The sequence below is a fragment of the Neorhodopirellula pilleata genome (genome assembly GCF_007859915.1).
Lineage (GTDB): Bacteria > Planctomycetota > Planctomycetia > Pirellulales > Pirellulaceae > Rhodopirellula > Rhodopirellula pilleata.
Genome location: NZ_SJPM01000002.1, coordinates 557,590 through 672,932, shown reverse-complemented (window position 1 = coordinate 672,932; position 115,343 = coordinate 557,590). Strand labels below are relative to the sequence as shown.

The following is a 115,343-nucleotide window of genomic DNA, read 5'->3' as shown; positions in this document are numbered from 1 at the left end:
GGTCGTGACGATCGCGTCAAGACCAGGCGTCTGACAAACGGCGCGGATACGAGCAATCAAGGGTTCGGCATCATCGGTCAAGATTTCGCGAATCACAACGTGATGGCCCTCATTTTCGAACAACTCGACCACGCGGTCCCCGCTGCGGTCGTCGGCCAATGTTCGCGTATCTGAAAGCGTAAAGACGGCTACCCGGAGGGCCGCTTTTGGATCGATGTCTGGGCATCCGCATGATTCGGTCGCCGATAATATCGGCAGTTTTTCAGGCACGTCGTTCAAACGAACACCTCGACACGATCTTCGTTTTGGCGGATTGGGTAAGTTTGCTGCAACGGCTGCCGGTTGATCGTTTGGATGCCGGTGGCCAGGTCGTACTGCCACCCGTGCCAAGGACAGGTCACACATCCGTCCCGGACGGATCCCTGGGCGAGCGGCCCGCCCTGATGGGCGCACATGGCGTCGATCGCGTACCAGTGGCCGGCGTGGCGAAAGACAGCCACGACACGCTCGCCGATTAACGCCTCGAATGCAAGATCAGCCGACTCGGACGCATCGTCTGCGGCAAGCTGACGAACGGCGTGCCATTCCCCTCCGTCGGGGACGTCGTCGGTTGGCTGGAGTGAATTAGTTTCGAATTGCATGAGCCCCAAGGGGTTGAATCGAGGGAGTTTGGCGTTTCCGTCATCGTTGTCGTTGAAGTACTATCGTTAAAACGTAACTTCGACCACCCCCGTTCGTGAACGCTCGTTTCGAGGCATGCTTTGATTTCGTCGCCCCCGGACGCCATCACCGTGACGGAACTGAAAAAAAGTTTCGGTCGCGGTTCGAACTCGCACACCGCCTTGGACGGAATCTCTTTTCGTTTATTTCCCGGCGAACGGCTGGCGTATTTGGGGCCCAACGGGGCCGGTAAGACAACCATGATCCGGTGCTTGTCCGGCCGAACGCGACCGGACTCCGGCCGGATCGAGCTGATGGGACAACCCGCTCATCATCGCCATGTCCGCGAAACTCTCGGATTGGTGCCACAAGAAATCGCATTGTATGGCGACCTGACGACGCGTGAAAACCTATCCGCGTTCGGCCGCTTTCACGGCCTGACCGGTAAGATTCTGCGTCATAAGATTCAGTGGGCACTGACGTGGACCGGACTCGAGGACCGAGCCGACCATTTGGTCAACACGTTTTCCGGCGGGATGAAGCGGCGCATTAACTTGGCGTGTGGCGTTTTGCACGATCCCGAGATTCTGCTACTCGATGAACCGAGCGTGGGCGTCGATCCGCAAAGTCGCCAGCGGATTTTTTCGATGCTCGATGAACTGAGCGTCCGCGGAACGTCGATCCTATTGACGACCCATCACCTCGACGAAGCCGAAACGCAGTGCGACCGGATTGTGATCGTCGATCATGGTCGCGTCGTCGCCACCGGAACCTTCGACGAACTCATCAAACAAACCATCGGTGTTGATCGGACGGTCACGATTCGTTTGGATCAAGTCCTGAGAGGCTCTGGCAATGAAACGCTCGCGATGACGGGATTGAACCTCATCGTTCATCCCGGGGAATCGACCATCGCGGCCAAGATTCAAGATGTGGCTGCGGAATTGCCTCGGTTGATCGACGCCCTGCGCAGTGCCGGGTACGGTGTCACGGACGTCGATGTCCAGAATCCGTCTTTGCATCATGTGTTCCTGCACTTGACCGGCCACGCACTGCGGGATGGATGACCGATGGTCTGGAAAGTGATCGAAATCCATTTGCGTCGACTGCGTCACAACCGTGTCGAATGGTTATTGACGTTCATCGTGCCGATCGCTTTCTTCACGATCTTCGCCTTGATCTTCACCCGCGGGGTCGGTTCGACGCCTCGGGTAAAGGTCGTCTTGGTCGATGGAACTTGTCGACCCGTGCTCGACGCGCTCAGCCAAAACGAGGGACTGCGGATTGTTCGCGGTAACGAAGACGCGCTCACGGTCGACCGACCAACCGCCGAGACGATGGTCCGCCGGGGAACTGCCACGATCGCCGTTGTCATCCACGAAAACGAGGGCGACCTATCGGCCGAATTGCTCAATGACGCTTCCGATCAAGTCGCCGCGCAGGTCGTCACGGCTTTGGTCACGCGAGCGATGATGACACACCTTTCGTCAGCAGCCAATCCACTGGACTCGCCAAATCGACCAACCACTGGCATCGATCCTGACTTCGCCAAGTTCGTCGAAAACGTCGCCCAGAAACCTGCGATCACGGACGATTCGGACGATGCCGACACGCCTACGTCACCCGCATCCTCCGCTCCCGCAACCCCATCGTCGTCTCCCAGCACCGCGTCGGAGGGATTTCGACCGCCGAAGATTGACGTCGTCAACGTGATCGGACAAGGCAAATCGAATCCCTTGGTTAGCGTCTACGCCGCCGGCATCGCGGTCATGTTCTTGTTATTCGGAGCGACCAGCGGTGGAGGCGTATTGTTGGAAGAACGCGAGAGCCACACGCTCGAACGTTTGCTAGCAACTCAAATGTCGATGGACCAACTGCTGCTAGGAAAGTGGTTCTATTTGACTCTGCTCGGTTGCGTCCAAGTCACCGTCATGTTTGTGTGGGCACAGATTGCATTTGGTTTGGATTTGATGGGGCATTTCGACGGCTTCGTGATGATGACCGTCACCACCGCCGCGGCGGCCGCATCATTCGGATTATTTCTGGCGACGTTGTGCCGAACCCGCGGCCAACTTAACGGGCTATCGGTGGTCGCCGTCTTAACGATGAGTGCTCTGGGAGGATCGATGGTGCCTCGCTACGTCATGAGCGAATCGCTCCGCGACGTAGGACTATGGACGTTCAACGCCTGGGCACTCGATGGTTACGACAAAGTGTTCTGGCGCGAGTTACCACCGAGCGAACTGGGGCCGCAATTGAGCGTCTTGCTAGGCACAGCGTTTGCATTACTGATACTTGCTCGCCTACTCGCGATCCGCTGGGAAACCAACTAGAGCAAAACAACATCGCGTGAAGAACCGATGAAATCGGTATCGATCACGTAATTTAGGTGAAATTTGATGGTGATTTCGGCGGTTTCGATGCTAGTATTGAAGAGTGTGGTGACGGCAACCTCCCCGAACGGGCGAGATGGTTGGCCGCACAAATGCATCCTTTTGCCGTGGCCCGATGGGAAATCTGGTCCGATAGGAATAGGAAACTGACATGTCTTACCAAACGATCCTCAATACGCTCCGCCCCTCTTTGGAACCGTTATGGACCCAGGGACTGGGATCGTTCGTGCAGCAATGGCGCGTCGGCGATTGGGCTATCTATCGTAAGAGCAAACGCAGCACTCACCCCGGACGCCGGGCGTTGCGTGTCAAGGCGAACACGAAAGGCGAGACATACGCATATGTCGTCGACAAGTTTTGGGTCGTCGATGAGATTCTCGACGACGGCACGCTCGTGATGCGAACCGCCCGCGGCAAACGTCATCACATCGCGCCCGATGATCGCAATCTTGTTCGCCCGAACCTGTGGACCCGCCTGCGATGGACCGACCGCTTTCGATCGATCGCCGAACAAAAACACGAATCCACAGCGACCGTCTAGACGCCCAGATCGCCATCCGTATTAGACGGAACCGAAAATGGTAACCCGCAGCGTTAAGCACCTCAGTTATCGCCGCATTCGTTGTTTTTTGGCAATTGATAATAGCCCGACGCGAGACGGGCTGTTGATTGAATCGTTTAACGGCAAGCCGCAGGCGACAGAGCTTGAAAACGCAGGCGCCTGCGGCTTGCCGTTAAACGAAAACGCCCAAACGTGCACTCAATCAACACGCCGTAACGCTACGGGTTACCATTCGGACTGTTGACGTCAAATCGCGACTGGCCCGTCATCACGAACGCCGCCCAAAATAAAGGATGCGCGACCCCGAAGCGTTTTCGTCGGGCTTCGATGTGACGTTGCTGAGCTTTCTGCAACGAAGCGGCAATCTCATGAGAATCCGCGAGCGCTTCGAAAAAGCCCTGCATCAAGACCATCGTGTCTCGGTCGGGAATCTCCCAAAGCGACGACACGACCGAACGTGCTCCGGCAAGATGGAACGCTCGACGCAAACCGACGACCCCGCCGGTCGCCTCTAACTCGCCCAACCCCGTTTGACAGGCGCTCAACACCGCCAACCGGGTCCCGGATAAATCCGTTCGCGCGATCTCCAGCCCGGTCAACACACCATCGTCGCTGAGACTCGTGATCGAACGATGTCCGTTCGCACCCGCCATCATCAACCCGCAACTGACCAAGGGGTTGCGATCCTCTCCCAATGAAATCTCGAGGCGTGAGGCGAGTGCCTCGTCGAGTGTAAAGCCATGCGTGCTAACGACAAGCACCGACGGGCTGGCGAGCTGTTTGAAAGTGGACTCTCGTGCAGACTCCTGTAACCAGGTTTCCGGATCACGGCCGGTCAAGCGAGAAATCGCCGGTGAGATCAAACCAGCTTCCGTTGCCGAGAACGTCAAACGTTCGACCGAAGGTAGTCGGATGAGTTCGGTCGGGGACGTTTCCGCTTCGTTCCCCGATCGTGATGATTCCGAATTCGAAGATGCTACGGCGGCGTCGAAAATGGGGTCGGCAAAGATCACGGCCGGATTGGCTGAAACGATGGATCCTTGACGAACGAGTTCCCGGCCGCTGAGTTGAAGCTGGACCACGTGAGTCTCGGCCACAAACGTCTGCCCGTCTGGACTTAAGAGAGCCGACCACGGCAACAGCCAAAGGTTCTGATCCGGCGACAAAATTAGTTCTGTGTTGTTGCCGCAAGCCTCGCGGATCGGATGCCAAATCAATCGGCTCGCGGCAATCAATGCCGGCTTTAGCTTTTCGTAGGCGGCCTGGTCTCCCAGTTCGGGAATGTGTTGGACCGATGCATCCATCGCCCGACGAACATCTACCACCGCTTGGTCGATCGCGTCGGCGGGGCCAAGATCGATGAACCGGACATCTCCGGTTTTGGTCACGATCCACGCCGCATAACGTTGCTCGGTCGCCGAAGGCGTGGCCGTCTCGTCAAACTCGAAGTCGAGATACGAGAGGATATCGACATACACACCGTTATCTGGAATCGCGTCGCGGATATCGTTCAGGTCGATCCAAGGCTGCGCCGCCCACGCTTCCCGCTTGGCAAGATCGAGCGACGCACCACCTTGAACCGATTGGGCTTCTTCAACAAGCCCTTTTCCGTTGATCAACCACTCCGCCGACATCGCCAACACGTCTGGCAAAGTTGCGAAATCGATAGCGAGCGATATGGAAGAATAAAACGTGTATCGGTCCGTCTGGGCAAGATACTCGCGTTGCTCTTGGGCGTTCATTCCCCATAATTCTTTACGAAGCGTTTGGCGCAATTGACGCAAACGACTGTCGACCATGCCGAACGCGTCTGCCGTTTGACCCGTTTGCAGGTGGTTGGCGAGCAACTTTCGTTGTTCGCCGCGGATGAACGGTGCCAAGTCTGGGAATCGCTTTTCAAGCTCGGCGATGGCGAGCCCGAACGCCTCCATCGACACCGGGTCTTTCACATTTAGTTTTGCAGACGTCAATCGCAATCGCTGTAGGGCGATCGTTTTGGATTGTGCGGGGTGATGTTCCTCCAGTCCAGACACAGCAGATTCGTAGATCGGAATGGCTTCGTCGGCACGCCCCAAGGCAACGAGTTGTTGCGCGATCTTCGCGTTCGTCTTGAGGGTTTGAAGATGAGTGGGGCCGTAACTCTTGACATAAACCCGGAAAGCGGTTTGGTAGATATTCAATGCGTCTTCGTGTTCTTGAATCATCTCCATCGCAGAGGCAACGGGAATTGTCGTGTCGATGGCGTCGGGATGATCGCTGCCGAAAGCCTCGCGATTGATGTCCCAGGCTTGCCGAGCGTACTGGATGGCCTCTTTCAGTTCGCGTCGTTCGATCGACAAATTAGCAAGATCCAACAACACCTCGGCGGTCTCGGGAGCATTCTTACCGTATAGTTTTTGGTGAACGCTCAAGGCATCGTCGAGTATTGTTTTGGCTTGAGCGTACGCGCCCGCGTTGGCGGCGACGATCCCGGCATAGTCCAATGCGATGGCAGCGTGCGGATGTCGGTCGTTCCATAAACGCCTCAGTCCGTCGGCACACGCCAAGGCGTCTTGAAGTTGCTGCGTAGTTGCCGTGCCCGAATTGACGATCCGTTCGATCTCGGTGACCTGTTCCCACAAACGGGCTTCCTCGGCGATCTGATCCTTGGAATGCGTTTTCGGCTTGGTCTTCGACCGTGAAATCCAATACCGGGTTTGGGATTTCGGTTCAACCGCCAGTAGCCAATCGTCTTGGACTTCTAAAGCGAACAACTCTTGCTCTCGCGGAATGTCGGCGACAACCGTCGTTCCGTCCATGAACCGAGCATCATCGGTAGTCACAACGAACACCTGTGCATGGGTTTCCAATGCCAGTGCTAGACTGAATAAGACGCCGAGGCCCCAACCTGGGATGCGTCCCTTTCGATCGGGTTCGGCTTTCCCGTTCATCGTGCGGTCCAGCCTCCGTCAACGGTGACGAGGCTGCCGGTCATGTAACTCGACGCGGGGCTGGCCAGAAAAATTGCCGCACCTTGGATCTCGTTCATCTCACCCCATCGTTGTAGTGCCGTCGCTCCGACGATAAACTGTTTCGCTTCCTCGGTCTCCGCGATCGGGACGTTCATCGGCGTTAAGAATGGACCGGGGCAAATCGCGTTGACGGTGATTTTTTCCGGTGCAAGCTCTAATCCAAGAGCTCGGGTCAAGTTCACGACCGCGCCTTTGCTTGTCGCGTACGGCGTGCGATTGGCCAAGCCGACCAATCCCAGTGTGCTGGCCATGTTGATGATGCGACCGTAGCCGCGTTCCTTCATCACCGGAACGACGTATTTGCAACACAGCCACATCGCGTCGACGTTGATGCTTTGAACCTGGCGAAATTCGTCGAACGATATCTGATCGATCGGACCACGGATATTGATCCCCGCATTGTTGATCAAGATATCCACGCGACCGAACTCGGATCGGGTGTGCTCGACCATGCGCCGCACATCGTCTTCGGACGAAACGTCGGCCTCCAACCCGATCGCACGGATGGGGTATTCGTCGGCGATCACCGATGCGGCCGATCGGGCCTCGGCTTCATTGCGACTGACCAATACGAGATTGGCACCGGCCGAAGCCAAGCCGGCCGCCATCGCTTCACCAAGTCCCTTGGACCCGCCGGTGACTATGGCGACTTGATCGGTAAGTTGAAATTGTGAAAGTCCAGGCCAGCGTGTCATGGTTGTCTAATCCACGTAACAAAATTCGTTGGTATTTAAAAGCACGAGTAGGACATGGGCGAGACCTCGGGTGCGGGCGTCGACTTGATCGAGCGTCAAGTCCGGCTGGTAAGTTGTGTAGGCGGGCATCTCCTCGACAAACGTGTACGGCTTGCCGGTCTTTTCAGCCATCACGGTCCGCTCGATCTTGTCTCGGTAGATTTTCGCTTCGTGGGTGCTTTTCTTTTCTTGCGAGACCGCTCGTCTCCAATGATCGACGCATGCGGTTAGCTCCTCGGGCGTCGGCGTTCGGGAAAACGCCAACTCAAATGCACGCGTGATGGCGGCTTCATCATCGGGATATTCTTCTCGCACGATTCGATCTGCAAACGCGACCGCCCGATCAAGGACCTCTTGGGAGTTAATCAGCGTCAGGGCTTGAGGAGCAACGATCGACGTTTCACGCATTTCGCAAGACTTATCCGGTCCCGGTTGATTGAACGCTTCCATGAACGGGTCGCGCATCCCGCGGATCCGTTCGGCGTACAGCGTGCGACGATTGCGATCGCGGGGCGTCGGATCCGGCTCATAGACCGATGCGGTGCCGCCCATGATCTGACGTGGTTGAAACGCCACTTCTAAATTCAAGTCGGGCCGGCACGGGATTCCGCCGACTTCGTCGTTTAACTCGCCACTGACAAACAGCATCGAGTCACGCAATTCTTCGGCGGTTAGACGTCGCGGGAGAAAGGTCGCATAGAGTTCGCCTAACGGGTCTTTCTCGGCAAGGGAATCAGGATCGGGATGGCGACTCGATCGCGCGAATGCGTCGGAGGTCACGATCAATTCATTGAGTTTCTTGATCGACCAACCGTTGTCCATGAACCATGCGGCAAGGTAGTCGAGCAGTTCTCGATGGGTCGGCAATCCGCCGGTGCCGCCGAAGTTATTCGGGTTCGCCGCGATGCCTTTACCAAAATGCCAGGACCAAACGCGATTCACGATCACCCGGGACGTCAACGGATTGGACGGATCCACGATCCAATCGGCCAGCGCCAAGCGACGCTTGCCTTTGCCGATGGGGAATTCGATCGCCGACATTTGCCCGACCGATTCGGCCGCGCTGAGTGCGCCCGGTTCGACGGCATCACCGACCGCGTAAACGTCACCTCCGGTGTGAATGACGTCGTTTTCGATCTCGCCCTTGCCCCAAGGGTTGGCGGGCATGTCGAGCCGACCTTGCACATTCTTTCGAAGGATCGTGGCCCCGGTATAGACGGACAACGCCAATGGTCGGACGCGGTCGAGTTCGATGCGATGACGAACGATGTTCTTGGATATCCGCGCCAACGAGGCTTCGTCGCCGGGATCGAGCCCGTTGTCACCGACCTTCGCCTCGCCCGATTCCTGTTTCTTCAGACGTTCGACTTTGTCCTCGAGTGCTTTCTTCTCTTTTTCGTACGCGGCAACTTTCGCTTCGATCCAAGCGTCACTGCGTTCAAACCCGCCGCAGTTTTCACGATCTAAAAAGCTGGCATCGCGTTCGGCGAATTGAGTCGTCGAGAACACCGCCATCATTCGGTAGTAATCACGGGTCGGGATCGGATCGAATTTGTGGTCGTGACATTTGCAACACAGCATCGAGTGCGCCAAGAACGCTTGGCCGACCGTGTCGGTCACGTCGTCGAGCCATTGCCCGCGAGTTTCTTTGAATACGCTCATCCCGGTTTGTTCCCACGGTCCCATTCGCACGAAGCCGGTCGCGATCAAGTTTTCAACGTTGTCGGGATCGATCTCGTCGCCGGCGATTTGTTCCCGGACGAAGTCGTTGTACGGTTTGTCGTCGTTGAACGCACGAACGACGTAGTCACGGTAACGCCACGCGTTGGGACGAGCGTAATCGTTGGCAAAACCAGCCGTATCGGCATATCGGGCGACATCGAGCCATCGCCAACCGAAGTGTTCGCCATATTGCGGCGTGGACATCCAATGACGCGAGAACTCTGCGATGGTTGCTTGCGGATCGTTCGCAAAATTGTTTGTGAACCGTTCGACCTGATCGGGGGTCGGTGGCAATCCCGTCAAGCCGTACGACAACCGGCGCACCAACGTCTGCGCTGAAGCTGCCGGAGCGACCGCGAGACCGACACGTTCGAGTTGTTGATCGATGAACCAATCGATCGGATGTTTTTCCGGTGGAACCTCGACAGATTCGATCGGGCGATAGGCCCACAGCTTTTCCGATTCATAGCGGCGGTTTTGCCAGTCATCCGAAAGCGCCCGCGAGACGAGCACCTGCTCGCCTTGTGCGTAGGCCTGTTGAATCTGTTTAACGCGTTCTTCGTTCGGCCAAGGGGCACCTGCGTTGATCCAATCTCGGATCCACCATTGCTGTTCTTCGGTGAGCCGATCGGCTTCCTTGGGCGGCATCTCGTATCCGGATTCTTGCCGAGTGACGGTCACGAACAGCATGCTGTGCTCGCCCTCACCTTCGATCAACACGTCACTTTCGAATGCGTCACCGCCGGCGAGCAATCGGTCTCGGCTTCGCAAATCAAGTCCGCCTTCGATCTCGTCCGGGTCCGCCCCGTGGCACGCCAAGCATCGTTCTGCAAAGAGAGGCTGGACATGCAGGGCGAATAACTTTTCACCCTCCGTGACAGACTCTAGGTGAGGGGCAACTTCGGAATGGCCAGTGACCGGCTGCTCGGCGTTGATCGGTGCAATCAGAAGCGAGTTGAAGCCGGCGGTCACCAAACAAGCCAAAACGATCGCCGTCGAGTTGGTTTGCCGTGTTTTGCGTTTCATTGAAAGGGTCCTTGAACTTGGTTCACCTATGATAGCCGCTCCGGCGGGTGCTCGTCGTCAAAACCCTCCTTCACCCAGCCTACGATTCGGCTGAATTCCTGCGAGGGAACACGGCAGGTTGGCCGAACCAATCGGGATGGTAGCCTTGTCGGACCGCCAACAACACCGCTTTTCCGTGTTGGTGTTCGCTGCCGTGCGTGTAGTCCCATTCCAATCGTTCTTCGTAACGCAAAATCCTCAATCGCGATTTCGCCGCGACCGCCCAAGCGGCCAATTGATTGGGACTGAAATAGTTGATCACCGCATCGGCCGTTTCGCTAACCGGGACGTCCCGGTCCCGTCCCGGCAATTGGTCGCAACCGGGATCCGCGGTCGTGTGAACCTGAACGTAAAGCATGCCGCAATCGGTCAGGCTATCGCACATGCGTTGCCAAACGGTTTCCGCGTCGGCAGCGGGGATGTGGTCCAAAACCGTCGTCGCGATCACCGCATCGAGTGATTCGCGAGGAAACTCGAACTCGCGAACGTCGCACAGTTGAGTTTTCACCCGGTCAGAAACCCTGTATTGGACAGCCCGCTCGGCGATCCGAGCCAACCCTCGATCACTGAGATCGACCGACGTGACGTCGTACCCTGCCAACGCCAGCGCGATCGAATCTCGCCCGGCACCGGCGCCCAAATCGACCGCCTTGCCGCTCGGGCGCGCCGCTTGTTTCAAAAACTCTTCCAATGCCGCCGACGGCTCCATCCCGTACGCGATGTCGTCACGATTGTAGACGTCAAAAAAATAGTCACTCGAGGGGGATGTCACGATGTTCAGTCGGATTCAAGAAGGGGAGACGGCGGGTGAAAGCAAAATCGTTTCTTTGTATCGACACGTTTTTTCTGCTCAAATAATGTTCACTCGGTTGCCAAGATAAATGATCCGGCAGCGAATCGACACCCAAGCAACCTCACTCCGTTCCCAAACTGCCTCATGTTTGCACACGATTCGAACGCTCGGCGATGGCTCATCCGATTCGGTCGGATCAGTCTACTGTTGTTCATGGTGTTCTCGACATTCGCCTTTTTGACCGCAGGAATGAGCACGGAGCAACTGAAGAATGCGGACACCAGCCAAGCCGCTGCGTTGACCACGGTCGGCAACGATGTGGCGGCCCCCGCCGTGGACGTGCGAAATGCCTCGGCGACACGGCACAACGCGATCGACTCGCTCGTCCCCGATTACGACCGCGAATTATGGAACGACATCATTCGAGAAGACTGGCAGAACCAACTTCAATCGCTGGCGATTTCACCAGCCCCCGATGCGGACTGGTTGACGGTTTGTCGCCGGTTGTCACTGTCGATGGTCGGTTCGGGCCTATCACTCGAGGAGATTCGTGAGCTTCAAGCGATTGCCGAAGAACAACGCATCGAGCGACATCGGCAAAACTTGCTCAATGATTCACGGTTTCATGATTATTGGGGTGAACGCTACACGCGGTTTCTTGTTGGTGCCGACGACGGCCCTTTCTTGGTGTACCGTCGTCGTCGGTTTCGAACCTGGTTGTCTGACCGGATCGCCGAGAACCTTCGCTACGACGAGTTGGCCCGCCGTCTGATCACCGCCGAAGGCTTGTTCACCGATCGGCCGGAAGTCAATTTCTATACCGTCACCTTTGACAGCGGCAACGGAAGTCCCGACCCGGTTCGCATGGCCGCGCGGGTGAGTCGTGCGTTCTTGGGTGTCCGAATCGACTGCTTGCAATGCCACAACGATTTTCTCGGCAACGTCTCGATGGGCGACCCGGTATGGATGGCGGATATCGAAACGGCGTCCCCTGCGGGAGAATTTCGCGAAGGCCAACAGCAGGACTTTCATCAATTGGCGGCTTTCTTCACCGCTGCCGATACGGAAGGTTTGCAAGGCCTCCGCGACAAGCCGGCCAAATACGAGTATCAATACTTGCACGCCGACGAAGAGCAGGACGTTCAACCCAACGTGCCCTTTCGGGCTGACCTATTACCGGAGAAAGAATACGACAAAGACGCCCGTCGGCGACTAGCAAAATGGATGACACATCCCGAGAACACGCAATTCGCCCGCGCCGCCGTCACGCGAGTTTGGACGTTGTTGTTTGGGCAACCGCCGGGCGATAGCGAAGGCGTCGACGATCTGCCGTTGGATCAAAAACCCAGTCCAATCATCATCTCGTTGTCTCGGGCATTCATCGAGAGCGGATACGATCTACGAGAATTGATCCGGCTGATTACCGACAGCCCCGCCTTTCGCGTCGATAGTCGTGCGGACTTTGAAATCACCGCGTTGCACGAAAGGGCAATGGCCGCATTCCCCGTCGTGCGTTTGCGGGCCGAGCAAGTCGCTGGAACGCTCACCCAAGCCGCACGAGTCAAGACGGTCGATCGTGACTCGTCGTTTATCTTGCAACTGCAACGATTCGGCGAAACGAATGATTTCTTGAAACGCTACGGCGACCTCGGCGAAGATGAGTTTAAGAACGAAACCGTCACGATCACTCAGCGACTCGTGATGCTCAACGGGAAACTGACCCGAGACGTCGCCGACTACAATCCCGTCCTCAATACATCGGCCCACGTCGGCATGTTCGCGACCGACAATCGCAAGGTGGTCGAATCGTTGTATTTGGCGAATCTGAATCGCTTTCCCACTTCGGCCGAAGTCGACCATTTCGTCAAACGGATCGTCGACGGAAAACGAGAACACGCGATCGAAGACCTCGTTTGGGTGTTGGTCAACAGTAGCGAATTTGCTTGGAACCATTAGTCATGAACTACACGTCCCCCCGCGTTTGCGATCCATTTACCCACTTCTCGCGTCGCCGTTTGCTTGGTGCGGGAGGCGGCTTGATGCTCTCCGGCCTGGCCCGGCAATTGACGTTAGCGGCCGAAAAGTCGGCCGATCCGAAAGCACCGCCTGTGAGCGTGATTTTGTTGTGGCTCGAAGGTGGCCCCAGTCAACTCGAGACGTTCGACCCGAAACCCGGAACCAAAGTCGGTGGCGAAACTCAAGCGATCGCCACCAGTGTCCCCGATTTACAGATTTCCGATTTGCTTCCCGCAACGGCCGAGAAGATGCACTTAGCGACTTTGGTGCGAAGCGTTGTCGGCAAAGAAGGCGATCACGAACGGGCGATCTACAACATCAAAACGGGCTACCGACCCGACCCGACCTTGGTCCACCCGTCGATCGGCGCGGTGTTGTGCCAAGCCGACGAGGCCGGTGCAGACATCCCACGACACATATCGATTTTGCCAGGCGGTGCACCGGGGCGGGGCGGATTTTTGGGGGCTCGCTTTGACGCCTTTCGCACCGGCGACCCCGAGTCCCCCGTGCCGGACGTGAAAGCCCGTGTCGATGACGATCGCTTGGCCAAACGGCTGGAGGACCTGCAGTCGATCTTGGAACCGCAGTTCGCGCGGCGACGACTCGTCGATCTGCAATCCAACCGAACGTTGCACCAAGCGAGCACGCAGGCCGCCCGCCGGATGATGTCCAGCGATCAGCTTTCCGCGTTTGATGTGACCAACGAGTCCGCTTCCGCTCTGGAGTCGTTCGGCGACGACCCGTTCGGACGTGGGTGTTTGGCGGCGGCCCGTTTGATCGAAGTCGGTGTACGTTGCGTGGAAGTGACGCTGACCGGTTGGGACTCTCATGTGAACAATCACGGCCTGCAAGCGTCAGCGACCGCTCGGCTTGATCCCGCACTGGCGGCGCTATTGGCGAGACTGGAAGACCGCGGTTTGCTCGATTCCACGCTCGTCGTATGTGGCGGTGAATTCGGTCGGACGCCGTCGATTAACCCGGCGTCAGGCCGAGACCATTGGCCACACGGTTTCAGTACGCTGCTTGCCGGCGGACGTTTCCGACGCGGCTATGTCCACGGCGCCACGTCCAGTGATTTGAAAGCGGACAAAGCTGAAGGACACGTCGCCGATTCGCTAACGATCGCGGATCTACACGCAACCATCCACACCGCCTTGGGGCTTGAACCGAGCCACGAGTACCAAACCCCCATCGGTCGCCCGATGTTTCGAAGTGATGGACGCGTGATCAACGAGTTGCTACAAACTTAAAATCCTCAATGCGGCGAAGCCGCAACTGGGTAGCACTCTTCGGCATTGATCCGGTGCAACCGTGCGGCGTGTTCGATCTGTTACCAAACAGGAAACAACAATGCTTCTAAAAGTTCTCGGAATATGCGCTGGTTTGCTTGGTCTAGCGTTGACAGTTTTCGCGGTCATGGCTTGGCGTGAGTTGAATAGTGCAGCCACATCAGAATTGCCACCATCTCCCGACTCAATGCCGCTATTGGAAATCGTAGGCCCCGAACTCTTTGACACGCGGGATCCGGGCGTCAAGCCTGCTAAACCCGCAGATCTCGCACAGGCGGCGCTTAAGAGAATCTACATTATCGGCGGCGGCTCATTCATTTTGTTGGTCGTCGGGATTCTCATGCTGGTGTTACCGCATGGTCCACGAACCGATCAAAGGAGTTCGTAGAATATGGCTGCGTGATGCGAAGCATTTTCTCACCGGACCAGTGACCGTGCTGAGGTAGATGATCTCTTTCGCTGCTTCCATCCGCGATGACTGTATTCTCACGCATTCCTGAAAAACAAACAAAGACAAAAGATGCCAACTATCATCGACGCTTAGCTTGCTACTTCGGAAGAGAGGCGATCTCGCCCGCGGTCAATGCCCGGTCGAAGATCGCGATACCGCCCAGCGTCGCACCGAGGAAATTGCCGGGTTTGCCCGCGACATTCACCGAACCGACGGTAAAGTCCGCACCGTCATCTTGTCCATCGAACAAACCTTGCCGATAGGGGAAAGGGTTCATCCCTTCGGCCTGACTCAGACTTCCGTTGAGATACAGTCGGACTTCCTCGCCATCGTAGGTCATTGCGAGCGATTGCCACTCGCCCAACGGGACCGTCTGTCCGGACGTCGCATACGTAATGCAGGCCTCTTCGTCTGGAGTTCGGCCGCCGATGGATGATACGTGCCCTTGAAACCGGTCTTTCGAAGGCGTCCGTGTCATCGTCCTAAAGTCTGTTTGCTTAGCGGCATTGAGGAAGAGGCAATACTGTCGACGATTGCGAGTCTCGTCCCATACGCCTGCGATAGCCTGCCAATGACTCGTTTGATTGCGGTAGATCCAGGCCACCACGGTGACCTGCGCGTCGGGGCCATGGATGTTCAGCGGACCGATCTTCTCTCGCGGGATCGACAGCCATTGTCCTTGATTGATCTTGATGGCACTGCCGAATGGGCCGCCATCGAGAGCTTTGATGGGGCCGTTCTGTTCCAGAAGCTCGAGTGCTGGATTCACCAGCGATCGTTTGGGCTCCCCTTCCGCATCACCAAACGTCCAGAAGGCCACAAGGTTTGGAACGTCGGCGACTTGCTGTGCGGGCTGTTCCGCCGTGGCATTTAGTGAATCAGCCCACCAAAGGCAGATCAGGAATAAAGAGGCGTGTTTCATCAGATTCGCAATTGGGCATCCAGCGAGGTCTTGTCCGACCTTTAGTTCGGCACGGCGTTCTTCCGGCAATGTTGACCGCCGAACGCATCCCCTCATCCTATTCGATCGCCAATGTCGCTGCGATAGTAGAGGCCGCTACTTTGCCTTCAAACCCGCAATGCCGTAAACAACCAAGAGACTTACACGAAGGCATTCGTTTAACTCGGTTTGTTACTCAGTCCTGCATTGGTGTGAGATCGCCACATCGTAATCGCCAAGGTCAAGACAGTCAGCGGAATGACAAACAGCAGCATCACGTCGCCAATGGTGTGACGCAAGTCGTGATCGGTCGCTGCGAGGACCAGATGCGCCGTGTAGGCCAAGTAATAAAACAGGAAGACGGCGCCTTCCCAACGTGCAATCAGGTTGCCGGTGACGAAGATCGGCCAACACGCGATCGCGACCGCGATCATCACGGGAATGTCGAACCGAATCGCGGCAGCACTGACGCCAATCCCGTCGGGCGCTAACAGCCCAGACAGTCCCAGCACGCACAAAACATTAAAGACGTTGCTACCGACAATGTTGCCGACGGCGATGTCGCGTTCCCCCTTGATCGCGGCAATGATGGACGTCGCCAATTCAGGCAATGAAGTACCGGCGGCGACGATGGTCAATCCAATGACCAACTCACTGACACCAAAGCTTTTGGCGATTATCACCGCTCCATCGAGTAGCCAGTTTGATCCGGCGACCAAAAGGAACAGCCCGCATAGAATCAAAACCAGGTTGATCCAAATCGAGGATTTTCCAGAATTCTTTGCCGACCATTCGTTTGCGAATTCGTCTTGAACGAGTTGATTTTCTTTTCGACTCGCCCGAATGCACCACCACGTGTAGGCGACGATCCCCGAAAACAGGACCGCGCCGTCGAATCGGCCGATTCGACCGTCCAAGCTTACGATCAGCATTAGCATCGAAACGCCGATCATGATCGGGACGTCTCGACGGATGAACTCGCTGGCGACCACCAACGGAATGATCAACGCTGACAGTCCCAGGATGAACAGCACGTTGAAAATGTTGCTGCCCACCACGTTGCCGATCGCCAAGTCAGCGCTGCCGGCGAAGGATGCTTGCACCGAAACCGCAAGCTCAGGCGCGCTCGTTCCAAACGCCACGACCGTCAAGCCGATCACAAGAGGAGAAATTTTCGCGGCAACAGCCAGATTCGAAGCTCCGCGGACTAGCAGCTCCCCGCCACCGACCAAAACCATCAGGCCCCCTAACATCTGTAGCGAGGCCCATACCGTATCATTCATCGAAATTCACTTTAACGTCGCTGGACGTATCGTTTTGAGGTTAGAAAGACGGCATCACGTGATGCCGCGAGAACATGACGTCGCTCAACAGACACTGTATTCGTCGCCATTACAGCCAACGACTTCGAAGAAAAAACCAAAGCATCGTGACGGGCACGATGGCACAACTGACAAGCATCGCCGACATCCACCCTTTGGAGTCGAACGGCAAGCTTTCAAAGTTTTGCCCGAAGAATCCTGTGATAAACGTCAACGGCAAGAAGATCGCGCTGACGATCGTCAATCGCTTCATAATGTCGTTGGTGCGCTGCGATACGACCCATTGAAATGCATCGAGCACGTTGCCTAGTAGTTCACGATTGAGTTCAATCGATTCATTGATTCTCAGCAGATGATCGTAGACGTCTCGGAGATAGGGCGAAGTCTTCTCACTGATAAATCCTCCCTCTCGTTTTGACAGTTGAGAAAGCACGTCTCTTTGTTGCGGCAAAACGCGACGCATCGAAATAAGCTGTCGCTTCAGTCGAAGCATCTCCTTTAAATTGGCTGCGGTGGACCCTTGATTGAGCAGGGCTTCTTCGATGCCTTCGATCTCGATGGCCAATCGGTCGATGACCGGGAACATCGAGTCGACTACGGCATCGGCGATCAGATAGCGAATGAAATCGACACCGCGTCGCGCGGCGGTAGCATCCGCCGCTAGTCGACTCCAAACACCGTTGAGCGAGGGTGATGGTTCATCGTGAACCGTAACTAGGTAGTTCTTTCCCAAGAACGAATGCAACTCTTGAATATGCGCTTCGTCCGCCATCGTCGAAAGAAGGCAAAAACCGTGAGTCACGATGAATAAGTGATCGTCGTAATCTTCCAGCTTGGGGCGTTGGTCAAAGTGCGTGCAGTCCTCGATCTCCAGGGGATGAAATCCGAACCGGTTGGCGAGCATTGCCAGTTCCGATTCGGTTGGAGCCTCGATGTCGATCCAGATCAAGGCATCTTGTTTGGGGGAATGAGCGAATTCGTCGCCGACAGATTCCTTGGCCTTGCCTTGGATTTCGCCTTTCGTTTCAAACTCCAGTGTTCGCATCATCGGTCAATCGCCGCAAACGTTGATATCAGCCAGGAAAACAAAAACGACTCTGCGTCGCAAATCGAAAACAAATCACCACTCATTCCCTTGTCCACCGTTAGTCGTCTTCGGGAAGTGGTTGTCCCTTGGTTTCGGGGAGAAAATAAACGACAACTAAACCGGCGATGAACACGAGACTGACCCAGGAGGTTGCATCCCGAAACGCAGACAATCGGGCGGCATCTCTTGCCACAGCATTCGCGGTTTCGGGAAGTTTCGCGATCGCTGATTCGCCTAATTTCTGTTGTAACAATCCCAAGGTGAATGGCCCCGTGGCGGCAAGAAATCGCCCGACGTTGTAGCAAAAACTGGTCCCCGTACTACGCAGTCGAGTGGGAAACAACTCGGGCAAGTAGATCGCGAACCCGGCAAATAACGCCAATTGAAAGTATCCCATCACCCCGCTCATCCACAATTGATCGACGCCTTGGAACATGCGAAAGTACAAGTTCGTCGCTAGAAAGGCACCGATGAAGGCGATCGCGAAGGCAAACTTTCGACCTGTTCGCTGGGCGATATAGGCGAAAGATAGCATTCCCAAAAAAGCACCTACATTCTGGATGATACTATTGAGCCCCTTGTAATACGTCGCTTGGCTGGCGATCTCGGTGTCGCTGAGGCCTTTGTCTTTCAGTGAGGTATGGATGACATCGCCGACCAGTTCTGGCGCGAAGAAACCGATTCCCCACAGCCCGATGACGCCGGTGATACAGAGCAGAATTCCAAGAATGGCTGGTTTGCGCCATCGTCCGGGGCCGAGCAGCGAAGCGTACGAGCCGAACTTGACGCCGCTCAATCGCCCCGCCTCCCGTGCTTCGGTCCACTTTTGGGGTTCTTTCAATCGCAACTGAATGAAGACGCATAAGAAAGCCGGAATGGCGCCGACCAAGAATGCGTATTTCCATGCTTGGTCGGACGTGATCTGCTGCGCTGAAATCAACGTTCCCATGTACATACTGATCAATCCGGCGGTCACGTTGCCGATCGCCGAAAGCGCTTGCAGTACACCAAGGGCCCACGTTCGCGCTCCCGGTGGCAGGGTATCTGCGATCAAGGCGACGGCCAAACCAAAGACGCCGCCGACGCCCAAGCCTGTGATAAAACGGTAGACCGCAAAGTCGACCCAGGATGTCGATAAGGCAGAGAGTCCTGTGAAAACCGAGTACAGCAAGACCGTGATCGTCAATGTCTTGGCCCGCCCGATCCGGTCCCCCAGCGATCCGAAAAACAGTCCACCGGTGGCCCACCCAGCCACGAAGATCGATGTGGCGTAACCACCAAACGTTTTCACGTTGGCGCCTTCAGGCAGCAGGTTCGTTAAAGCCGTGTCACGAAACAGAATGAATAGCTGTTGATCGAGGCAATCAAACAGCCACGCAAGCGACGCCATCAGAAACACGAACCAGTGATAAGCCGTCAATTGTTGCCACCACGGACGAGCGTCATGGGGTTCATCTAGTTGGATAGGTTGCATGTGCATTGGTTAGTGAGCGAGAAAGGTCGTGAGTATCTTTTGGGGTAGTTTGATCGGCAACGCAATGATGTACTGGTTTGCTGATGTTATCGCCCCGTGGATGGACAAGGACAGTGTGATCGTTCGTTTCGGTGGCATCGCTGTTGTTGTGCTGCTGGTGGTGATGTTGGAACTCCGCTACCGCACGTTGCGAGGTCGGTTTGCCACCGTGAAGGTCGAAAGCCTTTCCCAGGGGGCTGGCCAGGATGGCCGGTAACAGGACCAATTCGGCAACGGCGCCGCAACTGAGAATCACCAACATTAATAATCCGAACTGACGGGTCGGCACAAACGTGCTTAGCAGAAACACGGAAAGCCCTAACCCGTTGATCACGGCCGCTTGAAGGGTCGGGTTGCAACATCCCAAAAACGCCGCTTCGATCGCGCTATTGCGATCCGGCTGAGTCGTTTGGCAGTGTCGATACCAATGCAGAAAGTGAATCGTATCGTCGACTGCCACACCCAACGCGATGCTTGCCGTCATCATGCAACCAATGTCGATGGGGATCCCCAACCAGCCCATCGAACCGAACACGGCCAATACGGGCAGCAGATTGGGGATCATCGCAACCAAGCCCGACGCAAGTCCTCGTGTCACCCACATCAACAGCGGCGTGATGGTCAGGAACGACCACAGCGTGCTTTCGATCAAGCCGTCCAATAGCTCGCGCTGAGCCTTATAGATAATGGGAATGGCACCGGTGTGGATCACCGAAACTGCAGGACGATCGCTCGCTGAATCTTTCCCAGAATTGAACTCGACATTGGCTTGCGCGATCATCGGTGCGATGACATTCCGGATATCTTTCGCAAGCAAGCCAAAGTCGACGTCCTTGAACGCGGCCGCCCGCAAACTGATCCGCCAAAGTTCGTCTTGCGACTCGAGATCCATCGCCAAGTAACCGCTTTCGATCAGGGCTTGGCGTCCGGTTTGAAGCTTGCTGTTCAAAATTCGGTAACGAACAACTCCACTTATGCCCTTATTGTGAGTTGGCAATTCCGGGATAAACGCGATCGCGGACATCGACGTCGAGATCAACTGTTGCCCATGCATTCCGAACTGATGATCAATCGCGTTGCGAACGCCTTCAACGACTTTGGCGCGATCCAACATCGTGAGTGTTTGATTTTGGGCTGATGATGAACTGTCACCCAAATGACGTCCATCGAATCGAATCAGCACCTCAAGAGGAACCAAGTTGCCAAGGTTTTCTTCGAGCCAGTGGTAGTCGGCTAGGATACGTGTTTTCCCGTCGAACAACTTCAGCAAGTCGACCGAGGTTTGGATCCGGGGAAGACCGAACGATAAGACGATCAACCCAATCGCGGTGGCTAACCCGATGCCGCGATGATGGCGAATCATTCTCCGAACCCAAGCTGTTTTCCATCGGTGAGACTTCGTGGACGATCGCATTCCGGCTTTCGTCTCCGGATCGAGATGCTTTGACGATCGTTCGAACCCGTCGTGGCGGCCGAAGAATTGCAGCGCGGCGGGCAACAGTACAAATAACGCAATTAACATCAAACCCATGCCGAGCGCTGAGAAGCTTCCGAATCTTCGGATCGGCGTCAAGTCACTTGCCAACAGTGACAACAACCCCAACGCGGTCGTCGCGCTGCACAGCGCCGCCGGCTTCATCCCCATCGCCATGGCGCGTGCGGCAGCCGTCCGCGTTCCGGTTTCCTCGGCCGCAACACGGTAATAATTCACCAAGTGAATCGCACCGGAGATCGTCAGCACGTAAATCAATGACGGCATCGCCAGCACGATCGCGTCGGCATGGCAACCCGTGATCCAGATCGCCGCGGTAGCGCCACAAGTGCTGAGGATGCCACACAGGAACACGATGACGGTCAAGCGAATACTGCGCAGCGACCACCACGACAACACAAGGCCCAAGCCACCGGCGGCGATGGCCAGACGAATCAGCGTCCGTTGGCCTTCTTCGTTGATCGCGAGATTGTCGACCGGCGGCCCGCCAAGGTGCGCCGATTCAAGCGGAATCTCACACGTCACCAGCGTTCGAAACAACAAGCCTTGCGACTTGTCCGGCGAACCGGCAATCCGGTCGATCCAGCGAGGCGTCCAAAACCCGATCGCTTGTCGCAGCTTTTCGGTGGGAAAGTCGTACAGAAATACGATCGCGCATCCTTGACCGTCCGGTCCGATGGCGGAACCCGTCAATCGTTCCACCGCTCGGGAGGCGGGCAGATTCATCGGTTCGTCGGTCAACGTGCGCAGCAACGAGCGCGACGTGACGACCTTTTTGATGAAGTGTGTATTCTCGGCCGCGTCTCTCTCAATCAGGGTCGCGGCGAACCTTTCCAATCGCGGGTCGTCGCTGCGGGATTCTTCGGGTAGAGCGTTCAGATCGATTTGGCAGCCGTCCCAACTAACAATGACAAAGTGTCCGTCACCGAACCAATCATCAAACTGTTTCAGTTCGACCGATTCGGGCAAATTGGCTGGCAGCCAGTCGGCGATACGGTTGGAGTTCGTACCGACCGCCAACGCAGCCCAGTAAATCAGGAGGGGCGTTGCCAACGCACCCGTCAACAGGATCAACCACGAAAAACGAGATAGCAACCGAACCGCCAGCGAGTCAAAATCGAGGCGGTTCGGGGTGCGTTCGGAGACGTGTCCGTTTTTATACTTCACAATCTTAAGCCGCAAGTTTCAACGACGATTTGCGAGGCTTGTCAGGCTGGCCGGGACGGTGAGCTTGGACGTCAAAATCGAATTCGCCAGGCTCGAAATCGAGCACAATCTTGCAGTTGCTCGGTTCGACGCCGTTGAGTTTCCAGTCGAGTCGGCGAAACCAAGACAACGATTTCTCCCATTGCCTGATCGCGGCGTACAAACGAACCGCCATCGGATGATCGGGATCGCGAATCTCCGCTAGCACCGACAGGGTGCCGCTGGGGAACCCTTTCAATAACAACGCGGTGGCAAAATTTCGCTTCGCCGAGTTGCTGACGTCGGGACGTTCCAGCACCGTACCAGGCATCAACACAAAGGATCGATAAACATCGACCGCTTTGTCGACTTGCCCCGCTCGGATCAGGCAGACGCCCAACGCGTTGCGGACGTAAGGGTCCCGTCCGGCGGATCCCAGCAAATTAGCGGCGCCGACATAGTCGCCTTCCTGGATCAGGCTCCGTGCTTGCCTCAGCGACGGATGGTGGGACCAGTCGTGGTGGTCAGTATTCAGGACACTGGAGGGATTCAGGGCATTGGAGGATTGAACCTTCATTGCCCGTTGTTTCTTCTGATTATTGTTCTTGGTGCGCGCAGACACGGTCTTAGCTCTTTGAGTTGGATGGAAAACGAACGTCGATAAAAACAGCCAGAAACGCGGGGCGTTCCTAAATCTGCAATCGCACGTTCCAATCCAACAGTGTCAGACGAGGGCAGGAACCACCGTGAATGATGCCCTGTCGTTCGCAGCGTGACACACCAAGGTGGCTCGCCCCAACACTTTGCATCGTCGCGCCAGCGTCTTGGATCGGTGCCGCATCACTGGGTCGGCCGGCAGCCAATTGAGCCGCCCCGGTCGGTAGCGTTATCCAAGACTCGACCAGATGCGTGCTGCAACGGAAGGATTCATCGAGCGACGCGTCGGCAACCGAAACTGCGTCGTTGGATTGCCAAGAAGCCAAGCGGTCGGGGACCACTTGCACCAACGCCGCCAGCAAGACTAAGCATCGCGTGAACATTAAGTGGTGGCGACTTTCAGTCGCCAAACCCTGAAACGTCGACTGAAAGTCGACGCCACGTTGAGAATCCATCACTTATTGTTCACGCGATGCTAAGACGAAGTTTGCGTCGGCGATTGCGGTTGGCTTGAATCTTCGGGCTCGCGACGAACGATTTTGGCTTTGGGTTTTTCGTTGACCGTGCCGGGAACCAACCAAGGGCCTTTCGAATTGGCTTGGATCAACCGCATCAATTCGTCGCTGTCGATCGCCTCGACTTCGAGCAATCGCTGCGTGACCGCTTCAAGCACGTCGCGACGTTGTTGCAAAATCTCGCGGGTTTGCATCAAGGCGTCTTCGACGATTCGCGAGACTTCCTTGTCGATCATCTTGGCCATTTCCTCACTGTGCATGATCTGGTAATCACCGCCGCCCGATCCGGCCAAGAAAGGCGAGCGGGTGTTGCGACGCAGGTTGATCCGACCGAGACGGCTCATACCGTAATCCATCACCATGCTGCGGGCCGTTTCGGTACAACGTTCCAAGTCGTTTTGGGCACCGGTGCTGATGTCTTGGAACACCATTTCTTCAGCTAGAGTACCCGCCAGCATCACCTTCATCTGACTTTCTAGTTCCGACTTCGTCATCAGGAATCGTTCGGACTCGGGACGCTGCATCATGTATCCCAGCGCCGCCAGACCGCGCGGGATGATGCTGACTTTGTGGACCGGGTCGGTGTTGGGCAACGCAGCGGCGACGATCGCGTGACCAGACTCGTGGTAGGCGACGCGAATCTTTTCGTCTTCGTTCATCACGCGGTTTTTCTTTTCCAAACCTGCCGTGACTCGTTCGACGGCGTCGTTGAACTCTTCCATGCCGACAGCAGATTTCCCATTGCGGGCCGCTAGCAAGGCTGCTTCGTTGACCAAGTTCGACAGATCCGCACCGACGAAGCCGCTGGTGATCGACGCAATGCCGCTCAATTCAACGGACTCATCGAGTTTGACGTTCTTAACGTGAACCGAAAGGATTTTTTGACGTCCGGCGACGTCAGGGCGGTCGACCAACACATGGCGATCGAAACGACCGGGACGTAACAACGCTGGGTCGAGCGTTTCGGGCCGGTTCGTTGCGGCAATCACGATCACGCCGGCGTTGGCGTCGAACCCGTCCATTTCGACCAACAACGCGTTGAGGGTTTGCTCCCGTTCGTCGTGTCCCCCGACCGAGTTCGCACTGCGGCTTTTTCCGAGCGCGTCGAGTTCGTCAATAAAGATGATGCACGGGGCTCGCTGGACGGCTTGTTGGAACATGTCGCGAACGCGAGCGGCACCAACGCCGACAAACATTTCCACGAAGTCGCTACCCGAGAGGCTAAAGAACGGCACGCCGGCCTCGCCCGCAATGGCCTTGGCCAGCAACGTTTTCCCGGTTCCGGGAGGTCCGACCAACAGCACGCCTTTGGGGATGCGTCCGCCGAGGGCCTGGTATTTCTCGCTGGCGCGCAAAAAGTCGACAACTTCTTGGACTTCGTCGACCGCTTCATCAATCCCGGCGACGTCTTCGAAGGTCGTCGGCAAATCATCTTCGCTGTACAGCTTGCCACGACTGCGAGAGAACGACATCGGCGAGCCGACGCCACCGATCCGTCGCAACATCACGATCCCCAAGGCGACCAACACGCCGATCATCAGCAGTTCGGGCCAGTGATTTTCCAGAAAACGACTCGGCCGATCGTTGTCCCAGGCGACGCCGGATTGTTCGAGCAAGGAGATGAACTCGGCGGAGATCGCGTCGTTCGGATAACCGCGAATCGTCAGAAAGTCGACTTGCTTGGACGTGATTTTCGCATCACCGGTCTTCTTGGAAATGACCCGATAGTCGACTTTGCCGGTGATCCGATCGTCGGCGACCAAGATATCAGTCGGTGAGCTGTACTCGACCCAATACGCCGGATCGGTTGCGGGCACCAACACGCGGGCCCGGCCGGCGGTCTTTGCGGGCGCGGCCACCGTTTGGCGGAGTTCGGCTTCCGCTTCGGCCTCAACGTCGGTCTCGGAGACGTCTTCGGTGACGGCTTCGGTCGCGTTTTCAGTCGCTTCCGTTTCCAGTGACCTTTCCCGCGCCGCGACCGTCAGCAGTTGCTTCAGGTGTGGATAAGTCAAACGTTTTCGATCGTCGGAGACCAAAAAGGCGCTCACAAGCACAAGTCCGGTTACTCCGATCAGAACCAACCAAATATTGCCGGTTCCCCGGTTTTCGGACGACGGACGGCTCGATTTCGGTTTATCGCTCATGCGTACTGAATCTGCGTGGTGAGAAGAAAGTCGGGAGAGTAAGCGAGTGGTCAGGCACGACTAAGCGATTGACGTTAGTCAGCTCCGCCCTTTTCACGTCGATTGGCCTGCGGGGAGGCACTGCAATTCCGAGTCCACGATGCCGCCGATATCGGTTATTCGGATTGTGATTGCCAACGTGATCCGCCATTATAGCGGCGTGTCGATTTAGACGAACGGGCCCGCCAAAAGGTTTGCCAGCCAGAAGGTTTGCCAGCCTTAAGGTTGGACCGTTCATTCCATTCCAATGACTCTCGTTGTCACTCTTGTCCGAAACCGCTCCTGTTTCTGCCGCTGTCGCGTCTCCGACACTACGTTCATCGCCATCGGACACAGAGTCCATTGGGCGTTCCGGCGGGCGGGTTGCGATCTTAGGGGCGACCGGCAGCATCGGGACCGCGACGCTTGACGTGATCGCGGCATTGCGGCGGCATGATCCCGAGCGTGACTGGCGGGCTTGGTCGATCTCGGGACACAGTCGCATCGATTCTCTCGGGAAACTCGCTGCCGGCTCCGATCCGGTCCCCGGTACGATCGTGGTCTCGGACCCCGAACGAGAAACGTCCGCTCGATCGACGCTGAAGACCCATCAACTTCACGCTAGCTGCCGGTTGGACTTCGGCCCCGAGGCGCTCGTTCGGGCGGCCACGGACGCATCGGTGGACACCGTCGTCGCCGCGATCGTCGGGCGGGCGGGGCTGGAAAGCACGCTCGAAGCCGTTCGGGCTGGAAAACGCGTCGGGTTGGCCAACAAAGAAACGCTTGTCGTGGCCGGTCCGGTCGTCACGCAGGCAGCCCTCGAGAGCGGATCGGTATTATTGCCGATCGACAGTGAACATTCGGCGATCTACCAATGCTTGGCCGAAGCCCGATCGCTCGCCAAGACGACCGGCGATGACAACGCCAACTCGCCATGCGACCGCCGGTTTTCCCAAAAGTATCCCGGCGTTCGGCGGCTGATTCTGACGGCCAGTGGCGGGCCGTTTCGCGGATGGACGGTCGATCAAATGCGAGACGCAACACCTGCTCAAGCTCTCAACCATCCGACCTGGGATATGGGGCAAAAAATCACGATCGATTCGGCCACGATGATGAACAAAGCATTGGAAATCATCGAAGCAAAATGGCTCTTCGACGTTCCGCACGATCGGATCGAGGTTGTCGTTCATCCGCAGTCGATCATTCATTCGTTGGTTGAATTCGACGACGGTAGCGTGATCGCGCAGCTCAGTCCTCCGGACATGCGATTGCCGATTCAGTACGCCCTGACGTACCCCGAGCGATTGCCCTGTCCCGCCCCGCCGCTCGATCGCGGCAATTTTTGGGAAATGACGCTTTCGCCGGCCGATCACGAGCGTTTTCCCGCGTTAACGCTGGGATTCGAAGTCGCTCAAATGGGCGGAACCGCTGGGGTGGTGGTCAACGGGGCCAATGAAGCGGCGGTTCCACTTTTCCTGGCCGGTAAAATTCGCTTTACTGACATCGCTGAACTTTGCCGGGAAACGCTGCGTTCTCATCATCACGAGTCCCAACCGACGTTAACCCGATTGCTCGAACTCGACACTTGGTCAAGAGAATACGCGGCCAAGTTGGCTGTTAAGCTTGTCGTTTGATTTTTTCTGTTCCCCCGTCTCCTCCAATAGCATTCGCCATTCATGTCACCGTTTATCGACAATCCGCTCGTTTTGATCCTTTTGGCGGCGTCGGAGGATCCCAGTTGGATCGTGACCTTGCTGACATCGACTTGGTTGTGGACCAAGGTCGCTTTGGGGATCGGTTTGGTCGTGTTTGTCCACGAGTTGGGCCACTTCGTCGCGGCGAAGTCGTTCGGGGTCAAATGCGAAAAGTTTTACGTTGGGTTTGATGTGCCGATCCAAATCGGGCCGATCAAGTTTCCCCGGACGTTGGGCAAGTTCACCTATGGTGAAACCGAATACGGCATCGGCATCATTCCCTTGGGTGGATACGTCAAGATGCTCGGCCAAGACGACGACCCACGCAAAGCCGAACAGGAAGCCGAGCGGATCCGATTGGCGGGCGGTGACGAAGACGCCGAACCCGAACTGGATCCGCGCAGTTATCCGGCCAAAAAAGTTTGGCAACGGATGATCATCATCAGCGCGGGCGTGGTCATGAATGTGATCACGGGAATTTTATTCGCCACGATCGCTTACTTTTACGGCGTCCCCTACACACCCGCGATCGTGGGTGGGGTCTCGCCCGGCGGGCCGGCTTGGCAGGCGGGGATCGAACCGGGAGGTCGTGTGATTTCGGTCGCGGATCTTCCCGACGACGAGCAATTGCATTTCAACGAAATGAAACTCGCCATCATGACCGAAGGCATGGACACGCCTGACCAAGCCATCGACGTGCGATTGTCCTACGATGACGAAATCCGCGACTACGAGCTTACCCCTCAGTCGCATCCGATCGAACCGAGCTTGAAGCTGATCGGTATCCACGGACCGACGGGCACTTCGTTGCCTTCCAAATTGTTCGCGATGCCCAATAGCGCCGCCGCCAACGTGCTGACCGACGATGACGCAGGTGCCGAAGTGATCGCGATGGACGGAAAGCCGCTCGACGCGAACGCGTTGATGCCGATCACTCCCGTCCTCGACCGCATCGTCAGTTCGCCATCGGAACCGATCGAGTTAACCCTGGTCAGTGTCGATGGAACGAATCGAAGCATCACCCTGGCACCACAAAATGAAAAGGACTTCGGCGTTCGCTTCGGCGTTGGACCGATCAAAGCGTTGGTCAAGGGCGGGCCGGCGGAGGCGGCAGGGCTGAAGATCGGCGACCAAATCGTTTCCGTCGATGGTGACGCGGACCTGGACGCATACTCGTTGCTGTTGCGTTCGTTCATGACCGGGCAAGACATCGAAGTTCAGATCCGTCGGGGCGAAGGCGACGACGCGATCGAAAAGACGGTGTCGTTGCAACCCGCCTCGATCGTCCAAACCAAATCGCCCGTCTCAGAACTCGGTGATACGATGGGCATCCAGTCGTTGGGCTTGGCCTACGCGCCGACCACGGTGGTGACCCGAGTGACGGCCGAAGCGAGCGATCTTAAAGTTGGCGACCTTGTCCGCGAAGTGCGGATCCGATTCACTGACCCGCAAGCTCGTCAATCACTCGTCGATATCATCGGTGAGGAAACCATTCAAACCCTTAGCAAAGGCTGGGAAGTCGGCGATGCGATGCCGTTGGGCGTATTGATGGAAACCATTCAAATCTTGCCGGTAGGGACCGAGGTCTTAATCAAAGCGACTCGGCCTCCTGAAGGCGAAGTGATCGAAACCAAGATGATGGTTCAAGCAACGGACCGATTTTGGTATGACCGAGGCATCAATTTCATGGCCGTCGATGCGATCCAAACGGCCGATTCGTTCGGAGAAGCGTTATCGCTGGGGCTTCGCGAAGGCGTCCGCCGACTGGGCAACGTGGGTCGGTTCTTGGGCATGTTGGTGACCGGCAAAGTCGAAGCCAAGTTCTTAGGCGGCCCGATTCGAATCGCTCAAATGGCCAGTTACGAAGCCGAGCGGGGCGTGTCGGCCCAACTGTTGTTCTTGACCATGTTGAGTATGAACTTGGCGATCTTAAACTTCCTGCCGATCCCGGCACTCGACGGCGGCCACATGTTGTTCTTGACCGCCGAGGCGATCCGCGGCAAGCGGCTCAATGAGGCGTTGGAGATGCGTTTGACGTTCGCGGGTGTGTTGGCGCTGTTGGCCTTGATGATCTTCGTCTTTGCCAACGACATTCTGCATTTGAACTAAAGCTTCATCCACCTTTGACTTTAGGGTGTCAGCAACGTGGCTCGACGGTCCTCCGTCGAGAATCACGGTGGGGACCACCGTGCCACGTTTTATGCCAGCCTTCACTTTAAATATTGATGAAGTGTTTGACCGGCCGAGGCTTCCATTCTTGATAGGTAATCGGGCCAGACTTCTTGGGTGAACTTTTCGGTGCCCAATGAGATCGTTTCGTTGACGTTCAAGTTGCCTTTAACGATATGAGCCGAGTTCAACGCATAAAAGCCGGGCACGTTGGTGACAATTCGGGGCAAACGGGTGCTGTAGTCGACCGTCGACAGCGCAGCGACGTATTTGGTTCGAGCGATCTTGAAGTCGAGAACCTGGTCGCGTGAAAAGTGATCGTACATCTTTTCTAATGTCGACAGGCACTTCTCGCGATAGTCTTCGTCGGACTCGTTCAAGCCGTCATGATCGTCGGGCAGGTATTTGGGTAAGTACACCAAATGCTTGCCTCCGAGTTGCGACTGCGAGTCGACGATCGTTGACATTTCGATCACGGCGGTAAGCGGCACCCACGTGTCGGTGATGTTCGTCACGTAGTAGGGGCTGATCGGTCGCTGCATCAACATCGAGGCACAAACCACACCCAAGTATCGAATGCCCCGGTGTCGTTGTTTTTCGCTCTCATCGAGTTCGGGAACCTGCTGGGCGATTTGAGGTGAGGCGATCGTGGAAATCACGTTGTCGTACACCTCGGACCGCCCGTCGCCGAACTCGACCCGCAAACCACCCTCCGTGTGGGTTACCACTTTGTGAACCGGAGACGAAGCCATGGTCGTCGCACCATGTTGTCGCAGCCAATCGACCCATCTGGTTAAGATGTTCGCGTAGCCGCCGGGGACGTAGCCGAACATTTCGGTCTTCATGCCACTGCGTCGCGCTTTATACATCCGCGCCGTGTGTGCCCAGATGAACGCCGCCGACGTCTGCTTGTAGGCTTCACCGAGTTTCGCCTGAAGCAGCGGATGCCAAATTTTTTCAAAGACGCCGTTGCCGGACCAGCGCCGCAGCCATTGTTCGACGGTGAGTTTTTCGAGACGTCGCCAGTTCCGGATCTTCGACGCGTAGAAAATGGTACCGCCCAGTCGCAGTTTCTCGATCCAATTCAGTGGCGGGAATTTCAGGAACTCCGCCGTGTTGCTCATCGAATGCAACCGTCCGCCGGAATAGAAACCGGTCTTGGTTTCGACCCACTGCATCTGAGATTCCAGGTCGAGCCGCCTGAGCAGGTCTCGCAACACGGTGTCACTCGTCAACGTGACGTGATAAAAGCGATCCCAAGTGACATCGCCGAGTTGCCATGCGCTCGTCAAGCCTCCCATCGTCGGTGCCGCTTCGGCGATGGTGACCTGTTGGCCGCGGTCGATCAAATCGGTGGCGACTTGCAATCCCATGACGCCGCCGCCGATGACCAACCATCGCGAAGATTCGGGCATGCGACTACGAGCCCACGAAACGGTGTCGCGCGAGCAGTTTTAGCGTCAACCCGATCGTGTGGAAAACTCGCATCTTGCTCTCGCCGCCCTTTTGGTCGTATCGCAATCGAAGCGGTACTTCGCCAAAGACGCATTTCATCGCACGCAACTTCAGCAGTACGTCGGCCATGCACGAAAAGCCCGTTTCGCCGACAAAGTCATCGCCGTAGTGATCGAACGCACTTCGAATCACCGAAGCGCGGTAGGCGCGGTAACCGGAAGTGTAGTCGCGGACACCTCGCGTCGGGAACAGGATCGTGAACAAGACACGGGCGCCGATGCTCAGCAGGTGTCGTTCGAAAGGTACCCCGACGACGCAGGCACCGGTTTGGAAACGCGATGCGATGACACAATCGCAACCTTCATGGACCGATTGAACCATGCGGTTGATCAATCCGGGGGGATGCGTGTTGTCGGCATCCATTGTGATGATGATGTCTCGCTCACCCGCACGGTCGACGGCTTCGCGTAACCCGTCACGGATGGTGCGGCCGAGTCCTTGATTGGTCGAGTGACGAACGAGGTGGAGTGGCATTTGAAACGACATCTGGGATGCGATCTGAGCCGTGTCGTCACGACTGCCGTCATCGACGATCACGACTTCATATTCCAAACCGCTGTCGGCGAACGCTTCGCCGATCCGTTCAAGCAACTCCGGCAGGGATTCTTGTTCGTTGTAAGCCGGCAGAGCGAGGAAGACCTTCGCCGCGCGAAAACGCAGAGGTGTGGGCTGAGCAGCTTGGCTCGCCGATGAGGGTGCCGCTGAGTCGATGCTTCCCGCACTGGCAGCAGCCACGACGTCTTGAATTGCGAATTCGGGTGAAGTCATGAGCCGATGTTAGTGAACATGCGTGTATTTTAAGATGGAGGTCCGTCACGCTCAGTCTATTCGGCCTCCCAAACTACACAACCGATTCATTCAAAAATGATCGCACTGGGCGTTTTAGTGGAAAAAAGCTATGATGATTTTCGTTAAAGCCGATTGAATTGGCAAAAACAAATGGCCCCTTCGATTGGAATGAACTCGGATCCATTATCTCTTTCATCCGATCCACTTCCTTACGATGATCTGCCTTTGTCTATCACGCATTTTGCAGAGCCCCCTCTCATTGACATGCCTGCCGCCGGTCCGTTGATCGATTTGAGACGATATGCCGATCGGGAGCACCTGTTATTGGCATCCTATGCGATGCACAGTCGGGATACCGAAGGACGCGTGCATCCCGAACCACCGCACGCTTACCGGGGCCCCTTTGGTCGAGATCGCGACCGGATTTTGCACAGCAGCGCGTTTCGACGGCTGTCGGGAAAAATGCAGGTGTTTACCGGTGAGATGGGGACCTACCACCGGACTCGCTTAACGCACACGTTTGAAGTGGCTTCGGTGGCCCGCACGATCGCCCGCGTGTTGAGGCTCAACGAGGATTTAACCGAAGCGCTGGCGTTGTTGCACGATATCGGTCATCCGCCTTTTGGCCATTGTGGCGAAGACGTGCTGAGCGAATGCATGGCGGAAGTCGGTGGCTTTTCGCACAATCAGTTCGCGCTCACGATTGTCGAGCAACTCGAACAGCGGTATCACGCATTCTCGGGATTGAACCTTTCGGCGGAAACCTTAGCCGGCCAAGACACACGGGCCCACAAAAGCGAAGCCGCGATCGGTCGGGCACCCTTGCTCGAAGTTCAGATCGTTGATTTGGCGGATTCCATTGCCTACGACGCTCACGACGTCGACGATGCCTTGCAGATGGGGTTGCTGAGCGTCGAAAGTCTAATGCAATTGGGGATCATTCAACGGGCGATGGACCGGGTGCGGCAAAAGTCAAGCGAATCGACGGGACGTCTGACGCGGATCTCGGCTGACCCCTCCAAAATGGAGATTTTGGGCAATCCGATGCGGCAGTTGCTCGTCCACGAACTGATCGACTTGCAAGTCAGTGATCTTCTCAAAAACTCGCTGGAACAGCTTCAAGTGGCCGAAGGCATGTCCGCCGACCAGGTCCGCGATGCGGGCATCCGCGTCGGTCATTCCGACGAGGTGATGCGGGAGCGGATCGAACTGGAGCAGTTTTTGTTCGATGCCGTTTACCGGCATCCGCGGCTGATGCCCGTGCGAGAGTCGGCCGCCGACCGTGTGGCGACGCTATTTTCGGCTCTGAAAGCGGCTCCGATGCGGTTGCCGATGCGGTTTCGTCGCCGTGCCGAGACGATGCCCTTCGTTCGGGTGATCGGCGAGTATATCGCCGGAATGACCGACGGGTTCTGCGATCAGCAATTCGAAAATCTGTCGCAATCGAGTCACGGGCCACTGGCGGATTGGTAAAACCGGCACAGGTGAACTTTTTCGCCTAATCCGTCGTCAAGGATACGACAGATCTGATTCGCTGTGGAAACCGCGACTTGGCCCCTGGGCGGATACCGCCGAGCATTTACACTGTCGGATTACCTGCCAAGCTCTCATCCCTCTCCTATCATTAGGGCGGCGTCCGGATTCGGAGGCCGCTAACAAAATGGCTCTCATTGTTTTACGACTGTTCTTTTTGCTGTGCGCCGGTGGCGTTTCGGCGATCATCAATTCGTCCTTGCCCAGCGGCAGTTCGGCTTCGTTGCCGTGGTTGAACTTCATTCTCATCATGGGATTGGCCGTGGTGATGGTGGTTCTTGACATTTATTTGCCGCGCAAGCGGATTGATACGATCACGTCGGTCTATTTCGGCGTGCTCATCGGCGTACTGTTGACCTACATTTTGACGATCGCAGCAGCGCCACTGCTCGAGCAACTCGGCAATGTCAACGAAGTCCGATTAGTCGTGGGGTTGATGCTGTGTTATCTGTGCACGTCGGTGCTGTTGCAAACGAAAGATGACTTCCGCTTTTTGATTCCTTACGTTGAGTTCGTCCGTGAAGTTAAAGGGTTCAAGCCCTTGATCCTGGACACCAGCGTGGTGATCGACGGCCGGATCGCCGACTTGGTCGCCACCGGGGTCTTTGATAATCAGTTGATCATGCCACGATTCGCGCTCAGTGAGTTGCAGGCGATCGCGGACAGTAGTGACAAACTCCGCCGTACCCGTGGGCGTCGCGGACTCGACGTGCTCAACCGATTGCGAGCCGATGAGAACGTCGACTTGCAGATCTTTGACCGCGATCTTCCCGAATTGGCCGGCCAAACCGTCGATCTGAAACTGGTTTTGCTTGCCAAACATTTGGAAGGGAAAGTGGTCACCGGCGATTACAACTTGAACAAAGTGGCCAAGGTTCAGGGAGTGCCCGTCATCAACTTGAACGAAATCAGTAACTCGTTGCGTCCGGTCTTCTTGCCTGACGAAACGTTCCGATTGCGGGTGATTAAGCCCGGCGAAGGTCCTGAACAAGGGATCGGGTACCTCGATGATGGTACCATGGTCGTCGTCGAAGGCGGTCGCCATCGGATCGGCCAGGAACTGGATGTTCGCGTTACCAGTACGCTACAAACCAACGCGGGCAAGATGATCTTCACCAAAGTCGACGGTCGGTAAGTCTCATGACGAAAAAAAAGACAGCGGCGAGTCCATTCGAATACGTCGAGCCAATCGGTGATCGCGTATTGGTTCGCAAAGACGAACCGAAACGAGAAACGCGCGGGGGGATTGCCCTGCCTGATGCAGCCGAGATCCCCACGATCACAGGTCGGATTGTGACGATCAGTGCCGTGGTCGAGAACGACGAGGAACTACCACTGCGTCAGTATGACAAGATTCTGTTTCACCCTAAGAACGCAATCCCCGTCGACCTGGAACACGACAATCAGTTGTTTGTCATCCCCGTCGAAGACATCGTCGCCGTGTTCCGACGCGAAGCCCCCGAATCACCGAGCTAGTGGCCTAGGTCGCTGAGTTTTCCGCGACGAGTTGCTGTGTCAGTTGGCGGAGGCAGACCGGTCGGTCGTAATGACTCAGCGCTAATTTTCGGGCGGCTTGTTGTTGAAGTTCAGTCTCAGTCCGGTTTTGTTTGGCGAATGTGGCGACTTGATGGGCGATGGCGGCGGCGTCCCCAGGTCGGCAGACTTCGCCGACTTGATAGTGCCGAGTTGTCCGGGCCAGGTCCGTCGATTCAGGCGAAATGGCCAACACGGGACGGCCAGCGGCCAAAATGCCATACAACTTGCTCGGGCACAAACAGCCTGTGATGTTCTCGTGCATTGACACGACATGCAGGTCGGCTGCCGATAGTGATTCGGCGAGTTTTTCGCGAGGCTGATAGGACAAAAAACGTACTTTCGACATACGCGAAGATTCATCCGCCAAAGACTTGTTGGATGAATTTTCTTGACTCAAAAGATTCGAAGAGTCATGCACATTACCGTTGGCAGCAAGTTGTTGTAGGTGCTCTTTGGCCGCCCCATCGCCGATGAGCAATAAGATTGCATGATCGGGCCAAGCTGGATCGGCGGTGGCTTTGATGAGCACGTCGAGCCGTTGTGTCAAACCCATATTGCCCGAGTGCATCACGACGAATCGTTCTTCAACGCCCCAGTCCCGCCGCAGTGTGTTGTCTCGGTGATCGATCGGTTTGATTTTTTCACAATCGGCCCAGTTCGGAATGATGCAAATCCGATCGGGATCGAGCGACCAGGGTGCGGCGGTCAGTCGGTCCTTCATGCAGCTTCCCAGAACGATGATCTGGTCGGCGAGTTGGTAGGCGGATTGCAACCGCGTCCGAATCAAGCGAGTGACGAGCCCCGGTTGGGCTTTGCCGATCGCTTCGGCGACGTCGGGATAAATATCCTGCAAGTAGGCAATGAAACGACCTCCACGTAATTTCGCGTGATTGGCGACGACGGGAGGCAGCAAGAAAGGATCGGTCTCGCAAACGTAAACATCGGCTTTCAAACGAGATCGTTGGAGATACCTTTTTGTGGCTCGGGTGAACGAAAGCAGATTGAGCAAGCGTCCGGCGGGAAACCGTTTCTTGAATTGCGAGTGCCCGAGGCGGTGAATCGTAACGCCGTGATGTTCTTGCTGGCCTTGAGCGACGAATTCAGCGCCGACCCGAGGGCTGTTGGGTTGCCCGCAAACGACGTGGACGTCATGACCTGCGGCGGCGAGATGCTCGCACAGGTCTTGAAGCAATTGCCCGGTGGCCTCGGAGTCGGGCCAGTAGCAGCGGTTGAAAAACGCGATCTTGATGGGAGTGAAGTTTGAAAAGGTTGCTGAGGATGTTCAACCGGCCAAGGTTTTTCGGTTGGCTTCGGCTTGGGCGAGTTCCAAGTCGTGCTGGACCATCAGTTCAGCGAGTTCCTTGCAGCTCGTCTTGGGTTCCCAGCCAAGTTTTTCCTTCGCCTTGGAGTAGTCGCCAAGCAGCAAGTCGACTTCGGCCGGACGGAAGTAACGAGGGTCGATTTCAACGTACTCGTTCCAGTCCATGTCCAAGGCTTCAAAGGTATAGTCGAGGAACGTGCGGATGGTTTGTGTTTCGCCGGTCGCCAACACAAAGTCGTCGGGTTCATCGTGCTGCAGCATCATCCACATGCCTTCGACGTAGTCCTTCGCGTAGCCCCAGTCTCGCTTGGCGTCGAGATTACCGAGATAGAGTTTTTCTTGAAGGCCACATTTAATTCGAGTCGCCGCACGGGTGATCTTGCGGGTAACGAACGTTTCGCCGCGACGGGGAGACTCATGGTTGAACAAGATCCCGTTACTGGCGAACAGCCCATAGGATTTGCGATAGTTGACCGTTTGATGAAACGCGTAAACCTTGGCACAAGCGTATGGACTCTGAGGGCTAAACGGCGTTTTTTCCGTTTGAGGTGTTTCGACGACTTCGCCGAACATCTCACTACTGCTGGCCTGATAGACCCGAGTTTCCTTGTGTTTGCTCAATTGCCGAGCGGCTTCGAGCACATTGAGGGCACCGAATCCGGTCGCTTGGGCGGTGTAGGCGGGCGAATCGAACGAAACACGAACGTGCGATTGAGCCCCGAGGTTGTAGATCTCGTCGGGCTGGACATCGAGCACAAGGTTTGTGAGATTCTGGCCGTCGGTGAGGTCACCGTAATGCAGAAACAAACGCGTGTTGGCTTCGTGCGGGTCGGCGTAGATGTGATCGATGCGGTCGGTATTGAACGTGCTACTGCGGCGGACAATCCCATGAACGGTATAGCCTTTATCGAGCAACAGTTCGGTCAGGTACGATCCGTCTTGACCGGTGATCCCGGTGATGAGTGCGGTTTTCATGGGCGGTGAGCTGAGTAGGAAGTAAATATGCGTGGGAGTTTGAACGGGCCGCTTATTGGAGCCCGGTTGATTCACAAGCCGACAGGGTGGTAGCTCTCAAACAGAGCGGAGCCTTTCCGATTCGATGCTTTGTACAAAATCTTGATAAGCAGATTGTAGTCCGTCTCGCAAATTGATTTGGGAGAACCATCCGGTATTATTGATGACGGTCGTGTCGGTCCGTTTGACCGGTGTGCCGTCGGGTTTGCTTTCGTCTTGAACGATTTCTCCTTCAAAACCGACCGTTTCGGCGATTAAAGCGGCCAGATCGGCGACGGGCAAGTCGACACCGGTTCCGACATTGACCCAGTCGGGCGGATTCTGCAAACCGATCAAATGGACGATCGCGGCGGCTAGATCGTCAACGTGCAAGAATTCGCGGCGTGGTTTGCCAGATCCCCAAACGCTAACCGTCTTTGCTCCGGCTCGGTGGGCTTCGTGAAAACGTCGGATCAATCCCGGGATCACGTGCGAGTTGTCGTGATGGTAGTTGTCCCCGGGGCCGTACAGGTTGGTCGGCATGGCCGAATGAAATAGCACGCCGTATTGATTGCGATAATGTTGGCAAAGTTTCAAGCCTGCGATCTTGGCTAGTGCGTAGGCCTCATTGGTCGACTCGAGCGGTCCGGTCAGCAGGCTGGATTCCTGGATCGGTTGAGGGCAAGCACGCGGATAAATGCACGTGCTACCCAAAAACAAGAACCGTTCGGTTTGATTTTGGTAGGCGGCGTGGATGGCGTTGGCAGCCATCATCATGTTTTCATAGGCGAACTCGGCGGGATAGGTCGCGTTGGCATGGATGCCACCGACCTTGGCGGCTGCGAACACGACGCAGTCAGGGCGAGCGTCGGCAAAGAAATCTGCTACCGCACGCTGGTCGCAAAGATCGAGTTGTGATCGCGTGCGAGTCAGGACCTCGCCCTGAAAAACCGGTTCAAGCTGTCGCAAGACGGCACGACCGACCATCCCCCGATGACCGGCGACGAAAATTCGTTGAAACGGAAGCGAGGACGACATCGTTATGAAACTGAAGGGGGCTTAAGGTGAATTTTGGTAGGCGATTAAATGGAAGATTTCCAAGTCCAGTTGGCTTCGGGTTGAGGCCATCGAAAAGTCGCCAAGACTTTCGATCATTAACAGGTACGTTCGAAATTCCTGGCAAGTTTCGCTGCCCGAACATTGGAATGGGGCAGTCTAACAGGTATTTGCCCAAGTTTGATACGGCCGAAGGTCAGGCATGGCCGAGTCGGTCGAGGCGGTAGTCGCCATTGAGGATCTCTTGCCACCACGATTCGTTTTCGAGATACCACCGAACCGTTTTTCGGAATCCGCTGGTCACGTTCTCGGTCGGTTCCCATCCGAGTTCTCGCCGGATCTTACTGGCGTCGATCGCGTATCGGAGGTCATGGCCAGGACGATCTTGGACAAACGTAATCAGACTCGAGGCTGAAGAATGAGGGCCCGAGCTTTCGGGTGCGAGTTCGTCCATGAGTTCGCAAAGCATCTTAACCAGGTCGATGTTCTTGAGTTCGTTGTTGCCGCCGATGTTGTAAGTTTGCCCTGGGGCACCACGCTCAACCACGCTCAGCAAGGCCCGGCAATGGTCTTCGACGAACAACCAATCACGAATGTTTTCGCCGCGGCCATACACGGGAATCGGTTCGCCGCGAAGGCATTTCAAAATAACCACCGGAATCAGCTTTTCAGGAAACTGATACGGTCCGTAGTTGTTCGAGCAGTTCGTCACCAAGACCGGCAGTCCGTAGGTATCTTGCCACGCACGAGCGAGATGATCCGAAGAAGCCTTGCTGGCGGAATACGGCGAATGGGGATCGTATGGAGTGGTTTCGGTAAACAAGCCGTCCTCGCCGAGCGATCCGTAAACTTCGTCCGTCGATACATGAAGGAATCGGAATTTTGCGGCGGCTTCTGAATCGAGGGTGGCATGGTGTCGCCGGGCCGATTGCAGCAAGTTGAACGTGCCAATAACGTTGGTTTGAATGAATTGACCTGGGCCGTCGATGCTGCGATCGACGTGGCTCTCGGCCGCCAAGTGCATGACTGCGTCGGGCTGGAACGACTGCATCACGTTTTCGACCGCGTCGGCATCGGTGATGTCAACGCGAGCGAATCGGTATCGGTCATGATCGGCAATGTCTTGTAGCGAACCAAGGTTGCCGGCATAAGTCAGCGCATCGAGATTCAAGACTTCGTGCCCATCTCCCAAAGCCATGCGGACAAGATTCGAGCCGATGAAACCAGCCCCACCGGTGATCATGATCTTCATATTAAGCCTTGAGAAAGGTTAAGCCCCGATAACGGTTAAGCCTTGAGAACTTTGTTTTGGCGAACGGATTCAGGTAGACCGGCCGTTGCATTTCGAGTGTCAACGATGAATGTCGACCAATCGGCCAGCTCATTGATGTCGAGACACTCGTGCCAAGTCGAAATCAAAACCAAGTCGAATTGCTTGATCGTCGTTTCATCCCAAGCAACACTCGCTGTGCCCGCCCAATGCGAATGTTCCCGAGAGGGCCGGATGACGGGGACATAGGGATCGTGATAGCTGACGCTCGCGCCCATCTCCGTCAGTCGGTCCATCAATTCGTATGTCGGTGATTCGCGATCGTCGTCGACATTGGGTTTGTAAGCCAACCCGATCAACAAAACTTTGCTGCCGTTGACTGATTTTTTGTGCCGGTTCAGTGCGTCCGAACAACGACGAACGATGTGGGCGGGCATCGCCCGATTGATTTCGCCGGCCAGTTCGATGAAACGTGTATGGACACCGAATTCGCGGGCTTTCCAAGTTAAATAAAACGGATCGATCGGGATGCAGTGCCCGCCCAGACCCGGGCCAGGATAGAACGCTTTGAAACCGAACGGCTTCGTGCTGGCCGCTTGGATGACTTCCCAAATGTCGATGCCCATCGAATCGGCCACCACCTTGAGCTCGTTGACCAAGCCGATGTTCACACTGCGATAGATATTCTCGAGCAACTTCGTCAATTCGGCTACCGAAGTGCTGCTGACCGGAACGATCTGGTCAAAGACACTGCCATAAAGTGCTTTGCCCGCCTCGAGACAATTCGGCGTATGACCACCGACGACTTTGGGAATGTTCGTGGCTGCGAACTCCGGATTGCCCGGATCCTCTCGCTCAGGTGAATAGACGACAAAGACGTCTTTGCCGACCTGATAACCCGCCTCCACAATGCGTGAGACGAGTTCCTCGTCGGTCGTTCCCGGATAAGTGGTGCTTTCCAAACTGATCGTTTGCGGAGATCCCGACGACGGCTCGCGGAGATTCGGCAACACGTTTTCGATGGTGCCGACGACGTACGACAAGTCGGGTTCGAAGTGCTCGTCCAAGGGCGTCGGCACGCACAAGATGATCGCGTCAACCTCGCGAAGTTGACGGAAATCGGTCGTTGCGGCCAGTTTGCCTGATCGGACCTGGGTCTGAATCGACTCAGCGGAGATGTGCCGGATGTAACTCTTGCCGGCGTTGATGGACTGCGTCTTGGCTTCGTCAATGTCGAAACCGACCGTTTTGAATCCGCCTGCCGAATACGCCAACGCAAGGGGTAATCCAACATAACCGAGACCGATCACGCCGATCGTGGCCTGCTTGGTCTCAATTTGGTCGACAAAATACTTGGCAGACTGACTCAATGGGGCCGTTCTCGCGTTTCAAAGGTGACGTTTGCGAGCAGGCCGTGACGGTCGTCGCCAGTTCAAACTGGCGATGGTTTTCTGAACGTGTTGACCCGCTTTCCAGCAAAGCATCCTTGGGTGAGGTCGACTTTGCAATAATGGAGCGGCGAAAAACCTTCGCCGGTCGGCCCATACGTCGGACAATCGGCTTTGGTGGTACAGCCCTACCGCCACCGAATATCCGTTGATCCTCTACCTCGCAAATCCCATCACCGTCGGGTCTCTGGGTGAAATCTCGTGCGGCTAAGCAAGCGGCGTGTTGATCCAGGGCACGTTTGAGCAGTTTCGTTTAACGGCAAGCCGTAGGCGTCAATTAGGGGCATCGCCGACGCCTTCGGCTTGCCGTTAAACGATTAACTCAACAGCCCGCTGGCCCCCATTGGGATCTCGATCGAGGTCCACCATTTAAAATTCTGCATTTACCCGAACGATCAGTGATGACCGTGATGCAGGTCATAATGGCCGGGTTGGTAGTGGTAGTGTCCGCGATGGGGTACCAAAGCCGGGGCGTGGTAATCCAAGTGCGGCTGGGAATACCCACGATAGCCAACACCGTAACGAGGTGAAACGCTCGGGTAAACGATCGGGCCATACGCATGATGGCCGTTATTGTACGCCTGATATCCGCCGTAGCCATGATGACTGCCGTATCCCCGATAGCCGCTGCTGTAGCTCGATGCGCCGTACCCGCCATAGCCGCCGTACCCAATACCCCCGATGCTAATGGAAAAACCGCCCGCCTCCGCCTGCGTGGTGTCGGTCGTCAAGACCAATGCCAGCGCGAGTGCCGGGATTGAAAGCCACTTTGTGATTCGAGACATGTTCCTAATTCTCCCAAGAAGAACTTGTGTCATCGCGTGAGGCCAACTTGGCACCCTTTCAAAAACGCGTGAAACTCGTTCGGTCCTTTGTGAAGACGCAAGGCGAGGGCCAATCGGCCAAAAATCTTCCAAATGCACGCAAACACCGTGTTTTGAGGCTTTTTTGCTGGCTCGTGCCGCCGAAGCCACAACCCGAGTGTAGTCAAAATGACATCTCCCCTTGTTCACAATGAGACTTGAGGTCCGTTCAAGCGAATTCTTCGGGTTGAGACTTAAGGCGGCTGCGCCGCAAACATACAAGCCCGACGCGCACCGGTCTGTTGATTTAGTGCACTTTTGGACGGTATTTCGTTTAACGGCAAGCCGCAGGCGCCTGCGTTTTCAAACTCTGTCGCCTGCGGCTTGCCGTTAAACGACTCAATCAACAGACCGGCACGCGAGTGGAGTTGCTGGCATTGCGAGGTTTGGATTCGATTCCCTCGCTCGCGCGTCGGGCTTGTATCAATTGCTCCATTGGGCGGTTCTATTGGGATCGAGAGTGTTTAGACTGTACGCTCGCTTTACCGAAACTTGCTTTTGCGACCTTCCGGCCGCTTCCTAAATCCCCCATGTTATCCATGCCTCGAATTGGTCTCCGGCTCGTCATGCGTAGCCTCGTGTTTTTTGCTTTGTTTTTGAACTTCAGCGTTACCTCGACCGGTCGCGTCCATGCCGTCGAATCGCCGGACAAGAAGGCCCCCGACGCCGCTAAAGCCAAGCCAAAGAAGAAACGTTCGAGTGAGGTCGGACCGGCAATTAACGGGAACACGGCGACCCCGATCGATTTGATCAAGGCGATCGACGGTTTCGAAGTCGAGTTGCTTTACTCGGTGCCCGGTCAGGATCAGGGTTCGTGGGTGAACCTGTGCACCGATGATCGCGGGAGATTACTGGTCAGTGATCAGTTCGGCGGACTTTATCGAATCACGCCTCCGCCGATCGGTGAGGAAATCGATGAGACGGACGTTGAGCCGGTTCCCGCCGACATCCGCGGTGTCAACGGCATGATCTGGTATCGCGGTGCGTTGTACGTCGGCGTGAACGACTACGAACAGAAAATGCCGTCGGGAATTTATCGAATCACCGACAGCGACGGCGACGATCAACTCGACAAAGTCGAAACGCTACGCGAAGTGTCATCCAAGAGTGACCACGGCGTTCATGCTTTAGTACCGACGCTCGACGGCGAGTCGATGTATCTGATCACGGGCAACAACACCATCCCGACGAAGATCGCGGACACCTCGCCCGTCCCGCAAATTTGGGGCGAAGACCATCTATTGCCCAGCATGCCCGACGGCCGAGGCCACAATCGTGGCGTCTTGGCGCCCGGCGGGATCGTCTACCGCATCACGCCGGACGGAACCCACTTCGAAGCGTTCGCGAACGGCTTTCGGAACATTTTCGACGCGTCGATCAACAAAGACGGCGAGCTGTTCACCTATGACGCGGACATGGAATACGACTTCAACACACCTTGGTATCGCCCGACCCGCGTTTGTCACGTGACCAGCGGCGCCGAATTCGGATGGCGTAATGGTGCCGGCAAGCGAATGCCGTTTTACGAAGACAACTTGCCACCGGTATTGGACATCGGTCCCGGATCGCCGACGGGAACAACGTTTGGTTACGGGGCCAAGTTCCCGGCTAAGTATCAGGACGCCTTCTACGCGTTGGATTGGAGCTGGGGAAAACTCTACGCGGTTCATTTGGTACCGGATGGTTCTTCCTACAAGGCGACCAAGGAGGAGTTCGTGACCGGGGCTCCGCTGCCGATCACCGACGCGATCATTCATCCCGAAGACGGGGCGATGTATTTCACCATCGGCGGACGGCGGGTGCAGTCGGGACTCTACCGCGTGACCTACGTCGGTAATGAATCGACCGCACCGGTTTCGATGGAACCGACGTTCAACGAAGCCCGACAAACGCGACATCAACTCGAATCCTTTCATGGCAAACAAGATCCTGCGGCGATCGATGCCGCATGGCCTCACTTGTCCAATCCAGATCGCTTTATCCGTTTCGCAGCCCGCACGGCGATCGAGCACCAACCGCTCGACACATGGACCGAAAAAGCATTGACCGAATCCGATCCGGCAAAACAAGTCACCGCTCTGTTGGCATTGTCCCGAGCGGCTGGTGTGTGCCCAGACCACCGCAACGACGCATCGGCACCGGTAAACGAAACGCTCAAGAATCGGATTTTCGAGGCCATCGTTTCGATCGACGCGGCGAGTCTGAATCGCACCTCGCAGATGATTCTGGTTCGTACCACCCAGATCGCCCTGAATCGTTTCGGCAAGCCAAACGCATCATTAACCGAGCAATTGATCGCGAGTTTCGATCCGTTGTTCCCGGCCAAGACACCCGAGCAGAATTGGTTGTTGTGCGAGACGCTGGCGTACTTGCAAGCGGAGAATACGGCGGCCAAGGCGATCGCGTTGATCGAATCGGTGCCGACGCAAGAAGAGCAAATGCAGTACGCACGTTCGATTCGTTTTTTAACCAACGGTTGGACCCCGGAACTTCGCGAAGCTTATTTCGAATGGTTCCTCAAAGCCGCCAATTATCAAGGCGGCGCGAGTTTCGAGAAGTTCATCGAGTTCATCCGTAACGACGCGGTCGCATCGCTCACCGAGCAGGAAAAGAATTCGATGGCCGAACTACTTGCTCGCAAACCGGTTCGCAAATCAGTGCTCGAAAACCTCGGTGCGGTTTTTGAGGGCCGTGAATCGAAAGAATGGACATTGGATGAACTATCCGCCGCGACCAAGACCGGCTTAGCAAATCGTGACTTCGTCAACGGGCAAAAGATGTTTGCCGCCTCGGGATGTTATGCCTGCCACCGATTCGGTGACCAAGGCGGAATGACCGGCCCCGACTTGACGTCGGCGGGTCGTCGCTATTCCCCGCATGACCTGCTCGATCAAGTGGTCAATCCGAGCAAAGTGATCAACGAACAGTTCTCTTCGGTGCTCGTGTTGACCGATTCGGGCCAAATCCACACCGGTGTGGTGGTCAACCTCAACGGGGATACCTTGACCATCAATACGGATCTAACGAATCCCAATCAACGCGTGACGGTCGATCGCAAAGAGATCGAAGAGATGGAAGTCTCTGAAGTCTCGGCCATGCCGACGGGGCTTTTTAATCGCATGACGAAGGAAGAAGTTTTGGATTTGACCGCCTACCTGCTCAGCGGCGGCAATCCGGACCATGCGTATTTCCAATAGTCGCCAAGTCCTGCCTGCCAACTCGGTAGGGAGTTGGCGATGTTGCCTGTGGATCGTTCTCATTTGGCTCGGCCTAAGTCGTTCCGGCTTGGCCGAGCCTCCGGTCCCCACGCCGCTTGGTAGTACTTCGCCGGTCGCCGATCAAACGACCATTGCGGACACGGCGATCAACGAGAGCAGTGGAATGTCGTTTTCAATGCGGGATCCCGGATGCGTTTGGACGCATAACGATTCGGGTGATTTGGCAAGATTGTTTTGCTTAGACGTCGCCAATGGAGCACGTACCGGTAGTTGTGAATTGGTCGGCGTCGATGCGATCGATTGGGAATCCATGACGAGTGTTCCTGCCCTGGAAACCGGCTCGTCAAACCCGCAACTGATCGTTGCCGATAGCGGTGACAATCGGCACGTCCGAGGCCACATTACGCTTTATCGATTCGATGAACCGGACCCACGGAATGTCACTGAGCTCGGAATCGACGAATATCGATCACTGAACGTGCGCTTCCCCAGTGGCGCGAACGTCGGCGGTCAGAATGCCGGCGAAGCGATCGACTGCGAAGCGATCTGGTTTGATCCTGCGGAGCAAGCCGTCGTCCTCTTGGCCAAGAATCCATTGCCGATCGCGGGTGTCTATTTGGTTCCGATGTCACTGTGGTCGACACCATCGTCCTCGACGGCGGTAATGGCCAAACGCGTCGCCACGTTGGCGCTACCTTTCGTGACCGGTGCGGATCGGGATCCACAAAATGGTGATGTGTGGTTGGTCACGTACTGGCAAGCGTTCTGTTACCGGCGGTCGGTCGATGATACGTTGGCGCTTCAATTGGCCCGCGTACCTGAAGCGTACTCTGTGCCGAAATGGAAGCAAATCGAAGCGGTCTCGGTCGATCACCGGTCGCGGATTTGGATCACGACCGAAGGCACACCTGCGTTCCTAGGAAGACTGACTTGTTTGAAATCGAATTGAAGTTTCGCGTGGACGATCATGATGCGCTGATCCACAGGGTCGTCGCTGAAGGAGGCGTGTTGGTGTCTCGGCATCGCAACGATGACACCTATTACAAACATCCGTGCCGTGACTTCGCGGCAACCAGCGAAGCGTTGCGGATCCGACGCGAAGACGGCAAGCCAATGATTACCTATAAGGGGCCGAAGTTGGCGGGATCAAACGTGAAAGCGAGAGAGGAACTCGAGTGGCGGTTGGATCCTGGCGATCCCGACGGCACTTCGATGGAGCATTTATTAACTCAGCTCGGTTTCCAACGAGTGACCACGGTTTCGAAAGATCGCCAAACATTCCGGGTCGGTTCGGAATCGGACGCGATGACGGTCACGATCGACGATGTCGACGTGGTCGGCAAGTATGCCGAAATTGAACGCGTTTTGGCATCCAACCATCCTACGATCGATGAAGTCGCTCGGGCGAGGCAAGAAGTGCAAGAGCTTGCCGATCGTTTGGGGCTGACCAATCCCGAGCCTCGGAGTTACCTGCGGATGTTATTGGAAATCAGTGGCTAGCGGCGTGTTGATTTAATCGTAACCCGCTGCGTAAGCAAGGGATTATTGATATTGGCTCATCCCTCGCTCACGCGTCGGGTTACGATTAAAACGACAGCCCACTAAGAATCGCCTGACCAAGCTACAAGCTGTCATGGTTGTCTCGGTCGACTACAATCAATTCGCTCGAGGTTCTCCCCAAACTCCTCCCCAAATCCATCCAAGCCACAATGACGATTCGATTATTGCTCTTATTTCTATCAGCGGTTCCCACAACGCTGATCGCTCACGCCGAGGACGTTTCTATACGTCCCAACATTTTGTGGATTACGAGCGAAGACAACGGACCGCAACTCGGATGTTACGGTGACCAATATGCCGACACGCCGAATTTGGATTCGCTAGCGTCGAAATCCCTTCGGTATAAGACGTGTTGGTCGAACGCTCCCGTTTGTGCACCGGCGCGTACGACGTTGATCTCGGGAATGTACGCCACAAGCCTGGGCGGGCATCACATGCGCAGTGCCGTGAACCTACCCGAAGGTATGAAGTTGTATCCCGAAGTCTTGCGAGATGCCGGTTACTACTGCACCAATAACAGCAAGACCGACTACAACTTTGCCCAGTCTGATGATCAAGCTGGATGGCACGAGAGCGGTCGCAAAGCCCACTGGCGTAACCGCCCTGATCCGGAACAGCCGTTCTTTGCCATCTTCAATTTCACGATCAGTCATGAGAGTCAGATTCGAAACAAACCGCACACGTTGGTTCATGACCCCGCCAAGGCGAAAGTTCCCGTCTATCATCCGGACGTTCCCGAGGTTCGTCGTGACTGGGCGCAGTACTACGATCGGTTGACACAGATGGATGCCGAAGTCGGCCGAACGCTAGCGCAGCTCGAAAAAGACGGTCTGGCCGATTCGACTATCGTGTTTTACTACGGCGATCACGGTAGCGGCATGCCGCGAAGTAAACGATGGCCATTCAATTCGGGTTTGCATGTGCCGTTTATCTTGCACATTCCCGACGCTTACCGTGATCTCGCGCCGCAAGACTACATGCCAGGTGGGCTGTCCGAGCGATTGGTCAGTTTCGTGGACATGGGACCGACCGCGATCAGCTTGGCCGGTGCCAAAGTACCTGACAACATGCAAGGCGTGCCGTTTTGCGGTGCGTCCGAAGGAGCCGCGAAAGATTACATCTTTGGATATCGGGGTCGGATGGATGAGCGGATTGATATGGTGCGAAGCTGCACCGACGGGCGATTCGTCTACATGCGACATTTCTATCCGGACCGCCCTTATTTGAAACACGTCGATTATATGTTTCAAACGCCAACGACTCGGATTTGGAAAGAGATGTTCGACGCGGGCAAATTAAACGAAGCTCAAGCGAAGTTTTGGCAACCCAAGCCGGACGAAGAATTGTTCGACTTACAATCCGATCCCGACGAAGTGATCAACTTAGCTACCGACCCGGATCAAGCCGAACGGCTCGATGCGATGAGATCGGCGCTCAAGCAGTGGATGATCCGCACGCGCGACCTGGGCGTTTTGCCGGAAGCCGAAATGCACCGACGAGCTGGAAAACAAGCACCACGCGCTATGGCGACGTCCGACACTTTTCGAATTGAGGAACTGGTCGATGCGGCTTGGGACGCAAGCGATGCATGGCGGGCGTTTCATGATGTGGTGGTAGAGAACATGACCAACCGAGCCAAGAGCAAGGATTCTGGAATCCGATATTGGGCCGCCCGCGGCCTGCACCTCGGATTGCAATCGCACGCCGGAGTCGTCGACGATGAATTGGCCAAGAACTCCGTTGGCGTTATCGAAAGTTTAATGGGCGATCCTTCGCCAACCGTTCGTGTTGCGGCTGCCGAAGCATTGTTGGAGTTTGGAGCCGACGGACAGAAGGTCGCTGCGGCGAAGGAACTATTGAGTTTGGCGAACCTGCCCGAGAACGGATACTACGTTGCCATCGCCGCGCTCAACGTGATCGATAACAACTACGACTCGGTGATCGGTTTGTCGGGCGGATCCTTGAAGGACGTTTCTGGTAAACGCAGCGACGCGCCTCGGCGAGGGAATGACTACGTTGGTCGTCTATTGCAAACGATCAGCGAAACCCATTGATGGAACCGGCGGGCGATACGCGTCATCGGTTTCGCCGATTCGAAGAGTCGCTTCAAGTGGCGGATGAACAATCCCGCCGCCGAAATTTGCGAACAATGACCATCGAGGGCGTTTACTTGCGATCTTCCGATGGTCAGCGAATGCTCAATTTCGGCGGCAACGATTACTTGGGGATCGTCGCCGAGCAATCGCTTCAACAGTTCACGCGGTCAGGTCACATTTCATCCGGTGCGTCGGCGAGTTCGCTGGTGTGCGGATGGACGCCCCATCATGAACGTCTCGCCCGGTCGATCGCGTCTCTCGAAGGGGCCGAAGCGGCGGTTATTTTTCCGTCAGGTTATGCGGCTTGCAGCGGCGTGATCTCGACACTGTGCCGTGAGGGCGACTGGATCTTGTCCGATGCGCTCAACCACGCATCGCTGATCGACGGATGCCGAGCCTCCAAAGCCAGTCGCGAGATCTATCCTCACCGTGATGTTGGTCATGTCGAACGCTTGCTGCGTCAGCAACGGCATCGTTATGACTCCACGTGGATCGTCACGGACGGCGTATTTAGCATGGATGGCGACATCGCACCGGTGAGGGATTTGGTTCGATTGGCTGGCACTTACGACGCGCAAGTCATCGTCGACGAGGCCCACGGTACGGGAGTATTGGGCGAACGGGGTGGTGGACTCTGTGACGCGATGGGATTGCAGAATCAAATCCCGATCCGAATCGGGACGCTCAGTAAAGCGATCGGTCACCAAGGTGGGTTTGTGGCGGGGCCTCAAGTCGTGATCGATTATCTTTTAAACTTCTGTCGACCGTTGATTTTTTCCACGGCTCTCGCCCCGGTTGTGGCCGCTGGCGCGGCCGATGTGATCGATTTGTTTGGATCTTGGACCGATCGACGCGAACACCTGCATCAACTCAGCCGACATTTTCGCGGGCGGTTGGGCCTGCCGATCGAGCCGATCGAAGGTGCCATTCCGATCGTTCCGGTCGTTTTGGGACGCGATTGCGATGCGGTCGTCGCAAGTGATCGATTGCGACAACAGGGTTTTTTTGTTCCAGCTATCCGACCGCCCACGGTTCCCGAAGGAACCGCACGGCTACGGATCTCACTCAACGCATTGCATTCGACCGAACAAGTCGATCAACTTGCCGACGCAATCCTCGAGCACGCGATGCCAAAATAAGGATACAATGGCTGTTCATATGTTTGCACTATCACGGCAACTTAGGAAATTGGTTCGATGACAAAGCAACCGATCATTTCGCCAGCAACGCGGGCATCGAACGCAAACGTCGCCGCACACACGAAGTTCCATGATTCTGCATCGATGCGAACGAACTGGTATGATGCGATCACGTCGTTCTTGTTGGCCTGTGTCTTGATGCTCGGTTGCCTCGTGGGCGTTTTGTTTGTCGTGTGGGTATTATCTGGACGCGATGAAGACGTCGCCAAGGTTTCGCCGCCGATCCCGGCGCTTTCAAGCTCAGTGGGCATTGACGCGGAGACGCCTTTTGACACGCCCGCAGAATCTGAAACCACTCATTTAGCCGATCTTCCGATCGACCAAACGGTTCGATCGGTTTCGCTGATCGCGAACCAAGTGGCGACGATCGATGCACTGGAAGGATTGAGTGACTATCGTACGATCGGTGGGCGCCCCGGGCATGCCGGCGACTTGCTGCTCGGTGACTCGGAGGGCGACGATATCGTGCCAAGGTTTGAACGCTGGCAAATTCATTTTCACGTCGCTTCTGGTGACGAATATGCGAGGATGCTGGACTTTCATGAGATCGAATTGGCGGCAATCGGAGGCGATGTTCAAGGCGTCGATTGCGTCAGTCAGTTGTCCACCCAACCGGTTGTGCGAAAAATAACCGATACGGCGACTGAAAAACGCCTGTATTTCATGTGGACTTCGGCAAGCCCACTCGCCGAGTACGATCGGCAGTTAATTCAGGCGGCGGGAGTATCGATTCAAGGCAGGCACACCCTCAAATTCATCTCGCAGGAATTGGAGAATCAACTAGCCGTGCTTGAACTCGAAACGGCTCACCAAAAAGGCTATGAGAGTGTCCAACAGATAGCGAAAACTGTTTTTGAATGCAGACGCGTCGGCGACGGGTTTGATTTCAAATTAATCTCGCAACGATATCGGTGAGGCGACGCAGTGCCGATCCCCGTTCGCGAACAAATCTCCACAATCGATCCGTCCTATTGCATCGAAGTGACCGACGACGGCAGTCGCACGTTGCTTCGTGACGGCAATCGTTTTCATAGCGGTTGTGGTGCGATCGCCGAATGCGATTGGGTGTATCTGCGTGGCGTTGGGATGAACGATGAAACCTACGAGGATTGGCCGCGAAGCATTCTCGAAGTGGGGTTTGGTACAGGAATGGCAATGCTTCGGACGATCGATCGAGCCCTTTCGGCAGGCCAGCCGATCGAATATGTGGCGTTGGAAAATTCGCCGATCTCTGCACAGATCCTGGAAGAGTTAAAGCTCGATCGGGATCTGCAACGCCCCGAACTGGTACCGTGGTTCCTCGAGCGATGGGATCATTGCTTGCGGTCGACCACTCTCACGCCTGAACTTTCCTTGGCATGGGACGCCCAAACGAAGGTGTCGGTTATTTTTACTGACGCAGTGGCTTGGCTGACGAATCAGAAGCCCGGGTCTGAACGAAAATTTGATGCGGTTTACTTCGATCCGTTCGACCCAGTGATCAACCCTGAGTTATGGCAAACCGAAGTGCTTCAGGGGTTGTGGCGTCGGATCAATCTGGGTGGCAGATTGGTTACTTACTGCGTACAAGGTGAGGTGCGGCGTTCGCTTCAACGAGCGGGCTTTGAGACACATCGAGTCCCAGGTCCACCGTTTGGTAAACGCCAGGTCTTGATCGCGACGAAGTTAGCGGCAGAGGATCCGGTTCCGTCGGACGATCAAAACAGTTCAGGCTGAACCCCGCGCAACCATTGTATTGTTCGCTCAGTGCCGACACGGGTCGAGATCGTTTGCTGCCATCCCAGTTGGCGTTCGGCTTTCTGCGTGCTGAAGTTCGTTGGCCTCAGGAAAACGCTCAGCGCATGACGAGTCAGCTTAGGCGTTCGTTTCCTTCCAAGGACTTTCCCGGTGACTTCCATGGCCAACGCGGCACGGTGAGCGATCTGAATCGGCAAATGCCGTTTGACGGGTGGCAACTGCATCGCCTCACACAAAATCTGGATCAATTCTTGTTGAGTCAAATCACCGTTGGCACAACAGTTGTACGTCTGTCCCGCAGCAGCATCGGCTTCGACGGCCATGATGGACATCGTCGCCACGTCTGAGACATGCAGAAGGTTTAACAGATTGTCGCCCCTGCCGAAAATCCACATGCCGCCATTGCGAATGCTACGCATGATCCTCGGCAGGAAAGCGCGATCACGCTCACCAAAAAAGCTTGTCGGCCGAATAATGGCTGCTCGGGTACCGAGAGCCCGGACGATTTGCTCGGCTTCAATTTTAGATCGTCCGTAGTGGTCTCCTGTCCAGGGGTGCTGGCCGAGCTCCGCTTCTTCGTCAATCCATTGATTTGGTTCAGGATGTCCGTAGACCGAGACCGAACTCAGATGGACGAGTCGCTTGAACGTTGCCGACTTCTGGCAAGCTTGGACCAAATGACGCGTCGTATCGCAGTTACCCCGTTGGTAGTCCAGCCACGGACCCCAATTATCGGTCTTGGCTGCACAATGAATGACGTGAGTCGCCCCGTCGACGAACAAATCCACAACCAAACGTTCCAATAAATCGCCGGTGAATAGTTCCACATCCATTGATTCAAGGAAGCCGGTATCGCTTCCCAGACGTGCCAAACACCGGACTCGCTTCCCCTGCGAAAGGAGCTGCTCAACGATATGACTACCGAGCCCTCCGGTTGCTCCGGTGACTGCATAAAGAGTAGGCGACATCACTACGGTTTCCAAGTGGACTCGTTGTTTGATCGATTCGCGCGAACATGTTGCGGGCGAATCAATCTTTAGGTTAATTTCCCAGCGTGGGCTTTTGAACGATCCTCGTGCATCATCAAAACTCAATCTCAGGGTAGCGGAACTCGCCCAGAGTTTCAAAATGGTAGGGTAGCGAAACTCCAGGCGAGTTTCGCTACGGGTAGCTATTTCGTGGCATCTCCTGATGGTCGGAACTGAATCTCGCTACTGATCATCGCGCCACGTTGATCGGTAACCGAGATGAACCAAGTATTTGCATCGGCGGGTGGTTTCGGCGACGTCAACTCATCGTCGTGAATCTCGGCCGGCACGGTTTGCCAGGTTCGTTTTGATCGCAGCCCTTTGTCGGTGGTGTAGTGCATCGACGCTGATTTCAACGCGACGGCACTCATGAACGACGCGCGGGCTTGGTCGTCTTGAATCTGTGGCGTTTCGATCACGGGCAATGGCTCGCCATCGCGGCAAAAGGAATCAATGAACCGTCCAATCTCCTCCGGTTCCCAGCCTGGTGCATGACCGTGCCGCATTTGAACTTCGATGCGCATTTGTTTGCGACCCGGGACGACGTCAAAGCTTTTCTGATAGCTATCAAGTGGATAATGAATGTCGTTGGTCCCGTTGACGAACAAGATGGGAACCTGGCATTCGACCAACAGGCTCGACGGATCATAAGCGTCGATCCACGCTTGACGACGGTCGCCGAGTTGATCGATGGCCGGTTTCTGGACCGATTCGCCTTCAAAAAGAAAACCGCATCCGTATACCGGTACGGCGGCTTGAAAGCGATCGTCGATCGACGCCACAAGGCACGTCGTGTAACCGCCCCAACTGATTCCCGTCACCGCCGTTCGGTTCGCATCGACTTCGGGAAACGATCTCAGCAAGGAATGGGCGCGGATCACATTGGCGACGGCGTGATAGGGCCAGTCGTCGGAAACATCACCGCCGATGCTATCAAATTTTTCTGAATGGCCGTGCATCGGGCCTCCATTGGGCAGGCGGGTTCGCGAGTCGGGTTTGGCGGCTTGGTTTCGCACCGGAACTCCTGCGGCGTCGTATAGGGGAGCGACCGGTCGGCTGCCTGATAGATCCATCGCAATGGCGGCATAGCCTCGTTTGGCCCACAGCCACGTCCATTCGGCAAACGCGGTCCCGCCTCCGCCGTGGATCAGGACCACGGCGGGAAACCGCGTCTTCGCATCGGCGGGGACGTCACCGATCGTGATCGGCGAAGCGTAGAAAGCAAACGTTTCCGTTTCTCGGCCTTCGAACTCTTCACCGCTGTAGAGCAGCGAATGAATCGGCTCGTTTTGATCGAGCCATCGCATCGCCGGCACGCGTTTGAGTTGCTCGAAATCCCATCGTGCCGAAGCAAGAACGGGCGGCGTTGATGATCGTTGTTCGGTCGACGGAGTATCGCCAAGGGAGAATGACGTTCCAACGCACCAAGCAATCGACGTTAGGTAAACGATCAAGCCGAACCAACGTGGACTAGCCGAAGACGGAAACCAAACTTGCAAACGCGGTCGAAGCATTCTTATTGCCGTGATCGAGAGGGGAGCGATTTAGAAAAGGGAAGGAGGAGGCCGTTCACCAAAGGAAGCGTGCCATCGGGACTCCGGGCCTGCGACATTGTAGCAGTTGAAAGGTTCGATAGCCCGAACTCGTCCAGGGTTGCGTCGAATCGGTTATCGATCAATTCGCATCGGGACCGATTCATGCGAACGATCAATCCACGAGATGCGGCACCGACATTGCCGCGCAACAACTGATCGTATCCGTCAACATCGGTTTCGTTGTCGGGTAGCCGACACAGCATATTGAAGTTGGCACCGTTTCCGATTGCGATGTTTTCGATCCAATCGTTGCCGCCGAGATGATGATTGGCGTAGAAACCCGAATTCTTGTTACCCAGTGCGATGCAGTGGATCACTTGATGCCGTGGAATGGACGGGGGCAATCGGGACATCGGGTAGCCGGCGAAGCCTCCGATCTTGAAACCGTTTCCGTCAGCGAGTCGTTGCCCAGTTGCAGAGTATCCGTTCGCGAACGCCCAACAATTTTCGAACGTCACCGCTTCGTGGGCGTGGATACAATCGTATCCGTCATCGCTATTGAACCAAGCTCGACATCCGACGAATCGATTGCCAGTCGCCCCACGCGACGGATGACATCCGAAACCGTCGACGTTGCCGCCCTGGCCGTTTTCCGACACGTCATCCCAATTGTTCCAAGCGTCGCAATTCAAGAACAGATTGTCGCGACCACGAATGCTGTAAACGCCGATCGCTTGACCGTCGTGCATCGATAGTCGTTCGTATCGATTGTGGTCGCCCGCGTTCTCGAAACAAATCGACTGGGTGTGCCCTTGGATCGTTACTTGAACACCAGTGACATCAATGCCGTCAAGATGCAACCAAGACGCGGCGACGTAAAATGCCGTCACGCGGTAGCCGTCGGGACGGACGCTTGCGAAATCGAAAACAGGCCGTTCGTTCGGGTAAGCCCGATAGGTGATCGGTTGATCCGGCTGCCCACTACGATCGAGCACGATTACGCGGGCAAAGATCCGGGTTCGTTGCATGATGTCGTCGTCGGTCATGCGGTAGACGCCGCCACGGACCAACACCGTGTCGCCGGGCCGAGTATCCTTTTGAGCGCGTTCGATGGAAGCGAACGGTGCATCGATCGTGCCCACGGATTGGTCATCGCCATCGGTTGCGACGTAGAAAGTCGCCGCGTCGGCTGATTCGCCGAAGGACGCACCGAAAATTGGGATAAGGAGCAGTCTGAAGATGATACGGACCATAATGATTCATTTTATTCGCGCAGCGGTTTCCACGGATCGGGCACTAGTGTATTAACCTTAATCTGTTCAGCCACTAGTGGAGTCGTCTCGTGTGGAATCGGTATCATTTGCGAAAACCAATGGCAGCCTTGCTGTTGATGACTGCCTTGGCGATTTCCGCCTTGGAGTCACATCGTGCGGTCGGACAATCCGAAGGGGATTCCATGGCGAACCGATTTCATGTACCGATGCCGACCCTCGGCGGGACCCAGATTTGGAGCGATCGAATGCATCGCGCCGGTTACCGGGTCCAATACAACGAGCTAACCAAGCATTCCCGGTTGCTCGACCCTCGCAACGTACGACGAGGTTGGGGGACTGAAGCGGAAATGGAGCATTTGCTCGACGAATATTGTCCCGAACCACCTTATCCAACGTCCAAGCCGATCGTCGTGCTCATGCATGGGTTGATGCGGACCGATGGTTCGATGAAGTCGCTCGAAGGAAAATTTCAAGAGGCGGGCTATGAGCAAACGATTCGATTCGGCTACGCCAGCACGCGATCACCGCTCGCTCAGTCGGCCGACAACCTCCGCCGAGTGCTTGAGGGACAACATCGCGACGCCGAGTTCTGTTTCGTCGGTCACAGCATGGGGAACATCGTCTTGCGACATCTCGTCGGCGATCTGCAACGTCAGGGCGATCCGGTCAAGGTCCTGCCGCGATGCCGAGCGATGGTCATGTTGGGGCCTCCCAATCAAGGCGCGATGATCGCCCGCCGTTTAGCGACGACCGGCGTCTTTGAATGGGTGGTCGGTCCAGGCGGAATGGAGTTGGGGCCACGATGGTCGGAGATCGAAGATCGACTGGCAACGCCGCCATTCCCTTTTGCAATCGCGGCAGGCAAATTCGAAGCCGGACGAATCCGCAACCCGTTGGTCGAAGGCGACAGCGATTTCGTCGTCAGCCTGGACGAAGCGAAGCTAGATGGGGCCGAGACGATTCAGGAATTCCCGGTGCTGCATTCGTTTCTAATGAATGACCCGGATGTCCAAAAATGGACCGTTGATTTTATCGAATCAAAACTCGCTGGCGAATAGCTCCTCCTAGCCTAAACGAATCATGACACCGCGCGGTCCCGCGTTGAGAACCACTGACTCATTAAGCCGAGTTTGTTTTTCCCAGTCACTGTGGATATGACCGCACACGACTAAGTTCGGCTGGCAACGTTCAACGCAATCGCGGATTGCTTGACTGCCGCGAATGCGACCTGAACTATCGTGATCGACGGTGTCGATCGGTGGCGAGTGAACGACCAGGATCTTACGGTCGCCGTGAGCCCAAAACTCTTGGCATCCGTCGAGCATCCCCGAAGCTTGTTGTTCGTCAAAATCGTAACTCCAATCACCGAACGGTGTCACCGGGATACCGCCACCGACTCCCCAAACGGCGACTGCGCCGGAGTCGGTATGTACGGTGCACCCTGAGCCGTGCAAAACCGTGGCGGATTTCCATGTCGCGGCGGCGTCGCGGAGTTCGTCGAAGGTTTCCCCGTTTCCGGGAACCAGGACAGCGGGCTTACCGATCTCGCTAAGAATGTCGAGCGTGTCGGCGAGCCCTTGGTGTCGGTTGGCGAAATCGCCCGCACCGATCACGAGGTCCACATCGGACGCCTGATCGACCAGCAATCGAGCGGCGTCGCGGTCACGGTGCAGGTCACTAAAGCAAAGGATATTCATTCCGCAAGTCACTACTGCTTCGTCAAAATATAAAACTACGGTTCGTTAAGTGAGCCGACGGCGCTAGCCGCGGGCATTGCTCGAGGCCCGACGCTAGCGGCGTGTTGATTTAATCGTAACCCGAAGCGTGAGCGAGGGATTCATCACCATTAAGTCCTTTGTATGTATCCCTCGCTCACGCTTCGGGTTTCGATTAGGACTAAATCAACACGCCGCTAGCGGGCTGTTGATTTAATCGTTTAACGGCAAGCCGCAGGCGACAGAGCTTGAGAACGCAGACGCCTGCGGCTTGCCGTTAAACGAAAACGCCCAATCGTGCACTAAATCAACAGCCCGCTAGCGCGTTCGGCTCACCCTATAATTGAATGTTGACGAAGCAACAGCGAGATCGGCCACAATGACGAACCTTAAGCGGCACGTCGCGATGGTGCGACTCGGTCCTGTTCGATGCGACGACGAGGCCGAGCGGCGGAGCCGATCTCGGATTCGCTCGGATAGGTATACCAGCGACGTTGGTCAATCGATTGCAGGATTGATTCGGCAACGGCAACGGCGCGCGCTCCAGCGGAACCATCGCATACCGGAATGCCGCCGCACTGGATGCTAATCACGAAATCATGCAGTTCATCTAAGATCGCGTTTCGAGGTTCGAGCTCTTGAAGCTCGCAAACTAAGTGCTCGTCGAACAGCGAGTCGGCGTACTTCAATGGGTTATCGGTTTCGGACGCTAGCGAGAACTCTCGTTTGGCGAGCGAGTCGCTGGCGCGGACGGTTGCTAGCGCAGGTTTGCCGAAATCGATTTGAGCAAAACCGGCCGGGCTGTACAAAACCATTTCGCGGGCCGGCGCGGGGCTGACACGAGAGGCCTTCAGATTTGCAACCATCCCGCATTCAAATTCCAGCCGTGCTTCGGCGATGTCTTCGTGGTCAGAAACGACCGACAAGCCACTGGCGGAAATTGAACGAACCGACGCACTGGTTAGGGACAAGACAAGATCCAAATCGTGGATCATCAAGTCCATGACCACACCGACGTCTAAACAGCGGCCGGGAAAACGTGATGCACGAGTCGCCTCGACATACTTCACATCGACGCCGAATTGATCCAGTGCGGTGAAAGCGGGATTGAATCGTTCGACGTGTCCGACTTGCAAGACAAGCTGCCGGGCGGATGCGAGCATCGCCAATCGCTTGGCGTCGTCGGCCTCATGCGTTAGCGGCTTCTCGACGAACAAATGTTTGCCCGCTTTGAGAAGCGTCGAGGCGATCTCGGCGTGATAGCCGGTTGGGGCGGCGATGATGGCGGCGTCAAATGACTCGATCGCTTGGCGATACTCCGCGTAAGCAGTAACCGGTGACGATTGCGTCGCATGGGTCGCCGCGATCGCTTGAGCGGCGGGCAGGTCAGGGTCGCAAACCGCGACGAGCGAAGCGCCTTCGACTTGGGTGAGTAGCTTCGCGTGGATACGTCCGAGGTGTCCGCCGCCGATGACGGCGACCCGTAACTGACCGGTCATGCTGCCTTCTTTCGGCGGTCCCGACCACGTCCGGCCCGGCCGCCACAAGTGGTGTCCAAACAATCGAATAAATGGCGAAGCACGGGACGAATCGGTCCGGTGCTGAACATCTCGTTGCGAGCGGTTTCAATGCCAACACGTTGCCGATAGAGTAAACGGAACGCCTGTGTCAACACCGCAATGTCATCGTCGGAGTAATCATGGCGTTTCAATCCGACCGTATTGACGCAGCGAGGTTTCGCATCATAGCCCTCGATGATCATGAAGGGCGGAACGTCTTGCAGGATGCGGCTCATCGCACCGACGAAAGCGAGCGTTCCCACCGAGACGAATTGGTGGATGCCGGCACCACCGGCGATCGTGACGTCGTCATGGATGTGTGCATGACCGGCGATCATGCAGTTGTTCGCCATCACGATGCGACTGCCGATGTGACAATCGTGCGCGATGTGCGTGCCGGTCATCATGTAGTTCTGGTCACCGACGCGGGTCACGCCGTCTTCCTTTTCGCTGGCCCGGTTGATCGTCACCTGCTCACGCAACACGTTGCCATTGCCGATCTCGACTCGCGTGGGACTGTTTCGGTAACTAACGTCTTGCGGATGGGACCCGATCGAGCAGTGCGAAAAAACTTGATTGTCGTCGCCCAAACGGGTTACGCCCGTAATGGTGACATGGTCTTCGATGCGGCAGCGGTCACCGATCGTTACGTCCGGTCCGATCACACAGAAGTGTCCGACCCGCACATCTTTTCCCAATTTAGCCTTGGGGTCCACAACAGCGGTGGGAGCGATCACGACACTCATCAGAGGAATCCTTGTTTAAAATTCAACGGCCAATTCGTTTGCCGTTCGTTGTTGAAAAGCGTTAGGCAGCTTTTCTAGTTGATTGGAAAGTCTTTTTGTAGTGATTGGCATTGGCCAGGGACGCCAACCCGGAGGCCAGCATTCCATTGAGTCGATGGCCTCCGCGATGGGAGTGGAATTGTCCTACCAAATCCAAGCCTGCGAGCGATAGATCGCCGATCAGGTCGAGCGTCTTGTGCCGTGCGCATTCGTTACGAAACCGATATTCGTTATCGACCACACCGTCGTGGCCGATCACTAACAATTCTTGGTTTGTGACATGCCGCGCGACACCGCTGGCGCGGAGTTGTTCGGCTTGATCGAGTGTCACGAACGTTCTTGCGGGAGCCACTTGGCGAACGAACGATCGTGGCGAGCAATTGATTTCAAATGACTGGGGGCGAATACAACTGTCTTGCCCATAGTCAAGCGAATAGCTGAAACGCAAGCACCCGTCAGGACTTGGCAGGGCCTCGACAAACGCACCATCGGCTTCGACCCGAATCGCTTCCGTGATGACCAGGCGCGGTTTGGAAGCCGCTTGAATGACCAAACCTGCGGATTGAAGGCAACGGACGAAGGCGTCGCAGCTGCCATCGAGTCCAGGCATCTCACACGCATCCGTTTCGATCAAGCAATTATCGATCTCCAAGCCAGCCAACGCGGCCATCAGGTGCTCGACCATCTCAAACCTAGCGGCGCCTCGAACGAGATTGGTTCGAAACTGCACGCTATCGGTAAACTCGCTCCTTGCCGGGCACTCGGGGCGACCCTCCAAGTCAGTGCGAACGAAGACAACTCCCGTCGAAATGGGAGCCGGATGGAACCGGATGCAGACATCCTGTCCGCTCCAGTAACCTCTTCCGCTGACTTCGCACGAAGCGGCGATGGTGTGTTCGTTTCGATATCCAATCATGGCGTGGGCCTCCTTGCCGCGCCGGGGTCGCCATCCTTGGTGACCCGCGTCCGATGGATGAAAAACAAGTCGTGATTAACGGCTTGCATTGCCCTTGTTGCCGGCGACAAGCACCTTATCGAGGTACTGCATCACACCAGGGGTCATGTCGAGCGATTCGTCGTGGTAGACGATATTCTTCATAACACCGCGAATGACCGATTCGCCTTTTTCAAGGTCCATGTCTTCGCTGTTGTAACGCAAGACCAAGTTGATCTTGTAGTGCTGAGCTAAGATTTTGACGCCCGCCGCGATGTGCTGGTAGTTGTCGTAGTAGATCTTTGCTTCACGATCGGCAAGCTCTTTGCGTTTGCGAGCCATGTCCAGACGCAGCTTCGATTCCATTGATGCGACTCGCTCTTCTTGAGCGGTGTAGTCGGGTGAACCGACGGTGAAGGTCTTCAGCTTTTCTGCGGCGGACTTGAGCTCATTGCGTTTGTCCTGCAGTTCGGCGTCGAAGGCCTTCAGGTTGTCTTCGACTTCCTTGACTTGGGATTTGATCCCTTCGTTGTTCTTGAAGATGTAGGCAACATCAACGACGGCCATCCGGTGCCCACTCTCCTGAGCGGTCGCGGCGGTCGGGGCGAGAACAGTCAGTGTGGTAATGGCCAAGCCGATGGCCGATAGAACGAATCGTCGCACGTCCGCTACTCCTTGCGTGGTGAATGCGAAACCCAAAATCAAGAGATCGTTGACTCCAAATAAGGGCATCCTCGCCCCTATGCGAACTCTCTCCTGGCCGCGATCCCGTGGTGGTGAAGTGAGACGGTCACTTCGTGAGATTTTGGTCGCGGTCGAAACAGTCAGAATTGTGTCAATCGAGGTCATTGGCGGCAAGAGCGATCCATGTCGTTTTTGACCTCACGTGAATATTCTTTTCAAAATACTTCTCAAAGAGTCGCCAAAACTGACGTTTTTTGAGAAGTCCTCTAAGCGGCCGCAAAGCACCCTAGCGTAAGTTTGTAGGCTTAACGCACGTAGCCGTAGTGCTCCCAAACGCTCGGTGCTCCGAGTCTCGGAGAGACTCGCCTGCGTGTGCTTTGCAGCTAACGGGCACGCAACGTCACGTCCAATTTCAAAACTTCATCACCGCGTCTCACCTCCAGGGGCAGTTTGTCCCCGGGGGATCGTCGTCGCAATTGTTCGAAAAGGGCATCCAGTTGCGTGATTGGTTTTCCTCCAACGGCGACCAAACGGTCACCGGCGAGCAAGCCAGCCGCTTCGGCAGGTCCGTCGGCGAGAATTGACGAGAACACCACCTCGGCCGGTTGTTGAGACAGTTGCACCCCCATGAAAACCGTCAACTGACGACGAATCTGGACGTTGTTTTCTGTCTGGTTGTATACCGGACGCTCGGGAATTGTCGCCAATCGCTCGCTGACCTGACAGATCATATCGGTTATCCGACGCATGCCATCCAGGTTTAGTTTCTCAAAATCGTCACTGGGCCGGTGATAATCCGAATGCAAACCTGTAAAAAAGAACAGGACCGGAACGCCTGCCCCGTAGAAAGAGGCGTGATCGCTGGGGCCGTATCCACTTCCGATTCGGTCAAGCTTGAATCCGGCTTTGGAGTTTGCTTCGTCCAGAATCGTATCCATGACATCAGCCGACTCGGTGCCATAGACGGTCAGCTCGTTGTCGAGTAACCGGCCGACCATGTCCATGTTGATCATCGCGACGGTTTTGGTGATGGGAAAGCGAGGTTGCTCGACGTAGTGTTGGCTGCCAAGCAATCCGCGTTCTTCACCCGTGAAGGCAATGAAGACGACGCGGCGGCGATTGGGAATCGAGGGCAGCGACTTGGATAAACATTCGGCGACGCGCAGCATCACCGCCGTCCCGCTCGCGTTGTCATCAGCGCCGTTATGTACGGCAACCGTTCCGGGGGCCAATGAACCGTATCCGCCTGTGCCGACGTGATCGTAATGGGCACCGATCACAATCGTTTCGTCACTTAGTTCACCGGCACCCTCGAGGGTGCCGATCACGTTCGGGCTGGGAACGATCGCCGCAGTCAGGTCCACTTGCATCTTGGCTCGGATGCCGGGGATCGCAAAACTGTCGGGCTGGAACGTCGTATCGATCCGTTGGGTAACTTGCTTGAGAGTTCGAGACTCACCACCGTTTGCCGCCGTAGCGAGTTGAACCCAACGGTCGGCAATTGGTCGGGATACGGCGATCACGGGAACCGGCGGAAGGCGAGTTTTCTTGTTCGTGTTGGGATCGATACTAGGAACCTGTCCGCCTTGGGGTTGGTCGCCAGCTTCGGACATCCCCATCAGCCCGTCTCGAGCGGTTTGAACTTCGAGTTCCAACGATTGGTAGGACTCCCGAGCCAGATTCAATTGGTCTTCCAGTTTTTTGCGGATATTGATCGCTTCGGCGGGCAACTGGGTAAGTTGTTTCTCAATGGCTTCACGACGTTGCACCTCGGCTTGGCGTCGACTTTCGACCTGGGCAATCATTCGCTCGGTGCTCGCCGAATCGTTGACCAAGATGATCCCGATCGCTCCCGCGTCGATGGCGGTCGCGACTTTGGTTTGAAAGAACGCATGCCGAGTATTCTCCTTTCCATCGAAAGGACTATCTGGATTTTCGGGGCCCGGTTCTTTGCGAAGCATGACGACGATTTTTCCCCGGACATCGACGCCCGCATAATCGTCGTATTGGAGTTTCTCCGCTTGCACGCCATAGCCGACCCAGATCATCTCGGCCTCGGCTTGGCCGCTGGCCACTCCGATCGCCATCGGCGTGAAGTCTTTGGCTAGTTCGAGTGCATCACGCCCAGAGTCTCCGGTCGCGAGCAAATAGTTTTTTGCGACGTCCCCGATTTGGCGACCGATGGGTATGTCGACCGATTGCAACGGTCCGCCGTCGAAGAGATTCGTATCGAGTCCGATTTGTTCAAAGCGTTCGGCAAGAAATTGCGCCGCCAAATGAATCGTCGGATCGATACTGCTGCGACCTTGCAATTCGTCGCTAGTCAGGAAACTCAGATCGGCGTTCAAGTCAGCCCGCGCGTCCCGGTGGATGATCAGCGAACCGGCCGAAAAAATCACTAGAAAGAATGCGAGTCGCGGCATCGTATTGTCATACGTCATGAGAAATTGAATCGTTGAGGTATCTTAAGGGACCAGGGAAGCGAACACATTGGCGGCAATTTAGAAACCTGAAAAATGCTTCACGTCCTGCCCCGCTCGGGGTAGTCTCAAGAAGCCTGCTTTGTTAGTCTAGCGAAGTTACCCCAGTCACTCACCGGTGGCCGAAAGTATCTTTCGGCCACCGGCGCGGGACTGAAGCATGGCGAATTCAATTCAATTCGCTTCCTTCGTTCAAAAAAATGGTTATCGCGTGCCCGCATCAGATCATGATACGGATCCGGTTGACGATATGTCGTCACCCTCGGATCCTTCTACCCGCTCACCTTCGGCGACCGATCAATCGTCGTCGTTTTCACCAAGCGACGAGTCGCTCGCTGGTCCCGGCCAGTTCGTAGCTGACCCTGGTTCATCCGATTCGGGCTCGGTTCGACTGATCGATTCCGGCACACCTGATCAGGTATTTGCGGACTCGCAAACCAAGCTGAAACGCTGCGAAGAAATTCTGCAGTATTCGTTCCGTGACCAATCCTTGTTGCAATCGGCGTTAACGCACGCGTCGGGTGCGGCGAACCGTTTGGCGAGCAACGAGCGATTGGAATTTCTCGGCGACGCGATTCTTGGAATGACCGTTTGCGAATGGTTGTTCGAGGAATACCCAGAGTATTCCGAGGGCGACTTAACGAAAATCAAATCCGCCGTCGTCAGCCGCCGCTCTTGCGGACGGACGGCATGCAAGTTGGGACTCGACGAATGCTTGATCGTCGGTCGTGGCGTGACTCGCAACCGAAGCTACCCGCGATCGCTCGTCAGCGACGTGTTCGAATCGATCATCGCGGCCTTGTACCTCGACGGCGGAGCGGAGGTCGTTCGCGATCGTTTAAAACGATGGTTGCAAGAGGAAGTCCGGATCGCCGTCGACACACAAGGCTCCGGCAACCACAAATCGGTTTTGCAACAGTACGCCCAGCGGGAACTCGCCGCGACTCCGGTGTACAAAATGGTGCGCGAGAGCGGTCCCGACCATCGCAAGGCGTTCTTGATCGGGGCGGTCATCGGCAAAGAAGTCTTTCCACCGGCTTGGGGCAACAACAAGAAGGACGCCGAACAACGAGCGGCCGCCAACGCGCTAGCCACCCTGCACAAACAGCCGATTCCGCATTCCGGCGACGAGCAAGGTGAAGGATCGCGTGAACATTAATTCTTGCATTGTAAGAGTGGCATAGGCGTCCAGCCTTTTTATACCCCACATCTTTTTTGACCCCCGCGAGCTCGTCTCGTGGGTGAATAAGGTTCGCAAGCTAGACAACGACGCCCTCCCAACCTTCCGATTTTCACTTGTGCTCGCCGCTTGAAGCGGCGAGCACAAGTGAAAATCGGAAGGTTGGGGGAGTTGCGGCTTGTATCTAGCTTGCTAACCTCGGCTTCCTGCCGGACGAGCCGGCAGGGGAGCAATACATGAGGACTTGAGGGATATAATACGGCTGGTAGCCTATGCCACTTACTGTTCACGCGATGCTCAGTATTTCGACGCACCTGCGAAGAACGCCCCCGCGATGGCACCGCAAACGACCGCCAAAGCGAGACGTTTCCATGTCCCCTCTTTTCGTTTGAAGGCGAAAACGAACAAGTACAGGATCGTCAATGACAATAGGCCTTCTTTTCGGTCGGTTCGAAAGGCCAAAGCGATCATGCTCAGGACCGCGCCGATGGCAACCATCAAGAATGCCGAACCGCCCAGGTTCAAGAACATCCGCATCGGGCTGAAGTCGATCGCCTCGGCTCTGCGTGAGGCGTTGACCGCGATCACGGCGATCGTCGTAGCGCTGCCCAGAATGAACAGCACCAACGCCAACATCCACGGTGGCATACCCGCGTTCTTGATCATTCGGTCTTGCAACGCTTGCGTCCGCGCCATGTCTTTTTCGGCCCGCATCAACGCCATCGTGCCCGCATCGATGTCAACGCCGGCAACCAAGTGAGCCTGCATTCGCTCACCCGTTTGTTGGTTGAAGCCACATTTCATGCACAGCACAGCGCCGGTCGCCATCTCGGCGTTGCAGGCCGGACAGATTGACGTAACTTGGCGATCCATGCCTTCTTCGGCAAACAAGTCGTCCATGGAGGATCGCGGAGCGGCTGCGGGGGTCGGAGCGGGCCGGGAAGCGACCGGTTTGGCAACACCCGGCTTGGCAGCCACGGGTGACGCGGCTGCCGGTTTGGACGGTCCATCGGGAATCCGCACCGGTTGGCTACACCCTGGACACTTGACCGCTTTGCCAGCCAGTTCGTCGCGAACGCTGAGAGATTTTCCGCAACGACATTGAATTGCGATGGGCATAGAAACAAAACTCGTGCAATGGATCGATAAGAACTGAAGGACGGACCTCCAGTGTTGTGATCAAGGCGCTGGAACCGTCGGGGGCGATGGGGGTGTGAAGAGCACCGGAAACTCGTAAGCCAAAGCCGCAGTGTAATCCGCTCGGGCGATGAAGTAGTCCAATTTCGCTACCATTAATTCGCTGGCCGCTTCGATCGCGATTTGTTCGCGTAAGAAAACCGCCAACAGGTCACTTTCGCCTAATTCGAACTTACGCCGCTCGATCTGGGCGAGTTCTTCGGAAATTTCAACCGCATCGGTGATGGCTTCCACGCGAGCGTAGGCGGCATCGAGTGCGGCGGCGGCGTTTTGAACTTCGGTGGAAATCTTCTCGACCGTGAACTGCCGTTTGGCTTCGATTTGACCGATCTTCGCCCGTGCCGAACGCATCTTGCCGAACCCTTTACGGCGTTGGACGGGCAATTCGAACTCCATCCCGATTTCCAGCTCCAGTTCCGACTTGTCGCGTTTGTTGCTGGTTGGCTCCCCGAGGTCTTGGGACACGTTGGAGAACGCATCGAGAACCGGCTTGGTCTCGTTGAACGCTTCGGCGAGATCCACACGAACGCGACGGATCATCAAGTCCATGCTGACCAATTCCGGACGGTTCCGGACGGCGTAGTTGATGTCGTCTTCCAATTGCGAGATGTCATATGGAAGGATCGGCGGGAATTCGGCCAATTCGTTTTCCGTCGGCGTCAAGGGCATGGCGTTCTCGTCGCGCAGAAACAATGACAATTTGACGGCGGATTGAATTAGTTTTCGCTCCAGGTCGATCAGTTTGCCTTGCCGTTGGATGATCGCCCGCCGGTTGTCCGCCAGATCCGGTTCGCCCAAATCGCCCTCCTCGACGCGTCGTTGGATTTGTTGGTTGCGGCGTTGGGCCAATTCCAATGCGGCTTTACCGATTTGGTACTGCTGCCCGGCGGCCACCCATTCCCAGTAAAACAGAGTCGCATCACGAATCGTGCCGATCACTTCTTGGCGAATCGCCGGTTCGGCGAGTTGGCGGTCGTAGGTCGCCCGCCACAATTCCGCCCGTCGCCGGTCGATGTCGTGGTCGCGTAACAGCGGCACGTTGAAACCGGTCTTGAGCTCGCCACCTTCGTTGGTTTGGCGTTCAAGATACCACGGTTCGAACACGCCCCGCCCGATCCGGTAGGAGGCATACACGTCGGCACCGTTATAAAGCGGCTGATACACGCCTCCGCCGTGTTGATAGTTTTCGTAGAAACCGAGTGATTGGTTTTCCGTGCGGGCTTTTAGTTTGGTGTCGAATTCGCCCCAGGCGGCGATTTGGTCGCCAGCGGTGCGGTCGCGTTCCAAATAGGCCACTTCGAGCAACGGAAAGAAGCTTTGAACCGAAGCAACAACTTGGTCCAACGGTAAACCGAGACCGGCATCGGCATCCCCGGCTCGCAGCGGCGGGGGTAGCAACCGCGGCATCGGCAAATTCTCGTCAGCCGAATCTGCTTCAGCGTCGTCCCGATTGGGCAGCTTGGGATCGATATTTCCGCCGGGCGGTTTGAGTTCTTCGATCGAAACGGCGTCGACCTTCGCCTCGGCGGCCTCCGCTGCGGCGGCCGGGAGCGTTTGAGCAGTTTCGACGGGCAGTTCGGCTGAGGTCAAGCGAAACGGAGAATCCGCAAGGAACATTTCGTCATCGTGGCGGCGACTTTCAGTCGCCGAATCTGCGGCATCCACCGCACCTACCGCTGCCCCACCCGTCGCTGTCGGGCCCGTTTTGCCCGCAGCCGCAGCAACGGCCGCCGAGACCGCAATGGGGGTTTGTTGCACCGCAACGGCTTTCATCGGCTGCGTCGACCGACATCCCGCAGTCGAAACGCAAACCCACACCGCCAACATGCAAACGCGTGTCCAATGTCGTAACAATTGTGGGCTGGCCATCGAGTCCATCTTGACGGATTCCATTCCGTGATTTCAAACGCGCAAAACTTCCAACAATAAGGAGGTCTGCCCGGAACTTTCGGCACATTTGAACGCGTTTTCGTACTCGAAATGCCGTGAGAAACGGTTATAACGGCGACTCGCTCATGGTTTTGAAGATCGTTCCGGTTAGGCAAAATCGCTGTCCGGACTGAACCGATAGGCATACTATTGAACGAGCGAAACGGTTGCCCGTCCGATAAACTTGATGGGGCTTTTTAAAGGTTCCGCTCTGATGGATTCGCCACCCTTGCCCTAACGACTTCATGAGCAACTCCGCTTTCCCATCTGGTTCCGAACCTGACAATGACTCAGGCTCATTCTCGCGTGATTCAACGCCGAGCGGGAATTCGTTCTCCGGCGGAGGACTGGCGTTTCAGCGGCGATTGGCGTCCGAGGGCGCGTTGACGTTGGAACTGTTGGTTCGTGAACGCGTCAAAATGGAACGGACCACGGTCCAGCGGATGTTCCACCAGACGCTCGAACGCCACGAAGGGGCTTTGCCGGCGGATTGGTGGCAAATTTTTACGGAGTCCGCTTCGGCGTTGCAACTCCGCCCGGCGGTGCTCGACTGCAGCGTCGATCAAGTTTTGCGGTTGATCAACGACGGTGCCGATGTCGTGCTGTTCGACATAGGCGACGAAGCCCGTGCTCGGTCTTTAGACAAGGCATCTAGCGTTCGGCCAACGTCGGATCGCGATGGCGAGGAAGGGTCGATCGCCCAGTGGATCCTGTTGAGTCACGATGCCAAAGGCCGTGCACTGTTTTGGGAATCCAGCCGCAACGAGTACAAGACGATCAATTCGGCGCGGCGTTTGCGCAGCCGTTTGAGTCAAATGACCGAGGACGAGCGGATTCGCTGCGTCGCGTTTGATTGGCGGGAGGTGTCGATTCAAGCAACCAATAGTTCCGGCCCGCCGATGAAACCGATTGCCCGGGTGGTGCAATTGCTTCGACCAGAATGGTCGGACATTTGGCTGGTGATCGTTTTCGCTTTCGTTGTCGGCTTGTTCTCTTTGGCTACCCCGATCGCGGTGGAGTCGCTCGTCAATACGGTCGCCTTCGGCAACTACCTGCAACCGGTGCTCGTGTTGTCGTTGATTTTGTTGCTATTCCTAAGTCTTAGCGCCGCAATCATGACGCTCGAGACATATGTGGTCGAAATTATCCAGCAACGATTGTTCGCTCGAATCGCGGGCGACTTGGCGCATCGACTACCGCGTGTGGCGACGGAGGAAAATGAAGGAAAGTATTTACCCGAATTGACCAATCGGTTTTTTGACGTCGTCAGCGTTCAGAAGATCTCAGCGTCGCTATTGCTCGACGGTGTGACGTTGATCATGAGCATGTCCATCGGGATGGTGGTGCTCGGGTTTTACCACCCTTTCTTGCTCGGCTTCGACGCTTTGCTACTTTCGGCGATCGTGTTCTTGATCGTGGTATTGGGCCGCGGTGCGGTGAAGACGGCGGTGAAGGAATCCAAGAGCAAATACTACATGGCCGCATGGCTCGAGGATGTGGCTCGGTGCCAATCGACGTTCCACACCGCATCGGGCAAACGGCTCGCCGCGAGTCGCTCGGATCGTTTGGTTCACGACTATCTTATCAATCGCAAAAAGCATTTCCGCGTGCTGTTGCGTCAGGTGATCTTCGCTCTGAGCCTGCAAGCGATCGCGAGCACGGTGTTGCTGGGGCTGGGAGGTTATCTCGTCGTCATTCGCGAACTGACCCTCGGTCAATTGGTCGCTGCGGAATTGATCGTTGCTGTGATCGTCGGTGCGTTCGCCAAGATGGGCAAACACTTCGAGAGTTTTTACGATCTGCTCGCTTCGGTCGACAAGCTTGGCGCCCTCTTTGATTTGCCATTGGCCAGCCAGGGCGGCACGCTGCACTGTGGCAGCGACGAACCGATGAAGATCGAGCTGGACCGAGTGACTTACAGTCGAAAGGGAAAGAAGCCCGCGTTTGCCCCGTTGACCGCTACTTTGCCGCCCGCCTCATCGACGGCCATCATCGGTCCGGCCGGTTCCGGTAAATCCACACTCTTGGACCTGATCTACGGATCGCGACGCCCCACCGCCGGCATTGTCGAGATCAACGGATCGCAACCAAGCGAATTGCAATCGGACGACTTTTGGAACCACGTCGAGATCGTACGCGACGGCGAAGTATTCGCCTCGACGATTGATGAAAACATCCACGTGCAACGGACCTACGTTTCCGGCCTCGAAGTCGAAAACGCCCTCAAGGCGGTCGGATTGGACAAAACGATCAATAGCCTCCCCGAAGGCGTACAGACGCACCTCACCAGTAGCGGGGCACCGTTGGCGTCCAACCAAGTCCGGCTTTTGCTACTGGCTCGTGCAATCGCCGAACGACCTAATTTATTATTGATCGACGGCGTTCTGGACTCGCTCAGCGATGACGAAGCCGAGTCGATTTTGGAATATTTATTGCGAGACGATCATGGATGGACCCTGGTCATCGCGACCGGTCGCCGGTGGATCGCCGAACGCTGTGACCATTCGATTCAATTGCCACTGAGCACGGTGGCACAAACCCTTGCGACGAACTAAAGAAGATGGCTACTACCACCAAACCTGAAGACGCCGCAGTCGTCCAGTCGCCGATCAGCGACCAGCCCGCCATCACACCACGAAGGCGGGGGACAATGATCTTGCCTGAAGCCTACGACGAGCGGGCGATGCCATCGTTGAAGCTAACTCGTTCCTCCCGCCGGGCTCGGCGGATAGGACGGATCTTGACGTTTATGATCGTGATCGGCTCATTCCTAGTCGTCTTTGCACCCTGGCAGCAGTCCGTCCGAGGCACCGGCAGCGTTATCGCTTACACGCCGCGAGACCGAACGCAAACGATCGAATCACCAACCAAAGGTCGAATCGTTTCGTGGGGCGACAATATCTTCGAAAATGCCCATGTCACCGAAGGGCAAATCATTGCCGAGATCCGCGATTTGGACGAGTCATACGCGGAACGCCTGTTGTCGCAACTCGAAGCCGCTCGAAGCCAAGCCGATCAGGTTCAAAATGTTGTCGAAGCCAGCCAACGAAATCTAGTCAACGCCAAAGCGATGGCCGAGACCATTCGTGCTCAGGTGCAAACCTACCGAAGCGTGAAGGATCAAACCGTCGCCGCCGCCGAAGCGGGAGTCGAGGCCGCCCGGGCGAAAATCGCTTCTCAAGAACAAAAACTTGCCGAGGTTCAAGCAACCTTGTCACAAGCGGCCACCGATTACGAACGCCAAAAAACACTGTTCGATGAACGGATCGCGTCGCAACTAAAATTCCAGCAGGCCGAGCAAAAGTTCAATGAAGCGAAAGCGAAGGTGGCACAAGCCGAAGCCGACGTGATGGCCGCGCAGTCCGCACTTGCGGAAAAGCAACGCGACCGAGACGCCAAAGAACAGAAAGCACAAGCCGATATTGAGTATGCCACCTCGACGCTTAATAAAGCCGAAGGTGACGTCGCCAAGAGCGAAAGTGAAATCGCCAAAGCCATGTCAGACCTTCAAAAGTCAAAGACCGAAGTTTTCAAAGCCGAAACGGCACTCGCCCGGCAAGACAACCAAACGATCCGCGCACCCTTTGACGGCTTCTTGACCCAGATCATGCCCAATCAAGGTAGCGCGGTCTTGAAAGAAGGCGATCCGATTTGTGTGATCGTTCCTGATACGTCCGACCGAGCCGTGCAAGTTTGGCTCGACGGAAACGACGCTCCGTTGGTTACCCCCGGTCGTCATGTGCGTTTGCAATTCGAAGGATGGCCGGCGGTTCAGTTTGCCGGCTGGCCCTCCGTTGCGGTGGGGACTTTCGGTGGCGAAGTCGTCTCCATCGATGCGACCGACGACGGCAAAGGCAAGTTTCGAGTCCTCGTTCAAGCCGAAGAGGACGGTGATTGGCCGGATGAACGATTTCTCCGTCAGGGTGTTCGGGCCAACGGATGGGTCTTGCTCGAACGTGTTCCGCTGTGGTTCGAGATTTGGCGAAACATGAATGGATTCCCGCCCATGCTCGAGGAAGAAGCCAAGTACGACAACAAAGCCAAGCCGCCAAAAGTGAAACTATAGGCCTCAATGAATGCTTCTCGAGTTCGCTTCGCCGTCATGGGCACGGGGCGCGTGACGCGGCGGTTGATCGCGGATATTCAATCCACCGCTGGCGCGACCGTCACTGCGATCGCGTCGCGGTCCGCCGATCGGGCTCGTTGGCAGGCCGATTGTTTTGGTATCCCAAACGCAGTTTGTGGTTACGACGAACTGCTTCGGCGGGACGACTTCGATGCTGTTTATGTCGCGCTGCCTCCCTCGTTACACCACGAATGGACGCTGGCCAGTTGCGACGCCGGCAAACACGTTTTGTGTGAAAAACCATTAGCCGTGAATGCCGATCAGGTCGGGGAGATGATCGATGCGGCGGAAACGCGCGACGTGAGGTTGCTCGACGCAACGGCATGGTTGCACCATGATCGTACCGGCCAGTTTCGCCAGTGGCTCGATCCGGACCGGACGACGCCACTATCGGATGCGGAGGATTTTGGTGTCAGTGACGAACCGGATGAGGAACCCACCGAACCGTCATTCCGGTTGGGACCTTTGCGTCATCTCAGCGCCGCGGTGTCCTTTCGCAGCCCTTTCCAAAACGGCGACCACCGACTCGATCCGGATTTGGGCGGCGGCTGTTTGCTCGACCTCGGTTGGTACGCGGCAGGGCTGATTCGATTTGCCGCAGGACGCTTACCGCAGCAAGTTTACGCTGATGCGGTGGATCGAGAGGGAGTCCTCACGCGGGTCTCCGCAACGATGCAATTTAGTAACGATTTGACCGCGACATTGTCGTGTGGGTTCGATACGGCGACTCGAAAATGGTGCGAGATCGCTGGCGAAGACGCCTCGATCGTTTGCGACGATTTCACCCGTCCATGGCCCGATAAGCCCGCCCGCAGTTGGGTTCACGAAGCTTCTGGAAAAGTTCACAGCATGGTCGAGCCGACCGTGCCGACCGACGGAGCGCCGTCGGTTTGTCACCAGGAACGCAACATGATCGGCGAATTCATGCGTCGGATCCGCCTCGGACGGATCGACGAAGCCGAGCGGCAGTCGCACGAGCAGGCTTGGCAAACGCAGCGAATTTTGGACGCATTGGCCGAATCGATCTCCGTCGGCGGCCCCGTGAAATTGGCCGTCGCCTCGGTGACGTGACTCGTCCGGCGGGATAGAATCGACGGTCTTCCAACACCCTCCGCGAGAGACCCGTCTATGATAATGGTTCAAGCAATCATCCAGCCGATCCGGTTGTCGACGGTCCGATCGGCGCTTGAAGAGGCGGGATACAGCGAAACGATGGTCAGCGATGCGACCGGATACGGACGTCAACGTGGCCAAACCGCGATGTTTCGTGGGAATGAATACCGGATCGATCTGTTGCGAAAAGTGATTCTGGAGGTCGTCATCGACGAAGACGACCTAGACGAAGTCATTGAGATTATCCGAGCCTCCGCTCGCACCGGCACCCGTGGCGAAATCGGCGACGGAAAGATTTTCGTTTTGCCGGTCGCTGACGCCATCCCGATTTAGAGCCTATCCGCTTTCTTCACTCCGGCCACCGGACGACGTTCGATGAAATTGTTAGTCGCCGACGACAACCCCGTTTGGCGAAAGCTGATCGAAGCCGCCGTCGTCCCTTGGGGCTACCGAGTGATCGTCGCCGAGAACGGTCGCCAAGCTCTCGACGCGCTGCGGTCCGACGACCCGCCTAGGTTAGCACTGTTGGATTGGCAGATGCCGGAAATTGAAGGTGTTGAAATATGTCGTCAAATCAAACAGGACCCCGACCACCCCTTCACCTATGTGATCTTGTTGACCAGTCGAGACCGCGACGAAGATATGATCGCGGGTTTGGACGCGGGTGCCGACGATTATCTGACTAAGCCGATCGTGGCAGCCATGCTCAAGAGTCGCTTGGCTGCGGCCAAACGAATCGTCGAAGCCGTCCCGCCGGTGCAATGGACTAAGCCTCAGGTTGACGATTTTGAAATCGAAAAGATCATCGGTCGGGGCGCGTTCGCGACCGTGTGGCGGGCCCGCCATCTCGTGACGGGCAAGTTGGCGGCCGTGAAAATTATCCGCGCCGATCTTGCCACCGACACGGTCTTCGAAAGGTTTGCCCGAGAAGTCGACGCGATGCGAAAGATGGATCATCCGGGGATCGCCCAGATCTACGCCAGCCGTCTGGATCGCGAGTCGGCGTACTACGCGATGGAGTTGATCGACGGCCGTTCGCTCGGTCACTACGTCGCCAACGAAAACCCAAAAGCAACTCGGATCATCGAAATGCACGCGTCGATTTGCGACGCCCTCCACCATGCCCATCAACGCGGCATTATTCATCGCGATGTCAAACCGTCCAATGTGATGGTGACCGAGCAAGGACACCCGAAGCTGGTTGATTTCGGTCTTTGCAAGTCGATGTTCGTTCCCGACCGGAATCTCTCTTCGTCGACGACGATCGAAGGGGCTGTGTTGGGAACGCCCATGTTCATGTCGCCCGAACAAGCTCGCGGCGAACTGGACAAGGTGGACCATCGAAGCGACTTGTACGCGATCGCGACAATGTTGTATTTGTTCCTATTGCGTGAGCATCCGCACGGCGCGAATATGATTGGACGCGACGAGATGATTCAAACGATCGCCACCACGCCTGCGATACGCGCCCGATCAATCAACGAAAAGTTCAATCCGAATCTCGACGACCTACTCGCCAAGTGCCTCGCGTCCGAACCGGATGAGCGTTTTCAAACCGCAGGCGAATTAGCCGCCGCGCTTCGGTCGTTCTTACATGAACGTCGGATTTCGATTGAACCGAAGACGAACGCGTAAGGACAATTCAAACTCTGGAAATTCAGCTTGCCCCTGCCTATTGAAGTCATCATCGAGCCGCTGTGTACGGCGTTGAATCTCGGGCAAGCCGTCGTCCTTAAAGCACCCCCGGGGGCGGGCAAAACCACCGGCGTGCCACCGGCGATCCTCGGCCACGGTGGCGTTGATCAAGCCGCTGACGCCAAACAGATTTGGGTCATTCAACCGCGTCGACTCGCCGCCCGATCGGTGGCGTCGTGGCTGGCTCAACAACATGGTGAGTCGATCGGCCAAACTTACGGTTATCACGTGCGTTTGGACCGCAAAGAGTCCGCCGCCACCCGAGTAGTGCTGATGACAACGGGAATGTTCTTGCGACGGATGCAAACCGATCCGTTGTTGGAAAACGTCGGATGCGTCGTGTTGGATGAATTCCACGAACGCACACTCGATCTGGACGTGGCGTTGGCTCTGACCGCTCGTTTGCGCGCGACTTTGCGTGACGACTTGCGTTTGATTGTGATGTCGGCGACCTTGGATCCCAAACCGATCGCTGACTTTTTGGACGCACAAGCCGAACCGGACCAACCTCTTGCGATGTGTTTGGAATCCGAAGGCCGATCTTTTCCGGTCGAGACGATCTATCGTCCAAGTTCCTTGCACGACCGAATCGAAAATCGAATCTCCGAGGGCATTCGGGTCGCGCTCGAGCAAACCGATGGTCATGTGCTTGCTTTCTTGCCCGGCGTAGGTGAGATCGAACGTGCGAAGCGCGTTCTCGAGTCAATTGACTTGGCAAATTATGCGGCCATGGGGCGTCCCAGTGGACTCGCGATCCATACGCTTCACGGCGGACTCTCTCCTCAATTGCAAGACGCCGCGTTGCGGACACATGCCGGCCAGCGAAAGATCATCCTGACCACCAATATCGCCGAGACCTCCGTAACCGTCGAAGGCGTGACCGCCGTCGTCGATAGCGGTTTGGCGAAGACGTCAATCATGGATTCGCGACTCGGTTTGTCACGTTTGGAAGTCACGCCGATCTCGCAAGCCTCCGCCGATCAACGTGCCGGCCGCGCCGGCCGAACGGGCCCCGGTTTGTGCGTGCGATTGTGGGCGAAGGAAGCCACGTCGTCTCGGCCGTCCTACGACCGCCCGGAGATTCAACGAGATGATCTCAGCGGCATCGTTTTGTTGTTGGCCGGATTGGGCGAGAACGATCTGTCGACGATCCGTTGGCTGACGCCGCCTCCGGTGCATTCGTTGGTTGCAGCACATGACTTGCTACGGCAGCTCGGCGCGATCGATGCCGCCGGCCGGATCACCGCGATCGGACGATCGATGTCCTCCTTGCCGCTGCATCCGCGAATCGCCAAGTTTGTCATTGAGGCGTTGGGTCGACTTCCTGTCGCTGATGTGGCCATGGCTGCAGCGTTATTGAGTGAACGTGATCCATTGGAGAACCGTGATCGTTTGTCGTTGACGGAGAAGATTGATTTGGTGCGGAAGGATAAGTCACGCAGCGGATTAATTGAAACGATCCGTTCGGTCGCTCGCCAAATCGAACGAACGATCGGCGAACGGGAACCCGGAACCGATCGCGACGCCTCGCGAGGCACCGACGAAGATTCGGACTGGTCGCGAGCATTGTTGGCGGCATATCCCGATCGTGTCGTCCTGCGACGTAGCGACGACCCGGATCGAGGACGGATGGTCGGGGGCCGCGGCGTATTCGGATTGAAGCGATTCGACGCCACTGCGACCGGTGCGCCGTTGATGCTGTGCTACGACGTCGACGGTGGCGGCAAGGAGTCTCGAGTCCGGGCTGCGGTCACGATCGCGGAATCATGGTTGGACAAGGAAGCCATTGTCGAGGAAGTTCAAGTCGACTTCGACCCGGCCGGTCAATCGCTGCGATGTCGTAAGGTGCGTCAATATATCGATTTGATCTTGAACGAAACTCCTGCGAAGGTCGAGCCGAATTCTCAAACGCAAGCTTGTTTGTATCAAGCGGCATTGCAGGAGATTGAAACCGACGAGACTCTCGCGCGGATCGGTCCCAACTCGGCTTCGAATCGGGAAGAATCGGTGGCTGTGATCTTGCAACGTCTTGCGTTGGTGTGCCGCTCGGCACCTCCTTCAATGATCGATTCGCAGGCATCTGGCGATTTGCGGACAACTGCCGATTCGCAATCATCATTGGATCCGCAATCGATCCTTCGATCGGTCTTAATGGAACTGTGCGCCGGTCGCACCTCGTTTGCGGAACTTCGCAAGGCACCATGGAAAGATTATCTGGTTGGAGTGATCGGTTATGAACGATGGCAAATCGTCCAGCGAGAGGCACCGACGCACTTGACGTTGCCGAGCGGCAATCGTGCGGCCGTTCATTATGTTGCCGGCAAGCCGCCTTGGATCGAGGCGAAGATCCAAGAATGCTTCGGTTGGACGAGCACGCCACGAATTCTTTTCGGAAGAGTTAACGTGCAAATGCACTTGCTCGGTCCGAATCGACGCGCTCAACAAATCACTGAGGATTTGGCCAGTTTCTGGGCAACGACCTACGGCGAGATCCGCAAGGAACTGCGTCGCAGGTACCCGAAGCATTTCTGGCCGGAAGATCCGTTAGCGGCCAAAGCCACCGTCAATGGGCTCAAGCCACGTGACGTCGTATAGCCGTGTCCCACCGTTTATTCCGGATGCGCCATCGCCCCGGTGATCTTGGTGAAGTTTAACGGATGATCGACTCAGCGAAGCCGGGCCGGTTTGCCGAACTTTGAGGTACGCGGCCGTTGGCGGGTGTCGATCGGATTCGATCGGCTAGCTGATGGAACAAGGGAATGTGCGAATGATGTTTCATCGTCCGTTACGCGTTTCGTCGGTTTCCATCAAGCTACTCGTGTCGAGCTGCTCTTATTGTGTCAACACCTCCTCCTTCTTACCTCAAGCTTCTGCGTCCCGAGAATTCCTGCCACGAATCATCTCACGGCGAACGAGCCTTTAGTGACGTCATGACCAAGATGCAAACCACCATCGACGAAGCGTTCTTGTTGGAGGATTCGTGCGACCCCACCGAAGTCGTCGCAAGTTTTTGGCGAGCCTATTCCGACGCCACCGGGTTGAGAATCGATCCGGGCACACCGATCGATCCGGTGGACGAGCGTCGAACGCCGTTTGCGGTCACACCGAATCAGGCACAGGGGCTCGCCCAAGCAGCGACCCTGCTTGCCGATCAGTTGCAGCGACAACATCATCTCATGACTTCACAGCAGGCCGAATTGGCGGCAAGAGCGGCCGTCATCGCTTCGCAATCGTCAAGGGTTCATTGTGTCGATCAGGTTTCGCGAGTGTTGGCCGATGCGACCATGGCGACCGGCACCCAAGCCGCCGCCGTATACATGCTTGATGAGCCCACCGAGGTCCTGGCGACCCGGTTTGTGTTTGGGTTGTCGCCGCTCAAACGGCTAGGATCAGTGAGACCGCTGCGTGGGGCCCGGGGCGATCTCGAAGCGATGATCCAAGGAATCGTCGCTGTCAACGACCTGCGCGCCGGTGGGATGGATCTTTATCGATCACCTGAACCGTTCGCATCTGGCATCTGTTTATGCTTGGGAGATATCGAGTTGCCGATCGGGACGATGTGGTTGTTCGGCAAAGAGATTGCCGAGTTCCAAGATTGGCATACGGCATCGGCTCGCCTCGCCGCCTCGCACGTGGCCCAAACGATCATCGCTGCGGGAGCCGCTGACGCCACCCCTTCAACACGTTTGAGCGTCGCCATGCCGGGCGATTTTGAACTCGAAGCGTCGGCAGAAGACAATCGCCAAGTATACGAGTACGACGATGTCCGTATCAACGCGACGGCGGTCGATCCCCGCCCGGCGAGGGTGAACTTCCCGAAACCAACTTTGGCGGATTGGACGAATCAGTTGTCCGATTGGCAGCATGACACGCTTCCGATCGGCGAACGACTCGCGCCGCAGTGGTCGATCGACGCGATGATCGAATCGCCGTTGGCGATCGCACAGAGTTGGCATCATTGGGATGTTTTACCCGACGGGGTGCTTTCGATGTCGATCTGTCAACACGACCGGGGCGATGTCGGTCCGATGAACATGACATCCACACTCGATGCCACCGTCGCACGGGCCGCCTTGCAAGCACACGCGTGTTATCGACACACACCCGGTGACGCCGTCATGCGAGTACTCGCGACCATGTTGCAGGTCCGCGACGGAGCCTTCGATGAGAATGGGGAACCCAACTTGTCGTTGATGTACGCACATACCGATCCCGAAACGGGGCACTGTGAGATCGCTTCGGTCGGTGATTGGTCCACGTTGGTCGTTTCCAAATACGGGTTTCGCCCCGTCGGAATGGGATCCGCCAATCGATTGCGTCCCGACGAGTTCATGGGGCGTCAATCGGTTGAGATTCGCGATACCGTATTGCAACCCGGCGAAGTCTTAATGGTGACCGGTCACGATTGGATGGGCGTGAAGGAAGACGATTCCTTGCCGGCCGACACCCGCAGCCAATCGGCACAAAACCGAATCGGTTCGGCCGTTCAAAAAGCATTGCGAGAATCAAATCGCAGTCCTCTGGCGGCGGTCCGCCGAATGTTGGCCAATGCCCCGTTGACGACCGAACGAACAGCCATCGCATTGCATTTCGACCAAGCTGATGAACCGAGCCAGTGCGTGCCGATCCAGTAGATCGTGACAACAACGAAAGAACTCATCAAATTCCCGAACTGACCTTGATTCGAAAACGTCTTTGCAGGAATGATCGGGGCTGTCGTCTAAGTACCGCTTCGGCACTCACCTCCACAGCCACGAAAGTATCACCCAGCGATGGACGTTCCGACTGTCAGCTATTTATCGTTACCCGCAAGACACGGTCGTCTGCGGGCTCACTCGACCTGGTGCCTTTTTTCAGTCCTTATTTCGTGCTGTGCCACTCCGAGTTGGGCCGCACCGCCCTCGGCGAAGGCTGCTTTGGGGCTCAAACCGGTTCAGTCAGACGTTGAGTACCAAATCGTCGACGACGCACAAGCTGATCGCTGCACGGTACGCGACATCGAACGCAAGGACTGGTCGGGTTGGGAAGTCGTCGCCGCCGACGGTTCGATGCTCCGCCGGTTCGCCGACACCAATGGTGACAAAAAGATCGACCTTTGGAGCTATTTTCTCTACGGCGTCGAGGTCTATCGCGACGTTGACGCGAATTTTAACGGGAAAGCCGACCAGTACCGCTGGATGGCTACCGGCGGAACACGCTGGGGACTTGATACAAACGAAGACGGCCAAATCGATCGCTGGAAAATGATTTCGGCCGAGGAAGCGACTAAAGAACTCGTCGCCGCACTGGCATCGCAAGACGCCAACCGCTTCGCGATTCTTTTGGCCACGCCGAGCGAGCTGAAATCGGCAGGCGTTTCGGAAGACTTACTCGAATCGCTTGTCCGCAAAGCATCGCGGGCCGCGTCCACCTTCAAGAGTTTCGCCGATTCACAAAAAGTGATCGGCCAGGAAACGAAATGGTTACAATTCGCGTCGGCCGTCCCGGGCGTGGTGCCCGCCGGTGAGAACGGATTCGAAAAGGACGTGATCGCTTACGAAAACGCCGTCGCAATGTTCGACGGTGGCAAACAGGCTGCGTCGGGGCAACTGATGGTCGGAACGATCGTTCGCATCGACGACGCCTGGAAACTGATCGATCTGCCCGTCGTTTCCGAAGTGGGCGAACCGATCGCTCAAAGCGGCGGGACGTTCTTCTCACCCAACGGAATAACATCCGGTCCCGCGTCCGAATCGAGCGTGGGCGATACTCAAACACAAGAACTTGTCGCCGCCCTCGAATCAATCGACGGCAAGCTGGCTCGGGCCACCGACGCGAAGGAAGTCGCGGTCTTGAACGAGCGTCGCGCCGACGTCGTGGAAAAGCTCGTCACTTCAGCTGCGACCTCCGAAGAACGCGACACATGGACTCGCCAATTGGTCGACACGGTCAGTGTCGCCGTTCAAAGCGGAGCGTATCCCGATGGACTCGCTCGTTTGCAAAAACTGGCGACGTCACTGGCACAAATGAAAGGCACCCAAAGCGAAGCCTTGCGGGCATACACCGAGTATCAGCTCATCGGTACCGAGTACATCGCACGTCAAAGCCCAGACGCCGATTTTGCCAAGATTCAAGAATGGTGGTTGGGCGAACTCAACGATTTTGCCGACCGATATCCCAAAGCCCGCGAAACCGCGCAGGCGAAATTGCAACTCGGACTGAGTAAGGAATTCGAAGACCAAGAAACCGAAGCACTCGGATACTACAAAGAAGTCGTTCGCGATTTCCGAGGCACCGACGAAGCCGAACGCGCCGCCGGAGCGGTTCGCCGTTTGGAATCGGTCGGCAAAGAAGTCGAGTTGGAAGGCCAGACCATCCAAGGCAAGCCGTTTCAACTCTCGCAATTGCGCGGCCGCCCGGTTGTGCTGCATTACTGGGCGACGTGGTGCGAACCATGCAAACAAGACATGAAACGACTGCGTGGTTTGCAAGCCCGCTATCAAAAAGCCGGCTTGCAATTGGTCGGCGTGAACATCGACAACAGTCGTGAACAGGCGATCGAATTCCTGCGTGAAACCTCGCTGCCTTGGACTCAGCTTTACGAAGACGGAGGGCTCGAGGGCAGCCCCCTGTCACGTCAGTTTGGTGTGCAAACGTTGCCGACGATGATGTTGATCGATTCCAAAGGACGCGTCGTTCGTCATAACGTCCGCGAAGCGGAACTCGAAGACGCGATCAACGAGTTGTTGAAGTAGAACCGGTATCCCGCCGTACGAAAAAGCCCGCGATGACTGCGATCGTGTAAACGATCAAAATGGTCAGCACGGTGGGAAACGCGGCGGGGTTTTCTTGATCGATCGCCTTGTCATACATGGCGGTCGCGGCAGCGGCGGTCGCACCGAGCACCGCCAAGCCCATCAAGATATTCCACACCAAGCGGCTGCCGCCGGTCGGACGTTCGTCCCCCAGGATCCGGTCGCTGTTCATCATCAAGAAGAACGTCACGTACGCGATCGGCAACAACATCGCCGCGAACGTACTCGCGAAGATTGCCAACCAAAATCGTGTCGCGTCATCGGTCCACAGCCACACCCAGCTCGCCCCGGACATTCCGGCGACCAAGACACCGGTGATGAACAACGCCTGACTGTCCGGTCTGCCGAACATTTCGCGGAACGCGTATCCGTTGATCAACATCAAGATGATGATCGTCGAGAACCCCATCCCGAATACACCCAACCCGAACACCAACTTGGCATTGCCTTCGCCCAAGAGTGGCGCGAGCGTTTGTGACAACTGAAACGCGTTCCGTTTCACCAGTGCCGACGCAAGTCGTTTTTCATCTTCGGGTAACGCCGCCACCATCGCCAACTTGGCCTCCTCGCTCGTCGTTGCCGCTGCGTCACCGAGCGTCGAATCGACTCGAGCAGTCAAGCTATTGCGGACATCTTTGAATGTGGGCGATTGCTGCATCACGACCGGGTCGGTGGACGCGAGTTGATCGTCGATTCGATTGTGGAACGATGCCGCTGCGGCAATCACGACGCAACTTGTCACCAATACGAACGGAATCGCCATCCCGGTCGACAAGTCGAATCGCGCCAAACCTCGGAACGGCTTGTCCCAACCTCGCGCAAGCATTGAATAGGGCAACAGAAACGTCATATTGATCCCGACGGCCGTCGCGATCGCCGCGATCATTACGTTTCGTTGTGTTCCCATCAACTTCGTTCGCCAAAACGATTCGCCTTCGGGCGACAACCCGTCGACTAAGCCTCGAAGTTCGCCCGCCGGAGAAAGGAACTGCGAGAAGTCAGGAATCATCCCAGCGATCACCGCTCCCACGTTCACTTCGCCTTTGGCAAACAAAAGGATCGCGACGCCGAAAAAACAAATTACGACCATCCCGATGAGCGCCTTCAGGAAACGATCAAAGAACTTGGCCGCTTTGCCTTGTTTGATATTGAGCAAAACGATGAAACCGGCGGCAAACAGCAAGGCCGCCGTCACAGTCCACTTTGCCGCAGCGGATCCGCCAAGTCCGTCACCGCCTCCAAGCGTCGAAAGGTTTTTATCCAGCGCGTCATAGCAAAGGCTGAACTGCGGCATACAAAAAATCATGTTCGCCATCACCGTCGCAATCAACCATCCCCAACCCAACGCCGGATTGATCTCCGAGTTGATCGCTTCGAACGGACGCCGACCGGTCGACAGCGTCACGTAGCTGATCGCCGAGAGCATCACGACGCCCAAGATGATCGCGACGATCTGCAACCACAGCATCGACGTTCCGCCCAATACGCCCAGGAATAGTGACCCGGCGAGTGATCCACCACCGAGCGTAATCGCGCTTTGCAACCAACCCGGTCCGGATAACTTGACATACGCACCGAGTGTCTTGCCTTCGGCTTGCGCTTTACGAAGCAGTTCCCGGTCGGCGAGAACTTTCTCGCTGATCACCGGCTGACCAGGCGCGATCGGATTGTCAGCGGGAGTCGTGATGTCGTTGTCAAAATCGTCGGAATTAGCAGCCATTGAGGGTCAAATGGTGTGGGGGTGGGAGTGAAAGAGGAGGTCGAATGATAGCAGGTTCGCGAACGAAGTGGGAATGGACTGGCTCCACGCAGGGGTGACGATCGGGTAAGATGTCCTGCCGGTATCGCTTGCCGCGATCCGCCGCCGGTCACAGACATTCGCCATTGCTGGCACCTGACCTTCCTTCTTGCAAAAGATTCACCACGTGTTTCATTCGCTTATCGTCGCACAAGGCTTTCCGCTTCCCGAACAGGAACCGTCGGATTACGGGATCGTCATCATTGTCGCGTTCCTGGTCGTGCTATTTGCCGCCTTGATTTTGGGATTCTTCTTCGTCAAGTACGGCAAGCTGTGGTTCCAAGCGTTCATGTCCGACGCGGACGTGAAATTGGTCAACCTCATTCGAATGCATTTCACCAAGGTCAATCCGAATGTCATCGTCCAAGCTAAGGTGATGGCGGCACAGGCAAAACTCGACATCGGACGCGACTCGGGAATCAGCACCCATCGGTTGGAAGCCCACTACCTCGCTGGTGGAAACGTGATGAACGTGATTCACGCCATCATTGCCGCTCACCGTGCGCAGATCGCATTGGATTTTGACCAGGCTGCCGCAATCGATCTGGCCGGCCGCGACGTGCTCGACGCCGTTCAAACAAGTGTGTATCCCAAAGTTATTGACTGCCCCGATCCAAAACGCAGCGGCAAAACAACGCTCAGCGCGATCACCAAGAACGGGATCGAGCTTCGCGTTCGCGCACGCGTCACCGTTCGCACCAACATCAAACAGCTCATCGGCGGGGCTACCGAAGACACCATCATCGCTCGTGTCGGTGAAGCCATCATCAGTTCGATCGGGTCGGCCGCGTCGCATTTCGACGTGCTGGAGAACCCCGACATGATTACGAAGGTTGTTTTGTCGCGGGCACTCGATGCCCAGACCGCTTTTGAAATCGTTTCGATCGATATCGCCGATATCGACGTCGGTGAAAACATCGGGGCCCGTTTGCAGAGCGATCAAGCGGAAGCCGATACCCGCGTCGCGCGAGCCAAAGCCGAGCGTCGCCGCGCCGAGGCGATCGCCCAAGAACAACAAATGAAAGCCCGGGTGTCCGAAAACCGATCTCGGTTGGTTTTGGCCGAAGCCGAAGTCCCCAAGGCCATGGCCGAAGCGTTCTTGGCAGGTCGAATCATCAACCCGAATGATGAAAAGAATAATGAGCATCGCGAGTTGAATCGATGACGCATTTTGCAAGTGCCCGCGATGCTCACGTAACTCCCATGACAACAACCTATCACCGACGATCCTATCGAGTCGAATTCGACGGCGGCAGCGGGTTCCGGCTGGCCGGGATCGTCGATCGACCGTCGATCGATCCCAATGATGTTGTCGATGGCCCCTTGCCCGACGGTGTGCCGACCGTCGTTTTTAGCCATTGCTTCACGTGCAGCAAAGATCTCAAAGCGATCACCCGCATTTCACGTCGACTAGCCGAACTCGGCGTGGCCGTACTGAGATTCGATATGACGGGGCTTGGCGGTAGCAGCGGTGATTTTTCTCGAACCAGTTTCTCCACCAATCTAGCGGACTTGTCCGCCGCTATTACGTTTGCCACCGATTCGCTCGGTCCCGTCGGTGGTTTAATCGGACATAGTTTCGGAGGTGCCGCGTCACTCGGTGTCGCCGCAGGGATCCCGCATTCCGGAAGCAACCGCTTGAGCGAGCCGATGCGGTCGCGGATTGCTGCGGTGGTCACGATCGCCGCCCCGAGCGATACACAACACCTCGCAACGCTCCTCGAAACGATGAATCCGGCGATCGCCACCGAAGGGATCGGCGAGGTCTCGATCGGCGGTCGAAGCTGGACGATTCGCAAGGAAATGACCGCCGATTTTCGCTCTCATCGCTTGGCCGATTCACTCAACCAAATCCGATGCCCGGTGCTTGCGTTCCATTCCCCCGTCGATCAAACCGTCAGTTTCGATCACGCGTTGCGGATCGCGGGTTTGATCCACGATCCCGACGGCATGCCCGCTTGCAGCATCATCGCATTGCCCCGGGCGGACCATTTATTTGTCAACGAACCACGCGATGCGATTTTCGTCGCCGAAACTTCCGCCGCATTCTTGCGTCGTTATGCTCAGAACGTGTTTTAAAAAGGGGTCTGACCCTCTCCGGCGAGGCCAAAAACCCAATGAAATCGATTCGCCTCCAAAGGGTCAGACCCCTTTTTAAAACACGTTCTCAGGCATAACGGGTTAGATCGACGGACGGGTATCCTTCGTAGAAACGACGGATGAAATGCCGTCCACGCCACTGTGGCATGTGCCGTTCCCAGCCTTGGCGTTGCAACAAACGGTCGCTGATCCGTGCGTTCGTGACGTGAGCGACGATCGCCGCACTCTGTCGTCGTTTGGCGATCTCGTTGAGGATATGACACGCCCCGATGAAGGTGCGGTACCGTGTTTGTTGGCCCGAACGGATGTAGTCAAGCGTGATGAACTGCGGCAAACCACGAGGGATGTGATAATCCAAATAACAAACATCGCCGCGAATCCGCCCGCGTTCGGATTCCCACCAAACCTGGGCGATCGAAACCGGACTGGACCACAAATGTCGCTCGACCGAAACCAGTTTGCCGTGTTCCATCACGATCCGTCCGCAACGGATGCGAGCGATCGCATCATCGTCACGGTCAAAGTCGGTGTAGCGGTTGCGGCAAAACATTCCGGAGACATCCCCCATTCTTGAACGGCCGAAATGGACCTTAAACAACGGATTGAACTCTACCACGCGATGGTAAATCGTTAGGATGAAACGACCATCTTTCCAATTGAAACCACCCGCGAACGATTCCATGCTGACCGAACCATCCCCCCATCCCGCACAAACAGCCGAGACAGCGATAGAAACTGAGATGGCGACGACCGCGACAACACTGGGGACGGATCCAGGTCGCCAGCCCAAGTCTCGTCCAAGTATTCAGTGGCGAATTTTCCGGACGGCTTCATTCCTGGTCTTCGTTTACCTCTGCGTCTGCGCGGCCTTGGTTTATTGGGAGCCACGTTTGGTGTTTCCCGGAGCGTACTTCGACGCGATTCCATTGATGGACCCGAACCGATTCACCCCTGATGAGCCTATCGTCGGGACGGTATCGCCATTTGAGTACACGACCACCGACGGCAGTGCTTTATTTGGACGAATTTACGTTCGTGATGATGCCGAGCGAGTTGTCCTGTTCTTGCACGGCAACGGGATTCGGGCGATCGAGATGGACGGATGGACGCGGCGTTTGTCCGATGTGCTCGACGCCACCGTCCTGACGGCCGAGTATCGCGGTTTTCAGGCGTCTGCTTTCACGCCGACCCAAGAAAGTTGCATCGAAGACGCCGTTTCCGCGATGGACGCGTTGTCGGAGGCGACAGGTACGCCCGTCGAAAAAATTCTGGTTTACGGCCGCTCGCTCGGCGGAGGAATCGCGGCCGGGTTGATCGATGAGTTGGTCAAGCGAAAGACGCCGCCGAAATCAATCGTCTTGGACCGCACCTTCGACAGCGTCGCCGAGGCGGGATCGGACATGTTTTGGTTCCTGCCGGTGAAAGTCTTGATGCACAATCACTTTGACAGCGTCGCGCATTTGAACCAATACCAAGGCAACGTGGTTCAAATCCACGGAGCCCCCGATCGCATCGTGCCGATGAAGAACGGACGAGCCCTTTACGAATCACTCACAACGCCAACGAAAGTCTGGATCGAGGTGCCCGACATGCGCCACAACGACCGGATTTCGCTGGAATCCCTGCGTCGAATCCGATCAGAGTTGGAAAGATTAGAAACCTCATCGTAGGCTGGGTCGCAGCCGCTTCGGCGGAGACCCGGCAATCCCCTTTCGAGAGCCGGTGGCTACACTTCGCAAGTTTGTGCACCAATGCCCTTAGCCACGGGCCTCGAAGAGCTAAATTCTCACAGCGGTGCCCGCATCTAGCTGGCTGTTAATTTAGTCGTAACCCGCTGCGTAAGCGAGGGATGAGTCAATATCAATTATCCCTCGCTGACGCAGCGGATTATGATAAACCAATGCCACAGGCAAAAGCGCAGCTTCAAAAGTCACGCGTCGGGTTGCGATTCAAACAAAACGCCCCAATCCGTTAAGACGACTTCTGCAACGCGTCACGGATATCGCGGAGCAATTTAATATCCTCCGGCGGTTCGGCGGCTTCTTGTTCTTCGGGCTCGCCGTCCATTCTCGCTCGAGCGATGTTGATTAATTTGATCGCGACGAACAACGCCATCGCAATTAGCAAGAACTCGAATACCGTCTGCACAAATGGCCCATAATTAAGGACAGGATAATCTTGCACCACCATGCCGGCGCCCTCGCCTTCGATCACCTTCCCGGCGTCATCAAGCTTCGGAGATTCGGTTTCAATTTTTAAAGCCGCTTCCTTGAAATTGACGCCGAATTTGGCCGTCAACAAATTGATCGGTGGCATGATTAAGTTATCAACCATCGACGCCACGATCTTGCCGAACGCCCCTCCGATCACCACACCCACGGCCAAGTCGACCACGCTACCTTTAAGGGCGAACTCTTTAAACTCTTTCACCAAACTCATCTTCAAACTCCAATGCTTGTGAGGGGGCTGAACACTCGTGCGGGTATGATAACGCGAAGAATTCTTCACGCGAGCAGGGGTAGGACCGTCAATCGCAAGTATCGTGGAAACTCCTGCGGTCGGGCCGCCCGGAACGTCATATGTCAATCAGGCGGATCGATCGAACGGACTATCGCGCGGTCGAATCGATGACGTGACGGGATGGGTGTCGTCAATGTCGCGTCTTTGATCAGGCGTTGTAACAAACAAAACGACTACATAATGGTACAATCCGACGGATGAGTGAACCGACGACCAACCTCCGACCGCGTGCGCGCAATGACGCATCGCAAAACGATTCGACCGAACCGTCGCCGAATGAGGTGTCGCTGGAATCGGTCTTGGCTGAATTCATCGAGAGAACCGAGCGGGGAGAAAAGATCGAACCTCATGAGTTCATCGCCCAGCATCCAGAGCACACCGATGGCTTAAGGAGCTTTCTCGCTAATCACCAGTGGATGCACCCGAGCGAATCAGACATCTGCCCTTCTTTGGTGGGTGAATGCTTAGATGATTTTCACTTGGAACGCGAGATCGCTCGAGGCGGAATGGGGGTAGTTTATGAGGCGACTCAAAGGAGTCTCCGGCGACGCGTTGCCGTTAAGCTGATCAGCGACGGCGTCCTCGCCGATGACGAATTGCGGATGCGGTTTCGTATCGAAGCCGAAGCCGCCGCGGTGCTTTCGCATCCGAACATTTTGGCGATTCACGCGATCGGTCGTTGGCGTGGAATGGATTATTTCGTCATGCCGCTGGTAAGCGGTCGATCCTTGCAAGCCGACGTAATCGAACAACGCAATCGGCTCGAACAGAACACCGCCGCGGTTGCATCGACGAGCGGATGCGTCGACCTAAAAACATCTATCTGTGCTGCGGTCACGACGGCGCGGGACATCGCACGCGGGGTCGCCTACGCTCACCGACGCGGTATCATTCATCGGGATCTCAAACCGGACAACGTGCTAATCGACGAGGACGGCCAAGCCAAAATCGTCGACTTCGGCTTGGCCAAGTGGCATCGGGATGAACCGCAATTGACTCAGGACGGCCAAGTACTCGGAACGCCGCACTACATGAGTCCCGAACAAGCACGCGGTGAATCCGACGTCACGGCGGCTACGGACATCTATTCCATCGGCGGCATCTTGTTCGCGTTACTCACCGGAAGCCCTCCGCACAAAGGGGATTCGGTGGCCGCCGTGCTCGCCAATGTGCTTTCGGACGACCCGCCCTCGCTACGGTTGGCCTGGCCCGGTGGGATGCCGCGGATTCCAGAACTTGTCGATCTGGAAAGCGTGATCGCGCGAGCGATGGCTCCCGACCGGACTGCGCGATACCGCACCGCCGACGAACTAGCCGATGACCTTGATCGGGTATTGTTAGGCGAGCCGACGTTGGCGGGCCCAGACGGCATCGTCGAAAAAATGGCCCGCGAGCTTTATCGCGATCAGCACCAAGCAGCGTTTTCGAATTGGGGGCGCGCCCTCCAGCGGATCGGTTGGGTCGTCTTCGTCACGCATCTGGGTATGTTCGCCATTTCCCAGGGAATGACCGACGAGACTCGGTCGGCGATGTCCGCATCGGCCTGGACCGTCGCGGCGTTGTCGGGCTACTTCGTCCCGCGGTTATTCATGCTGGTGGGCATCGGCTTGATCATTCATCACTCGCGAGACGGGTTATGGATGCCACGCGGAATTGCCGAACGGCCGGTGTGGTCCATTTGGTTAGGGTATTTGGCGACGTTAACGTTCGTGAATGTTCTGTGGGCGGTGGGTTATTTTGATCATCTCGATGTGATGGTACTTGCCAGTCTGACGAGCGGGTTTGCTTTCCTCGCCATGGCCGGGCATCTTTGGGGTGGCAATGCTATCTTGGGCGGAATGTTCTTGTCGGTGGCCGGTGCGTGTGTTGCATTGCCCGTCCTTGCCCCATTGTTTTTAGGAACGGCTTGGTTGGTCGCCATGTTGGTATTGGGGCACCGTTATCGCCAGAGTAACGTTCAAGCGTGACAAAGTAATAATCAGGGCTAGGTTTGATTTTCATTCGCCGCTCGCTCGACCGCGTTGCCGGCGGCACAACCGACGCGACCCGATCGACCGATTTAAGTTGCCTCGCCGTCATATTATTGCACGTGCATTGACGTCAATCGGGTTGCATTCATGGCTTGTGTCACAAATCGCGGTCTACCTTTACGTGAGTCAATTTAGACATCTCGTAAAGGATTTCACCGGTCATGCGTCAAAACTCAGCTACCCTTCGCCCCGATAATACACGTCAAGAACAGTTTGAAGAAATCAAACGCCGGATCCACGGCAAGCTGGTTGATAAGCTGGACCTGTCGCGGGTTGGAGATCTGCAAGGCGATACGCTCAAACGCGAAATCCGGATGGTCGTCGAGCATCTCTGCGATGCCGAAGACACATTGCTCAACCGCCAAGAACGCGAACGAATTGTCGACGAGGTGTTGGACGAAACGTTCGGGCTGGGGCCATTGGAACTGATTTTAAAAGACCCCAAGGTCAGTGACATCTTGATCAACGGGCCCAAGAACATCTACGTCGAAAAAAACGGCCAGATGCAAAAGACCGACGTGGAATTCCGCGACGGTAAGCATCTCTTACAAATCATCGACCGAATCGTGAGCAAGGTGGGTCGACGCGTCGATGAGACCTGTCCGATGGTCGACGCTCGTTTGGAAGATGGTTCTCGGGTCAACGCGATCATTCCGCCGCTGGCTCTCGACGGAGCGGCGGTTTCGATTCGCCGCTTCGGTAGCAATCCATTGAAGCTCGAGGACTTGCTGAACTATCGCGCCTTCACGCCTGAGATGGTGATGTTGCTCGAGGGCTGCATCAAGGCACGCCTGAACATGATCATCGCCGGGGGAACCGGCTCAGGTAAAACGACGTTGCTCAATACCCTGTCGTCGTTCATCGGCCATGATGATCGAATCGTGACGATCGAAGACGCGGCCGAATTGCAATTACAACAAGACCATGTGGTTCGCTTGGAAACTCGCCCGCCGAATATCGAAGGCAGCGGTGCGGTTACCGCGACCGACTTGGTCAAGAACGCCCTGCGGATGCGTCCCGAACGGATCATCATCGGCGAATGTCGTGGTGGCGAAACCTTGGACATGCTTCAAGCGATGAACACGGGCCACGACGGATCCTTGACGACGGTTCACGCCAACACGCCTCGCGATGCAATCGCTCGTTTGGAAACACTCGTCATGATGGCCGGATACGATTTGCCGGTAAAAGCGATTCGTCAACAGATCTCCGGCGCGGTCGATGTTCTGATCCAAGCCAACCGGTTGCAAGGTGGTCCTCGTCGGGTCACGGCGATCACCGAGGTCGTCGGGATGGAACAAGACACCGTCGTGTTGCAGGACATTTATCGCTATCGCCAAATCGGCATCAACGAACAAGGCAAAGCATACGGCGTTTTCGAATGCCCAGGCGTTCGTCCGGGATTCATGAGCAAGCTGGAAGCGGCCGGCGTTCGATTGCCCAGCAGTGCTTTCCGCGAACGCGTGATGATGGAAGCCTAAGCAAGCCTCTCATCGTTTCCAGTCTCCCACTTTACACTTCAAACTTTGCACCATGTCCTCCTTCATCATCATCGCTGCCGTCGGCATCTTTGTCGCATCGATCGTTGCGTTCGCATCGTCGATGCTTATGGCAACCGAAGAGACGACGGCGACCGAAGACCGATTGACCCAACTCGCATCGAAGAAAACCGGTGCGACGGAGAAGAAGCAGTCGCTGCTGTTGGTGGACGAAAGTGAGGGGGCCGGACAGCTTGTCAAAAAGCTCCTTGAGAACGTACCGGCTGTTCACAAGTATCTCGAGCAAGCCGATATCGGTATCTCGGTCATGCAGTTTTTCGGTCTCTGCGGGATCGGCTTCCTGTTCGGCTTCGCGTTGTGTGTGATCTCGCCGCTACCCATTTTGTTGGGCCCGATCGTCGGAGCGGCGGTGGGAGTGTTGCCGTTTGGTTACGTGCTACATAAACGCAAGAAACGTTTGGCAAAATTCGGGCAACAGATTCCCGAAGCCTTGGAATTGCTCGGGCGATCACTCCGTGCCGGACACTCGCTTCAGGCGGGATTCGGCTTGGTCGGCGAAGAAATGGAACCGCCGCTGGCAACCGAATTCAAGCGTTGCTTCGAAGAGCAAAAGTTCGGCATCCCGCTGGACGAATCGATCGAAGATATGGCCGAGCGTGTTCCCAATATGGATATCCGGTTTTTCGCCACCGCCGTGATCTTGCAACGACAAACGGGCGGTGACTTGAGCGAAATTCTTGACAAGATCGGCCATTTAGTTCGGGAACGACTTCAGATCCTTGGACAGATTCAAGCGCTCACGGGCGAAGGACGAATGAGCGGCGCGGTGCTGCTCGCGTTGCCTCCCGTTCTGTTCTTGACAATGCTCAAGCTCAACTACGAATACGTCATCACCTTGTTTACCGATCCGATGGGCCAATACATGCTCGGTGCCGCCATCGTGACTCAAATTCTCGGTGCCTTGGTGATTAAGAAAATCATCACGATCAAAGTCTAGTTCCACACGGCATTCGCGCGCCGACTTCACTCGTTCATCGTTCATCGTCATCCCAAAGCCCCCTTCGTTCCATGTTGATCCTCATTGCCGAAGCCGCCTCCTCGGGCATGTTCAATATGACCGTCATTACCCCGATCGCCATGTTCTTGGGCGTGGGATCGGTAGCTTGGTTGGTCATGAATCAATTCAGTGGGGGCGACCACGCCGACACCGAATCGCGCCTAGAACGATTGAAGAACCCCAAACGTGGCGGGCGTACGATCGAGGCGGAAGAAAAAGCAAGAACCAAAAACGAGGCATTGACCGCGGCACTCGAAAAGGCTGCCAACCCTTTGGCGAATTCCGTCGCCGGCAACGAAGCCGAGATGTCCAAGCTGCGCGAGAAACTCGTCAACGCAGGATTTCGACGTGAACATTCGCCGGTCGTTTTCAAGATGATTCAGTTGGTTTGCACCGGAATCGGATTGTTCTTCGGGGGCGTGTTCGGGATTATTTTCGACGGGCTCAGCGAGGGACTGTTGATCAAATTGTTCGGCGGCATGATCGTTGGCTTCGGCTTGCCCTCGTTCGTGCTCAGTTATCTGGCGAGTAAACGACGCGAGTCGATCTTTCTCGGACTGCCCGATGCCCTCGACCTGATGGTCGTTTGTGTCGAAGCCGGTTTGGGCATGGACCAAGCCCTTCGCAAGGTTTCCGAGGAGATGAAGAAAAGCCATAAGAACGTCGGCGAAGAGTTCAATATCGCAAACCAACAACTGCAATTCGGACGTCCGCGATCGGAAGTTCTGCAAGCCCTTGGTTACCGCAGCGGAGTGGATGACCTGAAACAACTCGCATCGATCTTGATCCAAGCGGATAAGTTCGGATCGAGTGTCGCGACCGCCCTGCGGGTTCAAAGCGATTCGATGCGAACCAAACGCCGTCAGATCGCAGAAGAGAAAGCCGCCAAGACGGCCGTGAAGATGATCTTCCCGCTAGTGATCTTTATCTTCCCTGGCATTTTCGTCGTGTTGGTCGGCCCCGCCGCGATCACCATGTGGCGTCAACTGCTCAGCCAGCCATAAAGCGTGTTTCATCAAGACTCAGTTTCAGCTTAAGAGCCTATCCGAAAAGGGGTCTGACCCTCTCCGGCGAAACCAGAAAAGCAACGAAAATTGACTCGCCTCCAAAGGGGCAGACCCCTTTTCGGATAGGCCCTAAGAAGGCTAGGCCGCAAACATACAAGCCCGACGCGCAAGTTTTTAAAGTTGCGTTTTTTCCTGTGGCATTGGTTTTTCGTAACCCGCTGCGTAAGTTTTGAAGTTGCGTTTTTTTCGTAACCCGCTGCGTAAGCGAGGGATAATTGATATTGACTCATCCCTCGCTTACGCGTCGGGTTACGATAAACCAATGCCACAGGCAAAAGCGCAACTTCAAAAAGCGTAAGCGAGGGATCCCCTGTAGTCGGTTAAAAACGAATTCCCTCGCTCGCCGGTCTGTTGATTTAATCGTTTAACGGCAAGCCGCAGGCGACAGAGTTTTAAAACGCAAACGCCTGCGGCTTGCCGTTAAACGAAAACGCCCAAACGTGCACTCAATCAACACGCCGTCGCGCGTCGGGCTTGTATCAATTGCGTTCATAAAACACCAAAAGCTGCGATAACTGATGTAGCGAAACTCGCCAAGAGTTTCGGCCTGCACTGCCGCTCGCCGAACGCCTTGTGACCATCAATTCTTGGGCGCAAGTGTCGCCGAGCCGAACATCTTTTTGCCTAACGGGTTTGTCCCGGAAAAGGCTAACGCGATCCCACCATTTCGCACGGTGCCACGCATGAATAGCTTTGCCCGTCCGATCATAGGGGTTTCGAGGACGATCAGTCCGTCGCCACTGCGAGGGGCTTTGCCGGTCACTGGAAATTCGATTTTTTCGCCGCTTGGAGATTCGGTGGCGACCCCTCCCTCGAGCTTTTCTCCGTCACGTTTCGAGATCGACAGGGCCCACCGAGATGTCTTTTGGTTGCCAAAGACCGTCGATACCCCCGCCCAAACGACGCCGGTCGCGAACTGATCTTTCGTCGGGACGTCCTCGTTTCCTTCGGCCTGTTTCAGTTTGGCGTTCTCTCGACGCAGGGCCTCACACTCGTCTTGTAGTTTTTCAAGTTGTTCTTCGGCAAGTTGTAGCTTCAGACTCAGCAGCTCGATCTGACTCGTCATGGTTTCGGAATCCGACTCTTGAGAGTAACCCTGGCTCATGACGGCAAACACGACCATTACAGTCAGCAACAATCTTTGCATTGGAAATCCTTAAGGTTGAAAGCTAAGGGTTGAAAGCGAATGAGGGACGATCGATCTGCGACCGATCGCAACGCTGACTAGGCGATGAACGTCAATTTGAGAACGGCAGTGCCAGCTGCACTCATCGTAATGTCGTCGTAACGGCAGAATCAAGCAACCGCATTGGGGAACTGGGTAAGATACGCTCGGTTTACCCAAGCTCCGGATTGTTTTGGTGCTAGCGATCATTCGGGGTCGATAACTTTTTCCGTTGACACTCATTCGACGGAAAAGGATACCGATGTCTCAGAAACACAATTTCATTCTGCCACAAAACTGGTCGGCACCGGTCCGACCCGTGGCGATCAGCCTACTGACCTTCGCGTTCACTTCACCGTTGCTCGGCCAAGGCGTCTGCGATGATCCGGTTTGCGGCGTCGAAGTCAGTTGTGGGGCAGAGGTTACATGTGGCTGTGAAGTCGCATGTACCCACGAGCCCGTATGCGGATGCGAGGCCCAGCATCATGCATCTCCCGATTGTGGCTGTGAAAGCCCATGTTCTTGCGAACCAGCTTGCGGTTTGGAGCCGGCGTGTGGTTTGGAGCCGGCGTGCGGATGCGAGACACCCTGTTCTTGCGAACCAGCGTGTGGCTTGGAACCGGACTGCGGTTGTCACGTCCAATCAACCGTTGAGCACGGATGCGAGAAAGGGCTTTTGACGAAATGTTTGATCCCGAAATCCGGGCCGGTCTTCCAGGTATTGGATAAGGTCGCCTGCGGACTCGAGAAACTGTCAACAACCCGCTTGGTCAGCCATCGGATGGTCCGAACTTCGAGTCCCGCGAAAACCTGTGGTTGCTCACATTGTCAGCCGCACGCGACCGTCGTGAACGAGACGATTATCCAGCACGGCGACCATCTCGACAGCATGCAATTTGATCCATCCATTTCCCACGGTCATCAATCGGATTCGCCCTTGACCAATCCCTCCGCCGTTTTGACCCCCGGTGGTCCCAAGACAACAATCCGTCGTGATACTCCGATGCCGATCCCGCGGCCCGCGCCGCTGCAGGACGAACACCGACCGGGCCGGACATTCGACCGATTGACCGATCCGTTCCAGGACGACTCGGCTAGCCGTACGGCCAGCCGCGAACCGAGTATTCGCCGTACCACGTTCGCCACCGCTTCGACTTCGATGACGCCGAACGACGATCAATCACGCTCAGACCGAACCGTCGGGAAGACGGACGTCGATCTGAATCGTTCCGAAGCCGACGAATTTGACGACTACTTCCGTGTCGACTAATCAAGGCTAGCCGAGACCATGATCCCGGCTAGCTAGCTTTTTTGATTGGTTCGTTCGACCGTCTTTGGGTCGTCTTATCCGCGACCGGTGATCGAGCGAAGCAGGGTGCGGACGGGTTGGACGGGCTGGTAACCCATCAAACGACGACGATTCCAGCGTCCTTCTTCGTTACGGCTAAAGAAAATGATTTGCGGGACCATCTTCTCGTCAGCCATCAATTGAGCCGCCAATTCGGGTTCCGCATCACGGTCGACAACCGCCACGCTGACCGAGTCCAATTCGCCGGACTGTTCCATATTCGCGATGGTGGTTTTCTTCAGCACATCACAGGCCGGGCAATACCCCGCGCTGACGACGACCATCAAAGGCTTGTCTTCTTCGACCGACTGCTTGTAGGCCAAAGTGTAGTTCTGATCTTTCGGAGCTGGGGTTCGGTGGGACGCGACACTCGATGAGGTCGATCCGCTAGTAACGACGGCGAGCGTAAGACCGATGAACAGTGACAACATTCAAACTTCCTCGTGCAAAGTAGTTTGCCGTGACAGACGCGACACCATGTCGCCTTACGAACCGACACTAACCGCTCTCGTACAATCGGACACGAATAATGCGTGTCATCTTGATTGAGCGAATTCAGAAAACCCGGTTCAAAGAAAAGGAGAACTGTCAAGACAAGTGGATGAGGTCGACGTGAAACCCAAGAAGACTCCGTTCTGGATGACGCATCAAACTCATGTGAATGTTTACAGTCGGCTCCCTTCGGCGTTTTCCCTGCCGTCCGGAAAATGACTTCGGCCCGACGTGACCGGCCCACTGGTACAGTTTGCCGTCCCAGTTTGGGGGGTATGGCGAAAATGTGCAGGTAAGGTGCTTTGACAGGCTGGCGAGGATTGTAGGAGTCGCTGAAGGCGGTGCAACACCTCGTCGGCGAAAATTCCTAAATTGATTTCTAAGGTCAGCTTTCGTAGCCAGACACCGCTGAACGGGCGTAATTCCCGCCTAAATATAACCTTAATTTGCCCTAGACCACCTAGTTTCCACAGTTGCACACAATTCACGCTGGTGAAGGACCGAGGATCAATCCACCGAATTTCGCTACATTCTCGCTAAACAAGCCGAATACGGGATTACTATCGATGACTATGGAACAACTCGACGCTTCACACGCCCGCGTGCTCCGACAGATGTGCGATGCAGTCGGTTTGCCGCATGAAAAGGCGCTCGACGACGACGTGTTTGTCGGTTTCTTCCAATCATTTCGACCCGACGGCAACGGCTTGGTTGGTGTCTTCGAGGGCTTACCCGAAGCGGCAGACTTGCAAGAGAGACTCGCCGATTTGTTCGAGGTCGCTGGCGATGATCGGCGTCCGCAAGGTGGACGCGACGCCTATTTCGTGGTCCGGCAACCCGCTGCCATGCCGCCTGCCTTGGCCGAAATGGCGGGACGTCAATGGATCAATCGCTTAGCCGAACTTGCTATTCGGCTCGGGCATGACGAGGCCGGTCAACAGCTCGCGCAAGTCGAAACCATTCGTGTTTTGGAAGGCATTCCTCCGAAACATCCCAGGCTCGAGCACGATAAAACGAATCTTTTACGATTGCTCAAAGACCAGATTCCGTTGTGGCTGGAGAGTTTAGCGATCGAGACAAATTCGCAATCCGAACTCCAGCTAAAAATCGCCGACACCCTTCGTGCACCGTACTATTTCATCACTTGCGATCCGATGCTTCGCGACTACCTGATGTGGCCTTTATACCGTACCCCGATCCCGATCGCCGAACCGATGGAGCCTTACTTTCAGCTTTGGAAACACGGGGTAAAGTGGCGGGTCTACCAAGAACAACAAGTCGATCTGTATCTGCCAAGGTTGTAACGGCGTTTTGACCTGCACATCGGCGAGCTTTACTGTAACAGACCACTGAATTGTTTTTCTCATTGGGTCCACCGCCGCTTCAACTTCCCGAATTATCTCACCTTGAACAAACCGACGCTTCCGATTCGATCGATCATGCGGGTCATCGACGCCAACGCCAATCGCGTCGGCGAGGGTTTGCGAACACTTGAAGAGACCGCGAGATTCATTCTTGACGACGCTGAGCTGCAATTTCATCTGAAAACGCTTCGGCACGACATTGCCACGGCAATGACTAAGGTTTCACGAGTCGACCTTCTTTCCGCTCGCGACACGCCCGGTGATGTCGGCACCGATGCCACGACATCGTCGGAGAATCACCGAGTAGATCTCGGTGACCTGGTTGCCGCCGCAGCGATCCGCGTTCAGCAAGCCCTGCGATGCCTTGAAGAATACGGCAAGTTGATCGACTCGGATTTCGCCTCCGAACTCGAAAGGATTCGTTACCGTGCCTACGATTGCCTCGCCCGAATTGAACTCCGCTGCCGTCGCGATCTGAAACGGATCGATCGGTTGCGAAACGCTCGTTTGTATGCCTTGATCGACGCCGGGCGATCGCAATCGGATCTAATCCAACGGATCGAGGAACTTTCGCGGTGTGGCGTCGAAATCATCCAGCTGCGAGACGCCGACATCGACGATCGCACGTTGTATGAGCGTGCGTGCGCGGGCACCCGAGTCGCTCGAGATCGGAACGTTTTGTGGATCATCAATGATCGAGCCGACATCGCAGCGGCGGCCGACGCTGACGGTGTTCACGTCGGTCAAGAAGAATTGCCGGTCGCTGCGGTGCGATCGATCGTGGGGCCAGATCGACTGATCGGGCTGTCGACCCACAATCTCGATCAAGTACGCGGTGCGGTCGCCTCGGCGGCGGACTACATCGGTTGCGGGCCGACCTTTCCGGGGAAAACCAAGTCTTTTAGCGAGTTTCCCGGCTGCGAATTTCTCAAGTCGGTGACCTCGGAATTGAAAAGGCCGGGGACCCGTTCGCTCCCCGCGTTTGCGATCGGAGGCATCAGGTCGGACAACGTTGACCAAGTCGCCGCAGCCGGTTTCGGCCGCGTTGCCGTGACCGGAGCTTTCGCCATCGACTCTCCCGCCGACGTGGTGGCGGATTTTCACAAGCAACTCAATCGTGTCCCGCTGTACTAGAATGCTTCTCAGACCCACGAATTTCGATTTTGGCCGGTGGACGTACATCGGTTCAGCAACCACGATAGGGCGATCGAACGAACGCTAGGCACGCTTCGAGTCGCTCACGACTAACTTCCGTCGGAAACGAGTTTCTGCTCATGCAACTGCACTGTCTCGGTACCGCCGGATATCACCCCAGCGAATCGCGTCACACGTCGTGTTATCTGTTGCCTCAGTCCGGTATCGTGCTCGATGCAGGCACGGGCATGTTCCGTTTGCCCGAGCGGATCGAAACCGATTCGCTGGACATCGTGCTCAGCCACGCGCACCTGGACCACATCGCCGGACTGACGTTTCTGCTCGATATCCTTTACCAGCGGCCCGTCGACGAAGTCCGAGTTTGGGGGCAGGCGGACAAGCTCGAAGCGGTACGAACCCACCTCACCAGTGAGCTAATTTTTCCGGTCGAGTTACCCGTCCGCTGGTGTGCCCTTGAGGACCAAACCACCATCGAACTTCCGGATTGTTCGCTCAGTTGGCGGCCGCAGAACCATCCCGGTGGTTCGGTCGCGTATCGGATGGACTGGTCCGACGGACGCAGCCTCGTGTACGCGACCGATTCCGATGGCGAGCACGACGCGGACTCGCTTGAATGGATGAGCCACGCCGACGTGCTGCTGCACGAATGCAATTTTCAAGATCATCAAAAAGAATGGGCGATCAAAACCGGCCACTGTTACCTTGGCAAAGTCGCCGAGGTCAGCCGAGCGGTCAAGCCAAAGCGATTGTTGCTGACACACATCAACCCGATCGAAGAGCTGGTCCTCGATCCCAACGATCGACGTTTCGAGATGCCCGTCGAAATCGTGTCGGATGGGCTTGTGGTCGATTTTTAGAACCCAGTTTGCCTTAGACCGAAACTGCACTTCACCCAGCAAAAGCGGCTGCCTCACCAAAATTCATGTCGAATCCACATACCGCCGCAAAGCGTCTTGCCAAACCCGATCCAGATCGACATAATCCCGTCTCAGGCAACGGCATCGCCAAGCCAACGCATCCGTAGCTCAATTGGATAGAGCATCGGTCTTCGGAACCGAGGGTTGGGGGTTCGAATCCCTCCGGGTGTACTCTTTTCCATCTGCGAAATCGCGGCCCCACGCTGGTTCGCTCTCGGGGTCGAATCGATGGGCTTTGAACGAGCCGTGAAAAACGCCCGTTTTTTGCGGGGCGAGAGCATCTTGGAGACTCTCGCCTCGTTCGTTGCTCCCGACCATGGCGGTGAGTTTCGAGCCGCGATCGGCTAAATCTGGCCGAGACTATCGCGCTCTCTCGGTTTTGCCGCGCTCTAAGTTCATTCGCCGTTTGCTTCCGACCCTCCGAAACGAACGCCAAACTCGCATGCTCGGGTTAACAGGTGGAGAATGTCCAACAGGAGCAAGACGCACCGATTTTCGGTTACCATCACAAGGACGAAAATCTGTGCTGCTAGTTTCAGGAACGCGTCCCATGTCGACTGTCCCAAAACCGTATCTCACCCCCGACGAATACCTTCATCGCGAGCGGAAGGCCGAGTTTCGATCGGAATACTTTCGGGGCGAGACGTTCGCCATGGCCGGCGCCTCGGCCAATCACAATTTGATCGTGCTCAACGCGGGTGCGAGCTTGCGTGAACAGCTCAAGAAAAAACCTTGCCGAGTCTACCCGAGCGACTTGAAGCTTCGCGTCGAAGCGACGGGGTTGTACACCTACCCAGACCTGTCGGTCGTTTGCGGTGATCCACAACTCGAATCCGACGCGGGCGACGTGTTGCTCAATCCCGTTGTGCTCGTCGAAGTCCTATCGGAATCCACCGAAGCCTACGACCGCGGCAAGAAATTCGAGCATTATCGAACGATCCCGAGCTTGATGCACTACGTCTTGATCGCCCAAGACCGACACTCCATCGATTGCTTTTCGCGTTGCCCCGACGGAGATTGGCGTTTGACGAGTTGTCAGGGTTTAGATGGCAACGTGGAGCTAGCGTCAATTGAAAGCCAACTCGCCATGACTGAAGTCTACGACAAAGTCGTCTTTAATGAACAAGCCACGGACGAAAAATAAGTGGCAGTGACTTTCAGTCGCTGTTGGTGCCGCGAATGGCCAAATCTCGCTCATACTATCGCTCGACACCGGTTTACCCCATTCCCGAAGTTCATTCGCCGGATGCTTCCGGCCCACCAAGTAAGACGCGAAACTCGGTGCCCGGGTTAACAGCTTTTCGCAAATGCAACTGAGACGACGAGTCGCTCCCTTTGGCGAGTCGCAACTGCTACGATGCGGACGGAAGAATGGATGCAGGATTGACCACATCCAGAGATTGTAAACATTGCCCAGGAGGGATAGATGACCAATATCGAAAAAGCTCACGGCGAAAGTAATTTTCCCACGGACGAGGTATTCACAGACTTTGCTGGGCGGAAACGACGGTTCCTGCTCATGCAATACCCAACTCCTTTGGGGCATGCTGTACGTGCGTCCGAAGACGTAGACGGCGAAGATGGCTATGTCTTTGACGCGTTCTCGACAACCGATCCGTATCAAGCACTCGGCGATCTTCGCAGAAAGATTCGAAAACTAATTTCGGTGCGTCATCTCATCGAGGAAGCCGGAACGTTATCGCTGACTCACGATCGACTGCGAGGGCGAGTTGACAGCGATGGCGTCGTGGTTGACGGGCGTTTTCTATGCTTCGATCAGTTAGCCGAACTCATTCGCTCCTACGAAGGATTCCAATTTGATTTAAGGTTCATCGATCCATCGGATGAGATCGAGTAGTACCCGTTTTGCGTTCGTAATCGACGAGAGGTAACAAGCTCATGGAACCAAGATTGTCGCAAAAGGGAGCGACGCTGAGCGATAAGTCCGCTCGGAAAGGATACGGATTGACTCAGCGAAAGGATCAATTGAAATGAATCTGTCACTTGACGAAGGGAAGCTATTCTACGACCTGTATGCAGCCATACTATCGTTCGTGAACCGAAAGCTGGACGTGGCACCGGAGCCGTTTTCAAACGCAGCCGAATACATGTCGGTTTCGCCTGAAGAAAGGCTTGCGATTCGAGACGCACTCTTTGACAAACGTGAATTGATCGATGAGTTCGTTGCCGAGAATCCGGCACAATTGTCAGCCGAGCAATTGAGGATCGTCAGCACGTGGAAAGACGCCTTGCCCGGTAAGTTCTATGTCTTTCGCTATTTGAATAAACACGCGGTGTTCCTGACCAGTGACAACTCGCCGACGAAAGCTTACGGGGTCGTCGGTCTAGCAGACCCAATGGAGTTTGTTGTCGGCCCCTCACTGCCCCGGTTGGTGACAACCGTCCTTTTGCCGTTCCAGGGAAAAATCATCTATGACGGGTTGGTCTCAGGATACAACATCACCTTTGGTGGTGGAATCAAGCGAATGCTGAACGAGAAATACAAGCAAGCCAAGGAATCCCCTGGCATCATCACTTCGCTTGGGACTCAGTCTGGGACGCTAAAGACGAATGGACTAAAGAAGAAACGGTCAGCGAAAAGGAAAAAAACGTCTGCTGCTGCCGCTTCGCCTGCCAACGAAGCCAAGTCAGTTGCTGCGGAAATAACTGAATTGACGGATGGCTTTTGCGAGAAGTTCCTCAACGAAGAGTATGCCAAGCTTTGCCGAGAACTAGCGTCGGCACTGGCCAGAAAGCGACCTTCGCCTCTTTTACGAGGTAAGCGAGAAACTTGGGCCTGTGGGATCGTAAGAACGATCGGTTGGGTGAACTACCTCGATGATCCAGCTCAGAAACCCCACATGAAACTTCCTGTGATCGACCGGGCTTTCGGCGTCGCGGAGAGCACAGGGCAGGGCAAATCAAAATCGATCCGCACCATGCTGAGGATCGGAAGCTTCGATCCACGCTGGACACTGCCCAGCAAGAAGGAAAGTAACCCGAGAACGTGGATCGTGCAGGTCAACGGGTTCGCGATCGACGCGCGGTACGCTCCAAGAGACATCCAGGAGGCGGCGTTCAAAAAGGGGCTCATCCCTTATATTCCGACAAATCAAGCCACGGAGGAGATGTGAATGGGATGGCGACGAAGATGGCCCGAACAGACACGAACGCGTCGGCCGGCTGTACGCAAACTGACCGAATCCGAAAAGACGCAGATTGTCGAGACACTCAACAAAGGCATCGCGACATCTCCCGTGTTGACCGCGCTGGGCATCCAGGTGCGAGTTGCTCGTGGTCGTTTCTACCTGGAACGGCAAAGTCAGGAGGAAGGTTCCGAAACGAACACATCGGTGTGGGCGAGGATCACCCCTTTGGACGGCACCAAGCCCGAATTGCTGTTGGAGGTCGGCGATCGCCGAGCGAGCTGGTCGGAAATCGCCAGAGGCCAGGCCGCGAAACTGATCAAGACTGTAGCAAGCGACACTCAGGGGACATTCCATGGGCTTGGCAGGCTGGACACCAGCCTCCGTAAATTGACGACAGGACAAGATCGGTTGCCGATGAAGATGGATCGCAATCGCGGTTTCAAATACGAGGACACCGCCGAGAAGGCAAGCGTTCAAGAAGCACTGTTTCACTTCTTCGGGTTGCCAATTGACGTGATTGCTGAGCCCTCGGCTTGGTACTCGTATCAGCGGACGCCAATGATCGTCGAAGTAAGCGACGATCAAACGAGGGTCTTGGTACGATTTATGGCAACCAGCATGTCCGGCGAGAGCTTCGGTGGTACGTGTTTGTACGTCCAAAACGATGATGGCTGGGCAGCGTACACCGTCAAGCCTAGCGAAAGCGAGACCATCGCCGCGGCTGTGGCTTGGCTGGTCAAGAGGAAGTGGCGGGCTTGGTGACATCAACCAACAATTGTAGCCTCGCCCACATCTTGCCCTGCTCTTCCCAGTCATGCGTCTTGGCGATGGGGCGAACATGTTTTTCCAGAATCACGTCTCGGCCTTGGACGGTTCGCGGCAGTTCGAGAATTGCTTCTTGAATGTCAGGGGCGAGATTGTCGAGCCACATGATTTGGGACATGCGAGTCGTGGAGATCTGTCCGTAGTGGGCCAGTTCACTTTGGTTGATGATGACGCCGTCGCGGACGAGGTCCCGGCACCGGTGGGCAAGGGCGAGCAATCGCGTGATCCGAGGGACGCGGCCGAGCGGTTTTGCGGGAGCTTTGCCGTCGGCGAGCGACTTGCTGCCATTGCGGCGCGTTTGAACGTGGAAGGACCGGTTGATGGTGAGCTTGGCGTTCATGCGGGCACCTCCATGCTTTCGGCGGTCAGGCTTTGCATTCCGGTTTCGTGGAACGTGATGCCGACATTGCCCGCCACTCCATCGAATTCGACTCGGTCAACAAGCAGCGACGTGAGACGGACCTGTTCGCGAGGCTGAATCGTTTGCCAAAGTTCCTCAAAGCCAGCGAGCAGTCGCCGGACGTCGGCCGTGTCGATGGCTTGGGATTCGAGCGATTGGAGTTCGGTGCCAATGGCTTTGAGCCGGTCTTCGGCGGTGTCGATTCTTTTTTGAAGTTCGGGTAGCCCAGCGACTCGGCCGTTGTTGGAGACGTTGGCGGCGATCGCTCGTAGCTTTTCATGATCGTTGCGGAGTTGCCGTTGCAGCGATTTGCGTTCGGCCTCGAGGTTGCGGTGGAGTTGGTTGGATCGCGATTCGATTTGCCCAATCGTTTGGTTGAGCAAATCTTCGTCGGTGCCGATGGTTTGAATCTGCTCGACGACAAATCGCTCGATTTCGCCGGCAGGCACGGACGGCGCCGGACATTCCGACCAACCTTTTTGCATCGCGGTGCCGCAGACGTAGTAGCGATACCGCTTGTTGCCTTTACAGCTGTACGAATGCGTCATGGGGCGGCCGCAAGACTTGCACCAGATCAAACCCTTGAGCAACGCATTGTGCTTGTTGCGAACGCCGGTGCCGCCGGAGTTTCCGTTGGCCTTCAGTTGCGTTTGGACCCGCTGGAAAAGCTCGGTGGGCACGATTCCGTCATGCTCGCCTTCGTGCGTTTCCTCCTTGTAGCGAATCTTGCCGATGTAGGTGACGTTGGTCAACAGTTTATAGACCGCGCTTTTTGTGAACGTGCGACCGCCGCGATGATCGCCTTTTTTTGTGACCCATTGTTTGGTTGTCCAACCACGCTGCCTCAGCTCTTTGACGACGGGCAAGAGTGAGCGATACTCGATATACAGACTAAATATCTGGCGAACGCGGTCGGCTTCGATCTCGTCGACGAGCAATTTTGTGTTCTTCACTGTGTAGCCCAGCAGCGGCATTCCGCCGGACCATTTTCCGCGTCGGCGCGATGCGGCCACTTTGTCGCGAATTCGCTCGCTGATCATCTCGCGTTCAAACTGGGCAAACGACAACAGCACATTGAGCACTAGCCGGCCCATCGACGTTGATGTGTTGAACTGCTGCGTGACGCTGACGAACGAGACGCCGTGTTGGTCGAAGGTCTCGACGATCTTGGTGAAGTCGAGCAGCGATCGGCTGAGGCGGTCGACCTTGTAAACGATCACGCAGTCAATCTCGCCAGCCGCGATGTCGGCCAGCAATCGCTGCAATGCCGGTCGTTCCATGTTGCTGCCGGTGAAGCCACCGTCGTCGTAGGACTTTGGGATGACTTCCCAGCCTTCGTGCTTTTGTGAAGCGACATAGGCCTCGGCGGCGTCTCGTTGGGCATCGAGAGAACTGTATTCTTGTTCGAGTCCTTCTTCGGTGCTCTTTCGGGTGTAGATCGCACATCGCACGGTCGTCTTTGGGGCATTCATCATTTGGATTCCTGTTGATCGAGTTTGAAGAACCGGTTGCCGCTCCAGTGCGACCCGGTGATGTGTTTGGCGACGGCGGAGAGCGACCGAAACAGTTCGCCTTCAAATTCAAAGCCACCGGTCGTGACACGAACGCGAATCTGCCGGCCTTTGTAGACGCGTGTGATCAGCGTTCCCGGCAGCGGTGTTGCCGACGATTGCACACCGGTGGGCAGAACTCGGGTGCGTTTGGCGGCATCGTTCGAGAGACGCCGCGTGGGCGGCGAAGTGACTCGCAAGTCCGCTCCGTGGGCCAGTTCACGGATGCGATTGATCGCGTCGGCCGACAGACCGCCTTCGACGTTGGCCTGCATCCGCCACACGATGCGGCGGACCAGCCATTTGCGGTTCTTGGCGTTGGTTGTTTCGCCGGTCACGGTGGCGAATTGGTCGCGTAGTTCGCCGCAGGTCATCTTCTGCAATCGAGCGACCTCCTTGGCAACATTGAGCTTCATTTGGGGCTCCTGGGTTTGCGTGTTTCTGCCGCCGAGACGTTCGACGGTGTGACACAGAGCCCTGAGTTCGCAGACGAGTCAACCGAACGGTGACAACTTTCGGAAGAAGTCTCAGAGATTGGCCGGGAGACTCGCGACAACGCTCGCAGGTTGATGATCGCGTCGGCCAAACAGGTGGCGATCTGGAGCTGGCGAGACTGGGGTGAGGGCGATGATGATTCGACTTTCGTGAGCATCCAAACTCGGGGGCTTGAGGGCACCGATGGTCATCGGCGTTGGCATAGATCTTCCATGGGCGGGTCGTTGGTTCAATTGATGGATCAGTGGTTTGGTGGAGGATTACTTCAGCGATTTCGTTCGTTCGTGTTGGCAGTGTCGATGCGTTTTTCGTTCAGCCGCGATTGAATGTCAGCGATCATGCCGCGCCCCCAATCGGTCTTGCGCAGCCCGTTGTAAAACGAGGGGCGGTGGACCTCGGCACCAAGCTTCTGAACGGTCTCAATCAGAAACTCGTGGGCCGGAAGAATATGGCTGGTGCGATCGTTTCGTGACCGCGTCAGACGATGCAAGTGGCCAAGATCAAAGAGCTGTTGGCTAGCGCGGATCAAACGCATCTTTTTTCTGGCGTCATGTGGATCGGCCCACTGCGTCGGCGTGAATGGAATGCCATGTCGCCGCATTCCGGTCAACCAACTCGTTGGAATTCCAAACGTGGCAATCTCAAGATCACCGAAGACCTCGATTTCAGCGACGAGTTGCGACGCAAGTTCAAAGTGGTTTCGTTTCATTGGCTTTCTCAAAAGTCGGACAACCTGTTCCAGAAAATAAACTGTAGGTACTAGTGCCGCTGATTCGGGGGCCCTGACATGAAAAAGATCCGCCGGGAGGACCCGTTCGATTCCTGTCTTCGTGGCCACTGTCGGTAGCCTGGCAAAAGCAACCGGCGGAAGGACTTCTTTCTTCTTTCCGAGGCATGTCACACACGCACGCTCAAACACCCAGAAATCGGTGTGAGGGGAGGGGCACACGAAAGAGGGAAAGAAGAGAGAGAAGTGTGTTATTTATGTTGTTTTTCAATCAATCTTCTTTCTGACTTCTTTCCGTTCTTTCGGCTTCTTTCCGACGATCCGCGGTCAATCGCTGACGGACTTCTTTCCGAAACCAACGTTCTTTCCGACTCAGTCTTGCTGGACGCGGTTCAATCGGTACAGCGTTCCAGTTCGTCCGGCGGTCGTTTCTTGCTCGGCGATGATGTCACCGCGTTCCACCAGAGTTGCAATCAGCTTTTTGAAGAGCACCGCCTCCATCGCCATCGCCTTGAGCAACTTGCTATGACCGATCTTCAGGTTGTCCTCTTTGCGAATTTTGGCGAACACCTTTAAGCAATCGGTTGCAAACGGGCTCTCGGCGACGTGTGACGAAGCCATGAACAACATTCTCTGGGTCAAGTGATCGACCAATGTCATGGCCCACTTCACCGCCGGTTCGTCAATCAGCGGCGATTCGTGGTTCACACTGATCGCGTACAACAACGCCAGCTTGCGAGTCTGTTCGTTGACACGGCCCCAAACCGTTGTGCCCACCGAATCGTTCTTGCGCTCCGCCTTGGCGTACTCACGCTCGGCGTGCAGTCTTGCTTCGATAAGGATCCCTTTGGCGGCATCATCGTGTGGCACAATTCTCGGTCGTGGATGCCATGTCCCAAGGTTGCCGCCGCCGGGTTGGTAGTCCGCCCACCACTTTGCCACGTCGATGATCGCATTAGGCACTTCGGCGATCTTAGGTTCTTGGCCCTCACCCCGTTGGCCGCATTCCAGAATCATCATGCGAGCGAAGAATCCGTTGGTCAGCATTCGCTCGGAAAGTGCTGCGTAGTAGTGGTTGGGAATCGCGGTGCCGAACACCACCAGCGAAGGTTGGTCAATCGTTCCCGGTGATTTTTTGCCAGCCTTACGACGCATCGGATAGACCGTGTTCGCGGATGAGTACATCGTCAGCAGCGTTGATAGCACGTTCTCGTAACGCGCGTCATTGGACTTCTTGATCGACTGCAACATGCCGTCGACCTCATCCGTTTGAAATAACATTGAAGGTGTTAAATGCAACGCATCCTGAATCCCTTCGCCTGATGCGAATCGTTCACCGATGCAGTCTGCCAAACCGACTTGGTGCAAAATCTGTACGTTCAACTTTCGTGGCCAATCTTTGCCCGCTGCGGAATGAGCCAGACCCAGCAAGTAGAGGTTGGTTCGGTTATCGCCGGGATCGCGTACCTTGCGGCCGGCCAAAGTGGCGAGCAACGCGATCGCGCCGGCGAATGCGAGAGTCGCGTTTGGGTACGGAGCCGTGTCGAGGCAGTGCGACATGACATTGCTGATGAAGCCTGGGACTTGCAGCAGCGATTCGGGAACCGGACCGGGGTCGGGAAGCTCCGGTTCGGCCGGTGGTTTCGCTTTGGTCTCACCGGATAGCCCGTCGAGAAAGCTCGACAGGTTGACGTCGTTGTCCTCTGCTTTCCCGTAACCTTCACTGGCAAGCTGCCGGGTCGCTGCGGAGAAGTCGCCACCGTGTTCCAGAAACGCGTAGACGGCAAACCGCGAATACGACTTGTTCGGCTCAAACGGCGAAGCGTTGGAACTGAACACGTAGAACACGCCGTCCTTTAACGTCGCGCTGCAACCGGTCGCTTTTCCCGGCCTACACCATTGCTGGTTGTTGCCATCGTGCAGCAATCGCCAACCATGCTTGGTCAGGATCGTGGCAACATCACCACGCTCGCTGAAATCGTCACCGGGCTGGGTTCCATCGCTGGTAGTTTTCGTAGTCGGTGCATTTTCGACGGAAGAATTGACTTCATTGAACGCAGCCGCTGCGTCGACCAAGATCGCCCGCTCGTCGATGGACATCACAGGGAGATTGGTCAGGTCGCCTTGCAGGACGACGTAGCCCGGAGACGGATCGCACATCACCAAGCTGCCCTCGCCAAGCGTTTCAATCAAAACGGTCTTGTCTTTGACGTCAGGCGTCACCGTTCGAGCATGAACGTTGCTCTTTGGAGTAATCAACTCGTTTCGGAAGAACACATGCCGGCCGCCAGACCGGGATTTCTGCACCACCAAACGCTGTAACAAACGTGGGTCATGTTCTTCCACCAAATCGCACCAAGCGTCGAACGCGCGGCCGCCTTGATCGAAATCGAGCACTTCCAAACTGCCCGACACCTCGCCCGTCAGGATGCAGACCGCGTTGGCTGATAAGAACCACCTTTCGTTTTGTTTTTCCGATGGCGGTTTGTTGCGATACTGCTTGTAAGACTTGAGTGTTGGGAACTTGCGTCGTGCATTGGCCGGCAGCACGCGATACCCTGCGTCGATGTACCGATATGCCGCATCCCGAATCGGATTTGCGGCTGTGGCGTGGGTTTGTTTCGTCATTCGATTGTTCCTCAACCGTTGGAGCGAGTGGAAGGTTGGCGATCCGCATCCATGCGACTCAGTTCGCAGGCGATGTGATCGAAGTTAGCTTCGGAGAACACGCGGGCGTGGCCGGCCCAGCCGGTCGCTTCAATATTTCTCGAGCGAATGATGTATTCGATACGGTGGACCTTGGTGTCCAATCGCCGAGCGATCTCGCCGACGGTCAACAACAACGGAGGCTGTGACATAGCTTTCCTTGCAGCATGTAGAAAGGCTTCGCAGCGGTGGCCCGGCAAGGGGCGACGAGCGAAGCCCAGAAAAAGAGGGACCGAAATCTGCGAAGTCGTAGTCCAGGCGGACTCGCATGGCAGATTCAAAAGAAGCTCACCGCGATGATTCGCAGGCGGGCGAAGAGCTCGTTGGCTCGGCCGGTCGCTGGATGGTTAGCTGAGTGGCTCGGTGGTCGAGCGTTGTGGATTATGCGAATCGAAGGCGGCTTGTCAACCAAAATTTCCCGACTTGATTCGCGACGTCGGAGCGTCTGCCGTGAAGTCGATTTGTCCCGACAAAACACGATCAAAATGCCGTGGCATGAACTGGTTGGCGATTCGGCCGACAACCGACGTCATGAACTCGATTCAACGCCGAACGCCTAGTCGCTTGATGTTCGTGCGGTCGTGAGCGATCGTCAAACCACGCAAAACGCGGTCTTAATCGCGTCCTCAGTTTTTTGGCATCGGGATTTGCTGACTTCGCAGGAAATCTGCGTGGAAAAAAGCAAAACTTTGTGAAAGTTTTTGGATCCGCAATTCCAAATGCGAATTTGGCCCACCTCCGCTGATTGCCCGTCCCGAAAACGGTTGGAGCGACGAAGACTGAACCAAGAAATTGCAAAAGGTCAGTAAGCGTCTTGACGGCCTTGTCTCAGGTTACCTACCCCGTTCGTTGATCCAGCGGCGCAAATTCCGCGCATTCGTTTCCCCAATCAACAAGGTTTCACGGTCGTTGAACCGTTGGGCAATGTGACCGATCGCCTGACTTCTTCTAGAAGCTGGCGACGTGAATGAAAAGCGATGTCCAACCTCACCTGACCACATCTCTGATTCGAGTTTCCTCGTCCAGCTTTTGCGTCGCAATTCAGCGAGGGAATGGCATAACGTTTGCGATCGGAGTCAAACGTCAATCAAGGCATCCTTTGGCGGAAATCGCGTGAGAAAATGGTCGCAGATCGAGCGAACCGGCAGAAATTTGACCACCGGGGTTTTAGTTTTTGGTCAACGGATCTCTCGGGCGGTCTCAAAGTGTTTTTCGAGGATGCGAAATGATTGGTCGAGTTTTGTTCTTTCCGATCCAAGTGCTTGGGTCGCTTTACACCGGCTTGGTGATGTGGCTTGCGTCACGTTCGAACCATGCCGATCTTCACCGCCGGGATAAACCAAATGAATGATGCTGTTGTTGAACAATGTGGTCGTGTCGCGAAGTCAGACACTCGTGCGATGGGCATGGGGCCTATCCATACGCAGCGTGGCGTCGCGTTTCGCGTTTGGGCTCCGAACGCCGATGCGGTTTCGGTCGTCGGATCGTTCAACGATTGGGACGGAACGAAGGCGCCGATGGAACCGGAGGAGGGTGGGAACTGGTTCCTCGAAATGGAGGGCGTGAAGGCCGGTGACGAATACAAATATGAAATCACCAACGGTGAGAATACTTTTCGGCGAGTGGATCCCCGCGTGCGTGAGGTGACCAATTCGGTTGGCAACGGTGTGGTTCATGATCCGCATTTTGACTGGGACGGTGATGATTTTGAAATGCCGGCTTGGAACGAGCTGGTGATCTACGAAATGCACGTTGGAACCTTCTTTCGCGATGGACAGGAAGTCGGTGATCTCGACTCGCTGCAAAAGAAGTTCAAACACTTGAAGGGTCTTGGCGTCAACGCACTGCAGATCATGCCGATTGCAGAATTTGCTGGTGACCTTTCATGGGGCTACAACCCCGCTCACGTCTTTGCGATCGAGAGCGCCTACGGTGGACCACTGGCGTTCAAGCGATTTGTGAAAGAAGCACATCGTCACGGGTTCGCGGTTATCCTGGACGTTGTCTACAACCACTTCGGGCCATCAGACTTGGACTTATGGCAGTTCGATGGCTGGTCAGAGAACGACAAGGGCGGCATCTATTTTTACAACGACCATCGCAGTTCGACGCCATGGGGCGACACACGGCCAGACTACGGGCGCGGCGAAGTGCGGTCGTTCATTCGTGACAACGCGATGATGTGGCTGGAGGACTATCACGTCGACGGGCTGCGTTACGACATGACATTGTACATTCGCTCGATTGATCACGATCCGTCCAACGAGATTCCGGAAGGCTGGGGGCTAACCCAATGGGTCAACCGCGAAGTTCACGCAGCGTTTCCATCGGCCATTACGATCGCCGAGGATTTGCAGAACGAACACTATCTAACGAAATCTGATCAAGAGGGGGGCGCGGGGTTCTCGACGCAGTGGGACGCGAAGTTCGTCCACCCCATTCGCGATGTCATCACGCAGCCCGACGACGCTGGCCGCGACATGCAGAAAGTTGTTGATGCGATCCTGCACCGTTACAACGGCGATGCATTTCAACGAGTGATCTATACCGAGTCACATGACGAGGTTGCCAACGGTAAATCGCGTGTTCCCAGTGAGATCGACGAAGCGGATCCCGACAACTATTTCGCGAAGAAGCGTTCGACGTTAGGTGTAGCGATCGCGATGACGGCTCCTGGTATCCCGATGTTGTTCCAGGGGCAAGAGCTTTTGCAAGACGGCTGGTTCCAGGATACGGAAGAACTCGATTGGGAGAACGCCAAGTCGTTCAAGGGAATCGTGCGATTGTACGCCGACTTGATTCGCCTGCGGCTCAACCGTGACGGTTGCACTCGCGGGTTAATCGGTCAGCATGTCGAGGTCTGTCACGTCAATCATGCTGATAAGATCGTTGCCTTTAGAAGGTGGTATGATGGCGGCGTAGCTGACGAGACCTTGGTGGTGGCGAATTTTTCGGCCAACACGTTCTCGAACTATTGCGTGGGAGTACCGTGCGGCGGACGTTGGGTATTGCGTTTCAATAGCGATTCGCCTGACTACAATCGTGAGTTCGGATCCGAGCACGTTGCCGATATCGAGGCGGTCGAACACGGGTACGATGGACAATCGCATTCAGCTGAAGTCACGATCAGCCCGTATTCGGCGTTGATATTCTCCCAGGATTGAATTCGTTGATGATTGAATCGACGCCGAACTATTTGTTGCGTTTTTGTTCTCTTTCCGGGCCGAAGGCCCAGCAATTCACCTAGCCCAGCCCGACGGGCTGGGAAGTCGGTGTGTTTGTTCATAAGGGCCGAAGGTCCGACTATTTGCGTTCTCGTCGATTTTGGGGCGTTCAAACTGTCGGGTCGTTGGCCCTACCATTCCCGTTGTTTTCCGAACCCCCAGTCCGGTGGACTGGGCTAGGCAAACGAACAGGGCTTCGCCCCTAGACCAAATGCGCAACTTCAACAGCCGAATTCGAGGATTCAAAATAGAACCTCGCCGGTAAAATCCAACTAACGTTCTTGAAACAACTCCATGCGTGCCTACCTTCAACAACTGACGTATTCCATTAGCGGCAGCTATTGGTTCATTCCGTCCCTGATGGTGCTCGCCGCGGTGTTGCTCTCGCAAGGAGCCATTCAGCTTGACCGAGCCTACGGCAGTGACTGGATGGCGGAGTCGTGGTGGGCGTCTTTGAATCAACCCGACGGTGCTCGGGCGTTGCTGGCGACGGTTGCCGGTTCCATGATCACCGTGGCGGGAACGACGTTTTCGTTGACCATCTTGGCGGTCTCGCACGCGACATCACATTTCGGGCCGCGGTTGTTGGACAACTTCATGCGGGATCGCGGCAATCAGATCACGCTGGGAACGTTCGTGGCGACGTTCATTTACTGTTTGCTAGTGCTACGAGTGATTCGTGGTAGCTCGGAAAGCGTCGACGCATTCGTGCCTCAGTTGTCGCTGTTCCTTGCGTTGCTGCTGACGCTGGCGAGTGTCGCCGAGCTGATCTATTTCATCCATCACATTCCCGAAAGCATTCATATCTCCAATGTGCTGCAGCGGATGAACACGCAGATGTTATCGAAATTCGATGAGTTGTACCCGGCGACGATTGGCGACGCCGCAGAAACCCGAGCACCGGCGTACGATTTTCAGGTGAGCCACAAGATTGCCTCTTCCGCTCACGGCTATTTGCAGGGCGTCGATGAGCACAGCCTGATGGCGGTCGCGTCGGATTCAGGCCGTGTTTTGAGACTGCGGCGGCGTCCAGGTGACTTTGTTCGTGTCGGAGAACTGATCGCGGAAGTGGACGGTGATGGCGAGTGGGACGACGCGGACGATGATCGAGTTCGAGCCGCATTCGCATTCGGTGTGAGTCGTAATCCGACGCAGGACGTGTTTTTTGTGCTGGACCAGTTCGTGGAAGTCGCCATGCGCGCGTTATCGCCGGGCGTGAATGACCCGTTCACAGCGATGCAGTGCATGGATCACTTGAGCGTCGGATTGGTTGAACTGAGTCGAAGGCAATTGCCTAGCGATCATCGAGTCGACAACCAAGGAATTCCTAAGATCATCACGACGGAAGTGACGCTGGAACAATTCGCGGTCTCGATGTTGGATCAGGTTTTCCCGTATGCCGCTGAGGATGCAAATGCGGCAAACCACTACATCGAGACGCTAAAGCGAGTGATCGAGATTTCGGATAACGCTGAATTGAATGATCTGATCACGGCTCGGGTCCAGCGGATGCAGGATGCGATGGCGTGAGCGTGATGCGCCGGTCCATGCTGATAGCTAAGCGACCGGTGTGATCGGCGATCAGTCACCCGAGCTTGGTTTCAAAATTTCTTTAGGTTTAAGAAGCTTTGAATTTCGGAATGACGGCCTTGTGGCTGTTTGGACGGCACGCGATCTGCTTGACTGGTCCACAACCACTGCCACGGCAACGGTCCGCCCAGATCCTCGCCGTGGCAGTGGACGATTGTCCTGCCGCCTGTGTACCCTCCACCGGAACCGACGACGAATAGTAAGATGTTCGTGAAAACAAATTCCGTTCGCTCAATGCGAAGTTCAAATGATCAACCCAAGACGTCCGTTCGCGGATCGACGTTGTCCGAGGAGCCCCGAATGCCATCTGTTTTAGTCGTCGACGATGACCGCACCATCTTGTTGCTCGCCCAGAAGGCTCTGTCGCCGATCGCCGACGTGGTCACGGTGGAAACAGCCCAAGCCGGATTGGACGCTTTAAAAAAAGGTTCGTTCGACGCCGTGCTGTTGGACATTCAACTACCGGACCGTAGCGGCTTGGCGGCTTATTGCGAGATTCGAGAAATCGACAGCAAGTTGCCCGTGATCTTTATGACGATTGAGGCCGCCAGCAACACGGCTATCGAAGCGA

Annotated in this window: 89 protein-coding genes, 1 tRNA gene and 2 pseudogenes (2 of these 92 only partly in view); 46 read left to right on the top strand and 46 right to left on the bottom strand. The window is 56.0% G+C overall.

Annotation, left to right across the window (positions count from 1 at the left end):
• Together Pla100_RS07605 and Pla100_RS07600 are read right to left on the bottom strand one after the other, a co-directional pair.
• Positions 1 to 270, bottom strand: partial view of a MogA/MoaB family molybdenum cofactor biosynthesis protein gene (locus Pla100_RS07605; protein ID WP_231602810.1) — the 5' end (the start) only. 273 nt of this gene lie to the left of the window's left edge; the window shows 270 of its 543 coding nt (coding positions 1-270); the start codon lies at positions 268 to 270; the stop codon falls past the left edge of the window.
• Between the two features lie 5 nt (positions 271 to 275).
• The gene (locus Pla100_RS07600; protein WP_146577059.1) at positions 276 to 641 is read right to left on the bottom strand and encodes a Rieske (2Fe-2S) protein; all 366 of its coding nucleotides are present in this window, start codon (positions 639 to 641) and stop codon (positions 276 to 278) included.
• 120 nt (positions 642 to 761) lie between these two features.
• Here Pla100_RS07600 and Pla100_RS07595 point away from each other — a divergent pair, with 120 nt between their 5' ends.
• The 3 genes from Pla100_RS07595 to Pla100_RS07585 all read left to right on the top strand — a co-directional run bounded on the left by Pla100_RS07595 (position 762) and on the right by Pla100_RS07585 (position 3,594).
• Positions 762 to 1,727, top strand: a complete 966-nt coding sequence (locus tag Pla100_RS07595) for an ABC transporter ATP-binding protein (RefSeq protein WP_146577058.1) — start codon at positions 762 to 764, stop codon at positions 1,725 to 1,727.
• A 3-nt stretch (positions 1,728 to 1,730) separates the two neighbouring features.
• Positions 1,731 to 2,993, top strand: a complete 1,263-nt coding sequence (locus tag Pla100_RS07590; protein WP_146577057.1) for an ABC transporter permease — start codon at positions 1,731 to 1,733, stop codon at positions 2,991 to 2,993.
• 211 nt (positions 2,994 to 3,204) lie between these two features.
• Positions 3,205 to 3,594, top strand: coding sequence for a hypothetical protein (locus tag Pla100_RS07585; protein ID WP_231602809.1), 390 nt, complete (start codon positions 3,205 to 3,207; stop codon positions 3,592 to 3,594).
• A 239-nt stretch (positions 3,595 to 3,833) separates the two neighbouring features.
• Here the strand turns inward: Pla100_RS07585 and Pla100_RS07580 are convergent, their stop codons facing one another.
• The 4 genes from Pla100_RS07580 to Pla100_RS07565 all read right to left on the bottom strand — a co-directional run bounded on the left by Pla100_RS07580 (position 3,834) and on the right by Pla100_RS07565 (position 10,919).
• Positions 3,834 to 6,545, bottom strand: a complete 2,712-nt coding sequence (locus Pla100_RS07580) for a CHAT domain-containing protein (RefSeq protein ID WP_146577056.1) — start codon at positions 6,543 to 6,545, stop codon at positions 3,834 to 3,836.
• Positions 6,542 to 7,321, bottom strand: a complete 780-nt coding sequence (locus Pla100_RS07575; protein WP_146577055.1) for an SDR family NAD(P)-dependent oxidoreductase — start codon at positions 7,319 to 7,321, stop codon at positions 6,542 to 6,544. The genes Pla100_RS07580 and Pla100_RS07575 overlap by 4 nt, the downstream gene beginning before the upstream one ends.
• A 6-nt stretch (positions 7,322 to 7,327) precedes the next feature.
• Positions 7,328 to 10,108, bottom strand: a complete 2,781-nt coding sequence (locus tag Pla100_RS07570; RefSeq protein ID WP_146577054.1) for a PSD1 and planctomycete cytochrome C domain-containing protein — start codon at positions 10,106 to 10,108, stop codon at positions 7,328 to 7,330.
• A 79-nt stretch (positions 10,109 to 10,187) separates the two neighbouring features.
• Positions 10,188 to 10,919: a class I SAM-dependent methyltransferase gene (locus tag Pla100_RS07565; protein ID WP_231602808.1), complete on the bottom strand. Its 732-nt coding sequence runs from the start codon at positions 10,917 to 10,919 to the stop codon at positions 10,188 to 10,190.
• Between the two features lie 165 nt (positions 10,920 to 11,084).
• Here Pla100_RS07565 and Pla100_RS07560 point away from each other — a divergent pair, with 165 nt between their 5' ends.
• Both Pla100_RS07560 and Pla100_RS07555 read left to right on the top strand, forming a co-directional pair.
• A complete protein-coding gene (locus Pla100_RS07560; RefSeq protein ID WP_146577052.1) occupies positions 11,085 to 12,896 on the top strand; it encodes a DUF1549 domain-containing protein in 1,812 nt (603 codons plus the stop codon).
• Between the two features lie 2 nt (positions 12,897 to 12,898).
• A complete protein-coding gene (locus Pla100_RS07555) occupies positions 12,899 to 14,206 on the top strand; it encodes a DUF1501 domain-containing protein (protein WP_146577051.1) in 1,308 nt (435 codons plus the stop codon).
• A 587-nt stretch (positions 14,207 to 14,793) separates the two neighbouring features.
• Here the strand turns inward: Pla100_RS07555 and Pla100_RS07550 are convergent.
• The 9 genes and pseudogenes from Pla100_RS07550 to Pla100_RS32555 all read right to left on the bottom strand — a co-directional run.
• On the bottom strand, positions 14,794 to 15,618 hold the full coding sequence (locus Pla100_RS07550) for a LamG domain-containing protein (protein ID WP_197167759.1): 825 nt from the start codon (positions 15,616 to 15,618) through the stop codon (positions 14,794 to 14,796).
• A gap of 197 nt (positions 15,619 to 15,815) precedes the next feature.
• Complete coding sequence (locus Pla100_RS07545) at positions 15,816 to 16,919, bottom strand: calcium/sodium antiporter (RefSeq protein WP_146577049.1); 1,104 nt, start codon at positions 16,917 to 16,919, stop codon at positions 15,816 to 15,818.
• 109 nt (positions 16,920 to 17,028) lie between these two features.
• The gene (corA, locus tag Pla100_RS07540) at positions 17,029 to 18,006 is read right to left on the bottom strand and encodes a magnesium/cobalt transporter CorA (protein WP_146577048.1); all 978 of its coding nucleotides are present in this window, start codon (positions 18,004 to 18,006) and stop codon (positions 17,029 to 17,031) included.
• A gap of 97 nt (positions 18,007 to 18,103) precedes the next feature.
• On the bottom strand, positions 18,104 to 19,519 hold the full coding sequence (locus Pla100_RS07535; protein ID WP_231602807.1) for an MFS transporter: 1,416 nt from the start codon (positions 19,517 to 19,519) through the stop codon (positions 18,104 to 18,106).
• Entirely contained in the window at positions 19,497 to 22,217 is a 2,721-nt protein-coding gene (locus tag Pla100_RS07530; protein ID WP_146577046.1) for an efflux RND transporter permease subunit, read from the bottom strand. Before Pla100_RS07530 ends, Pla100_RS07535 begins: the two co-directional genes overlap by 23 nt.
• Before the next feature lie 4 nt (positions 22,218 to 22,221).
• Entirely contained in the window at positions 22,222 to 22,857 is a 636-nt protein-coding gene (locus tag Pla100_RS07525) for a tetratricopeptide repeat protein (protein ID WP_231602806.1), read from the bottom strand.
• 67 nt (positions 22,858 to 22,924) lie between these two features.
• A complete protein-coding gene (locus Pla100_RS07520; RefSeq protein ID WP_146577044.1) occupies positions 22,925 to 23,347 on the bottom strand; it encodes a hypothetical protein in 423 nt (140 codons plus the stop codon).
• 20 nt (positions 23,348 to 23,367) lie between these two features.
• Positions 23,368 to 25,173: pseudogene (ftsH, locus tag Pla100_RS07515) on the bottom strand (ATP-dependent zinc metalloprotease FtsH); the annotation flags it as partial.
• A gap of 194 nt (positions 25,174 to 25,367) precedes the next feature.
• Positions 25,368 to 25,551 (bottom strand): annotated as a pseudogene (locus Pla100_RS32555) (LPXTG cell wall anchor domain-containing protein); the annotation flags it as partial.
• A gap of 305 nt (positions 25,552 to 25,856) precedes the next feature.
• Here Pla100_RS32555 and dxr point away from each other — a divergent pair.
• A complete protein-coding gene (gene dxr / locus Pla100_RS07510) occupies positions 25,857 to 27,203 on the top strand; it encodes a 1-deoxy-D-xylulose-5-phosphate reductoisomerase (RefSeq protein ID WP_390620579.1) in 1,347 nt (448 codons plus the stop codon).
• Between the two features lie 42 nt (positions 27,204 to 27,245).
• Entirely contained in the window at positions 27,246 to 29,372 is a 2,127-nt protein-coding gene (locus tag Pla100_RS07505; protein ID WP_146577042.1) for a site-2 protease family protein, read from the top strand.
• Between the two features lie 101 nt (positions 29,373 to 29,473).
• On the opposite strand, the gene Pla100_RS07500 is transcribed toward Pla100_RS07505, so the two are convergent.
• Both Pla100_RS07500 and Pla100_RS07495 read right to left on the bottom strand, forming a co-directional pair.
• A complete protein-coding gene (locus tag Pla100_RS07500) occupies positions 29,474 to 30,847 on the bottom strand; it encodes an NAD(P)/FAD-dependent oxidoreductase (protein WP_146577041.1) in 1,374 nt (457 codons plus the stop codon).
• Positions 30,848 to 30,851: 4 nt separating this feature from the next.
• Complete coding sequence (locus tag Pla100_RS07495; protein ID WP_146577040.1) at positions 30,852 to 31,715, bottom strand: glycosyltransferase; 864 nt, start codon at positions 31,713 to 31,715, stop codon at positions 30,852 to 30,854.
• Between the two features lie 303 nt (positions 31,716 to 32,018).
• Here Pla100_RS07495 and dgt point away from each other — a divergent pair, with 303 nt between their 5' ends.
• From dgt to Pla100_RS07480, 3 genes are all read left to right on the top strand, one after another.
• Positions 32,019 to 33,209: a dGTP triphosphohydrolase gene (gene dgt / locus Pla100_RS07490; RefSeq protein ID WP_146577342.1), complete on the top strand. Its 1,191-nt coding sequence runs from the start codon at positions 32,019 to 32,021 to the stop codon at positions 33,207 to 33,209.
• Between the two features lie 187 nt (positions 33,210 to 33,396).
• Positions 33,397 to 34,404 carry a PIN/TRAM domain-containing protein gene (locus tag Pla100_RS07485; RefSeq protein ID WP_146577039.1) on the top strand — a complete coding sequence of 336 codons (1,008 nt, stop codon included), beginning with the start codon at positions 33,397 to 33,399 and terminating at the stop codon, positions 34,402 to 34,404.
• Between the two features lie 5 nt (positions 34,405 to 34,409).
• On the top strand, positions 34,410 to 34,745 hold the full coding sequence (locus Pla100_RS07480; protein WP_146577038.1) for a co-chaperone GroES: 336 nt from the start codon (positions 34,410 to 34,412) through the stop codon (positions 34,743 to 34,745).
• 4 nt (positions 34,746 to 34,749) lie between these two features.
• On the opposite strand, the gene Pla100_RS07475 is transcribed toward Pla100_RS07480, so the two are convergent.
• The 6 genes from Pla100_RS07475 to Pla100_RS07450 all read right to left on the bottom strand — a co-directional run bounded on the left by Pla100_RS07475 (position 34,750) and on the right by Pla100_RS07450 (position 41,678).
• Positions 34,750 to 35,997: a glycosyltransferase family 4 protein gene (locus Pla100_RS07475; RefSeq protein ID WP_146577037.1), complete on the bottom strand. Its 1,248-nt coding sequence runs from the start codon at positions 35,995 to 35,997 to the stop codon at positions 34,750 to 34,752.
• 90 nt (positions 35,998 to 36,087) lie between these two features.
• Positions 36,088 to 37,101, bottom strand: coding sequence for a GDP-mannose 4,6-dehydratase (gene gmd / locus Pla100_RS07470; protein ID WP_146577036.1), 1,014 nt, complete (start codon positions 37,099 to 37,101; stop codon positions 36,088 to 36,090).
• Between the two features lie 96 nt (positions 37,102 to 37,197).
• Entirely contained in the window at positions 37,198 to 38,157 is a 960-nt protein-coding gene (locus tag Pla100_RS07465; protein WP_146577035.1) for a GDP-L-fucose synthase family protein, read from the bottom strand.
• Between the two features lie 214 nt (positions 38,158 to 38,371).
• Positions 38,372 to 39,427, bottom strand: a complete 1,056-nt coding sequence (gene rfbB / locus Pla100_RS07460) for a dTDP-glucose 4,6-dehydratase (RefSeq protein ID WP_146577034.1) — start codon at positions 39,425 to 39,427, stop codon at positions 38,372 to 38,374.
• 35 nt (positions 39,428 to 39,462) lie between these two features.
• Complete coding sequence (locus Pla100_RS07455) at positions 39,463 to 40,815, bottom strand: nucleotide sugar dehydrogenase (protein WP_390620569.1); 1,353 nt, start codon at positions 40,813 to 40,815, stop codon at positions 39,463 to 39,465.
• A 473-nt stretch (positions 40,816 to 41,288) separates the two neighbouring features.
• A complete protein-coding gene (locus Pla100_RS07450) occupies positions 41,289 to 41,678 on the bottom strand; it encodes a hypothetical protein (protein ID WP_146577033.1) in 390 nt (129 codons plus the stop codon).
• A 608-nt stretch (positions 41,679 to 42,286) separates the two neighbouring features.
• On the opposite strand from Pla100_RS07450, the gene Pla100_RS07445 reads away from it, so the two are divergent.
• The 7 genes from Pla100_RS07445 (at position 42,287) to mnmD (ending at position 51,545) form a co-directional block, all read left to right on the top strand.
• Entirely contained in the window at positions 42,287 to 44,953 is a 2,667-nt protein-coding gene (locus Pla100_RS07445; protein ID WP_231602804.1) for a c-type cytochrome, read from the top strand.
• Positions 44,937 to 45,923: a hypothetical protein gene (locus tag Pla100_RS07440; protein ID WP_146577032.1), complete on the top strand. Its 987-nt coding sequence runs from the start codon at positions 44,937 to 44,939 to the stop codon at positions 45,921 to 45,923. Before Pla100_RS07445 ends, Pla100_RS07440 begins: the two co-directional genes overlap by 17 nt.
• On the top strand, positions 45,905 to 46,474 hold the full coding sequence (gene cyaB, locus Pla100_RS07435) for a class IV adenylate cyclase (protein ID WP_146577031.1): 570 nt from the start codon (positions 45,905 to 45,907) through the stop codon (positions 46,472 to 46,474). The genes Pla100_RS07440 and cyaB overlap by 19 nt, the downstream gene beginning before the upstream one ends.
• A 209-nt stretch (positions 46,475 to 46,683) precedes the next feature.
• Positions 46,684 to 48,588, top strand: coding sequence for a sulfatase-like hydrolase/transferase (locus tag Pla100_RS07430; protein WP_146577030.1), 1,905 nt, complete (start codon positions 46,684 to 46,686; stop codon positions 48,586 to 48,588).
• Complete coding sequence (locus Pla100_RS07425) at positions 48,588 to 49,769, top strand: aminotransferase class I/II-fold pyridoxal phosphate-dependent enzyme (RefSeq protein ID WP_231602803.1); 1,182 nt, start codon at positions 48,588 to 48,590, stop codon at positions 49,767 to 49,769. The genes Pla100_RS07430 and Pla100_RS07425 overlap by 1 nt, the downstream gene beginning before the upstream one ends.
• Positions 49,770 to 49,826: 57 nt before the next feature.
• Positions 49,827 to 50,744 carry a hypothetical protein gene (locus Pla100_RS07420; RefSeq protein ID WP_146577029.1) on the top strand — a complete coding sequence of 306 codons (918 nt, stop codon included), beginning with the start codon at positions 49,827 to 49,829 and terminating at the stop codon, positions 50,742 to 50,744.
• Between the two features lie 9 nt (positions 50,745 to 50,753).
• Positions 50,754 to 51,545: a tRNA (5-methylaminomethyl-2-thiouridine)(34)-methyltransferase MnmD gene (gene mnmD / locus Pla100_RS07415; protein WP_146577028.1), complete on the top strand. Its 792-nt coding sequence runs from the start codon at positions 50,754 to 50,756 to the stop codon at positions 51,543 to 51,545.
• Here the strand turns inward: mnmD and Pla100_RS07410 are convergent.
• From Pla100_RS07410 to Pla100_RS07400, 3 genes are all read right to left on the bottom strand, one after another.
• Positions 51,527 to 52,534 (bottom strand): NAD-dependent epimerase/dehydratase family protein, encoded by a 1,008-nt coding sequence (locus Pla100_RS07410; RefSeq protein WP_146577027.1) that lies wholly within the window; start codon positions 52,532 to 52,534, stop codon positions 51,527 to 51,529. The two genes, mnmD and Pla100_RS07410, sit on opposite strands and share 19 nt — an antisense overlap.
• A 203-nt stretch (positions 52,535 to 52,737) precedes the next feature.
• Positions 52,738 to 54,108 carry an alpha/beta hydrolase family protein gene (locus Pla100_RS07405; protein ID WP_146577026.1) on the bottom strand — a complete coding sequence of 457 codons (1,371 nt, stop codon included), beginning with the start codon at positions 54,106 to 54,108 and terminating at the stop codon, positions 52,738 to 52,740.
• A 2-nt stretch (positions 54,109 to 54,110) separates the two neighbouring features.
• Complete coding sequence (locus Pla100_RS07400; RefSeq protein ID WP_146577025.1) at positions 54,111 to 55,382, bottom strand: right-handed parallel beta-helix repeat-containing protein; 1,272 nt, start codon at positions 55,380 to 55,382, stop codon at positions 54,111 to 54,113.
• Between the two features lie 119 nt (positions 55,383 to 55,501).
• On the opposite strand from Pla100_RS07400, the gene Pla100_RS07395 reads away from it, so the two are divergent.
• Positions 55,502 to 56,461: an esterase/lipase family protein gene (locus Pla100_RS07395; RefSeq protein ID WP_146577024.1), complete on the top strand. Its 960-nt coding sequence runs from the start codon at positions 55,502 to 55,504 to the stop codon at positions 56,459 to 56,461.
• Positions 56,462 to 56,467: 6 nt separating this feature from the next.
• Here the strand turns inward: Pla100_RS07395 and Pla100_RS07390 are convergent, their stop codons facing one another.
• From Pla100_RS07390 to Pla100_RS07365, 6 genes are all read right to left on the bottom strand, one after another.
• Positions 56,468 to 57,100 carry a metallophosphoesterase family protein gene (locus tag Pla100_RS07390; protein ID WP_146577023.1) on the bottom strand — a complete coding sequence of 211 codons (633 nt, stop codon included), beginning with the start codon at positions 57,098 to 57,100 and terminating at the stop codon, positions 56,468 to 56,470.
• A 407-nt stretch (positions 57,101 to 57,507) separates the two neighbouring features.
• Positions 57,508 to 58,617, bottom strand: a complete 1,110-nt coding sequence (locus Pla100_RS07385; protein ID WP_146577022.1) for a Gfo/Idh/MocA family protein — start codon at positions 58,615 to 58,617, stop codon at positions 57,508 to 57,510.
• A complete protein-coding gene (gene lpxA / locus Pla100_RS07380) occupies positions 58,614 to 59,423 on the bottom strand; it encodes an acyl-ACP--UDP-N-acetylglucosamine O-acyltransferase (protein ID WP_146577021.1) in 810 nt (269 codons plus the stop codon). The genes Pla100_RS07385 and lpxA overlap by 4 nt, the downstream gene beginning before the upstream one ends.
• Before the next feature lie 61 nt (positions 59,424 to 59,484).
• Positions 59,485 to 60,378 (bottom strand): UDP-3-O-acyl-N-acetylglucosamine deacetylase, encoded by an 894-nt coding sequence (gene lpxC, locus Pla100_RS07375; RefSeq protein ID WP_146577020.1) that lies wholly within the window; start codon positions 60,376 to 60,378, stop codon positions 59,485 to 59,487.
• Between the two features lie 75 nt (positions 60,379 to 60,453).
• Positions 60,454 to 61,059 (bottom strand): OmpH family outer membrane protein, encoded by a 606-nt coding sequence (locus Pla100_RS07370; RefSeq protein WP_231602802.1) that lies wholly within the window; start codon positions 61,057 to 61,059, stop codon positions 60,454 to 60,456.
• 404 nt (positions 61,060 to 61,463) lie between these two features.
• Positions 61,464 to 63,521, bottom strand: a complete 2,058-nt coding sequence (locus Pla100_RS07365; protein WP_146577018.1) for a M28 family peptidase — start codon at positions 63,519 to 63,521, stop codon at positions 61,464 to 61,466.
• 289 nt (positions 63,522 to 63,810) lie between these two features.
• Between Pla100_RS07365 and rnc the strand changes: the two genes are divergently transcribed.
• A complete protein-coding gene (gene rnc, locus Pla100_RS07360; protein WP_146577017.1) occupies positions 63,811 to 64,719 on the top strand; it encodes a ribonuclease III in 909 nt (302 codons plus the stop codon).
• Between the two features lie 318 nt (positions 64,720 to 65,037).
• Here the strand turns inward: rnc and Pla100_RS07355 are convergent, their stop codons facing one another.
• Positions 65,038 to 65,859, bottom strand: coding sequence for a hypothetical protein (locus Pla100_RS07355; protein ID WP_146577016.1), 822 nt, complete (start codon positions 65,857 to 65,859; stop codon positions 65,038 to 65,040).
• 60 nt (positions 65,860 to 65,919) lie between these two features.
• Positions 65,920 to 67,830: a TolC family protein gene (locus Pla100_RS07350; RefSeq protein ID WP_231602801.1), complete on the bottom strand. Its 1,911-nt coding sequence runs from the start codon at positions 67,828 to 67,830 to the stop codon at positions 65,920 to 65,922.
• Between the two features lie 281 nt (positions 67,831 to 68,111).
• Between Pla100_RS07350 and Pla100_RS07345 the strand changes: the two genes are divergently transcribed.
• The 8 genes from Pla100_RS07345 (at position 68,112) to Pla100_RS07310 (ending at position 81,534) form a co-directional block, all read left to right on the top strand.
• A complete protein-coding gene (locus Pla100_RS07345; protein ID WP_146577015.1) occupies positions 68,112 to 70,421 on the top strand; it encodes an ATP-binding cassette domain-containing protein in 2,310 nt (769 codons plus the stop codon).
• Between the two features lie 5 nt (positions 70,422 to 70,426).
• Positions 70,427 to 71,932 (top strand): HlyD family secretion protein, encoded by a 1,506-nt coding sequence (locus tag Pla100_RS07340; RefSeq protein ID WP_231602800.1) that lies wholly within the window; start codon positions 70,427 to 70,429, stop codon positions 71,930 to 71,932.
• Positions 71,933 to 71,938: 6 nt separating this feature from the next.
• The gene (locus Pla100_RS07335; protein ID WP_146577014.1) at positions 71,939 to 73,063 is read left to right on the top strand and encodes a Gfo/Idh/MocA family protein; all 1,125 of its coding nucleotides are present in this window, start codon (positions 71,939 to 71,941) and stop codon (positions 73,061 to 73,063) included.
• A 57-nt stretch (positions 73,064 to 73,120) separates the two neighbouring features.
• Positions 73,121 to 73,438 (top strand): P-II family nitrogen regulator, encoded by a 318-nt coding sequence (locus Pla100_RS07330; RefSeq protein WP_146577013.1) that lies wholly within the window; start codon positions 73,121 to 73,123, stop codon positions 73,436 to 73,438.
• A gap of 42 nt (positions 73,439 to 73,480) precedes the next feature.
• A complete protein-coding gene (locus Pla100_RS07325) occupies positions 73,481 to 74,740 on the top strand; it encodes a protein kinase domain-containing protein (protein ID WP_146577012.1) in 1,260 nt (419 codons plus the stop codon).
• Positions 74,741 to 74,767: 27 nt separating this feature from the next.
• A complete protein-coding gene (gene hrpB / locus Pla100_RS07320) occupies positions 74,768 to 77,395 on the top strand; it encodes an ATP-dependent helicase HrpB (RefSeq protein ID WP_231602799.1) in 2,628 nt (875 codons plus the stop codon).
• A gap of 335 nt (positions 77,396 to 77,730) precedes the next feature.
• Positions 77,731 to 79,434 (top strand): sporulation stage II, protein E, encoded by a 1,704-nt coding sequence (locus tag Pla100_RS07315; RefSeq protein ID WP_146577011.1) that lies wholly within the window; start codon positions 77,731 to 77,733, stop codon positions 79,432 to 79,434.
• 138 nt (positions 79,435 to 79,572) lie between these two features.
• A complete protein-coding gene (locus tag Pla100_RS07310; RefSeq protein WP_146577010.1) occupies positions 79,573 to 81,534 on the top strand; it encodes a redoxin domain-containing protein in 1,962 nt (653 codons plus the stop codon).
• Here the strand turns inward: Pla100_RS07310 and Pla100_RS07305 are convergent.
• Entirely contained in the window at positions 81,515 to 83,314 is a 1,800-nt protein-coding gene (locus Pla100_RS07305) for a divalent metal cation transporter (protein WP_146577009.1), read from the bottom strand. The two genes, Pla100_RS07310 and Pla100_RS07305, sit on opposite strands and share 20 nt — an antisense overlap.
• Before the next feature lie 271 nt (positions 83,315 to 83,585).
• On the opposite strand from Pla100_RS07305, the gene floA reads away from it, so the two are divergent.
• Together floA and Pla100_RS07295 are read left to right on the top strand one after the other, a co-directional pair.
• Complete coding sequence (gene floA / locus Pla100_RS07300; RefSeq protein ID WP_146577335.1) at positions 83,586 to 84,557, top strand: flotillin-like protein FloA; 972 nt, start codon at positions 83,586 to 83,588, stop codon at positions 84,555 to 84,557.
• A 38-nt stretch (positions 84,558 to 84,595) separates the two neighbouring features.
• Complete coding sequence (locus Pla100_RS07295; RefSeq protein WP_146577008.1) at positions 84,596 to 85,471, top strand: alpha/beta hydrolase family protein; 876 nt, start codon at positions 84,596 to 84,598, stop codon at positions 85,469 to 85,471.
• 88 nt (positions 85,472 to 85,559) lie between these two features.
• On the opposite strand, the gene Pla100_RS07290 is transcribed toward Pla100_RS07295, so the two are convergent.
• Positions 85,560 to 86,042, bottom strand: coding sequence for a hypothetical protein (locus tag Pla100_RS07290; RefSeq protein ID WP_146577007.1), 483 nt, complete (start codon positions 86,040 to 86,042; stop codon positions 85,560 to 85,562).
• Between the two features lie 85 nt (positions 86,043 to 86,127).
• On the opposite strand from Pla100_RS07290, the gene Pla100_RS07285 reads away from it, so the two are divergent.
• Positions 86,128 to 87,162: an alpha/beta hydrolase gene (locus Pla100_RS07285; RefSeq protein WP_231602798.1), complete on the top strand. Its 1,035-nt coding sequence runs from the start codon at positions 86,128 to 86,130 to the stop codon at positions 87,160 to 87,162.
• A 301-nt stretch (positions 87,163 to 87,463) separates the two neighbouring features.
• Here the strand turns inward: Pla100_RS07285 and mscL are convergent, their stop codons facing one another.
• Positions 87,464 to 87,931, bottom strand: a complete 468-nt coding sequence (mscL, locus tag Pla100_RS07280) for a large conductance mechanosensitive channel protein MscL (protein WP_146577006.1) — start codon at positions 87,929 to 87,931, stop codon at positions 87,464 to 87,466.
• A gap of 278 nt (positions 87,932 to 88,209) precedes the next feature.
• Between mscL and Pla100_RS07275 the strand changes: the two genes are divergently transcribed.
• The 4 genes from Pla100_RS07275 (at position 88,210) to Pla100_RS07260 (ending at position 93,602) form a co-directional block, all read left to right on the top strand.
• Complete coding sequence (locus Pla100_RS07275; protein ID WP_146577005.1) at positions 88,210 to 89,979, top strand: serine/threonine-protein kinase; 1,770 nt, start codon at positions 88,210 to 88,212, stop codon at positions 89,977 to 89,979.
• 224 nt (positions 89,980 to 90,203) lie between these two features.
• Positions 90,204 to 91,523 carry a CpaF family protein gene (locus Pla100_RS07270; RefSeq protein WP_146577004.1) on the top strand — a complete coding sequence of 440 codons (1,320 nt, stop codon included), beginning with the start codon at positions 90,204 to 90,206 and terminating at the stop codon, positions 91,521 to 91,523.
• Positions 91,524 to 91,575: 52 nt separating this feature from the next.
• Positions 91,576 to 92,538: a type II secretion system F family protein gene (locus tag Pla100_RS07265; protein WP_146577003.1), complete on the top strand. Its 963-nt coding sequence runs from the start codon at positions 91,576 to 91,578 to the stop codon at positions 92,536 to 92,538.
• Between the two features lie 71 nt (positions 92,539 to 92,609).
• Complete coding sequence (locus Pla100_RS07260; protein ID WP_146577002.1) at positions 92,610 to 93,602, top strand: type II secretion system F family protein; 993 nt, start codon at positions 92,610 to 92,612, stop codon at positions 93,600 to 93,602.
• 643 nt (positions 93,603 to 94,245) lie between these two features.
• On the opposite strand, the gene Pla100_RS07255 is transcribed toward Pla100_RS07260, so the two are convergent.
• A complete protein-coding gene (locus tag Pla100_RS07255; RefSeq protein WP_146577001.1) occupies positions 94,246 to 94,812 on the bottom strand; it encodes a hypothetical protein in 567 nt (188 codons plus the stop codon).
• A gap of 706 nt (positions 94,813 to 95,518) precedes the next feature.
• Here Pla100_RS07255 and Pla100_RS07250 point away from each other — a divergent pair.
• The gene (locus Pla100_RS07250; RefSeq protein ID WP_146577000.1) at positions 95,519 to 96,100 is read left to right on the top strand and encodes a hypothetical protein; all 582 of its coding nucleotides are present in this window, start codon (positions 95,519 to 95,521) and stop codon (positions 96,098 to 96,100) included.
• Between the two features lie 74 nt (positions 96,101 to 96,174).
• Here the strand turns inward: Pla100_RS07250 and Pla100_RS07245 are convergent, their stop codons facing one another.
• Positions 96,175 to 96,609, bottom strand: a complete 435-nt coding sequence (locus tag Pla100_RS07245) for a thioredoxin family protein (protein ID WP_146576999.1) — start codon at positions 96,607 to 96,609, stop codon at positions 96,175 to 96,177.
• Positions 96,610 to 97,236: 627 nt separating this feature from the next.
• Here Pla100_RS07245 and Pla100_RS07240 point away from each other — a divergent pair.
• The 8 genes from Pla100_RS07240 to Pla100_RS07205 all read left to right on the top strand — a co-directional run bounded on the left by Pla100_RS07240 (position 97,237) and on the right by Pla100_RS07205 (position 104,017).
• Positions 97,237 to 97,974: an apolipoprotein acyltransferase gene (locus Pla100_RS07240; RefSeq protein ID WP_146576998.1), complete on the top strand. Its 738-nt coding sequence runs from the start codon at positions 97,237 to 97,239 to the stop codon at positions 97,972 to 97,974.
• A 135-nt stretch (positions 97,975 to 98,109) separates the two neighbouring features.
• Entirely contained in the window at positions 98,110 to 99,168 is a 1,059-nt protein-coding gene (locus tag Pla100_RS07235; protein ID WP_146577333.1) for a thiamine phosphate synthase, read from the top strand.
• A 140-nt stretch (positions 99,169 to 99,308) separates the two neighbouring features.
• Complete coding sequence (locus Pla100_RS07230) at positions 99,309 to 100,046, top strand: MBL fold metallo-hydrolase (RefSeq protein ID WP_146576997.1); 738 nt, start codon at positions 99,309 to 99,311, stop codon at positions 100,044 to 100,046.
• A 157-nt stretch (positions 100,047 to 100,203) separates the two neighbouring features.
• Positions 100,204 to 100,277: transfer RNA gene (locus Pla100_RS07225), tRNA-Arg, on the top strand.
• Between the two features lie 379 nt (positions 100,278 to 100,656).
• A complete protein-coding gene (locus Pla100_RS07220) occupies positions 100,657 to 101,250 on the top strand; it encodes a Uma2 family endonuclease (protein ID WP_146576996.1) in 594 nt (197 codons plus the stop codon).
• A gap of 282 nt (positions 101,251 to 101,532) precedes the next feature.
• Complete coding sequence (locus Pla100_RS07215; RefSeq protein ID WP_146576995.1) at positions 101,533 to 101,964, top strand: DUF7713 domain-containing protein; 432 nt, start codon at positions 101,533 to 101,535, stop codon at positions 101,962 to 101,964.
• A 133-nt stretch (positions 101,965 to 102,097) separates the two neighbouring features.
• Positions 102,098 to 103,240, top strand: coding sequence for a DUF6398 domain-containing protein (locus tag Pla100_RS30420; protein ID WP_197167756.1), 1,143 nt, complete (start codon positions 102,098 to 102,100; stop codon positions 103,238 to 103,240).
• Positions 103,241 to 104,017: a hypothetical protein gene (locus tag Pla100_RS07205; protein ID WP_146576994.1), complete on the top strand. Its 777-nt coding sequence runs from the start codon at positions 103,241 to 103,243 to the stop codon at positions 104,015 to 104,017.
• Here the strand turns inward: Pla100_RS07205 and Pla100_RS07200 are convergent.
• The 7 genes from Pla100_RS07200 to Pla100_RS32155 form a co-directional block, all read right to left on the bottom strand.
• A complete protein-coding gene (locus Pla100_RS07200; RefSeq protein WP_146576993.1) occupies positions 103,992 to 104,420 on the bottom strand; it encodes a hypothetical protein in 429 nt (142 codons plus the stop codon). The genes Pla100_RS07205 and Pla100_RS07200 overlap by 26 nt on opposite strands.
• Complete coding sequence (locus tag Pla100_RS07195) at positions 104,417 to 105,955, bottom strand: recombinase family protein (RefSeq protein ID WP_146576992.1); 1,539 nt, start codon at positions 105,953 to 105,955, stop codon at positions 104,417 to 104,419. Before Pla100_RS07195 ends, Pla100_RS07200 begins: the two co-directional genes overlap by 4 nt.
• Positions 105,952 to 106,446 carry a DUF2924 domain-containing protein gene (locus Pla100_RS07190; protein WP_146576991.1) on the bottom strand — a complete coding sequence of 165 codons (495 nt, stop codon included), beginning with the start codon at positions 106,444 to 106,446 and terminating at the stop codon, positions 105,952 to 105,954. Before Pla100_RS07190 ends, Pla100_RS07195 begins: the two co-directional genes overlap by 4 nt.
• A gap of 344 nt (positions 106,447 to 106,790) precedes the next feature.
• A complete protein-coding gene (locus tag Pla100_RS07185) occupies positions 106,791 to 107,234 on the bottom strand; it encodes a hypothetical protein (protein ID WP_146576990.1) in 444 nt (147 codons plus the stop codon).
• Between the two features lie 390 nt (positions 107,235 to 107,624).
• The gene (locus tag Pla100_RS07180; RefSeq protein WP_146576989.1) at positions 107,625 to 109,880 is read right to left on the bottom strand and encodes a bifunctional DNA primase/polymerase; all 2,256 of its coding nucleotides are present in this window, start codon (positions 109,878 to 109,880) and stop codon (positions 107,625 to 107,627) included.
• Positions 109,881 to 109,891: 11 nt separating this feature from the next.
• Positions 109,892 to 110,110: a hypothetical protein gene (locus Pla100_RS07175; RefSeq protein WP_146576988.1), complete on the bottom strand. Its 219-nt coding sequence runs from the start codon at positions 110,108 to 110,110 to the stop codon at positions 109,892 to 109,894.
• 252 nt (positions 110,111 to 110,362) lie between these two features.
• Entirely contained in the window at positions 110,363 to 110,491 is a 129-nt protein-coding gene (locus tag Pla100_RS32155; protein ID WP_261344779.1) for a hypothetical protein, read from the bottom strand.
• 810 nt (positions 110,492 to 111,301) lie between these two features.
• Here Pla100_RS32155 and Pla100_RS07170 point away from each other — a divergent pair.
• The 3 genes from Pla100_RS07170 to Pla100_RS07160 all read left to right on the top strand — a co-directional run.
• Entirely contained in the window at positions 111,302 to 113,122 is a 1,821-nt protein-coding gene (locus Pla100_RS07170; protein WP_390620568.1) for an alpha-amylase family glycosyl hydrolase, read from the top strand.
• Positions 113,123 to 113,476: 354 nt separating this feature from the next.
• Complete coding sequence (locus Pla100_RS07165; RefSeq protein ID WP_146576987.1) at positions 113,477 to 114,712, top strand: DUF2254 domain-containing protein; 1,236 nt, start codon at positions 113,477 to 113,479, stop codon at positions 114,710 to 114,712.
• 360 nt (positions 114,713 to 115,072) lie between these two features.
• Positions 115,073 to 115,343, top strand: partial view of a sigma-54-dependent transcriptional regulator gene (locus Pla100_RS07160; protein WP_146576986.1) — the start only. It continues 1,190 nt past the right edge of the window; 271 of the gene's 1,461 nt are visible here — the first part of the coding sequence; the start codon lies at positions 115,073 to 115,075; its stop codon lies off the right edge, out of view.

Excerpts from the sequence above, each read along its gene's own strand:
- Pla100_RS07600 (WP_146577059.1), bottom strand. The coding sequence starts at position 641 with ATGCAATTCGAAACTAATTCACTCCAGCCAACCGACGACGTCCCCGAC.
- Pla100_RS07590 (WP_146577057.1), top strand. The coding sequence starts at position 1,731 with ATGGTCTGGAAAGTGATCGAAATCCATTTGCGTCGACTGCGTCACAAC.
- Pla100_RS07585 (WP_231602809.1), top strand. The coding sequence starts at position 3,205 with ATGTCTTACCAAACGATCCTCAATACGCTCCGCCCCTCTTTGGAACCG.
- Pla100_RS07580 (WP_146577056.1), bottom strand. The coding sequence starts at position 6,545 with ATGAACGGGAAAGCCGAACCCGATCGAAAGGGACGCATCCCAGGTTGG.
- Pla100_RS07575 (WP_146577055.1), bottom strand. The coding sequence starts at position 7,321 with ATGACACGCTGGCCTGGACTTTCACAATTTCAACTTACCGATCAAGTC.
- Pla100_RS07570 (WP_146577054.1), bottom strand. The coding sequence starts at position 10,108 with ATGAAACGCAAAACACGGCAAACCAACTCGACGGCGATCGTTTTGGCT.
- Pla100_RS07560 (WP_146577052.1), top strand. The coding sequence starts at position 11,085 with ATGTTTGCACACGATTCGAACGCTCGGCGATGGCTCATCCGATTCGGT.
- Pla100_RS07555 (WP_146577051.1), top strand. The coding sequence starts at position 12,899 with ATGAACTACACGTCCCCCCGCGTTTGCGATCCATTTACCCACTTCTCG.
- Pla100_RS07550 (WP_197167759.1), bottom strand. The coding sequence starts at position 15,618 with ATGAAACACGCCTCTTTATTCCTGATCTGCCTTTGGTGGGCTGATTCA.
- Pla100_RS07545 (WP_146577049.1), bottom strand. The coding sequence starts at position 16,919 with ATGAATGATACGGTATGGGCCTCGCTACAGATGTTAGGGGGCCTGATG.
- corA (WP_146577048.1), bottom strand. The coding sequence starts at position 18,006 with ATGATGCGAACACTGGAGTTTGAAACGAAAGGCGAAATCCAAGGCAAG.
- Pla100_RS07535 (WP_231602807.1), bottom strand. The coding sequence starts at position 19,519 with ATGCAACCTATCCAACTAGATGAACCCCATGACGCTCGTCCGTGGTGG.
- Pla100_RS07520 (WP_146577044.1), bottom strand. The coding sequence starts at position 23,347 with ATGGATTCTCAACGTGGCGTCGACTTTCAGTCGACGTTTCAGGGTTTG.
- Pla100_RS07505 (WP_146577042.1), top strand. The coding sequence starts at position 27,246 with ATGTCACCGTTTATCGACAATCCGCTCGTTTTGATCCTTTTGGCGGCG.
- Pla100_RS07500 (WP_146577041.1), bottom strand. The coding sequence starts at position 30,847 with ATGCCCGAATCTTCGCGATGGTTGGTCATCGGCGGCGGCGTCATGGGA.
- Pla100_RS07495 (WP_146577040.1), bottom strand. The coding sequence starts at position 31,715 with ATGACTTCACCCGAATTCGCAATTCAAGACGTCGTGGCTGCTGCCAGT.
- Pla100_RS07485 (WP_146577039.1), top strand. The coding sequence starts at position 33,397 with ATGGCTCTCATTGTTTTACGACTGTTCTTTTTGCTGTGCGCCGGTGGC.
- Pla100_RS07480 (WP_146577038.1), top strand. The coding sequence starts at position 34,410 with ATGACGAAAAAAAAGACAGCGGCGAGTCCATTCGAATACGTCGAGCCA.
- gmd (WP_146577036.1), bottom strand. The coding sequence starts at position 37,101 with ATGAAAACCGCACTCATCACCGGGATCACCGGTCAAGACGGATCGTAC.
- Pla100_RS07465 (WP_146577035.1), bottom strand. The coding sequence starts at position 38,157 with ATGTCGTCCTCGCTTCCGTTTCAACGAATTTTCGTCGCCGGTCATCGG.
- rfbB (WP_146577034.1), bottom strand. The coding sequence starts at position 39,427 with ATGAAGATCATGATCACCGGTGGGGCTGGTTTCATCGGCTCGAATCTT.
- Pla100_RS07450 (WP_146577033.1), bottom strand. The coding sequence starts at position 41,678 with ATGTCTCGAATCACAAAGTGGCTTTCAATCCCGGCACTCGCGCTGGCA.
- Pla100_RS07445 (WP_231602804.1), top strand. The coding sequence starts at position 42,287 with ATGTTATCCATGCCTCGAATTGGTCTCCGGCTCGTCATGCGTAGCCTC.
- Pla100_RS07440 (WP_146577032.1), top strand. The coding sequence starts at position 44,937 with ATGCGTATTTCCAATAGTCGCCAAGTCCTGCCTGCCAACTCGGTAGGG.
- Pla100_RS07430 (WP_146577030.1), top strand. The coding sequence starts at position 46,684 with ATGACGATTCGATTATTGCTCTTATTTCTATCAGCGGTTCCCACAACG.
- Pla100_RS07425 (WP_231602803.1), top strand. The coding sequence starts at position 48,588 with ATGGAACCGGCGGGCGATACGCGTCATCGGTTTCGCCGATTCGAAGAG.
- Pla100_RS07420 (WP_146577029.1), top strand. The coding sequence starts at position 49,827 with ATGACAAAGCAACCGATCATTTCGCCAGCAACGCGGGCATCGAACGCA.
- Pla100_RS07410 (WP_146577027.1), bottom strand. The coding sequence starts at position 52,534 with ATGTCGCCTACTCTTTATGCAGTCACCGGAGCAACCGGAGGGCTCGGT.
- Pla100_RS07405 (WP_146577026.1), bottom strand. The coding sequence starts at position 54,108 with ATGCTTCGACCGCGTTTGCAAGTTTGGTTTCCGTCTTCGGCTAGTCCA.
- Pla100_RS07400 (WP_146577025.1), bottom strand. The coding sequence starts at position 55,382 with ATGGTCCGTATCATCTTCAGACTGCTCCTTATCCCAATTTTCGGTGCG.
- Pla100_RS07395 (WP_146577024.1), top strand. The coding sequence starts at position 55,502 with ATGGCAGCCTTGCTGTTGATGACTGCCTTGGCGATTTCCGCCTTGGAG.
- Pla100_RS07390 (WP_146577023.1), bottom strand. The coding sequence starts at position 57,100 with ATGAATATCCTTTGCTTTAGTGACCTGCACCGTGACCGCGACGCCGCT.
- Pla100_RS07385 (WP_146577022.1), bottom strand. The coding sequence starts at position 58,617 with ATGACCGGTCAGTTACGGGTCGCCGTCATCGGCGGCGGACACCTCGGA.
- lpxA (WP_146577021.1), bottom strand. The coding sequence starts at position 59,423 with ATGAGTGTCGTGATCGCTCCCACCGCTGTTGTGGACCCCAAGGCTAAA.
- lpxC (WP_146577020.1), bottom strand. The coding sequence starts at position 60,378 with ATGATTGGATATCGAAACGAACACACCATCGCCGCTTCGTGCGAAGTC.
- Pla100_RS07365 (WP_146577018.1), bottom strand. The coding sequence starts at position 63,521 with ATGACGTATGACAATACGATGCCGCGACTCGCATTCTTTCTAGTGATT.
- rnc (WP_146577017.1), top strand. The coding sequence starts at position 63,811 with ATGTCGTCACCCTCGGATCCTTCTACCCGCTCACCTTCGGCGACCGAT.
- Pla100_RS07355 (WP_146577016.1), bottom strand. The coding sequence starts at position 65,859 with ATGCCCATCGCAATTCAATGTCGTTGCGGAAAATCTCTCAGCGTTCGC.
- Pla100_RS07350 (WP_231602801.1), bottom strand. The coding sequence starts at position 67,830 with ATGGAATCCGTCAAGATGGACTCGATGGCCAGCCCACAATTGTTACGA.
- Pla100_RS07345 (WP_146577015.1), top strand. The coding sequence starts at position 68,112 with ATGAGCAACTCCGCTTTCCCATCTGGTTCCGAACCTGACAATGACTCA.
- Pla100_RS07340 (WP_231602800.1), top strand. The coding sequence starts at position 70,427 with ATGGCTACTACCACCAAACCTGAAGACGCCGCAGTCGTCCAGTCGCCG.
- Pla100_RS07335 (WP_146577014.1), top strand. The coding sequence starts at position 71,939 with ATGAATGCTTCTCGAGTTCGCTTCGCCGTCATGGGCACGGGGCGCGTG.
- Pla100_RS07330 (WP_146577013.1), top strand. The coding sequence starts at position 73,121 with ATGATAATGGTTCAAGCAATCATCCAGCCGATCCGGTTGTCGACGGTC.
- Pla100_RS07325 (WP_146577012.1), top strand. The coding sequence starts at position 73,481 with ATGAAATTGTTAGTCGCCGACGACAACCCCGTTTGGCGAAAGCTGATC.
- Pla100_RS07315 (WP_146577011.1), top strand. The coding sequence starts at position 77,731 with ATGACCAAGATGCAAACCACCATCGACGAAGCGTTCTTGTTGGAGGAT.
- Pla100_RS07310 (WP_146577010.1), top strand. The coding sequence starts at position 79,573 with ATGGACGTTCCGACTGTCAGCTATTTATCGTTACCCGCAAGACACGGT.
- Pla100_RS07305 (WP_146577009.1), bottom strand. The coding sequence starts at position 83,314 with ATGGCTGCTAATTCCGACGATTTTGACAACGACATCACGACTCCCGCT.
- Pla100_RS07295 (WP_146577008.1), top strand. The coding sequence starts at position 84,596 with ATGACAACAACCTATCACCGACGATCCTATCGAGTCGAATTCGACGGC.
- Pla100_RS07290 (WP_146577007.1), bottom strand. The coding sequence starts at position 86,042 with ATGTTTTGCCGCAACCGCTACACCGACTTTGACCGTGACGATGATGCG.
- Pla100_RS07285 (WP_231602798.1), top strand. The coding sequence starts at position 86,128 with ATGAAACGACCATCTTTCCAATTGAAACCACCCGCGAACGATTCCATG.
- mscL (WP_146577006.1), bottom strand. The coding sequence starts at position 87,931 with ATGAGTTTGGTGAAAGAGTTTAAAGAGTTCGCCCTTAAAGGTAGCGTG.
- Pla100_RS07275 (WP_146577005.1), top strand. The coding sequence starts at position 88,210 with ATGAGTGAACCGACGACCAACCTCCGACCGCGTGCGCGCAATGACGCA.
- Pla100_RS07270 (WP_146577004.1), top strand. The coding sequence starts at position 90,204 with ATGCGTCAAAACTCAGCTACCCTTCGCCCCGATAATACACGTCAAGAA.
- Pla100_RS07265 (WP_146577003.1), top strand. The coding sequence starts at position 91,576 with ATGTCCTCCTTCATCATCATCGCTGCCGTCGGCATCTTTGTCGCATCG.
- Pla100_RS07260 (WP_146577002.1), top strand. The coding sequence starts at position 92,610 with ATGTTGATCCTCATTGCCGAAGCCGCCTCCTCGGGCATGTTCAATATG.
- Pla100_RS07255 (WP_146577001.1), bottom strand. The coding sequence starts at position 94,812 with ATGCAAAGATTGTTGCTGACTGTAATGGTCGTGTTTGCCGTCATGAGC.
- Pla100_RS07245 (WP_146576999.1), bottom strand. The coding sequence starts at position 96,609 with ATGTTGTCACTGTTCATCGGTCTTACGCTCGCCGTCGTTACTAGCGGA.
- Pla100_RS07240 (WP_146576998.1), top strand. The coding sequence starts at position 97,237 with ATGACTATGGAACAACTCGACGCTTCACACGCCCGCGTGCTCCGACAG.
- Pla100_RS07235 (WP_146577333.1), top strand. The coding sequence starts at position 98,110 with ATGCGGGTCATCGACGCCAACGCCAATCGCGTCGGCGAGGGTTTGCGA.
- Pla100_RS07230 (WP_146576997.1), top strand. The coding sequence starts at position 99,309 with ATGCAACTGCACTGTCTCGGTACCGCCGGATATCACCCCAGCGAATCG.
- Pla100_RS07220 (WP_146576996.1), top strand. The coding sequence starts at position 100,657 with ATGTCGACTGTCCCAAAACCGTATCTCACCCCCGACGAATACCTTCAT.
- Pla100_RS07215 (WP_146576995.1), top strand. The coding sequence starts at position 101,533 with ATGACCAATATCGAAAAAGCTCACGGCGAAAGTAATTTTCCCACGGAC.
- Pla100_RS30420 (WP_197167756.1), top strand. The coding sequence starts at position 102,098 with ATGAATCTGTCACTTGACGAAGGGAAGCTATTCTACGACCTGTATGCA.
- Pla100_RS07205 (WP_146576994.1), top strand. The coding sequence starts at position 103,241 with ATGGGATGGCGACGAAGATGGCCCGAACAGACACGAACGCGTCGGCCG.
- Pla100_RS07200 (WP_146576993.1), bottom strand. The coding sequence starts at position 104,420 with ATGAACGCCAAGCTCACCATCAACCGGTCCTTCCACGTTCAAACGCGC.
- Pla100_RS07195 (WP_146576992.1), bottom strand. The coding sequence starts at position 105,955 with ATGATGAATGCCCCAAAGACGACCGTGCGATGTGCGATCTACACCCGA.
- Pla100_RS07190 (WP_146576991.1), bottom strand. The coding sequence starts at position 106,446 with ATGAAGCTCAATGTTGCCAAGGAGGTCGCTCGATTGCAGAAGATGACC.
- Pla100_RS07185 (WP_146576990.1), bottom strand. The coding sequence starts at position 107,234 with ATGAAACGAAACCACTTTGAACTTGCGTCGCAACTCGTCGCTGAAATC.
- Pla100_RS07180 (WP_146576989.1), bottom strand. The coding sequence starts at position 109,880 with ATGACGAAACAAACCCACGCCACAGCCGCAAATCCGATTCGGGATGCG.
- Pla100_RS07175 (WP_146576988.1), bottom strand. The coding sequence starts at position 110,110 with ATGTCACAGCCTCCGTTGTTGTTGACCGTCGGCGAGATCGCTCGGCGA.
- Pla100_RS32155 (WP_261344779.1), bottom strand. The coding sequence starts at position 110,491 with ATGACGTCGGTTGTCGGCCGAATCGCCAACCAGTTCATGCCACGGCAT.
- Pla100_RS07170 (WP_390620568.1), top strand. The coding sequence starts at position 111,302 with ATGAATGATGCTGTTGTTGAACAATGTGGTCGTGTCGCGAAGTCAGAC.
- Pla100_RS07165 (WP_146576987.1), top strand. The coding sequence starts at position 113,477 with ATGCGTGCCTACCTTCAACAACTGACGTATTCCATTAGCGGCAGCTAT.